We start from the raw sequence: 110,668 nt of genomic DNA, 5'->3' as shown, positions 1-110,668 counted from the left end.
GCTGGCCGTGGAAACGCCTGTGAATCTGACCTCTCGTCAGAAAGAGCTGCTGCGCGAGTTCGATGAGCTGAGCGAAGAGAACAACCCGGAAAGCTCGAGCTTCTTCAAGTCCGTCAAAGGCTTCTGGGACTCTATGAAAGGTTAGGCGGACGGCGCATTTTCTTCACGCGAAGGGAATGCGTCACCGCACCCACACCTCGACACGCCGGTTGACCGAACGGCCCCACGGCGTGTCGTCACAGGCCATCGGCAACATCTCCCCAAACGCCTCCGTCGCAAGCGTCAGGCGCGCGAAGTCCGCCGCTTCCGCTGCATCACGCACTGCGGTCAGCACCGCTTCGGCCCGGCGCAGGGCGATCCTGCGGTTGCCAGCCGCATCCCCGTTGCCATCGGAAAATCCGACAAAGAGCAGGTCCCGCGTGTCATAGCGCCCGGCCTCCAGCGACCGCGCGAGCTGTTGCACGTTCGAATTTGACTGCGCATCCAGCCGTGAGGAGCCCGGCTCGAACCGGAAGGAAATGGTGAGCCGTTTGCGCGGCTCCAGCCGCTCGGTCATCTCCTGCAGCGCCTCGAGCCCGTACTCCGGCCCCGCCACGCGGATCGCGTTCAAAAGCCGGTCGCCCTGCGCGTTCCACGGGATTTCCTCCGGCGCCTGATCGACGAGCCCCGCACGGCGGATCACGATCTGTGCCAGCGGCGAGCGGGTGTAGCTGAGAAAGTCGCGGGCCAGCTTGGGCAATCTGCGCGCCGGCACATAGAGAAACATCGGCGCGGTCAGCGGGTAATCCTCGGTCTTGATGCTCTGGCGAGTGGCCATCAGGTCGAACCCGCAGGCACCGGTCAGCGTCAACGGCTTGCTGTTGCCGAGGTCCGAGAAGCTCGCGATTCCGAAGCCCAGCGTGCCCATGGCAACGCGGCTGACCAGCGCAGCATTGTCCGCGACCGGGTCCGCAGACAGCGTCAGAGGCGCGCCGCCGGGCACGTCCATCCGCCCTTCGATGGCCTGCGTCAGGCCCGTGCTGCGAGCGGGCAGGACAAGATCGATCGGCGCGTCCTCGCCACCCAGCGCCTGCCAGTTCGTGATCTCGCCGGAAAGCACGCCTGCAAGGTTGGGCAAGGAGATTGCGTTCAGCGGATTGCGCGGCGAGACGACCGGCACCAGCCCATCGAGCGCCAGCACCCGGCTTCGGTTGCGCGCGCGCAGATCGCCGAGCCCGATGTCGCGGGCCAGCCGCGCTTCGGTGTCGCGGATCGGGCGCACAGCCATCACCACATCCGCCTCGTCGGCCAGAAGGTCGGCAAAGCCCTCTTCGCTTGTCGTCGCGCGAAAGGTGAAACGGCCTGCCAGCTTGCCGCTATCTCGGTCCGTGAGCAGCACAGTTGTGATCCCGTCGGGCCCTGCCTCGCGGCTGAGCTCGAGCCCGTTTGCGCGCGCATAGGCGGTCAGGAGCAGCGGCATCACGCGGTCCGCGATCACGGCACTGCCCGACAGGCGCATTTCAGCGACAAAGTCGGTCAGGCTCGGGCAGCCCACGCCCTCGCAGGTGACCCCGGAGCCGTCGAGCGTCAGCTCGCCATAGACCGTGTCGATCCGGTAGAACTCGCCGTCGAACCCCAAAAGCGTGCCGCTGAGTGTCACCGAACCATCGCGCGAGGTGAACGTCACGTCCTGCGCGGACGCAGCAAAGCCTTGGCACAAAAGAAAAAGTGCGGCGCTGATCGCCGCACAGACCTGTCGCATCCTGATGTGCGCCCGTGCTGGTTCACTGGGCTGCGATAGTCAGGTCCTCGACCAGATTTTTCAACACCAGAAAGTCGCCGACCGCGTCGCACTCGGGCATAAAGAGCGCAGCGGTTTTCACGCGGAGCGGGGCGTCTGGCCGGTATTCGAGCGTTTGCGCGCTGACCTCGGTACCGCAGTTCGCCGGGGTCACGGCGGCCTCGACCGACAGCGCGACCGAGCCGGTTTGTGCGGCGTGCTCCATCGGGAAGGTGTAGACTTGTGCGAGACGCGGCGCCGGGATGTCGGCGCGGCCGAGCGTGGTCAAAAGGCCCGACGTGCCCTGCGCGGCGGCGAGGCGCGAGCCGGGCGTTTCCGCCCAAACGTGGCCGTCAGCCCAGTAGTCGGCGCCGAACTCGAACGCGTGCAGTTCGATCATCGCGTCGTCGCGCCATTGCACGACGGTCCGGTGGTACGAGGACATGGTGGAGACGTAGACCTCGGCGGAGACTTCGGTGCCGTCTTCGAGCGCGGCGTTGAACGTCGCGCGCGTCGTCAGTGCCGGGAAGGTCAGCGTGAGACTCCCGCTGTCGTCGGTCATCTCGGTGATCGAAAGGCCCTCGTGTTCGAACGTGACACGGGTATTGGCGTGGCAGGGCGCGTCCAGCGTGAGGCTCGCCATGGCAACGGGGGCTGGATCGGCGGTCAGAAGGACCGCGCATTGCGTGCCGGCGGGCGGCTGTGTGCGGTACATGTCGATGCTGTCCGACGGCGCCGCGAGGGCGTCCGCCGCGCCGCCAAGCGAGTCGAAGGCGGCGGCGATGAGGGAAGAGGCCATTTCGCGCGCCGCTTCGGTTGCTTCGGCAGACGGCGCTTGGGGCGTTGCGGCCAGCCTCGCGGTGTCCGGGCTGGCGGGCGCGATGGGCTGCGGGGCGGAGGCGGTCAGCTCCACATCCGTGACCGCGAGTTCCTCGGGGGAGGCTGGCGCCGCATCCGAGAGCTGCGCGGCTGCAGAGGCAGGTTCGGTCACAGCAGGCGTGGAGGCATCCGGCGCAACTTGTGCTTCGCGGTCGCCGACGGCGGCTTGCATGATGGCGCCGATGCACACTGCCACAAACAGCGTCAGGCCCAGGATCGCGGGACGATTGAGCAAAATCATTTCAGGCTCCCAACCCATTCAGTTGATCTGAGGGTAGGAGGCAAAGGCGGCTGGCCCGTGACGTGATGGAGAAAGCTTCGCGGCGCTTTTAGGGCAAATTTGCCTCAAACGCTGGCGGCGCTGAGACGGTTTCTGGGAGCAATTCGCTGAAGAAAGCGGCCTTCAACCTGACGCACTCAAAACAGAATTTCACACGCCGTCCCGAGGGGTGGCGCATCGCGCCGCCCCATGGGGGCGGGACGGCGCGGCCTGACAGTGCCTGTCAGGCGGGTGCTCTAATTTAGGCCGGCGCGTCCGTCAGGCTAAAGGTCGCCCGTTTCAGGCAAGCCGTCCGTGGCAGTGTTTGAACTTTTTGCCGGACCCGCAGGGGCAGGGGTCGTTGCGGCCGGGGTTGCCCCAGGTACTGGGGTCGTCCTCGACAAAGCCTTCGATGGCGGGCGAGCGTGGCGCAGTCCGGGCGCTTGGCGCGGCGGCAACCTCTTCCCCTTCGGCGTCTGCGGCTGCCGGGGCGGACGGTGCGCTGGCCTCGGCCTCCCCGCGCACTTGCGCCTGCTGGGCGAGCATCTGCTCCATCATCGCCTTTTGCTCGTCCTCGGTCATCGGACGCACGCGGCTGAGCTGCTGGGTGACCTCGGCGCGGAGGCTGTCGAGCATCGACTCGAAGAGCTGGAAGGCTTCGGACTTGTACTCGTTGAGCGGATCGCGCTGGGCGTAGCCGCGGAAGGCCACGACCGAACGCAGGTGTTCGAGCGTCAGGAGGTGGTCGCGCCACTTGCTGTCGATGGTCTGAAGCAGCACCTGCTTTTCGATGTTGCGCATGTTCTCGGGGCCGAAGTCGACGGCCTTCTTGGCCATCATCTTCCCCGAGGATGCCTCGAGCCGTTCGCGCACGACCTCGTCATCGACACCGTCCTCGCTGCCCCAGTCGATGATCGGCTCGTCGATCCCGAGGTTCTCGATCGCGGCGGCGTAAAGGCCCTGCATGTCCCACTGGTCGGCGTAAGTCTTGGGCGGCATGTAGGTGTCGACGAGGTCGGCGATGACCTCCTCGCGCATGTCGGTGACGATCTCGCTGAGGTCCTCGGCCTCCATGATTTCCCGGCGCTGGGTGAAGATCACCTTGCGCTGATCGTTCATCACGTCGTCGAACTTCAAGAGCTGCTTGCGGATGTCGAAGTTGCGCCCCTCGACCTTGGCCTGGGCGCGCTCGAGCGACTTGTTCACCCACGGGTGCACGATCGCCTCGCCCTCTTTCATGCCGAGCGTCTTGAGCACTTTTTCGAGCCGTTCGGAGCCGAAGATGCGCATGAGGTCATCTTCGAGCGAGAGGTAGAACGAGGACCGGCCCGGGTCGCCCTGTCGGCCCGATCGGCCGCGCAGTTGGTTGTCGATGCGGCGGCTCTCGTGGCGTTCGGTGGCGAGCACGTAGAGCCCGCCGGCGTCCTTGACCTTTTGCTCTTCGGAGACGTGGCCCTCTTCGATCCGGGTGCGGATCGCCTCGGGATCTGCCTCGGGCTCGGAGGCAATCGCTTCGAGGACCTGGAACTCGACGTTGCCGCCCAGTTTGATGTCCGTGCCGCGCCCGGCCATGTTGGTCGCGATGGTCACCGCGCCGGGCTTGCCTGCGTCGGCGACAATCTGCGCCTCCTGCTCGTGCTGGCGCGCGTTCAGGACGTTGTGCGGCAGGCCGGCCTCCTTGAGCATGGCGGCCAGCATCTCGGATTTCTCGATGGAGGTGGTGCCGACCAGCACGGGCTGGCCCTTCTTGTGCGCCTCTTCGATCTCGCCGACGATGGCCTCGTATTTTTCGCGCGCCGTGCGGTAGACTTGGTCGTCCTCGTCCAGGCGCGCGATCTCGCGGTTGGTGGGGACCTCGACGACGCCGAGGCCGTAGATCTCCTGGAATTCCTCGGCCTCGGTCACTGCCGTGCCGGTCATCCCGCTCAGCTTGTCGTAGAGGCGGAAGTAATTCTGGAAGGTCACGCTTGCGAGCGTCACGTTCTCGGGCTGGATGTCGCAGCCTTCCTTGGCCTCGATGGCCTGATGCAGGCCATCCGAGAGGCGCCGCCCCACCATCATCCGGCCGGTGAACTCGTCGATCAGCACGACCTGGCTGTCGCGGACGATGTAATCCTTGTCCCGGGTAAAGAGCTTGTGCGCGCGGAGGCCCTGGTTGACGTGGTGCACGACGGTGGTGCTTTCCGGGTCATAGAGCGACTGCCCCTCGGGCAGGAGGCCGCGGGCTTGCAGGTGCTCTTCGAGGAACTCGTTGCCGGCGTCCGTAAAGGTCACGTTGCGTGACTTTTCGTCGATCTCGAAATGGCTGTCTTCGAGCGACGGGATCAGCTTGTCGATGGCCACGTAGAGGTCGCTGCGGTCCTGCGCCGGACCGGAGATGATGAGCGGCGTGCGCGCCTCGTCGATGAGGATCGAGTCGACCTCGTCCACGATGGCAAAGTTGTGACCGCGCTGAGCCATCTCGGCGAGCGACGAGCGCATGTTGTCGCGCAGGTAGTCGAACCCCAGCTCGTTGTTCGTGGCGTAGGTCACGTCGCAGGCGTAGGCGGCTTTCTTTTCCGCCTCGGGCTGTTGGGGGTAGACGACCCCGCAGGTCAGGCCGAGCGCGTTGAAGACCTTGCCCATCCACTCGCTATCGCGCTTGGCGAGGTAGTCGTTGACGGTGACGACGTGCACGCCCTTGCCGGAGAGCGCGTTGAGGTAGGCGGGGAAGGTGGCGACGAGTGTTTTGCCCTCCCCGGTCTTCATCTCCGAGATATTGCCCTGGTGGAGGAAGATACCGCCCATCAGCTGCACGTCAAAGGCCCTGAGACCCAGCGCACGCTTGGCGGCCTCGCGGCAATTGGCAAAGGCTTCGGGCAGGATCGCGTCGAGCGCCTCACCCGACATGGCGCGCTTGGCCAGCGCTTCGGTGCGATCCTTGATCCCCTGGTCCGAGAGCTTTTCGAACTCAGGTTCCAGCGCGTTGATCTTGTCCACCAGCGGGCGGGTCGCCTTGATCTTGCGGTCGTTGGGCGTGCCAAAAACCGCCTTCGCCAGTTTGCCGAACATGATCTCTCCGATCGTCTTTCACGCGGTTGTGCAGGGGGCTCTCTTGCCCGCGGCGCGCGTTCTGAATAAGGGTGCGTGAGCCGCGCGGCCCCACAGTCCAAAGCGATGTAAGGGCCGTGCCTACTGGTGTCAACGCGGGCGCGCCTCACGTGCGCCCGATCCAAAGGACAAGGTTCCCCATGACCCGATTGACCGCTTTTCTGACCTCTGCCGCGCTGGTGTGCGGGGGTGCCGCCTGGGCGCAGACCGCGACCACCGAAGCCGAAACCGAGACCAATGAAGCAACGACCGAGGCGCCTGCCGCCGAGATGGTGACGCCTTCGGCGGATCTGGTCGTTGCGACCGTGAACGGCACGGACATCACGCTGGGCCATCTCATCATGATCCGCGTGGGCCTGCCGCAGGAGTACCAGAGCCTCGGCGATGACGTTCTCTTCCAGGGCATTCTCGACCAGCTGGTGCAGCAGGCCGCGGTGGCCTCGGACCTGGGCGATGACCTGCCGCTGCGGGTTGAGATCGCGCTCGACAACGAGCGCCGCTCGATCCTCGCCGCCGAGGCTCTGGAGCAGGTGGCCGCCGATGCGGTGACCGACGAAGCGGTACAGGCCGCCTATGACGCGGCTTATGCCAATGCGCCGGCGGAGCAGGAGTTCAACGCCTCGCACATCCTCGTCGAGACCGAGGAAGAGGCGCAGGCCCTGATCGAAGAGCTGAACGGCGGCGCGGATTTCGCGGAGCTGGCCAAGGAGCACTCGACGGGTCCGTCCGGTCCCGGTGGCGGTCTGCTGGGCTGGTTCGGCAAGGGCGCGATGGTACCTCCCTTCGAGGCTGCGGTCGTGGCGATGGAGGCAGGCGGCGTCTCGGCTCCGGTACAGACGCAGTTCGGCTGGCACGTGGTCAAGCTGAACGAAGTGCGCGACTTGCCGAAGCCCGAGCTTGACGCCGTGCGTGCAGAACTGGCGAACACCCTCCGCCAGGAGGCGATCCAGGCGCATCTGACGGCCAAGACCGAAGCCGCTGAGGTCACGCGCATCGACATGGAGACAATCGACCCCGCGGCCATCTCGCGCCGCGATCTGCTCGAGGACTGACATGGGAAGCGTGCCGCCCCGCTCTCCGTTGGCGCCTGCCGGTTTCCCGGACCTGCCGGAGGTGGACGGCGTGCGCTTTGCCACGGCCGAGGCGGGGGTCAAGTATCGCGATCGGCCGGACGTGATGCTGGCCGTGATGGACACCGGCACTTCGGTTGCCGGCATCTTTACCCGGTCCGCCACGCGTGCGGCGCCCGTGCTGGATTGTCAGACCAAGCTGGGCGGGTCCACCGGCGCGGGCGCGGCGTTCCTCGTGAATGCCGGCAACGCCAATGCCTTTACCGGTCGCAATGGCGCGGAGGCGGTGGAGGCGACGACAGGTGCGGTTGCTTCCGTGACGGATGTGCCGGTGGGCCGCGTCTTTAGCGCGTCGACGGGCGTGATCGGGGAGCCCCTGTCGCATGGCAAGATCACCGCCGTGCTAAGCGACATGGCGGCGCGTCTCTCGCCGAAGGGCATCGACCAGGCGGCGGAGGCGATCCGCACGACCGATACCTTTGCCAAGGGGGCGGGCGGTACGTTCGACGTCGCCGGCGGTCAGGTCCGCATCGCCGGCATCGCCAAAGGCTCGGGCATGATCGCGCCGGACATGGCGACGATGCTGGTCTACGTCTTTACCGATGCCGTGATCGGGCAGGACGCGTTGCAAGCCATGGTGGCCCGGCTGTCAGACCAGACATTCAACTGCATCACTGTGGACAGCGACACCTCGACGTCGGACACGCTGTTGGTCGCCGCGACGGGCGCGTCGGGTGTCGATGTGGCGGGGGATGCGGCGTTCGAGAAAGCCCTGCACGATGTGATGCTGGATCTCGCGCATCAGGTTGTGCGGGACGGAGAGGGCGCGACCAAGTTCATCGAGATCACCGTGACCGGTGCGGAAAGTGATGCTGCGGCCAAGACCATTGGTCTTGCGATCGCCAATTCGCCGCTCGTCAAAACGGCAATCGCCGGCGAGGACCCCAATTGGGGGCGCATCGTCATGGCCGTGGGCAAGTCCGGCGCGGCGGCCGATCGGGACAAGCTTTCGATCCGGTTCGGAGACATCCTGGTGGCCGACGCAGGCTGGGTGTCGCCGGACTACCGCGAGGAAGTCGGCGCGGCCTACATGCGGAACGAGATCATCGAGATCGCGGTGGACGTCGGGATTGCGGACGGCGCAGCCACCGTGTGGACCTGCGATCTGACGCATGGGTACATTACGATCAACGCGGACTACAGGTCGTAAGGTGGGCAAGTCTGCCCACCCTACACGCGTCGTGCTGGTCTCCGCCGTTGCGCTGATCGATCGGGACGGGCGCGTGCTGATGGCGCAGCGCCCCGAGGGCAAGGCGATGGCCGGCCTTTGGGAGTTTCCCGGCGGCAAGGTCGAGGCGGGCGAGACACCCGAGGCGGCGCTGATCCGCGAGCTGCACGAGGAGCTGGGAATCGACACCTGGGCATCGTGTCTGGCGCCGCTGACCTTTGCCTCGCACGGGTATGATGACTTTCACTTGCTGATGCCGCTTTTCGCGTGCCGCAAGTGGGAGGGCGTGCCGCAGCCTCGCGAAGGTCAGCGCCTGAAATGGGTGACGTGGCAAGAGATGCGCGCGCTGCCGATGCCCGCCGCGGATGTGCCCTTGGTGGCGGTTCTGCGCGACTGGCTCTAATCGCGGCGCCGCAGCGAAGCCCGATCTTAAAAAGTCAAGGTTTTTGCGTTGCGGCACGCGGTTTTCCACAGGCATTCACAAAAATTTTGCATTTCTGCCGCAAACGATTACCTTTTAGTCTGTAAGTAACCGCGTTGGGGAGTTGCGGTATGTGGAAGACCATCATCATCGGAAGCTGCGTGTCCGTGCAGGGCTTGTTCGTGCGATCTCTCGCAGATGGACGCATTGCTGTGAAAGTCGGAGATCGGCTGTTTCACGGGATGCCTGCCTCTTGATCCTCTAGATCAAACCTGAGTCAAAAAGACCCCGAAGCTGCCTTCGGGGTCTTTTTGTGTCTGCTGTGATGCGCTTTAGCTGAGCGTGCGAGTGACTTCCTCACGCTCGAAGATCTCGATCACGTCGCCGTCGCGGATGTCGTCGTAGTTCTCGAACGCCATGCCGCATTCCTGGCCGGATTGCACTTCGGCGACTTCGTCCTTGAAGCGCTTGAGCGTTTTCAGCGTGCCCTCGTGGATCACGACGTTGTCGCGCAGAAGGCGCACGCCAGCCGAGCGACGCGCGACGCCTTCGGTGACAAGACAGCCTGCGACGCGGCCGACGCCGGTGACCTTGAAGGTCTCCTTGATCGTCGCGTAGCCGATGAAGTTCTCCCGGATTTCGGCGCTGAGAAGTCCCGAGGCCGCCGCTTTCACGTCATCGACGAGGTCGTAGATCACGCTGTAGTAGCGGATCTCGAGGCCCTTCTGGTTGGCCGAGTTGCGGGCCGGGGCATTCGCACGCACGTTGAAGCCGATGATCGGCGCGCCGGACGCTTCGGCGAGGCCCACGTCCGTTTCGGTGATCGCACCCACACCCGAGTGCAGCACGCGCACGCGCACCTCCTCGTTGCCGATCTTTTCCATCGCTTGCACGATGGCCTCGGCGGAGCCTTGCACGTCGGCTTTGACGACGATGGGCAGTTCCTTGACGTTCTCGTCTTCCTTGGCCTTGGCCAGAAGCTGATCGAGGGTCGTCGCGGCGCCTGCGGCGGCGCGTTTGTCCTTGGCCGCCTTCTCGCGGTATTCGGCGATCTCGCGCGCCTGCGCTTCGGTTTCCACGACGTTCAGGACGTCGCCCGCTTCGGGGGTGCCGTTGAGGCCGAGGACCTCGACCGGGACCGAGGGCCCGGCTTCCTTGACGCGGTTGCCCTTGTCGTCGACGAGTGCGCGGACCTTACCCCACTGCTCGCCCACGACGAAGATGTCGCCTTGCTTGAGCGTGCCGTTCTGCACGAGGACAGTCGCCACGGGGCCACGGCCCACGTCGAGCTGCGCCTCGATCACGGCACCCGCCGCGGCGCGGTCGGGGTTTGCCTTGAGCTCGAGGATTTCGGACTGGAGCGAGATCGCCTCCAGCAGGTTGTCGAGGCCCTGGCCGGTGATGGCGGAGACTTCGACGTCCTGCACTTCACCCGAGAGCTCTTCGACGATCACCTCGTGCTGCAAGAGGTCGGTGCGCACCTTGGTCGGGTTCGCAGCCGGGCGGTCGATCTTGTTGATCGCCACGATCATCGGCACTTCGGCGGCTTTGGCGTGGTTGATAGCCTCGACCGTCTGCGGCATGACCGCGTCGTCCGCGGCGACCACAAGCACGACGATGTCCGTCACCTGCGCGCCGCGCGAGCGCATCGAGGTAAAGGCAGCGTGGCCGGGCGTGTCGAGGAAGGTCAGAAGGTTCCCGTCCTCGGCCTTCACCTGGTAGGCGCCGATGTGCTGGGTGATCCCGCCAGCCTCGCCCGCGACCACCTTGGCGTTGCGGATCGCGTCGAGGAGCGACGTCTTGCCGTGGTCGACGTGGCCCATGACAGTGATGACCGGGGGACGCGCTTGCAGGTCCTCGTCGCTGTCGTCGACTTGCGCGATGACTTGCTCGACGTCCGAGTCGGAAACTCGGTTCACCTTGTGCCCGAATTCTTCGATGATGAGCTCGGCGGTGTCGGCGTCGATGGTCTGGTTCTGCGTGACCATCATGCCGTTGTTCATCAACGCCTTGACGACGTCGCCCACGCGTTCAGCCATGCGGTTTGCCAGCTCGGCGACCACGATGGCTTCGGGCAGGTTCACGCTGCGCACGACTTTTTCACGCTCGACCGAGCCGCCCATCGCCTTTTGGCGGGCGCGCTCCTGCTTGCGCTTCATGGCGGCCATGGAGCGCTGACGTCCACCCTCGCCGCCTCGCAGGGCCTGGTTCAGCGTCAGCTTGCCCGACCGGCGCCCACCATCGTCCCGGCCTTTGCCGCGGTTCTGGTCGCGTTCGCGGTCTTGCTTCCGCGGGGTCTGCGCGGGCGCTGCGGTTTTGCTTGTGCGCGTGTCCGCCTTTTCGGCGGGCGGGGCGGCGGCGCGCTGGGCGGCGGCCTCGGCCTCGCGCATCTGGCGCTCTTCCTCGTCGGCCTTGGCCTTGAGGGCGGCCTCGCGTTCGCGCTCTTCGCGCTCCTTGGCCTCGGCCTCTTCGCGGCGGCGTTCACGCTCTTCGGCGCGCGCCTTTTCCTCGGCTTCGCGTTTGGCGGCCTCTTCTGCCTCACGTGCCTTGGCGGCTTGCACGGCCTTGAGGCGGCGTTCCATCTCCGCATCGGAGATGCCCGCGGGGCGCTTGCCGCTCGAAGAGGTCGGCGCGCCGGTCGTCGCAGGTTTGTTGGCCGCGCCCGGCTTGGGCACGACGACGCGCTTGCGCTTGGTCTCCACCACGACGTTTTTGGTCCGTCCGTGGCTAAAGCTTTGCTTGACGTTCCCCGACCGGGCGCCGCCGCGCAGACCAAGTGTCTTTTTGCCGTCGTTATCGCTCATCTAGTCCGTCTGTCCTTTCCGGCGGGCGGTCCCGCCGATAGCGCCCTCGGTCACATCGGGGCGCAGTCCTCTGAGGCGTTGCGCCTCGTCTATAACACGTGCGGCCAGTCCACCAGTGCGAATGGCGGCATGTATCACCGCCTGTCGCCCAAAGGCCAGCCCCAGTTCTTCACTTGTCAGCCAGCCCAGCCATTTGCCGTCGCGCGGCGTGTTGAGCTTGCCCTTGCCGCGCTCCGAGCCGTCGGAGGCCTGGATCAGCACTTTAGCCTCGCCCTTCTCGAGCCAGGTCTTGACCTTTTCGTAGCCGGCCACCGCCTCGCCCGACTTGCGCGCAAGGCTGATGAGATCTGTGAGCCGCCGGGTGATCCCGGCTTCGACCATGTCGGGCAGACCGTCCGGCGTCGTCACCTTGGCGCGGGCGGCCTTGGAAAAGAGCCCCTTGGCCACCGCCGTTTCGAGCATGGCGCGGTCGGGTGAGACCCAGATGCCGCGCCCGGGCAATTTTCCAGCGATGTCCGGCACGATCAGATCCTCGGGTGATCTGACGAAACGCACCAGACGCGCTTTGGGTTGCACCGTGCCGGACACGATGCACTTGCGCTCGGGCCCGCTCTCGCGGTCCTTTGTGGCGCCTCCGCGGCTCATGTCGGGTCCTCGCCTCAGACGGTCTCTTCCTCGGTCTCGTCTTCGCCCTCTTCGCCTTCGGCTTCTGCGGCGGCCAGCTCGTCGGGGTCGACCCAGCCGAGGATGATCCGGGCGGTCATCACGAGGTTCTGTGCCTCGGCCAGGTCCACGTCGAATTTCTCGAGAAGGCCGTCGTCCTTGACCCGTTCGCCGTCGACCGTGGTCCAGCCGCCGGCCAACTCCCAGTCGGCGCAGGTGGCAAAGTCCTCGAGCGTCTTGATCCCGTCTTCGGCGAGCGCCTCGACCATTTGGGGTGTGAGCCCGTCGAATTCAATGAGGCTGTCTTCGGCGCCGAGCTCGCGGGCGCGTTCGAGCGCCTTGCGGGCCTGCTCTTCGAGGAATTCGCGGGCGCGGGTCTGCAGCTCTTCGGCGGTGCCTTCGTCGACGCCGTCGATCACCAGAAGCTCGTCGAGCTCGACATAGGCGACCTCCTCGAGGTTGGTGAAGCCTTCGGAGACCAGCAGCTGTGCGAAGAACTCGTCGAGATCGAGCGTGTCCATGAAGAGCTTGGTGCGTTCTTCGAACTCGGCCTGACGGCGCGCCGATTCCTCTTCTTCGGTCATGATGTCGATGTCGAGGGCGGTCAGCTGCGAGGCGAGGCGCACGTTCTGGCCGCGCCGCCCGATGGCGAGCGAGAGCTGCTCTTCGGGCACGACGACCTCGATACGCTCGGCGTCCTCGTCGAGGACCACTTTGGAGACTTCAGCCGGTTGCAAAGCGTTTACGAGGAAGGTCGGCAGATCCTCGTTCCACGGGATGATGTCGATCTTTTCGCCCTGCAGCTCGTTCACGACGGCCTGCACGCGGGAGCCGCGCATCCCGACGCAGGCGCCGACCGGGTCGATGCCACCGTCATAGGAGATGACCGCGATCTTGGCGCGGGAGCCGGGGTCGCGGGCGACCGCCTTGATCTCGATGATGCCGTCGTAGATTTCGGGCACTTCCATCTTGAAAAGCTCGGCCATGAACTCGGGCGCGGTGCGGGACAGGAAGATCTGGGGCCCCCGGACCTCGCGCCGCACGTCCTTGACGTAGCAGCGGATGCGGTCGTTGGGGCGGTAGCTTTCGCGGCCGATCTTTTCGTTGCGCCGCAGGACGGCCTCGCCGGCGCCTACGTCGACGATGACGTTGCCGTATTCCTCTCGCTTGACGAGGCCGTTGATGATGGTGCCGGCGCGGTCCTTGAACTCTTCGTACTGGCGGTCACGCTCGGCCTCGCGGACCTTTTGCAGGATGACCTGCTTGGCCGATTGCGCGGCGATCCGGCCCATGTCCACGGGCGGCACTTCCTCGACGAAGGTGTCACCGATCTGCGGGTCGTCCATGTACTGCTTGGCCTGCGCGACGGTGAACTCGGCCTGGTAGTTCTCGAGCTCTTCTTCCTCCACAACGGTGCGCACGCGGGTGAAGGTGGCGCGGCCGGTCTTGCGGTCGATCGACACGCGGATGTCCATCTCGGCGCCGTAGCGCGACTTGGCGGCGCGGGCGAGGCTCTCCTCCATCGCTTCGATCACGAGCGCGGGGTCGATCATCTTTTCGCGCGCGACGGCCTCGGCGGTTTGGAGCAGCTCAAGCTGGTTGGCGGATGTGATGGCCATGATTGGGTTATCCTTCTTGCAATTCGGCGAGCGCAGCTTCGACGTGGCGGAGGGTGCGTTTGATTTTTGCGTCGTCTTCACGCCCCAGAGAGGCGCGCATTTCTATGAGCGTTTGCCGGGCGTATGCTTCGGGATCGACGAGCTTTCCCGTTGCGCGGCGCCGTGCCTTGGCGAAATCGGCTTCGGTCAATTCCGGGCTTTTAGCGTCAGGTGTGCCGTAGATTTCAGCGTCCATGGCCAACCTCGCTTTGGTCTTTCAACGCGACAGGCGCGGAATCAAGGCCGTAGGCCGCCGCGCGATCGACGTGCCGCCCCCCGGCACGTCGATACGGTAACGCCAGCGCTCCGCTCAGAGGTCGCAAGGACTTGGCGGAGATAAAGGTGCGCAGAATGACGGTCGGATCGACGTACCGCGGCCCGACGATCGCGCAGCTTGCGCTACTCATCGGCGTTGCCCTCCGTCTCGATCGCGTCAAAGTCGCTCTCGTCCAGCGCGCCCTCTTTGCGGGCAGCCTTCTGCTGGCGGAGCATCTCCTTGATCAGCTCGTCGGTCAGGACCAGCTTGGCGTCGGCGAGCCAGTCGAACTGCAAGCCCACCGTGCCGATGTCGAGGTTGATGAGGACCTCGCCGTCCTCGACCCCCGCCAGAACGCCGCGAAAGCGTTTGCGGCCGTCGATCAGCTCGGAGGTCTCGAGCTTGGCCTCATAGCCTTCGTAAAGGTCAAAATCCTTGAGCCGGGTCAGGGGGCGGTCGATGCCGGGGGAGGACACTTCGAGCGTGTAGGCGTCGAGGATCGGGTCCTCCACATCCAGCGTTGCGCTGACAGCGGTCGAGATCTCGGCGCACTCGTCCACTTCTATCCCGCCGCCAGCGCGTTCGGCCATGATCTGCAGCGTGGGCGTGTTGCCACCCATGAGGCGGATGCGCACCAGCTCGAATCCCATGTCCTCGATCACGGGGGTCACGATCTCCGCCAGGCGGCGGTCCATTGCGGATTTGGCGATCAGGTCAGACATGGCGTCTCTGCTAGCATCCTAAGGGTGGCCTGACGTTCAGGCACAAAAAAACGGGCACGCGGCCCGTTACACTTTCCGGTGGAGCCTCTGGGTTTGGACCCCAGCGGCGCCGCTGTTGAGGGCGATATACGAAGAGGGGTCGCCAGATGCAAGGCCCAAGTCAGCCTTGGTCCCTCGCAGAGGAGCATTCCACGATCCGTGTTTGCCAGTCGGCGCACTTTTGAGTGACCTCTGCAGGCAACGGGCCATCCGTGAACATCAGGTCCATATCCGCCAAGGTGGCGATCCGGGCGGGTGCGGCGCGCTGCCATTTCGACTGGTCCGCCACCAGCCACTTATGACGAGCGCGGGAGAGGATGGCCTGGCTGACGCCCACCTCGCTGAGGTCGAAATCGAGGATGTCCCCGTCCGCGTCCAAGGCCGAACAGCCGATCACGGCAATGTCGAACTTGTACTGCGCGATCATGCTTGCCGCTGCCGTGCCGACAAGCCCGCCGTCGCTTCTTCTGAGAACGCCGCCCGTGACCACCACCTCAGCCTCTGGATTGCCGCTGAGGATGTTGGCCACGTTCAGGTTGTTGGTGAAGACCATCAGCCCCTTGTGACCCAGCAACGCGCGGGCGACCGCCTCGGTTGTCGTGCCGATGTTGAGAAACACGGCGGAGCGCTCGGGGATCTCCGCGGCACACCGCGCGGCGATCAAAGTCTTGGCACTTTCGTTCAGGCGCCGCCGCTCTTCGTATTCGATGTTCACCGCGCCGGACGGCAGCACCGCGCCGCCATGCACCCGTTCCAGCTTTCCCGCCTCCGCCAGCTCCGCCAGATCCCGCCGGATCGTCTGAGCCGTCACGCCAAGCTGCGTCGAAAGCGCCTCCACGGAAACCTGACCGGTGGTCTGTGCGATATCCAGGATGGAGGCGTGCCGAACGTTCATGGCTTCTTTTTGAAAGAAGCGCGCGGAGCCTGCAATCCATTTTCGGTTTCGTTCACATTCTGTGACAAACGAACAAAAGCGAATGCGCATGATGGAAGAACGCGGTAAGGGCGCGGTGACACACAGGAGGCGCACATGACGACGGATTATGACCTGATGATCATCGGGGGCGGCATCAACGGGTGCGGCATCGCGCGTGATGCGGCCGGGCGCGGGCTGCGCGTGGCATTGGCGGAAAAGGACGACCTGGCGCAAGCGACCTCCTCGTCTTCGACCAAGCTCTTTCACGGTGGGCTGCGCTATCTGGAGTATTTCGAGTTCCGGCTGGTGCGCGAGGCGCTGATCGAGCGGGAGACGCTTCTGCGCGCGATGCCGCATATCTCGTGGCCGATGCGGTTTGTGCTCCCGTATCACGAGGACATGCGGTTCGAGAACGAAACCCCGACCTCTCGCCTGATGTCCCGCGTCATGCCGTGGATGAAGGGGCGACGCCCCGCGTGGCTGATCCGTCTGGGCCTTTTCATGTACGACCATTTGGGTGGGCGCAAAATCCTGCCGGGAACCAAGACGGTTGATCTGAAGTCAGGCGTCGAGGGTGCGCCGCTCGAGGACAAGTTCGCATTCGCCTACGAATATTCCGACTGTTGGATCGAGGATTCGCGGCTGGTCGCCCTCAACGCCCGCGATGCCGAGGCGCGCGGCGCGACGATCCACACCCGGACGGAGGTGAAGGCCGCCGAGCGGACGGGCGATCACTGGACGGTCACACTGTCGGGGCCCGAGGGCCAGCGGCAGATCACCGCCCGGATGCTGGTGAACACCGGCGGGCCCTGGGTGCGGCAGATCATCGGCGAGGTGGCGCGGGTCAACACCTCCGAGAACATCCGTCTGGTGCGCGGCTCGCACATCGTGACCAAACGGCTTTATGACCATGAAAAGTGCTACTTTTTCCAGGGCACCGACGGGCGTATCATCTTTGCGATCCCCTACGAGACGGACTTCACCCTGATCGGCACCACCGATGCCGAGCACACCGACCCGTCGGTCAAGCCCGAGTGCACCGAGGCCGAGCGCGACTACCTGCTGAACTTTGCCAATGGCTACTTCAAGCAGGAGCTGACGGCGGAGGACGTGGTCTGGACCTACTCCGGCGTGCGTCCGCTCTATGACGACGGGGCCACCTCGGCGACGGCGGCGACGCGCGACTACGTGCTCAAGGTGAACGAGGCCGGCGGGGCGCCGATGCTCAACGTCTTTGGCGGAAAGATCACGACCTACCGCCGTCTCGCCGAAAGCGCGCTGGAAAAGATCGCGCCGTTCTTCGACGACGTGCCGGGACCTTGGACCGCGGGTGTCCCGCTGCCGGGGGGCAACTTTGCCGTGGACGGCGTGCGCGCGCAGATCGATGCGCTCAAAGCGCTCGCGCCGTATCTGGACGACCGCTGGGCGAAACGTCTTGTGCGCGCCTACGGCACAGAAGCGGCAGAGATCGTCGCCGGAACGGCCAGTGCCGAGAACCTCGGCAAGGACTTTGGCGCGACTCTGACGGAGGCCGAAGTGCGCTGGCTGATGACCCGTGAATACGCGACCCGCGCCGCGGACATCGTCTGGCGCCGGTCCAAGCTGGGGCTGCGGATGACGCAGGCCGAGATCGACGCACTCGACATCTGGATGCAGAACGAGGGCGCCTCGGTCGCCGCATAATTTTCGCAGGAAAATTATGCTCAGCACAAAGTTCTTGCGAACTTTGTGCGTGCCACCCGGGCTTGAACCGGGGCGGGATCACCTGCACTTATCCCTAAAGACTTCGGAGGAGCCCCATGACCCACATTCTCGCCATCGACCAGGGCACCACGTCCACCCGCGCCATCGTCTTCAACGGGTCCATGAAGCCCGTCGCGACCGCGCAGGAAGAATTCGCGCAGCACTTCCCGCAGTCGGGCTGGGTGGAGCATGACCCGGAGGATCTGTGGACCACGACGCTGCGCACCTGCACTGGCGCCATCGCAGAGGCCGGGCTAGAGCCGACGGACATCACCGCCATCGGCATCACCAACCAACGCGAGACGACGCTCGTCTGGGACAAGGAAACGGGCGAGCCGGTCTACAACGCCATCGTCTGGCAGGACCGCCGCACCGCCGAGTTTTGCGCCAACCTGAAAGAGGCGGGCCACGAGGCGGCTGTGACCGAGAAGACCGGCCTCCTTTTGGACCCCTACTTTTCCGGCACCAAGCTGGCGTGGATCCTCGACAATGTCGACGGCGCCCGCGCGCGGGCCGAGGCGGGGGAGTTGATGTTCGGCACGGTCGACAGCTTCCTGATCTGGCGCCTTACGGGCAACCACGTGACCGACGCCACGAACGCCGCCCGCACCTTGATGTACGACATTCATGCCGGCAGCTGGTCCTCGACCGTCTGCGACATCCTCAACGTCCCGATGCAGATGCTGCCGAAGGTCCTCGATTGCGCGGCCGAGTTCGGCATGACCCGGTCCGAGCATCTGGGCGCCGCCCTCCCGATCCTCGGCGTCGCGGGCGACCAGCAGGCCGCCACCGTCGGGCAGGCGTGTTTCGAGCCCGGCATGCTCAAGTCGACCTATGGCACGGGCTGCTTTGCGCTGCTCAACACCGGGGACACGGCGGTCACGTCCAAGAACCGTCTCCTGACGACCATCGCATATCAGCTCGATGGCACGCCCACATACGCGCTCGAAGGGTCGATCTTTATCGCCGGCGCGGTGGTGCAGTGGCTGCGCGATGGCCTCCAGATCATCGAGGCCGCGCCGGACACCCAAGCCATGGCCGAAGGCGCGGACGAGACGCAGGACGTGGTGCTGGTCCCGGCCTTCACCGGCCTCGGCGCGCCCTACTGGAAACCAGACAGCCGTGGCGCGGTCTACGGCCTGACCCGCAACTCGGGTCCCAAGGAGATGGCCAAGGCCGCGCTCGAAAGCGTCGGATACCAGACGCGCGACCTGATGGAGGCGATGCAGGCCGACATGGGTAGCGCGAGCGATGCTGTGCTACGCGTCGACGGCGGCATGACCGCGAGCGACTGGACGATGCAGTTTCTCGCCGACGTCCTCGACGCGCCGGTGGACCGCCCCAAAGTGCTCGAAACCACGGCGCTGGGCGCCGCCTGGCTCGCTGGAATGAAGGCGGGCGTCTACCCCGGGATGTCCGAGTTCGCGGAGACCTGGTCGCTCGACCGTCAGTTCACACCCACGATGGACGCCGAGACGCGCGAGACGCGCTACGCCCGCTGGAAGCGCGCGATCGAGGCGACGCAATTGGTGTGACGTCAGACGGCGTGGCAGGCGGCGGCCTGGATCACAAGGCCGTCCGGTCCGAACCAGAGCACCTCTGCGGCGAGGACGCCGGCGTGGTTGCGGTAGGTGAGCGTAACCATCTCGTATCCCGCAAAGACGTCGATCACCTCGAAACGCAGGTCCGGCTGCGCCGCGAGGGCCTTGGCCCAGTAGTCCTGCAAGGCAGGTTTGCCGACAACCTCGCCGGAGCCGACGCGTGCCACGGCCTTGCGCGAGCGGAAGACCACGTCATCGGCGTAGTGTGCGAGGATGCGGGTCAGGTCGCGGCTGTTCCACGCGTCCTGCCAGTCGGCGGCAAAGGCTTTGGCGTCCTCATGTGTCATGCCTTGAGGTGCCAGACGCCCGGCAAGAGGTAAGGGCGCGAGGTAAAGGCATCTGGTCCTCGCCCAGTCGGCACATATGTATTGCGCGGACCCGCGCGCGAGAAAGGGACATCGGCCATGGCGCTCAAACGGTTTGGATGGGTGATCGCGCTGGTGGCGGTGATCTGGCTCGTGCAGGGGGTGAACCTCGTGACGGGCTACGCGCTCAACCCGCGGTTCGGTCTCATCCCGCGCTTTGCTGCGGGCCTCGACGGGGTCCTCTTCATGCCGGTGTTGCACGGGTCGGTGGCGCATGCCGCGTCGAACACCGTGCCGCTGTTGATCCTAGGCGGGTTGACGGCTGCGACGGCGGGCAAGGTCAAGGCGGCGGCGACAGCGATCATCGTGGTGCTTGGCGGGCTCGGCGTCTGGCTCTTTGGTGCCAGCGCGATCCATGTCGGCGCGTCGGGGCTGGTATTCGGCTGGCTCGGCTTTCTGATCGCGCGCGGCTTTGTCGAGCGCAAGCCGATCCCTCTTATCGTCTCGTTGGCCGTCGGCCTTGTCTACGGCACGATGCTTTGGGGTGTGCTGCCCGGCCAGCCCGGCATCAGCTGGGAGGCGCATCTCTTTGGCGCGCTTGCCGGGCTCGTCGCGGCTCTCTTCCTGCGCAGCGACTGAGGCCCACTGCGGAAGGTGCGCGCAAATCGCCCTTTCCCTTGGACCCCCGCTCGGATACATCGCCGCCGATCCTGCGCGATTTTGCGCAGGGCAAGCCGACAAAGCAAAGGACCCTGTCATGGGCTACAAAGTCGTCGTCGTCGGCGCCACGGGCAACGTGGGCCGCGAAATGCTGAACATCCTCGCCGAGCGCGAGTTCCCCATCGACGAGATCGCCGTTCTGGCGTCGCGCCGTTCGCTGGGGACAGAGGTCACATTCGGCGACACGACACTCAAGACCAAGGACCTTGCGACCTTCGACTTCACCGGTTGGGATATTTCCCTCTGGGCGGTTGGCTCGGCGGCTACGAAAGAGCACGCGCCCAAGGCGGCGAAGGCCGGCTGCGTGGTGATCGATAACTCGTCGCTCTACCGCTATGACCCGGACGTCCCGCTGATCGTGCCGGAGGTGAACCCGGAGGCCGTGCACGGCTATTCTAAGAAGAACATCATCGCGAACCCCAACTGCTCGACCGCGCAGATGGTGGTGGCGCTGAAGCCGCTGCATGACCGCGCCCGGATCAAACGTGTTGTTGTCTCGACGTACCAATCGGTTTCGGGCGCAGGCAAGGACGGCATGGACGAGCTCTGGGACCAGACCAAGGCGGTCTACAACCCAACGGACGACAAGCCGGCCAAGAAGTTCACCAAGCAGATCGCCTTCAACGTGATCCCGCATATCGACGTCTTCATGGAGGACGGCTCCACCAAGGAAGAGTGGAAGATGGTCGCCGAGACCAAGAAGATCGTCGACACGTCGATCAAGGTCACGGCGACCTGCGTGCGCGTGCCGGTGTTCGTGGGTCACTCGGAAGCGGTGAACATCGAGACCGAGGATTTCCTCGACGAGGACGAGGCGCGCGACATCCTGCGCGAATCGCCCGGGATCATGGTCATCGACAAGCGCGAGGACGGCGGATACGTCACGCCGGTCGAGTGCGTGGGCGACTTTGCGACCTTCATCAGCCGCATCCGGCAGGACAGCACGATCGACAACGGGCTGAACTTCTGGTGCGTGTCGGACAACCTGCGCAAGGGCGCGGCGCTGAATGCTGTGCAGATCGCCGAGCTTTTGGGGCGGGAGTGCCTCAAGAAGGGTTAGTGCATTTTGGGCTGGTGCAGTGGAGTGCCGGTCCAAACGCCCTTAGTGACCACGCTTTCTGGAAGTCGATACTCTACGCCCAATTCAAAGCGCCTGCCTGACGGCAACGTCAGGCCGCGCCGACCCGCCCCACTGGGGCGGCGCGTGCCCGGGTCTATTGCACATGTAAAACGGCAAGCCTCCTGCCAAAGCCAAACAACTTGGCCTAAATTGCGGCGTCTTTTCCCAAAATGACCCTACGGCAGGTCCAATCCTGCCGGATTCAAAATGCAGCGTGGCATCATCTGTAGGAGGGATGATCCATGTTCATGGGGTCGATTACCAAAGATGAGACCGCCACGGCGGAGTTCGCGACCAACTGGGCGGGCGCCCAGGGCGTCGACACGCAAAGCACCGAAGAAGCCGTCGCGCTGCGTTCGGTCCTGCTGCCGGTCTTTCATGCTGCCAGCGATTGGCCCGAGTTGCAAAAGAAGCTTGCGCAAAAGGGCTTTGGCCTGTCGTTCCAGAAGGGGCGCATGGTGCTGACCGACATCGCAACCGGCATGGCGATTTGCACGGGCCGGTTCCTCGGTACACCGCTCAAAGAGATCTCGGCACGGCTCGGCCGTCCGTCGATCGTGGCCCTGCCGGGCGGCACGCGGGGCGCCTTCTCGCTCTGATGGCCTGACCGGCTGGCCGAGAGACCGCGCGCGGATCAAAAACGCTCGGCGCGCAAGACTTCGCAATCGGTCACGGTGACCACGCCGATATGCGGCTCGACCACGGCAAAGGCCGCCGCCAGCAGCGTGTCCAGCTTGTCCGGGCGGATGATGCAGATGACCTGCACCATGCCCGACGCGCGGCTGATCTGGCCCGACCGGCTCCAGGCGCCCGAGCGCCCCGATCCGCCGAGCACCGGCAGGATCGTGTACCCCGTCACCCCCGCTTCTTCCAAGGCGCGGGTCAGGCGGGCCTGCATCACCAGCTCTATCGTGATTTCAACGCGTTTCGCGGCATGGGTCTGCATCGGCTCAGCCTCCGGTCACATATTGCGCAAGGGTGACATAGATCGGCAGCCCCAAGGTAAGATTAAAAGGAAACGTCACCGCAAGCGAGAGCGTCAGGTAGATGGCCGGGTTGACCTGCGGCAGCGCCACGCGCATCGCCGCCGGCACCGCGATGTAGCTCGCCGACGCCCCCAGCACCATAAAGAGTGCAACGCCGCCCACCGACAGCCCCAGCGCCGCACCCATGGCAAGGCCCGACGCCGCTCCGATCAGCGGCATGACGATTCCGAAGGCCAGCGCGCCCAGCCCCAGCACACCGCGCCCCGCGCGCATGCCACGACCCGCGACCAGCCCCATGTCGAGCAAAAAGAGACACAGCACGCCCTGAAACGGCGCCACGATAAAGCTGTCGATCTGCGCCAGCCCCGCGGGCCCGGTGATCCAGCCAATCGCAAAGGCGCCGATCAGCAGCACGATGGAGCCGTTCAGCAGCACCTCGTGCAGAAGCTCGCCGCGGCTCTGGCTCTGCGCCTGGCTCTTGTCCGCGGCACCCTTGCCCGCGCGCGCCACCAGCCAGAGCGCCGTCAGGATCGCCGGCGCCTCCATCGCGGCGGCCACAGCCACCATGAACCCTTCGGAGGGCAGGCCACGCGCGTCGAGGATCGCGGTCCCCGCCACGAAGGTCACAATCGAGATCGAGCCGTAATGCGCGGCCACCGCCGCCGCCTCCGTCGCGCTCATCCCCGACATCACGCGCAGCAGCGCAAAGGCGATGAGCGGCAGGACCGCCGACAGGAACACTCCTCCGAGCAGCGCCAGCCCGAGCGTGCCGTCCACGCCATGATCGGCCACGCTCACCCCTCCTTTGAACCCGATGGCAAATAGCAGGTAGAGCGACATCGCCTTGGCCACCGCCTCCGGCACGGTCAGGTCCGACCGCGACAAGGCCGCGCCAAGCCCCAGCGCAAAGCTGAGCACGATGGGCGACAAAAGGTTCGCAAGCGCAAGGTCGAGCATGTCAGGTCCCAAACTTCAGTCCGGTGGACGAGATGTCGCAGGCGCGGTCAAAGTCCAGCGCTGGACGCGCCAAAGCGAGCAAAAGCGCCTAGAAAGCCGAAGGAAGGCAGGTCAGACCGGCAGAAATTCCCCCGACGGCGGATCAAACGCATAGAGCGCGCCCTCGCCGATGTCGTTCCAGATGCCGTGCAGCGCCAGATCGCCCGCGTCACGCGCGGCCTTGACAAAGGGGAACGTCAAAAGGTTCTCGAGGCTCACCAGAATGGCCTGCTTTTCGAGCGCCTCGGACTGGGCGGGGCCTTCGGGCATGTCCTTCACCTTGTCGTAGCCGGGACGCAGGATATCCATCCACCGCCCGACAAAGCTGCTCTCGTCTTCGAGCTGCGGCGCCTTGCCCGAACACATGTCGAGACACCCCTGCACGCCGCCGCAATGCGAATGGCCGAGCACGACCACATGCGTCACCTTGAGCGCGGTCACCGCGTATTCGAGCGCCGCCGAGGTGCCGTGCGGCTCCCCGTCAGGCTCGAAGGGCGGCACGAGGTTGGCGATGTTGCGATGGATGAAGAACTCGCCCTGATCGGCGCCAAAGATCTGCGTCGCCTGCACCCGGCTGTCACAGCACGAGATGATCATCGCGCGCGGGCGCTGCCCTTCTTCGGCGAGCCGGCGGTACCACGCCTTGTTCTCGGAATACTGCGTGGCGCGCCACCCGTGGTAGCGCTGGACCATGTACGTCGGCAGCGGCTTGATCTTGTCCATGGCGATATCCCTCGTGTTCCCGCGTGCGGAATAGTCGCAATCCGCTTCAATTTCGAGCGAAAACGCGGGCCGCCGGCAAGGAATTGTGAACGAAGCGCTGTCACACCACACCCCACTGCGGGGGCGCAGAGATTGGGTGAGACTTGGCGGAGATTGCGTCCTTGACGCCGCACGAAACGGTGCGGTTCGACCATGTGCGTCTGCAGGACATGGCGCAACAGCTGGCGCGCGATCAGTACGACGCGGTTGTCTGCGGCGCGCTCGACGATCTGTCTGGCCGGATGGCCTATGTGGCGACGGGCCTGGCACAGGACCGGCTTGCCGAGCTGCGCCGCACGGTGGCCGGCCTCATCACTTTGTCCGAGCAGCTTGGCCTGACGACGCTCGCTTGCGTCTCCCGCGACGTGGTGCACTGCATCGACGTGCAGGACGGCATTTCCCTCACCGCGACCTACGCCCGCCTCGTGCGCGTGGGGGAGCTGTCCGTGACGGTGCTTTGGGACATGGAAGACGCGCGTCCTTAGAGTACGGGACCGTAAACCTAGCGTAAGAAGGCTTAGAACATAGCGCCCGCCTCACAGGCACTGTCAGGCCGCGTCATGCCAAAGGCATGCCTCCGGCATGACCCGCCCCCGTCAAACCAAAGGTTTGCCTACGGCAAAACGGGCGGCGCGAAGCGCCACCCCTCGGGCCGGCGCGTGAACTTCTGTTTCCCATGTCTCGGGTTGATGGTCGCCCCATGTGGTGTCCGGGACTAACTGCGACTTGCAATCAAAACCGACCCCAGCACACGCCCTTGCGGCGCCTCAAAATCGCATTAGGCTGCGTCAGGTCGCAATTCGCCAGAGGCGCCTCCATGTCCATGACCTTCGCCCCCGCCACGCCCGACGCGGTGCCGCTCTTCTGCATCGAGGCGCCAGCGCTGGACGCGGCACTCGCCGTCCTGCCGGACGCCGCGCAAGCCTGGGCCAAGACCACCGGTTTCAAGGCATCCCTCGGTGAGACCCTCGCGATCCCGGGGGTGAACGGCGCCGTGGCCTGCGCCCTCGTCGGTTGCGGCGCGGACAAGGACCGCAGACGCACGCGCTTCGCGCTTGCCGCCGCCCGCGCCCGCCTGCCGCTTGGCACCTACGCACTGGACTTGGCCCACGCGCCCGCCCTCGATGCCGAGGTGGAGGCGCTCGGCTGGCTTCTCGCCGGTTACAGCTTTCGCCATTACCGCAGCAGTGACGCGCCGGAGCGGGCAGGGCTCGTTGTCCCGGAAGGCGTCGACGCCCATCGGCTCGAGGCCATCGCGGCAGGCGAGGCGCTGACGCGCACGCTGATCAACACGCCCTCGAACGACATGGGCCCGGACGAGCTCGAGGCCGCCGCCCGCGCCCTCGCCACCGAGTACGGCGCGACCATCGACGTCACCAAGGGCGACGCCCTGCTCGCAGAGAACTTCCCCCTGATCCACGCTGTCGGACGGGCCTCCACCCGCGCGCCACGGCTCATCGACCTGCAAGCCGGCACGCAAGGCCCCAAGCTCACGCTGGTCGGCAAGGGCGTCTGTTTCGACACAGGCGGCCTTAACCTCAAACCCGGCGGCTCGATGGGCCTGATGAAAAAGGACATGGGCGGCGCGGCGAACGTCCTCGGCCTCGCGCACATGATCCTCGCGTTGAAACTGCCGGTGCAGCTGCGCGTGCTGATCCCTGCGGTCGAAAACAGCGTGAGCGGCAACGCCTTCCGCCCCGGCGACATCCTGACCGCCCGCAACGGCCTGACGGTCGAGATCAACAACACCGACGCCGAAGGCCGGCTGGTGCTGGCCGACGCGCTGGCGCTCGCCTGCGAGGATGCGCCGGACCTCGTGATCTCGATGGCGACCCTCACCGGCGCGGCCCGGGTGGCGGTCGGCCCGGACCTCGCCCCGTTCTACACCGATGCCGAAGCCGATGCCGCCGCCCTTAGCACCGCCGCCAACGCCGTGGCCGACCCCGTCTGGCGCCTGCCGTTCTGGGACCCCTACGAGGCGATGATCGAGCCCGGCATCGCCGACCTCGACAATGCGCCTAAGGGCGGGTTCGCAGGTTCCATCACCGCCGCGCTCTTCCTCCGCCGTTTCGCGCCCGAGGCGCGGTACATGCACTTCGACGTCTACGGATGGCAGCCAAGCGCCGCGCCTGCCCGACCCAAGGGCGGCGTCGGGCAAGGCACCCGCGCGCTCCTGCACGCGCTGCCACAGATGCTGGACCTGTGAGCGACCCGCGCACCACGCCGGCCAACGCGCGCGTGGCGGCGGTCGAGCTGCAAGGCCAGGTCGAAGCGCCGCATTTCCTCGATGGCGAGACCTGTCAGATCACCGCGCCAGTCGCCGACTTGCGCTGCTCCGAAGAGGGGCGCACGCTCGACCGGCAATTGCTGTACGGAGATGCGTTCCGCGTGCTGGAGCGCCGCGAGGGTCGCGCGTTCGGCCAGTCGGACCGGGGCCATTATGTCGGGTACGTCGACGAAAGTGCGCTCGGCGCGGCATTTGCGCCGACCCATGTCGTGCACGTGCGCAGCACGCTGGCCTTCACGCATCCGCATTTCAAGGACCCCGGCCCCGTCCCGCTCTCGATCGGCAGCAAGGTCTGCGTGACAGCCGCTGAAGATCGCTTTGCGACCACGCACGACGGCCGTTTCATCCCCGCCCAGCATCTGCGCGCGCTGGATCAGCCCGAGACCGACCCGGTCGAGGTCGCCACGCGTTTGCTTGGCACGCCGTACCTCTGGGGCGGCAACTCGGCGGCGGGCATCGACTGTTCGGGTCTTATTCAGACGGCGCTGCAGCTGTGCGGCGTGCCGTGTCCTGGAGACAGCGACCAGCAGCGCGCCGCGTTTCCGGGCGTCGAGCGCACCGAACCGGGCGATCTGCTGTTCTGGGATGGCCACGTCGCCATGATCTACGACGCCGAACGCCTCATCCACGCCAACGCGTTTTCCATGGCTGTCACGCTCGAAAACCGCCGCGCATGCATCGCGCGTATCATGGCCAAGGAGCATAAAGACGTGCTGAAAATTGCCCGCCCGATCAAGAGGTTCACATGACCGACCCTTTTTTTAAGCCCGTCTCCGGAATGGACCTGCCGCGCTTTGCCGGGGTGCCGACCTTCATGCGCCTGCCCTACGTGGCGCCAGACGATCCGCGCCGGGCGGAGGTGGACGTGGGGCTGGTCGGCGTGCCGTGGGATGGCGGGACGACCAATCGTCCGGGCCCGCGCCACGGCCCGCGCCAGCTGCGCGATGCGTCGACGATGATCCGCGCGCAAAACGGTATCACGATGGTGCGCCCCTTCGAGACGCTCAAATGTGCCGACCTCGGAGATGTGGGTCCCAACCCGGTCGACCTGCAGGATTCGATGCAGCGGATCACGACGTTTTACGAGGGGCTGGTGGCGCAGAACATCCGGCCGTTGACGGCGGGCGGAGATCACCTGACGTCGCTGCCCGTGCTGCGCGCCCTCGCGGCGAACGGCCCGCTCGGCATGGTGCATTTCGACAGCCACACCGACCTTTGGGACGGCTATTTCGGCGGGCACAAGTACACGCACGGTACGCCCTTCCGACGCGCGGTGGAGGAGGAGCTGCTCGACCCCAAGCGCGTCGTTCAGATCGGCATCCGCGGCACAATGTACGACCTCGAGGACCGCGACTTTGCCAAGGCGGTCGGCATCCGCATCATCCCGATCGAGGAGTTCATGGCCCGCGGTGTGACCGAAGTGATGGCTGAGGCGCGGGAGATTGTGGGGTCCGAGCCTACCTATGTCAGCTACGACATCGACTTTGTCGACCCGACTTTTGCCCCCGGCACAGGAACGCCAGAGGTGGGCGGTCCGAACTCCTTCGAAGCCCTTTGGGTGGTGCGCGAGCTGGCGGGCCTCAACATCGTGGGCGCGGACATGGTCGAAGTCTCCCCGCCCTTCGATGCGTCCGGGAACACCGCCTTTCTGGGCGTTTCGGTGATGTTCGAGCTTTTGTGCGTGATGGCCTGAGCCGTCAGAATTTTCCTGCGAAAATTCTGCAGCGTTAGTCGACGGCGCGGATCAGTTTGCGTTCGAGGACGCGAAGTACGGATTTGAGGTCGTGCCCACGTTTGAGGACCTGACCCTCAGCGCCGATCACGGCGTATTGGCCTTGCTTGGCGCGCAGCTTGGGGCGTTTCTCGATCCGGTAGAGCGGGTTTTCCGCCGTGCGCCGAAAGACCGAGAAGACGGCCACATCGCGCAGCGAGGAAATCCCGTAGTCCCTCCACTCTCCTGCTGCCACGAAGCGGCCGTAGAGCGACAGGATCACTCCCAGCTCGGTACGGTGAAAGGCGACGCGGTCGGGCGCGGGGCGCAGGGGGATCGGCGTGATGCTGTTCATAGGTTCAAGGTTGCGGTGTTTGGGGCCGAAATCAAGTGTGCTGGGTGAACTGGATTGGATAACCTATGGCTTCGTACAGACCGCTTCAATCAAAGCTCCTGCCTGACAGGCACTGTCAGGCCGCGCCGACCCGCCCCGTCAAACCGAAGGTTTGCCTTTGGCAAAACGGGCGGCGCGATGCGCCACCCCGCGGGACGGCGCGTGAACGTCTGTTTTCGATTTGTCGCGTGAGTAGCCTCACGCAAACGCGCCGTGGCAAAACCAGCCCGGCGACATGTCGCGGCCGTGTGCGAAATAGAGCCACAGCCGGTCGCCGGCATCGGTCGTGACCTGCCAGTAATCGCGCACGCCGGTCCGCCAGTCGGGATCGTCGAGCCACCATTCGGGCGCCACCCGCTCGGGGCCATGCGCCGAGGTCACCGACAAGCGCCGGTTGCGCCAGCGAAACTCGGACGGCGGGGCGGGGGTCTCGGGTGCGGTCACAGGCTCGGGCCGCCAGAGGCTGAGGGGACGCGCCGAGGGAGGCTTTGGCCAGGCGCCTGCCGGTTCGGACCAGGCAGCGGCCAGCGTTTGTGACGCCTTTTCAGGCAGATGGGAGGAGGCTGGGTGCCGCCGTGTGATCTGCTCCATCCCGATGCGCGCGCCCAGCCGTCCGATCAGGTCGTCGATGGCGGTGTTCTGTGACAGCCGTTGGGCGACCGCTTGGCCCGCATCGAGGTGGCCCGTCGTCTTGCGGTCGTGCGCGGGCTCGGCCTGCAGCACCTCGAGGCGGATCATGTCGATGCCAAAGCCCGCGTCGATCTCCGGGACCTTCATCGCCAGTAGCGGCTTGAACCGGTCCGGCACATCGGCGGGGCGGGCGAGGGCGACGGACACCGCGCCCATCGTCCCGTCCGTCCGGTGCGCCTCGAGCCGCAGCGCGCGCACCGCCTGGCCCGCGCGGCGCAGCTTGTCGCAGAGCGGCGGGAGCAGGCGGTCGATGGCCGCGAGCACGTCAGTCTCAAGGCCGATGGGCTCGGGCAGGGTCAGGCGTACGGCAAAGCTCACCTCCGGCAACGCAGGCGAGATCGGCTCGGGCGCGGCACCGAACGCCTGATCGAGGCGCAGCACCAGCCCTTTGCCGAACCTCCGGGCGAGCGCGGCGCGCGGCTGACCGGCGAGATCGGAGACTTGCCGCAGGCCCAGCCTTGTGAGGCTGTGCACCACCTCCGCATCGAGGCGCAGCGCGCCGATGGGCAGGGGTCCAAGCGCTGTATGAGTCTTGCCAGGTTCCGCGATGCGGCTTGTGTCCACTAGAGGCGTGGCAGAGGGAGGCGCCGCGCCGCCCTTTTCCCAGTGCTTACGCTTGCCTGCGCGGGAGCGGGTGGCGCGCGCCTCCTGGTCGATGGCGTCCCCGCTGCGGTCGTGGCCCGGCGCGCGCCCCGCATAACGTGCCAGCGCCCAGGCCGCGCCCAGCGTGTCGGCGATGCCGGGGCAGGCGGTCAGGCCCAGATCGCGGCAGTCCCGCACGACTTGCTCCAGCAGCGCCGCCTCCCCGCCAAAGAGATGCGCGCAGCCTGTCAGGTCGATGGTGAGCGCGTCGGGCGGTGCCTCTGCGACCCAGGGGGAGAACTTCCCCGCCCAACGGCGCAGGGTCGTCAGAAAGCCCGCCTCCGCCACCGGGTTCTGCAGCTTCACATGCAGCTCGGGGCACATGGCCTGCGCATCGCGCAGCGGTTGGCCCAGTGTCAGGCCCGCCCGCGAGGCCGCGCCCGACAGCGAGGACAGCACCTGCATCTGCCCAGTGTCCCGCGCCACGGCCAGAGGCTGGCCAGCCAGATGCGGCGCCAGACGGACCAGGCGCTCGGCGCCCAGACGCGGGAACCAAAGGGAGAGGACTCGGGTGTGTGGCATCTATGGCAGCAGATGTTCTTGATACGTTCTCAACGTATGGCGAGTCGCCCCCGCGAGTCGAGTCCCGTCAAGCACTGGTCTCATCGCCTGTGCTCTGGCAAACTCGCCGCAAAAGGGAGCCGACATGAGACGCACCATCTGTATTGCCGCCGTCAGCCTGATCGCCGCCAGTGCACTTGCGCACCAGGGTGTGACCAATCCCACCGTCATGGCGCGGATGGAGCTGATGTCGGGTGTCGCCGCCCAGACCAAGGTGTTGGGCCAGATGGTCAAGGGTCAGACCGCGTTCGATGCCGCCAAGGCGGACGCGGCCAAGATCGCGCTGGTCGCCCATGCGGATGGCACGGCAGGGGCATTTGCCGCGAACGAGAGCGATCCCAAGTCCGAAGCCTTGCCGGTGATCTGGAAAGATCCCGCTGCCTTTGCCGCAGAGGTGGCGAAGTTTCAGGCCGCTGCGCAGAACCTCGACACCAGCTCGAAAGAGGCGCTCAGCGCCACTTTCCGCACGCTCGGCGCCTCCTGCAGCAGCTGCCACAAAGCCTATCGGATGTAGTTACTGAACGAGGTCCGGCGGGGTCTCGCCGTCAAAGAACGCGGTGAGGTTGTCCATGGCGCGGAACCCCATGGCCTCCCGCGCTTCCTGCGTGGCTGAGCCGAGGTGCGGAAGCATCACCAGACGGTCCGAGGCGGCGAGATCCGGGTTGATGCGCGGCTCCCCGTCGAACACATCCAAAGCTGCGCCGCCGATGGTCTCGTACCAGAGCGCCTGGGTGAGCGCGGCCTCGTCGATGACTTCACCGCGGGCAGTGTTGATGAGGAAGGCACCGGGCTTCATCGCGTTGAGTTCTGCGGCACCAATGAGGTTCCGGTTTGCTGCGCCGCCGGGGCAGTGGAGGGAGACGAAGTCCGCAGCCGCAAGCGTCTCGTACAAAGGCGATTGCTCGGCGTTGAACTGGGCCAGCAGGGCCGGGTCGACGGGGCTGCGGGAGGTCACAACGATCTTCATCCCAAAGCCGAAATGCGCACGGCGGGCGACTTCCTGACCGATGCGTCCAAAGCCGACAAGGCCAAGCGTCTTCCCCGCGACCTTTGTGCCGACCAGATGTGTCGGGCGCCAGCCAGTCCAGCGGCCCGCGCGCAGCTCCCGTTCGCCCTCGCCAGCGCGGCGGGCGACCATCAGCATCAGCATGATAGCGAGGTCGGCGGTGCACTCGGACAGCACGTCGGGCGTGTTGGTCACGGTCATGCCGAATGTCTCGGTCCGTGCCAGGTCGATGTGCGAGAACCCGACGCCGTAGTTCGCCAGGATGCGCGTTTGCGGGGTGGAGATGTCGAGCACCTGCGCGTCGAGCTTGTCCGTCACCGTCGGCAGCATCGCGTCGTGGCGCATGAGTGCATCGCGCAGGGCGTGGGCGTCCATCGGCAAGTCGCTGGTGTTGGTGGTGACCTCGAAACGTTCGGCCAGCGCCGCCTCGACCGAGGCCGGCAGGCGGCGGGTCACGGCGAGCGTGGGCTTGGCGTTGGTGGCAACAAAAGGCGTGTCGAGGGACATGTGTCATCTCCAGCGTTGAGGGTAGAGGCCCCGGAGCGCGCCCGGGGCGTCGTTTGGCGTGGAGGCCCCGGTTCAAGCCCGGGACTTTGTTTGGTGTGGAGGCCCCGGTTCAAGCCCGGGGCGGGGCGCGCTTAGGCGGCCAGCACTTGGGCGATGGTGTCGCCGATCTGGCCGGGATGCTCGGCCACCGTCACACCGGCCTGGCTGAGGATCTCGACCTTTTCCGAGGCGCTTTCGCCGAAGGCCGAGATGATCGCTCCGGCATGGCCCATGGTCCGACCTTTCGGGGCGGTCAGACCCGCCACGTAAGCCACCACCGGCTTGGTCATGTGATCGCGGAAGTACGCGGCGGCCTCGGCCTCCTGCGGTCCGCCGATCTCACCGATCATGCACACGACGTCAGTTTCGTCATCCGCCTCAAACCGCTCGAGGATGTCGCGGAACGACGAGCCGTTGATCGGGTCCCCGCCGATGCCGACGGAGGTGCTGACGCCAAGGCCGTGCGCCTTGAGCTGGCTCGCGGCCTCGTAGCCCAAAGTGCCCGAACGACCGACGATGCCGACGTTGCCCTTGAGGTAGATGTGCCCCGGCATGATGCCCAGCATCGCCTTGCCCGGCGAGATGGTGCCGGCGCAATTGGGCCCGGTCAGCACCATGCGGCGCTCTTTGGGGAAGCGGTACATGTAACGCTTCACCGCGATCATGTCCTGCGCCGGGATGCCATCGGTGATCGACACGCAGTAGCGGATGCCAGCGGCTGCGGCCTCCATGATGCTGTCGGCGGCAAAGGGGGGCGGGACAAAGACGAGGCTGGCCTCGGCGCCGGTCTCTGCCACGGCCTCGGCCACGGTGTTGAAGACCGGCACACCTTCGCAGGTCTCGCCGCCTTTGCCCGGCACGACGCCGCCCACGACGTTGGTGCCGTATTGCTGCATTTCCACCGTGTGAAAGCGCGCCATCTTGCCGGTGATGCCCTGCACGATGACAGGCGTGGTTTGATCGATAAAGATGCTCATGACACGGCCCTAACTGTTACGCCCTGAGAGAGGTCGTTTCTCCAAGCCCCCACGACACGTTCGGCGGCTTCGTTCAAAGTGGCGGCCCGGATGATCGGCAGGCCGGAGGCGGCGAGGATCTTCTGTCCCTCCGCCACGTTGGTCCCGGCAAGACGCACGATCACAGGCACGTCGACCGGGTTGTCGCGCAGCGCCTGCACGACGCCCTCGGCCACCCAGTCGCAGCGGTTGATCCCGGCAAAGATGTTGACGAGCACCGCCTGCACATTGGCGTCAGACATCACGAGGCGGAAGGCTTTGGCCACACGCTCGGGCGAGGCGCCGCCGCCGATGTCGAGAAAGTTCGCAGGCTCACCGCCGGCCAGCTTGATCGTGTCCATCGTGGCCATCGCGAGGCCCGCCCCGTTCACGATGCAGCCGATGTTCCCGTCGAGCCCGACGTAAGAGAGCCCCCGATCGGCAGCCCGGCTCTCGCGCGGGTCTTCCTGGCTCTTGTCGCGCAGCTCGGCGATTTGCGGATGCCGGAAGAGCGCGTTGTCGTCGAAGGTCATCTTGGCGTCGAGCGCCAGAATGCGCCCCTCGCGGGTGACCACCAGCGGGTTGATCTCCACCATCGTCGCATCCCGTTCGCGAAAGGCGCGGTAGCAGCCCTGCAGCGTGCGGACAAAGTTCTGCACCTCGGCAGGCGCCAGCCCCAGCTGGAACGCCATCTCGCGGCATTGGAAGTCCTGCAGACCCACCGCAGGCTCGACCGTCGCGCGCACGATGCTGTCCGGGCGCGAGGCGCTGATCTCTTCGATCTCCATACCGCCCTCGGCGGAGGCGACGATCATCACGCGCTGCGCCGAGCGGTCGAGCACGAACCCGATGTAGAGCTCGGAGGCGATGTCGACGCCCTGCTCGATGTAGACGCGGTAGATGCCCTTGCCCTCCGGCCCGGTCTGGTGCGTCACGATCTTCTGGCCGAACATGCCCTCGGCGGCGTCGTAGCACTCGGCGTCCGAGCGGCAGAGTTTGACCCCGCCGGCCTTGCCGCGCCCACCGGCGTGGACCTGCGCCTTGACGACCCAGGTGTCCCCGCCGATCTCGCGCGCCCGGTAGGCGGCTTGTTCGGGGCTGTAGGCGAGCGCGCCTTGCGGCACCTCGACGCCAAAGTCCGCCAGGATTTCCTTGGCCTGGTATTCGTGGATGTCCATGAGGCTCCTCCTTCCTCAGGTGTGGGCAGGGGTAGGGTGGGCAGATGCCCACCCTACGCTCACTCCGCGGCCAGCGCGGTGCCGTAATGCGCGTTCAACGCCGCATCGACGCGGGCCTGATCGACCTCCGCCCCGAGCGCACGCATGGCATCGGCAAAGCGGTTCACGATGTCGGTGATCGCCGCCTGGTTCAGCAGGTTCAGGATGCCGATTCGCACCTGCACCGGCGCCGACAGCGTCGGCCAGATGCCGAAGTTCTGCGCGCGGCAGGCTTGCACCAGCTCCATCTCGCGCCCCGCGAATTCCCCCGGCAGGTTGAGCACGACAAGCGAGGTCATGTTCGACGTGACGTCACAGCCCATCGCAGTAACCGCCGCGCGCAGCGCCGCCTCGTGGAAGGCGTAGTCCGCCGCCCTTTGCGGGACCCCCTGCTCCAGCGTGATGCGCAGCGCCTCGTGGAACGCCGCGACCGCGTAGGCGGAATGCGTGCGGTGGTAGGTGCCCTTCTCGACGTCCTTGCCGTCGACGATCCCCCAGTGCCGCGCCTCGAAGATCGGGTTGTGCACAAAGGTGTAAGCGCCATGCGCCTTGAGCGTCTCGATATACTGATCGCTGAACGACACCGGCGCGTAGGTCAGCGGCAGGCAGCAGATGCCCTTTTGCGGGCAGGACGCCCAGGCATGCACCCCGGGATAGTCGTCGATGCGGAAGTCGCCGACACCCAGCGACGACACCGCGTCTACCAGCCCCATCGCGCCGTGTTTCACGCAAGCATCGGAAAAGCCCTGCACGTCGTTGATCCGGCCGGAGCCTGTTTCCCAATGCGCCATGAAGGCCCACTTGGGTTTGTGCTCGGCCAGCGCCTTTTCGACCATCTCGCCGGTGACAGAGGTACCGTGCGGAACCTCGATCACAGTGACCGACGCAGGCTGCGGGTCGAGGCTGTTGGCCGCCAGTTCTGCGCGCGTAGCCGCCTTGATGCGAAGTGTCAGAGCGTCGATCCCGGAGAACGTCCCGTTCATGAACGCCACGACCGTGTCGCCCGGCATGACCGCCGACATCATCGCATCGAGGCCGGACCAACCGGTGCCCGCAACGCCAAAGGTGTACGTGTTCTCGGTTCCCCACACCTGGCGCAGCATCTCCTTGCACTCGACCATGCCGCGCAGCACGTCGGCGTGCATGTGATCGGCTAGACCCGCCCCGGCAAAGCTCGCCAAAACCCGCGCGTCGGTGTTGCCCGGCCCCGGACCCGCCGCGATTGTCTCGGGAATTTCGAGTTTGGGGAAAATTGCGTGTACGCTCATGCTGGATGCCTCCCTTGGGTCGCTTGATCGGGTCTCCCACGGACCCTTTTGCGTCTGATGCTGCTAAAAACGGCATGTTGCTCAAACCGGCAACATTCCTTACTCCTGCTTTTGGGGAGCTAAATGGGTAGGTAAATGCCCGCCCTAATTGGTAAGTATGCTGGTGTGTACCGTATCGCGACCCGCTCAAATGGGTAGTAAATTGGAATTAAGCGCGTGAAATCAGATGGTTGATCAAATCTCGGTAGTTTTGGCGGACAGCAACGCGCTGGTCCTGACGGCGCTCAGCGAGGTCTTTGATCGCGATCCGCGATTCTCCCTGGTCGCGACATCGGCCACGGCAGAGGGCTTTCTAGGCACAGCCATGCGCCTTCCCGTGGATGTTGGCGTGATCGACTGGTCGCTGCCCGCGCTGGGCGGTGAAAAGCTGATCGAAGTCATGCGCGACCAGCCCCAGGCACCGCGCCTCGTCGTCTACGGCGATACGACCCGGGACCTCGCCAAGCTCGCCATGGCGGCGGGCGCGGCGGGCTTTGCGGACCGCGCTGCGCCGGTCGAGCACCTGCTTGACGCGTGCAAGGACGTAGCGGCGGGCAAGATGGTCTTCCCCTTCGTCGACGTGCGGGACCTGGCCGCCGACCCGATCACAACCCTCAGCCGCAAGGAGCGCGCGATGCTCGAGGCGCTCTCCAAAGGGCTCACGAACAAGGAGCTGGCGACGGAGCTGGGCGTGTCGATCAACACGGTCAAATTCCACCTGAGCAATCTTTATGACAAGCTGGCGGTGAAGAACCGGGCGCAGGCGATCGCGTTTTACTATGCGAAACAGGCGTCGCGTATGTGAGTAAAGTTGCGCGTATACCTTTGCACACGTAACATTATTGCTTGACGGACGCTCTTTTTGCGGCGTAGCGGGGCGCATCACTCCGCGCAGAAAAGGACCGCGCCCATGTCGTTTTTCCCTGTCGAGCAGGCTCCCGGCCGCCTCAACCGCTCTGAACTTGCCGTGCCGGGCTCTCAACCGCAAATGTTTGAAAAGGCGGCAGCTTCCTACGTCGATGTGATCTTCCTCGACCTCGAAGATGCCGTCGCGCCCGACGAAAAAGAGCAGGCGCGCAAAAACATCATCAAGGCGCTGAACGAGATCGACTGGGGCTCGAAATCCATGTCGGTGCGCATCAACGGCCTCGACACACATTACATGTACCGCGACGTGGTCGACGTGGTGGAGGAGGCGGGCGAGCGGCTCGACCTGATCATGATCCCCAAGGTCGGCACGGCCGCAGACGTCTATGCCGTCGACATGATGGTGACCCAGATCGAGGACGCCAAAGGCTATACCAAGCGCATCGGCTTCGAGCACATCATCGAGACCGCGCTGGGCATGCAGAACGTGTCCGAGATCGCCGCCGCCTCCAAACGCAACGAGTCGCTGCACTTTGGCGTGGCGGATTACGCCGCCTCTACGCGCGCCCGTACGACAATCATCGGGGGTGTGAACCCCGACTATTCGGTTCTGACCGACCCAGCGGCAGATGGCTCGCGCGAAACGCATTGGGGTGACATGTGGCACTACGCCCTGGCGCGCATGGTGGTCGCTGCGCGCGCCAATGGCTTGCGCCCGATCGATGGACCATTCGGCGATTTTCAGGACGCGGATGGGTACAAGGCGGCCGCAAAACGCGCTGCGGTGCTCGGATGTGAAGGCAAGTGGGCGATCCACCCCTCGCAGATCGCTTTGGCGAACGAAGTCATGTCTCCGTCCGAGGCGGAGATCACCAAGGCCAAGCGCATTCTCGAGGCGATGGCCGAGGCCGAGGCAGCTGGCAAAGGGGCTGTGTCGCTCGACGGTCGTCTGATCGACTACGCGTCGATCCGGCAGGCCGAGGTGCTGGTCGAGAAGGCCAAGCAGATCGCGGGGGGCTGAGCGGTAGGGTGGGCTGTAGCCCACCCTACGCCAACTTCCACACAAATCCGCTGGTGCCGAACGCGGGAAACCGTTCCCGCACCAGCGGGTCATGGCCCGGAATGACGAGGCCCGACCCCTTGGCCAGCGACTGGATCAGGGTAAAGCCGCGCCGCATCTCGGCCTGGTCGAAGACGATGGGAAAGAGCTTTCCCGCCTCGAAATTTTCGTAGTAATGCGCCGCATCAGACGCGAGGCAGACTGGCCCTTGTGCCGTCATTACACGCACGGCCTGCAGCCCGCTCGAATGCCCGCCGACACGGTGCACCGTCACCCCCGGCGCGACCTGTGCGTCCCCCTGGTGGAACACCACGCGCCCCGAAAAGACATGCCGGACCATGTCGCAGATATGCTCGGCGGTGTAGGGCGCCTGCTGCGCCGGGTCGCACATGCAGGGGCCCGTGGCAAAGGCCATCTCCTGCGCTTGCATGTGGAACTTGGCGCGCGGATACCGCGTCAGCCCGCCGGCATGATCGTAGTGCAGATGCGTGATGATGACCGTCTCGACCGTTTCCGCATCGAGCGACAGCGCGCTCAGCGCCTGCGCCGGGTCCCGCAGGATTGGCCTGTCGCGGCGCGCGCCTTCGTCAGCGTCATAGCCGGTGTCCACGACAATTTGTTGCGCCCCGTTGTCGAGCACCCAGACGAAGTAATCCATGCCGTGTGGCGCCGCCGGGTGGTCGTCCTTCAGGAAACTGTCAGCCCGCGTGCGCGCGTTCCGCTCCGCGTATTTGAGCGCGTAGATGCTCCAGATGCCGCTGTCTTTCATGGCCGGCCTCGCCGTGTGTGCATTGACGTGTGCATTAATGTATGCGTTATTGCCGCTATGACGCAATGGCGGATTTCTCATGGCTGAGCCGGCGGTGGCGGAGGCGCGGCGATCCCTGACGGGGGATGCTTATGCGCAGCTCAAGGCGCAGATCCTGAGCAATGCGCTGGCGGCGGGTGCGTCATATACCGAGCCGGAGATTGCCGAGCGTCTGCAGATGAGCCGCACGCCGGTGCGGGAGGCGCTGATCCGGTTGCAATCCGAGGGGCTTCTGGACCTGATCCCGCGGCGGGGCGCGCGCATTGCGCCGCTCAAGGTGCAGGACATGCGTGAGATCTACGAGATCCTCACTGCGCTCGAGCCGCATGCCGTTGCTGAAATTGCCGCGAGGCGACCGGAGGCAGAGGACCTAGCGCCGCTGAAGGCCGCGACAGAAGCGATGGAGGCGGCGTTGACGGCGCGTGACCTCGATGCCTGGGCGGCAGCGGACGACGTGTTTCACCGGGCCTTGCTTCGGCTGCACGGCAACGCTCGGCTCTGCGCGATCACATCGACGCTCTTTGACCGGTCGCACCGCGCGCGCATGATGACGCTGCGCCTGCGCGATCTGCCGCACAAATCCACTGCCGAACACCGCGACATCCTCGGCGCCTTGCGCCGGGGGGAGGCGGAGCGGGCGCGGCAGCTTTTCCGCGCGCATCGGGAGAGGTCGGCCAAGGAGTTGCTGACGCTGCTCGACCAGCTTGGCCTGCCGCAATTTTGAAGGAGCAAAGATGACAGAGGCTGCAAGGATCGCCGTGATTCCGGGCGACGGAATCGGTGTGGAGGTGACCGAGGCGACTCTGCACCTGTGCGACCTCGCGCTGGCGCGGGTCGGGCTGCCGGCGCTGAGCCGCGACGTGATCGCCGCGGGCGCGGCGTACTTCCGGGAGACGGGGCAAGACATCCAGCCGGATGGCGAGACACGTGCCGGGCAGGGGGAGGCGATCTTCCTTGGCGCGATCGGCCTGCCGAGTGTGCGGCACAAGGACGGGACGGAGATCAGCCCGCACCTGCGGCTGCGCGATCTCTTTGGCCTTTATGCCGGGGTGCGTCCGGTCAAAGCCTACCCCAACGCGCCGCAACGCTTGGCGGACCCGCGGGCGGCGAGCCTCGATCTGGTGATCTTGCGCGAGTCGACCGAGGGGCTCTTTTACTCGGCGGCTGTCCACGGCCGGGCGGAGGTGTTCGGCGATGACGCGGTGCACGACATCATGCGGATCACGCGCCCGACGACGGAAAAGCTGCACTGGTTCGGGTTCCGGCTGGCTGAAAAGCGCAAGGCGCGCGGCGGCAAGGGGCAGCTGACCTGCGTGGACAAGTCCAACGTCTTTACCAGTCAGGCATTCTTTCGGAAGATCTACGATGAGATCGCGCCGGAGTTTCCGAAGGTGACGAAGGGCTATGCCTATATCGACGCGATGGCGCTTGATCTGGTGCGCAAGCCTTGGGAGGCGGATGTGCTGGTGATGGAGAACATCTTTGGCGACATCCTGTCGGACTTGGCGGGCGGTCTGGTCGGCGGCATGGGCATGGCGGCGTGCGGGGAGTACGGCGATGACCACGCGCTCTTTCAGCCCGCGCATGGATCGGCGCCGGACATCACCGGGCAGGACGCCGCGAACCCGCTGGCGGCGGTGCTGTCGGGGGCGATGATGCTCGACTATATCGCGGACCGTCGGGCGGAGGAGGCGTTTGCCGATGCAGCCGCGCTGATCGAGGCGGCGGTGCAGGCGGGGTTCGAGGCGAACGACCTGCGTCCGATGGAGTTTGGCGGTGACATGGGGTGCCGCGCGATGGTTTCGGCGCTCGAGACGCATCTCGCAGAGGTGTCGCCATGAGCTTGCGCGTCGCGATTGCGGGGTTCGGATATTTCAGCCAGCTGCATCTGGCGGCGTGGCAGTCGGACCCGCGGGTCGAGGTAGTGGGCATCTGTGACCCTGACGCCGGGCAGAGGGCACTGGCGGCTGAGCAAGGGCTTGCCGCTTTCGCGACGGTGGAAGAGCTAATGGCGGGAGGATGTGACGTGCTCGACATCGTCACGCCGCCGCCCACCCATGCCGGGATCATCCGCGCGGCGCTGGGACAGGTGCCATTAATCGTGTGCCAGAAACCCTTTTGCGATGCGATGGAGGTTTCCCGCGCGGTCATTGCCGAAGCCGAGGAGGTTGGCACGACCCTGGTGATCCACGAGAACTTTCGCTTTCAACCGTGGTACCGGCAAATTCGTGACCTGCTGGAGGCCGAGACGCTTGGCACAGTTTATCAGGCGCGCTTTGCCCTGCGTCCAGGCGACGGGCAGGGGGAGCGCGCGTATCTGGACCGCCAGCCGGTGTTTCAAACGATGGAGCGGTTTCTCGTGCAGGAGACCGCGATCCATTTCGTCGACACCTTCCGCTGGCTCTTTGGCGACATCGCATATGTGCATGCGGACCTGCGGCAGCTCAATCCGGTGATTGCGGGGGAGGACGCTGGCGTGCTGACGCTCGATCATGTGAGCGGGGTGCGGTCGGTGTTCGATGGCAATCGGCTGGTCGATCATGTTGCCGAAGATCAGCGGCTGACCATGGGCGAGATGGAGATCGAGGGCTCGGCGGGCGTGCTGCGGCTCGACGGGGCGGGGCGGCTCTGGACGCGGCGGATGGGCGAGATGGCGTTAAAGCCGCTCGAAGACACCTACGCGACGGACCGGACGGTCTTTGGGGGTGGCTGCGTTGCGCATCTGATCCGGCATGTGGCGGATCATGTGCTGGAGGGCGCGCCCATTGAGAACGAGGCGCGGGAGTATATGCACGTGATGCGGGCCTGCGAGTTGGCGTATGTATCGGCGGCAGAGCATCGGCGGATGGATATGGAGACAGGGACATGAGTTATGTCGTGGCGGTGACGTTTACGATCCATGCGGGGCGGATGGCGGAGTTCCTGCCGCTCATGCGCACCAACGCGAACGCGTCGCTGCGCGAGGAGCCGGGCTGCCTGCAATTCGATATCTGCGTGGAGGGGGACGAGGTCTTCCTCTACGAAGTCTATGTCGATGTGGCGGCGTTTGCTGCGCATCGCGAGACGGCGCACTTTCTAACCTTCGATGCGCAGGTGGCCGATCTGGTGGCCGGCAAGTCGGTCAAGACCTACGCGGAGCGTTATCCAGCCGAAGGCTGAGTATCTTGAAACGCTAGGTCTCGCGGGGCGACCCCCGCAGACGATCTGCCGCGCGACTGTGCCGAGCGTCTCGCGCGTGCTGCGGAACTCTCGCGAGACGCGACTCGCACTCCTCCACGATTCCCTTTGAGGTTTAGCGGTAACCCCTTGGCCATAGGCTTGCCTTGAGCCTGCCGCACAAGCGCTGCGATGCCGCCCCCTTCGCACCTGCAGCAATGTGGCGAGAGTGTGGCAATGTGGCGAGAATAAGGCGGCCATAAGCCCGTTTCGCCACAGGAACCCTTGGATTTTACGGGTTTTTTCTCATTTGACCCCGGTTTGATGCGGATATGTCACCACCCCCCTCCCCGGGGGGATTGATTGTTCACGTTCGTGGATCGGTTCGGCGCTGCAGCGTACCTTGTTTCCAATCGGTGGGGGCCGACAGACTCGAAACGCGAGGAAGAGCAAATGGCAAAGATCAGTGTCTTCGGCATTGGATATGTGGGTGTTGTGTCAGCGGCCTGTTTGGCCAAGGACGGTCACGATGTGATCGCCGTGGATGTGGACCCGGGCAAGATCGACGCGATCAACAACGGCCTGTCGCCCATCGTCGAGAATGGGCTGGACGAGCTCATCGCTGAGCAGCACAAGGCGGGCCGCATCTTTGCCACCGACGACGTGCAATATGCAATCGACAATTCCGACGCTTCCTTTGTCGCGGTCGGCACGCCTTCGGCGCCTGACGGGTCGGTCGGTCTCAAGTATGTCGAGATCGTCTGCGAGAACATCGGCAAGGCGCTCGCCAACAAGGACAGCTTCCACTCGGTTGTGATCCGCTCGACCATCGTGCCGGGCTCGACCGAAGGCACCTGCATCCCGGTCCTCGAAAAGACGTCGGGCAAGACCGCCGGCAAGGAGTTCGGCGTGGGCTACTATCCCGAGTTCCTGCGTGAATCGACCGCGATCGAGGATTACTACGATCCGGGCCTGATCGTGTTCGGTGCAATGGACAACGGCACTGCCGACATCCTGACCGAGATCAACCAGGACCTGCCGTGCAAGATCCACGTGGTCGACCTGCGCACCGCCGAGATGGTGAAATACACCTCCAACACCTGGCGCGCGGTCAAAGTCACCTTTGCCAACGAGATCGGCAACATCGCCAAGTCCTGCGGCCTCGACGGTCAGACGGTCATGGAGATCCTGTGCTCGGACGACAAGGTGAACATTTCGAGCTACTTCATGCGCCCCGGCTTTGCCTTTGGCGGCTCCTGCCTGCCGAAAGACGTGCGCGCCCTGCGTCACCTCGCCCGCGAGAAGAACGTGACCGCGCATATGCTCGAGGCGGTGATGGACGCCAACGAGGCGCAGATCGCCCGGGCCGAGGCCATGGTCGAGAATTCCGGCGCCAAGAAGGTCGGCTTTGTCGGCATCTCCTTCAAGCCGGGCACCGATGACCTGCGCGAAAGCCCGCTGGCAGAGCTTGCCGGCCGTCTTATCCGCAATGGCGTCGAGGTCGAAATCTTTGACCCCTACGTGCACGAAGCCTTTGCCAACGAGAACTCGACGGCAGGCCGCGGCAACGACGTGGTGCCGAACCTGGCCGGACGCCTCAACGACGATCTGGCAAAGGTCATCGAGGGCTCGGACACGGTGCTGGTGGGCAACTTCTACAAGGGCACCATCGAGACACTCGGGTCGGTCGATAAACCAATGATCGATTTGACACGAATGGACCGCAAAAAAGTCTCAAATGGCACGTATGAGGGGATCTGCTGGTAACATCCAGCCCCCGACTACGAGCAGAAAACATAGAGCAATAAGCAAAAACAGGCGCGCTCAGACGATGATCTTGACCCTTCAACATATGGCCTATTTCGCGGTGATCGCGATCCTGGCGATGGTTGTGCCGAAGACGTTCCTCGGGGACTTTTCGGGGGCTGAGAACACCATCTTCATTCTGGGCGCGCTTGGCATGTGGCGGTACTCCTGGGCGGCGACGAACTTCATGCGCGCCTACTGGTTCCGCCACGTCGTCTACCCGCTTTCCAAGGCGCGCAGCATCCGCCGCTTTGAAAAGAACGGCACCGTCTCGCACTGCTACATGCTGGTCACCTCGTTCATGGTGCCGCCGGAAGTGACGATGACCGTGTACCGTGCCGCCTTCAACGCGGCCGCCAATGCCCGCGACGGCGCCACTATCGTGGCTTCGGTCGTGGACGGCGCCGACCAGCGGCTGATCCAGCAGATCTACGACACCATGCCGCGCGACATGTCGAGCGTGAAGCTCATCATCGACCGCATCCCGGCGAACGGCAAACGCGACGCGCTGGCGCAAACGCTCAACATCATTCGCGGGCTTTGCCCGACCGAGCGCGACATCCTCGTCTTCGTCGACGGCGACACCGAAGTGCCGGAGAACATCTGGTACGCTTCGGCGCCCGTGTTCACCAACGACAAGGTGGGCGCGCTCACCACCGACGAAGCTTCCCAGATCCCCAAGCAGAGCCTCTTTCACGACTGGTTCGTGCTGCGGTTTATCCAGCGTCAGATGATGATGTGCTCGATGGGTCTCTCCCGCCGCGTGCTGACCCTGACGGGCCGGATGAGTGTGTTCCGCGCGACGCTGGCAACCGATCCGACCTTTATCGAAGGTGTGGACGCGGACTATCTCGACCACTGGCGTCTCGGCCGGGTCAAGTTCCTGACCGGCGACGACAAATCGACCTGGTACTGGCTGCTGACCCGCGGCTACGAGCTGCGCTACCTGCCGGACGTCCAATCGGTCAGCCACGAAGACCAGCCGCGCCCGACGTTCCTCGACAGTGCCCAGACGCTGATGGTCCGCTGGTTCGGCAACATGATGCGCACCAATGGCCGCGCGCTGAAGCACTCGCCGTTCAAGATCGGGTTCTTCACCTGGTGGTCGATCCTCGACCAGCGTGTCTCGGCCTGGACGACCCTTGTCGGCCCGATCACGGTGGTGATCACCGCGGTCAGCGGCACCTGGCAGATCGTCCCGCTCTACATCGCGTGGGTCATGACGACCCGCTACATCTTCTGCGTGATCCTGTTCTCGTTCACAGGCAAGGTTTTCAAGATTACGCACCCGTTCCTGCTCTACTTCGGTCAGATCGCAGGGGCGTCCGTCAAGACCTTCGTGCTCTTCCGGCTCGACAAGCAAAAGTGGACCCGCCAGGGCGCCACGCTCGATCCGGCGGCACTGAAGCTCGCTGCAGAAGAAAAAATCAAAGCGTGGGATTCAACCGCGCACCACGCGATCGCGATTGCGGCACTGACCGCAGCCGTCGCGCTGATCGGCAATTTCTAGAGGTAGGGCTGAACCATGCCGGGCGAACTGAAACTTTCGAGCGATATCAACCGCAAACTTGCCGGTGACGCCGCAGGTGCGCCGCTGGAGCTGTCGACTTCGGACCGCGGGACACGGTCCAAGAAGAAAGCCTCCAAGCGCAGCAAGAAGGCCGCGGCGGTTGCTGCCGCAGCACCCGTGCCGCCGATGCCGACGCCGGGTCTAGAGCCTGTGGCGCAAGCGCCGTACCAGCCGCCGCAGCAGGGCTTTTTCAGCGCTGCGTTGCGTGCGCCCGAGGCGCCCGCGCAGGTGATGCCGCACGCGCAGGTTCAACCTCAGATGCAGCCGCAAGGCATGTACGCGCCTCAGCCGCAAATGCAGCCGCAGATGCCGGCCGAGCACATGCCGCAGCCGCAGGCGCCGCAGCAGGCGCCGATGCACCCGCAAGTGCAGGCGGCCGTGCAAGAGGCGATGCCGCCGATGACCGCGGCCGCCGCGCAAGCCGAGGCGCCTGCCGAGCCGGCGCCCGCACCTGCGCCCGCGCAGCCGATCCCGACGGATTTCGTGACCGAGCGCGAGCACCCGGTCCTGCCTATCCCGTTCACTGTGCAGCTGGGCGACGACCGCTACGAAGGCGCGGGCCTGTCGCTCACGCATGTCTATATCAAGCGGACGCTGGAGACCGAGCTCGAGACCGGAGGCGCAAGCCGTCTGGCGCAGGTCAAGTTCACCTTTGACGGGTTCCAGATCGACCTGACGCCCGAAGTGCGCGTGGTCTCGGGGCGCGAGTCCTCCGAGCTCGGGCTCGAGTTCGCCGACCCGACCGGCACGCACCTGCCGCAGCTGCGCTACATCATCAACAGCTTCATCGCGGGCGACTTCGTGACGCTGGGCGCGTTCCTGAGCTACACCGGCCCGGTCAAGCCGAAGGGCGTCAAGGATGCCGACGTCAAGATCGGCCGCAACTATGTCAAGAGTGCCATCGTCGGCGCCGCCTGTGTGGCCGTGATCGGCCTTGCCGCGTCGCTGCTGATGAACCGCTATGTCTTCTCCTACGAGGCGCGCCCGATCTTTGTCGCGCAGGCGGGTCAGGACATGCGTTCGACCTCTGCGGGTCAGATCACCTATCTGAACCCCTCTGCCGTCCAGGGCGACGTGATCTTTTCGATCAGCGCCAACTCGGGCGACATCCTGAACTTCCAATTGCCCTGCGACTGCGAGGTCCGTCTGGCCGACGGGATCTACGAAGGTGCGACGGTGCTGCCAAGCGATCCGATCCTCACCTTCCACCGCAAGGGCGAGACCGCCGTAACCGTCGAGGCCATGATGAGCGTCGATGGCCTGAGCCGTGCGGTCAACGGGGACAGCGTCTCCATCGTGATGTCCGACGGGCGTAAAATCCCCGTCAAGGTCATCCAGTCGTCGGCCACCAACGCTGCTGCGCAGCAGGGGGACCTGTATCTCCCTGTGACCTTGGAGCCGACCTCCGGCTCCTTGGATGCGGGCGACATCGGCAAACCCGGACGGGTGCGCCTGATGAAGTCCATTTTCCGTCTGCCAAACATCCTGGGGTACTTCAGATCATGACACAGCTCATTCATCCTTTGATCATCTGTGGGGGTAACGGGACACGCCTTTGGCCCGTCTCGCGGACGCAAAGTCCAAAGCAGTTCCAGCGTGTGGGAGGCGTCGACACGCCCACGTTCTTCCAGTCCGCCGTCGAGCGGCACTCGGGCGCCGGCTTTGCCGACCCGGTCATCGTGTCCTCCGCGCGGCACCGCCGCACGCTCAAGGCGCAGCTGGCCGAGATCGAGCGCGGCGCTCAGATCATCCTCGAGCCCATCGGGCGCAACACCGGCCCGGCCGTCCTGGCCGCGGCCATCGTGCTGGCCGAGACCGACCCGGGCGCGATCATGCTTGTGGTGCCGGCCGATCACGTGATCGAGGGCGACATCAACACCACCATCCGCGCGATGCAAAAGCCGGCGGACGCGGGCTATATCATCACCTACGGGATCAAGCCTCGCTATGCCGAGACCGGCTTTGGCTACATCACCGACGGCGGCCCGATCGTGGGTCACAACGGCCTGCACGCGGTCGAGCGGTTCGTCGAAAAGCCGCCCACCCGCAAGGCGCGGCTGCTGGTCGAAAGCGACATCGCCTACTGGGCGTCGGGCATCTCGATGTTCCGCGCCGACACGATCATCGAGGAGTACCGCAAGGTCGACCCCGAGACCGTGGACTGGGTGACCAAGGCCATCGCGCGTGGGCACGAGACCGAGGAGGGGCTCTTCCTCGACGAGGACGCCTTCATCAACTGCAAGGACGAGCCGACCGAGAGCATGGTCTTTGAAAAGACCGACAAGATCGCGCTCGCGCCGCTCGACATCGACTGGTCTGACGTCGGCTCGTGGACGGCGATGTATGGTATCTCGGACGCCGACGCGCAGGGCAACGTGCTGCAGGGCGACGTGATCGCCGTCGAGACGCAGAACACCATGGTGCGCTCGGACAACCGCCTCGTGACCGTGGTAGGCTTGACGGACATCATCATCGTCGACACCGAAGACGCGCTGATGGTCACCCGCGTGGGTCACTGCCAGTCGGTCAAAAAGGTCGCAGAGCACCTCAAGGGCGAGGAGCGCATCGAGGCGCACCAGCACTCGGGGACCGAAAAGCCCTGGGGCAAGGTGCGCCAGATCATCGCCAATGAGGGGCTCAACCTGTCGTCCCTTCGGGTGCGCCCGGGCGCGGATGTGCGCATCGACGCAGGGCCCGGCCAGGAGGTGATCGTCGCCTCCGGCAAGGTGGAGATCGCCGCCGGTGCCGAGACGCCGTTCCTGCTCGAGCAGGGCGCGCGCCATCAGCTGCCGCCGGTGCACGACACCCGCGTCACCAACCGCGGCACGTCGTATGCGGAACTGATCGTCGTGACCCTCCCGGTCACCAGCGAAGAAACTCTCGAGGACCTGGCAAAATATGCGTAAACTGGCGTCTTATCTGTGCTTTGCGGCGAGCTTTTGCATCGTGATCGGACTGGCGGGCGCGGCGGTTGCCGCACCTGACCGGCTGTCGATGCAGCTCTCGCAGGCGCTGATGACGCTGGAGCGCAATCTTGCCGCCGACCCGTGGGCGCCCGTCGTGCTGCCCCACGGGCTCGAGGCGGGACCGGGCGCCGATGACGTGGCCGAGTTGCAGCAGATGACGCTGCTCCGGCCCTCCTCGACAGACGGTGACTCGCCAAGCACGCTTGGCCTCGACTTTCAGGACCTCGACATGCGCCTGCCGCTGGCGATGCTCAGCCAAAGCCACGGTGCGGGTGACATCTTTGACGTGGTGACCGCCCAGGGCGACGCCTCGCCCAAGGCGCTGGTGCTGCGCAAGGGCCGTGCCGGTCTGAGCGAGCTGATCCAGGCGGCCCGCTCGGCCAACGCCGGCGCGGTCGACGCGCGCGGCGTGCTCGTGCTGACCCGCCCTGTGGTGATCTGGGACAATGCCGAGCTGATCCTAAGCCCGGGCCACCATCTCGAATTCGACCGCGAGGCGGGTGCCTTCATGTTGGTGCTAGGTCTGCTGGAGACCACGGGCGCGACGATCAGCGGCACGGGCGGCCCGAACGTGCACGCGCCCGACTTCAAGCCCTTCATCACCGCCGCAAACGGCGGTCGCCTGATCCTGCGCAAGAGCACCTTTTCGCATCTTGGCTTTGGCCGGACGTCCAAGTTCGCCGGCATCTCGATCGCCCGCAACGGCCTGCACATGTCCCGCGGCACTTCCGAGATCAGCGGCAACCTCTTCGACACCATCGGCTCGGTCTGGATCGACACCGACCAGGACGTGCGCGTCGTCGGCAACCGCTTCCGCAACCCGCAGCGCGTGGCGCTCTCCATCGTGAACGCGGGCCGTCCGGTGCTGACCGACAACGTCTTCTTCCAGGGCGGTGCGTTCAACGCCATCCAGGTGGTGCGCGGCTCCTATGACGCCCGGATCGAGCGCAACCTCATTCTCGGCGGCGAGCGCGCCGGCATCGTGCTCAAGTTCGACAGCCAGCGTGCCCGGATCGAGGACAACGTGATCTGGCGTCGCCGCGGCGCGGGCATCATCTTTGCCAAGGCCCATTGCGGCACCATCGCCGGCAACTGGGTGGTCGAGAACCGCCAGAAGGGCATCGAGGTGCGCAGCGCGCGCGGCGTGCAGGTGGTCGGCAATCGCATCACCATGAACCGCAGCGCGGGCCTTTGGGTCAGCGCGCAGGACAACGGTGTGAACGTGCTCGTGAAGGACAACCTCTTTGCTCAGAACCGTGCCGGGCTGACCACGGCGACCGGCGCCGACCTCGTGCTCGAGAACAACGACTTCACCCGGCAATTGCCCAAGTACCTCTCGGGCGACATCTCGCCCCAGAACGCGATCTTTGCTCACAAGATGGAGCCGCGTCCGATGGTGCTCTCCGCCGGCGGGCTGACCTTCGACGCGATCCCGCAGACCGGCTGCAAGCCGCGGCAGGGGGGCTCGTGATGCGCAAGGCTCTGCTCTATGTCCTCTTGACCGGGCTCTTTGCGCTGGGCGTCGTGGCGACAACCGCGCAGGCGACCGAGGCCGAGATCGACTTCCGCCTGCCAAAGGCCACTTCGACCGAGGGCCACGACATCTCCATCGTGGTGGACCGCGGCCTGCGCAAGACCAAGTATCTGCGCTCCCGCGAGCTGCGCCAGGCACGGGTTGCGCTGCTCGACAAACAAGAGCTGCCGCGCGAGACGCTCAAAGCGCTCGCCGACCGGCAGGACACGCTCGCCGCGCTGCGCTATTCGAACCTGCTCTGGCGCGAGGGGCTCGAGGAGAATGCGACGGAGATCGCGCAGTATGCCTCGATTTCCGCAGGCGCCGGGCGCGTGTCGTCGCTCAAGAAGATGATCCGCGCGATGGAATACCTTGACCCCGACACGACATCGCAGGCGCTCAAAAACCAGCTGATGCGCATCCTCTATCCCTATGCGTGGGCGGGCAACCCGCTCGCGATGGATGCGGTCGTGGCCTACAACGGCGAAGGCCGGCTCTTTGGCAAGCTCTCGGCGCGCACCCGCGCGCGGATCGAAGAGCATTCGGCCGGCGGCGATGGCCGCGTCGAGCTGCGCATGGCGCTGGACCTGATCAGAAATACCCCAAGAACGCCCGAGGCGGAGGCGCAGGCACGCCGCTACCTCGAAAGGGCGCAATCATCGAGCAACCTGGCTGTGCGCACCATGGCGCTCAACATGTCGGTCCTCCTTGCGGACCCGGCATCGAGCGGCGTGGCGGACATCCAGACCAATTGAGGCACAAAGGCGAGGCACATCTCATGAGACAGCTTCTGGCAAGCGCGGCCCTGGCCGCCGTGTGCGGTATGTGGTCCACTTCTGAGGCAGAGGCGCAGTCGATGTACGGCTGCACCAACCTCGACGACGGCAGCTTTTCGTCGGCATTCGAAGGCGTCGGCGGCGTGTTCTACTCGATCACGCCCGACCTCGACTCGCACCACAACATCTCGGAGAAATCCGTGGCGCAGGTCGCGCGCCTCGCGGCCGCGCTGCAGGCGCAAGGCACCACGCTGGTCTACGTGCCCGTCCCGACCAAGGCGCTCGGGTGGCCGGACAAGCTGGGCCCGGTCGCGCTCGACTACGGCTTTGACATCGATCTCGCGACCACCGTCTACGACGACGCCGTGCGGCGTCTGCGCGAGGCAGGTGTGGTGACGGTCGATGCCCGCAATGCGCTGGTGACCTCGTCGGTCGAGCGCCCCGCCTACCTGCGCACCGATCCGCGCCTGACGACCGAAGGCGTGCGCCGCGTGGCCGAGGCAACGGCGGCGGCGATCCTCGAGCTGCCCGAATTCCAGAACGTCGCGCGCAGCACGTTCACCTCTGCCTCCGGCACACCGATGATGGTGCAATCCGCGCTGCACGCGCGGCTGCAACAGGCGTGCCTGAGCGACCTGCCGAAACCGCAAATCCTGCCTTATAGCACCGCGATGGCACAGCGCGCGGGCAATGCGCTGGGCGCCAACATCTTTGCCGGGCAGTCGGGGTCGCAGCGGCGGATGCAGATCGCTGCCGTCGGGACGGAGATGACCGGCATGCCCGAGATGAACTTTGCCGGGTTCCTCAGCGAATTCTCCGGGATCGAGACCGTACACTACGCCGTCAACGGCGGCGGCGCCTTTGGTGCGATCTCCAGCTACCTGACCTCGACCCCGTTCCAGACCGGGCGCCCCTCGGTGCTCGTGTGGGAGGTGCCGATCCAGCACAACCTCGGCCAGTACGGCGACCAGCCGATGGCCGAACTGATCGCCGCCGCGCAAGGCCCCTCGGCCTGCCGGACGCCCCTCACGGCCTTTACCATGAGCAACTCGGAGATCCGCGTGGACCTCACGCCGCTCGATCCGGGTGCACGCTACACGCTCTTCCTCGACGCGGGCGAAGTGCCCGCCACCGAGGCGCGGTTTGTCTTCACCAACCGCCAGGGCCTGACCCGCACCCGCGCCGTCGTGCGCAACAAGGGCCAGGTGGCAACGGGAAGGTTCTTTGTCCCGACCAGCGGGCTCTGGAGAGACGGGGCGGTGCACCTCGACATCGCGCTCGACGCCAATTTTGGACCGCAGCCGCGCGTTGTGGCCTGCCTCGAACAGGAGGGCATGTGAGATGAACTTGCGTAAACTTCTTTTGACCGGCGCAGCCGCGCTGATCCTCCCGCATATCGGGACCGCGCAACAGGCGCGCACGCTGGACCTGGTGTTCATGCCGCCCGCCTTCGAGCCGCGCAACGTCTGCAACCCGCGCACCCAGGACGTCTCGATCGACGTGGACGAAGAGGGCGAGGAAGAGTTCCTCGAGGACGTGCACCGCATCCTCTACATCGACCGCCATGTGCGGCAGCTGATCAACGAGGACCCGGTCCAGTTCTTCGAATTCATCAGCGACCTGATCTCGTGGCGCGAGCGGATCGACGCGCGGTTTGCCGGGCCCGAGGCGGACTTTGCCCGGATCGACCTCTACATCGCCGCCGGCAAGTTCGACGAGCTGGCCGCGACGGGCGTCTTCCAGCGCCTGCGCGCCGAAGCCGACGCCTTGTCGAACAACCAAAAGATGAAGCTGGCCCGCCACTTTCGCGACGGGATCGCCGTGGCCGAGGACCTGCCCTATGCCCGCGAGCTGGTGCGGCAGGCGGCCTATGCGGGCCACGCCAACGCGCTGCTCGACATCGCGCGGATGCAGCTCAAGGGCGAGCCGATGCCCGACTGGGATGCGCCGCTCGATCTGACCGTGACGATGGCGTTTGGCGGTTTTCTCGGCCAGCTGGACGAGGGCGTTTGCCGCCGGGCCGAGCGCCTCGCGCAGGAGTACCTCGAAGGCAACGTCGTCTCGCGCAACCCCGATGTGGCGCGCGCCTGGCTGCGGTTTTCGGCCGACCTCGGTTCGCGCTCGGGCGCGTGGCGGATGGTGGAATTTCACCTCAAGGCCGACGCTGCCGAGAAAGACAACGTCGAGATGCTGCACTACCTGAAAAAGGCGGTTGAGCGCGGCATGGTGCCGGACGAGGCGCAGATCGCCGAGCTCGAAGCCTCCGGTGCGCGGCTCGAGATCGTGCGCGAAATCCTCGGCTTCAACCATTCCGAGGATCGCAGTCGCCGGGCGCAGATGTCCAAGCTGCTGGAGCTGCGGGTCAATGTCGACGCGCAGGAGGCGGACGAGGACGGGCTCTTCTTCCAGTACCTGCAAGAAGTGGTGATGCTGCCTTCGGCGCCGGGCCGGGCCTACACCCGCCTTGCACGTGAGACCCGTGTGCGCTTTGGCCGCTGGGGCGGGGAGGACCGCGCGCGCGAATACCTCGAGAAGGCGACCGAGCTGGGCGATGCCGAAGGGCAGTACGAGCTGGCCGCGCTGCTTGTGCGCTATCGCGATGATCCGGCGATACTGAACCGCGCCGTCGACCTCTGGACCGACAGCGTCAGCCGTCACGGGATGGAGGCGGCGATGCACGAGCTCGACAGCCTCTACCGCTGCAAGGCGCCCGACGCGCCGCGCCTCTGGGAGGCGCAGCCCTGGGCGGATGCCTATGCCGCGAGCGAGCACAAGACGGTGCCGATCTCAGCCACCGACCTGATCGCGCTCGACCGCTACAAGGAGCCGTGGACCATCGCGCGCATCCAGAGCCAGGCGCTGAACGGGCGCATCGACAGCCTCGCGCGCCACGCGCAGCGGGTGCAGATCGATCCGTTCATGTCCGAACGCGCGCAGCGCATCTGGGCGAAACGGCTCAACCGTTCGGACAAGGCGATGGAGCTCTTTGCCGAGCTGGAATTCGAGCTGGCGACGAACCCCGCCGAGCGCACGCGCGCGATCGAGTTCTTCCGCCGCGTCTACCTCAACAACGGTGTGACGACCGCGCTCGACCTTGCCATCGCACTGGTCGAGGACAACGGCCGTGTGCCGGAGATCGCGGATGAAATCCTGCGTCTGCTCGACCAGGCCGCGCACCGGGGCGAGGGGGCGGCGATCCGTCTGATCTCGCGCCTGCAGTCCGACGTGCGCACCGAACGCTCGGTCTACGAGCAATACGCCGACGAGATCGAAAAGCGGGGCGATTTCCTCGCGATGATGTTCTCCCTTCCGCATGTCAGCCCTGACAAACGGGCCGACTACTTCGACCGCGCGGTCCAGCAGATGAACTGCTCGACCAAGGACGTCGAAGAGATGGCGGACGCCTATACCATCCTTGGCGACATGACCCAGGCCTTCCGGTGGAAGCAGATCGGTCTGACGCTCGAGGGCAAACATGTGTTGTCGAAACTGCGGCTCAGCGATGTTCAGCTGGGCGCCTTCGACACCGGGGCCGCGCCCAACGCTGCAGGGGTGCAGCAGCGGGCGCTCGAAGATGGCGATTTGGCCGCTCGCCGTGTTCTGTACCAGTTGACCAGTGATCCGAACCTCGAGAACTATGATCCTGACGTTGCAGCTGGCCACTTGCTCGCTCTGGCTGCCGATGGGACCGCACAGGACCAGGCGTGGGTGCTTGGACAATTCCGCCGCGCCGGTGGGCCTGTGCAGGACGCGGTTCTTGCGCAGTACGACATCTCCGCGCTCTTCCGCCGTCTCGGCGAGGGCAGCGACGTGTCGACGCGCGCCGAGTTCGGTTTGCTCCTCCGCGACCGCGCCAGCTCGCGCGCCCACCTCGCCGAAGCGGCTCAGTGGCTGAAGTCAGCCGCCGAAGCCGGCAACATCGAGGGCATGGCCGCCTATGGCGACATGCTGGGCCGCGGGCTGGGCGTCGTGCGAGACGTCCCCGAAGCGCTTGCCTGGCTCGACCAGGCGGCGCGGGCGGGCCACCCCGAGGCCGAGCGCACGGCACGCCTTTTGCGCCTGAGCGGCTCATGAGGGCGCTTTTGGCAGGGGCCGTGGTTCTGTGCTGCGGCGCGACTCCGGTGGCGGCGGAATGCGTCCCTCCGGAGCCGGTACACGGTCTGTCCTTTGGCTCGCGCTACGTGGAAGGCACGGGCTCGACCGTGATAGACGACGAAGCAGAGGCCGAGGCTGTCGAACAGCTTAAACCTGTGGACGACCTGATCCGCGATCTGGCGCGCGCCGCCGATGACGTGCTTGATGGTGACGTGGGGGCCGCCGATTGCGTGATCGAAACGCTTTACACGTGGGCGGAGGCCGGCGCGCTGGGCGCGCTCAAGAGCGACACGTCACGGCTCACGATCGCCTCGCGCATCGCCGGGCTCGCGCTCGTCGCGCGCAAAATCCAGACCGTGGATCGCGGCGATCCGCGGTGGTTCACGATCCACGACTGGCTGGGTGGTCTGATGCAGGCGCAGCGCATCTACTGGGAGGCCGAAGCGCCGAACGGCGCCAAGCGCGGCAACCTGCGTGGCTGGGCGGCGCTGGCCGGTGCCTCGGTCGCGGAGCTCACCGAAGACCCGGTGCTACGCGCCTGGGCGGTGTGGTCGGCGTCGTACGTGATGTGTACCGCCAGCGAGGACGGCAGCCTGCCGCAGGAGATGGGCCGGGGCAAACACGCTTTGCACTACCAGCTGCACGCGGTTGCACCGCTGACGGTGACGGCCAAGCTGGTCGCGCCGCATGGCTATGACCTGATGGCTGAATGTGACCGCGCGCTGCCACGCGCGGCACGGTTCGCGGTCGAGGACTTGCAGAGCGGCGCGGCGTCGGCGCGGCACTCGGGCGAGGTGCAGAGCTTTTTCGACGGCTCGCGCGATCTGGGCGGGTTTCAGCTGGCCTGGCTCGAGGCGTATCTGGCGATGCGCGCCGATCCGCAGATTGCGGCGATGGCAGAGACCTGGCGGCCGCTCTCGAACTCCAAGCTCGGCGGGCGGCAGACGGGGGTGTGGGAGCCCTAGGGGTCTGAACCTCGCCCTTTGACACTTGCGCCCTCTTTCGCCATCCCTGTTCGGGTTGGCGGCAGGGGAGCAGGGCATGCAGATATCAGGGCAAAGCGCGATCATCACGGGCGGCGCAAGCGGGCTTGGTGCGGCAACGGCGCGGCATTTGGCGGGGCTGGGCGCGCGGGTGGGTCTTTTGGACCATGACCTTGCCGGTGCCGAGGCGTTGGCCGCCGAGTTGGGCGGTGCCGCGGCGCAGGTCGATGTACGCGACGCGGACGCCGTGGGTGCTGCCATGGACGCCGTGGTGGCCGAGATCGGCGCGCCGCGCCTTGCGGTCAATTGCGCGGGCATCGCCGATGCGGGGCGGATCCTCGGCCGGGAGGGCGCGCTGTCGACGGAGCTCTTTGCGCGGGTGATCGGCGTGAACCTCATCGGGACCTTCAACGTCATGTCCCACGCGGCGCGTCACATGGCGACGCTGGAGCCGCTCGAAGGCGGAGAGCGCGGCGTGATCGTGAACACCTCCTCCATCGCGATGGAAGAGGGGCAGTTCGGCCAGTGCGGCTATGCCGCGTCCAAGGGCGGGGTGGCCTCGATGTCGCTGCCCGCCGCGCGTGAGTTGACGGGTCTGGGTATCCGGGTGGTGGCGATTGCGCCGGGCCTTTTCAACACGCCGATGATGGAAGGGTTGCCGGAAGACGTGACGGCCAAGATCGTGTCGAACATCGTGGGTCCGAAGCGTTTGGGGAACCCGTCGGAGTTCGCACTGATGGTGGCGCAGATTGCCGAGAACCCCTATTTGAACGGGACGACCATTCGTTTGGACGGGGCGACGCGATTGCCGCCGCGGTGATCAAAATGAGGCTTCGCCGCTTTATTTTTTGGTTGATGGGGGCTCTGCCCCCCACGGTGAAAATCCAGGGATTTTCACCGATCCCCCCGAGGTATTTTTGAACCAGAGAACATGGGAGTCTCGCGATGAGCTATCTGTTTGAGCCGGCGCCGGTGTTTGCGCTGGAGGTTGAGGGCGAGACGGCGCGCTATCCGGTGTCGCGTATCTTTTGCGTGGGGCGCAACTATGCGGCGCATGCGGCCGAGATGGGCAATGAAGTGGACCGGGAGGCGCCGTTTTACTTTACCAAGTCGCCGGCCAATGCGGTGCACTCGGGGGCCGTGTTGCCCTATCCGCCGGGCACGGAAGATTATCATCACGAGATGGAGTTGACGTTTGTGCTGGGGGCGGAGCTCTTTCGGTGCAGCGCGGACGAGGCCGAGGCGGCGGTTTACGCCTACGGGACGGGGCTCGACATGACGCGGCGTGATCTGCAGGGGCAGGCCAAGGACAAGCGCCGTCCCTGGGACATCGGCAAGGATGGCGAGGGGCAGGCGGTGCTGTCTTCTCTGGCAAAAGTAGGAGCGTTGGGTGACCGGCGCATCTGGCTGGAGGTGAACGGCCAGGTGCGGCAGGATGCGCGGCTGTCGGAGATGATCCATGACGTGCCGGCGATCCTCGTGCATCTGTCGACGCTCTATCACCTGCGGCCGGGCGATCTGGTGATGACCGGCACGCCTGCGGGCGTCGGAGCGGTCGTGGCAGGCGACACGTTGGAGGGCCATGTGGTCGGGCTGCCGTCCGTTGCGCTGACTCTGACGGAAGCGGAGTAGACGACCCCAGCGGCGAATTTGCTGGTAAGCCCCGCGGGACAGTTACAAATTGTGCCCATACATCGGTCGAATCGCGGTGCGTCTTATGCGGCGCGCGGCAGTCAAATGGGAGGATGACATGTTCAATCGACGCAATTTCCTGGGGGCGGCGGCCCTGGCGCTGGGCCTGACGGGCACGGCGCAGGCGGCGGATTTCGAGTTCAACCTGCACGGCTTTCTGCCGGCGCCGGCGCTGATCCCCTCGCAGATCATCGACCCCTGGGCGGACAGCATCGAGGCGGCCTCGGACGGCGCGGTCAAGATCAACCGCTTTCCAGCGATGCAGCTGGGCGGGCGCCCGCCCGAGCTGATGGACCAGGCGATCGACGGGATCGTGGACATCTCGTGGACGGTGATCGGGTATACGCCGGGCCGCTTCCCCTCGACCGAAGTCTTTGAGCTGCCCTTCATGGTGAGCGACGCGGGCGCGGCCTCGTCCGCCTATTGGCGCATGATGGTCGAGCACATGGAGGACAGCGAGTTCAAGGACGTCAAGGTCCTGGGGACCTGGGTGCACGGACCCGGCGTCATTCACGCCAGCAAGGAGGTCGCGGCGCCGTCGGACCTCGAAGGGCTCAAGGTGCGCGGTCCCTCGCGCCAGATCAACGCGCTCTTGAAAGAGCTTGGGGCGACGCCGGTCGGCATGCCGGTGCCTGCGGTGCCGGAGGCGCTCTCGAAAGGTGTCATCGACGGGACGGTGATCCCGTGGGAGGTGACCGGTTCGCTCAAGACGTCGGAGCTGGTGAAGAACCACACCGAGTTCGAGGGCGATTATTTCTACACCGTGACCTTTGCGCTGGTGATGAACCGCCAGTCCTGGGACAGCCTCTCGCCGGAGCTGCAGCGGGTCTTTGACGAGAACTCGGGTGAAGGGTTCTCGGTCAACGCGGCCAACGTGATGGTGGGCGGTGACGCGGCCTCGCGCGCCACGGCTGTCGAGATGGGCAACAACATCGTGACGGTGTCGGACACGAGTGCATGGGAGGCGGCTTCTGCTCCGCTTTATGACGCGTGGGTGGCCGAGATGGCCGAGCGCGGCATCGACGGGCAGGCGCTGATCGACCAGGCCAAAGAGTTGATGGCGGCGCACGGCAGCTGACCGCCGCTACAATCGAACGCCGCGCGACTGGTTTGCGCGGCGTTTTTGATGGGACACGGAGCGCGCCAGCGGGAGGGCAGGTGCAATGCACAAGGCGATGATGACGCTGGCGCAGGTCATGGCGATCCTTGGCGGGCTCTTGCTGACCGCGTTGATCCTGCTCGTGTGCCTGTCGATCCTCGGACGCGAGATGAACGGTGTGCTGCACTGGTTCGAGGCGGGCTGGTCCGAGCGCTTACTGGAGCTGGGTGTGGGCCCGATCAACGGTGACTTCGAGCTGGTGGAATCGGGCGTGGCGTTTGCGATCTTTGCTTTTCTGCCGCTCTGCCAGATCACCGGAGGGCACGCGACGGTGGATGTGTTCACCTCCAGGCTGCCGGCGCCTGTGCTGCGTTGGCTCAAGGCGGTGATCGAGGTTGTCTTTGCCGCCGTGCTTATCGTGATCGCCTGGCGGCTGAGCGACGGGATGATGTCCAAGCGGCAGTACGGGGAGACGACGTTCCTGCTGCAATTCCCGATCTGGTGGGCTTACGCCGCCTCCCTTGCGGGCGCGAGTGCGGCGGCTTTGGTGGGGACCTACATGGCGGCCGTGCGGCTGGCCGAAGCCGCCACGGGCCGCGACATCGTCCCCGAAGAGGGGTCGGAGGCATGAGCAACCTCGAGATTGGCCTGACGTCCTTTCCGGCGCTTTTGCTGCTGATTTTCCTGCGTGTGCCGATCGGGCTGGCGATGTTCCTGACGGGGCTCGTGGGGCTCTACCTTGTCACCGGGAACATCAACCTGCCGCTCAACCGGCTGAAGTCCGAGACGTTTACCACCTTCTCCAGCTACTCACTGTCGATCGTGCCAATGTTCCTGCTCATGGGGCATTTCGCGACGCTGGGCGGGATGAGCCAGGCGCTGTTCCGGGCCGCCGAAGGGTTTCTCGGTCACCGCAAGGGCGGGGTGGCGATGGCCTCCATCGGGGCCTGTGCGGGGTTCGGCGCGATCTGCGGATCGTCGCTGGCGACGGCGGCGACCATGTCCCGCGTCGCGCTGCCGGAGCTGCGCCGCTATGGCTACGACGGCGGGTTCTCGACGGCGACCTTGGCGGCGGGCGGCACGCTGGGCATCCTGATCCCGCCCTCGGTGGTGCTGGTGATCTATGCGATCCTGACCGAGCAGAACATCGCGAAGCTCTTTCTTGCGGCCTTCATCCCCGGGCTTTTGGCGGCGCTGGGGTACGTGATCGCGGTGTCGATCTACGTGCGGCTTTACCCGAACTCGGCCGGCACGCGGCCTGCGATCCCGATGAGCGAGCGGTTTGCACGTCTCATTGCGGTTTGGCCGGTGCTGCTCGTTTTCGGCCTCGTGGTCGGCGGCATTTATGCCGGGTGGTTTACGCCGACCGAAGGCGCCGCCGTGGGCGCCTTTGGCACCGGGCTGATCGCGTTGGTGAATGGTGGGCTCAATTGGAAGACCCTGCTCGAGAGCTTTTCGGTTACCGCGAAATCCACCGCGATGATCTTCTTTATCATCCTCGGCGCGGCCTTTTACAACGGGTTCCTCGCGCTCACGCGGGTGCCGCAGGAGATGTCGTCCTTTGTCGTCGATCAGGGGTTCAGCCCTTGGGTGGTGCTGGCGCTGATCCTGGTGTTCTACCTGATCCTCGGCTGCCTGATGGACTCGCTGTCGATGATCCTCCTGACGATCCCGATCTTCTTTCCGGTGATCCAGGGGCTCGATTTTGGCATGACGCCCGAGCAGGTCGCGATCTGGTTCGGGATTCTTGTGCTGATCGTGGTCGAGGTGGGGCTCATCACGCCGCCCGTGGGGATGAACCTCTTTGTGATCAACGCGATGGACAAGTCCACGCCGATGACCGCAACCTACAAGGCGGTGCTGTTCTACGTCGGGTCGGACATCGTGCGGGTGGTGATCCTGGCGGCGTTTCCGGCGATTACGCTGTTTTTGATTTGAGCGGCTAACCCTAAACTCGGCATCTGTACGCCCAAGATAGAGCGCCCGCCTGACGGGCACCGTCAGGCCGCGTCATGCCTCTGGCATGCCTCTAGCATGACCCGCCCCCGTCACACGGAAGGTTTGCCTTCGGCAAAACGTGCGGCGCGATTGCGCCACCCCGCGGAACAGCGCGTGAACTTCTGTTGACGCAACCTAGCGGATTAGGGCTTTCCCACGCAGGTCCCGCCCCTCAGCGCCAACTACGCCCGCGCGGGGTCTCCACGTATTCCGGCCAATCGAGATCCAGCGGCGGATCGTAGTCGCAGAGCGGCTCGATCTTGTTCTGGCTGGTGCGGCGGATGAATTCCCTTTTGGCGGTGTCCCGCAACTCCCTGTCCTGCATCAGCCGCAGCGCCGTGGCCGAGAGCGTGCGGGCGGCGGTCTCCACCATCGGGTCGATGCAGGCCGGGATGCCGCCAAGCGCATTGAGCACCCAGCCGGGGTAGGGACCGCCGCTGAGGGCTGGCCGCCCGACGTAGAGCCGCGCAGTAGGCGCATGCCAGCACATCTCGGTATAATCGTCCGACGTGCTGTTCAGCTGCGATGGAGGCATGTCGCGCCGTAGGAGCGCTTCTGCCTCCTGCGGCGCGATGAGCGTGCCGATGGCGGGAAGCCACGGGCTCGGGCTGGGCGTATGTCCCGCGACCTTCTGGATGTCCTGGGCGATCTGGGTGGCCTCCGCGCTCCATACGGGCGCCCCCGCCTGCTCCAAAGCCTCCCACGTTGCTTGCGCAAGCGTGTGGTTGGCCAGGCCCGGGCGCGACTTGGACACCCAGATGCGCTCCCACGTGCAGCCTGTCGCGGCGGCTGCGGCCTCGGCATTTCGGTCGAGGGCAAGCGTCACGCGCTCGGCGTCCTCGACCGTCGGCACGCGGATCATGTACTGCAGGTCGCACTGGCGCGCGGGGAGGTTGTCTGCGGTGGCTTGCCCACCCGACAGGATCGCCTCCGAGATCGACCAGCCGCCCCGATGCGGCAGCATCGCGTCCCGGGTCATCCGCGAGAGGTGATACATCTGCACAAGCGCATCCTGCGCCCCGGGCGCCCGCACGTCGGAATGGGCCTGCGGGATCGGCGGGGCAGATGGGTGAGGACCCCCCATCCTACGCGCGCCGTCGTCCGTAGGATGGGTGGTCGCCACCCATCCCCAGCGCTCCGGTTCAGGGCAGCTAAACCGGTAGACCATCGCGTAGGCCGCGCCGCAGTGGGTGTCCCAGCGCACGGTGTTGCAGAGCGGGTCCATGTAGTACGGATGGAACGACAGCGCCGCGTCGAGCCCGTCGTAATACCCGCGCGCCGCGTGGATGGGTTTCGAGCCGCGCACCTTCTCCGCCGGCTCACCCATAAAGCGCAGCGTGCCGGAAATTCCGTGCTTTTGCATCGCGGCTTTGGTGGCCAGGAGCCCGCCGAGCGCGCCGATCCCCAGCCCCGAATGCGGGTCCGTGTGTCCGCCCGCGCGGTAGGGCAGCCCCTCACGCGGTGCCTCATAAGGCACAGCCGCCTGGCACTGGCCGGGGATGCCGTCGTACTCGGCGTACATCATCACCTTGCCGCCCGGGCCATTGGTCCAGTGCGCGCAAAAGGCGGTTGGCATGCCGCCCGAGCCCTCCTCGACGTCAAAGCCCTCGGCGCGCAGCTTGTCCACGTACCACGCCGCCGAGCGGTACTCGCGCCAGGCGGTCTCGCCGTAGTCAAAGATCGTGGCGGTCGCCGTGCTGAGGTCCGCTTTGTGCGCCTCGATCCAGGACGATGCCGCCTTGGTGGCTTTGTCGGGTTTGCTCATGGCCTCGAGCTTACTGTGCGAGATCCCGGTGCACCATCTCGATCGCGCGGCCAAGCCGGTCCACGATCGTATCGACATCCGCGCGCGTGATGATCAGCGGCGGCGACATGATGTTGAGCGGCCCGATGGGGCGCACGATCAGGCCCAGCTCCTCGGCCTTGTCCGAGATGCGCTTGCCGATGTTCACCTCGTCCGGGTGCAACGTGCGGGAGGCTTTGTCGGCCACATTCTCGATACACATCATCAGCTTGCGTCCGCGCACCTCGCCTACCGTCGGCAGGTCTGCGAGGGTGGCGAGTTGCGCCTCGAAATAGGGCCCGACCTCGTTCACGTGGGTCAGCAGGTCCTCGCGCTCCATGATCTCGATGTTCTTGAGCGCGGCGGCGCAGCAGACCGGGTGGCCGGAGTAGGTGAAGCCGGACGTGTACCAGCGCGACGTATCGGCGCTGATCGCGTCGTGGATGCGGTCCGAGTAGATCATCGCGCCGATGGGCAAATACCCGGAGCTGAGCCCCTTGGCCGAGCAGATGATGTCTGGTTGGACGCCGAATTCATCGAGGGACGCAAACCAGTGGCCGAGCCGTCCCCAGGCTGTCACGACCTCGTCCGCGACAAAGAGGATGTCGTGCCGCTGGCAGACCTCCCACATCGCCTTGAGGTAGCCCTCGGGCGGGACGATGACGCCGCCCGCGCCCATGATTGGCTCGGCAAAGAAGGCGCCGACTTTGTCTGCGCCGACCTCGGCGATCTTGGCCTCGAACTCGTCCACGAGCCACTGGGTAAAGGCCGCTTCGTCCATACCTGCGCCCACCCGGTAGGGGTAGGGAGCGGAGATGTGGTGGATCGTTTCGCTGAGGTAGTGGAACTCCGGCGCGCGGTCGCCTGGCTTGTTCCCGATGGACATGCTGGCAAAGGTGGAGCCGTGATAGCCGTTGTCGCGCGCGATGACGTGGCACTTTTCCGGGCGTCCCATCGAGGACTGGTAGAACTGCACCATGCGGTAGGCGCTGTCGACCGCCGTCGAGCCGCCCGTGGTGAAGTGCACGCGGTTGAGGTCCCCCGGCGCCTTTTCCGCGATCTTGGCCGCGAGCAGCGCGGCGGGTGTGTTGGTCATGTCCACAAATGTCGAGGAGAACGCCAGCTGCCGCACCTGGTCGGCGATGGCGTCGGCCATCTCCTCGCGCCCGAGGCCGATGTTGGTGCACCAGAGCCCGCCAACCGCATCCAGATAGCTTTTCCCCTCGATGTCCTCGAGCCACGCGCCTTCGCCTTGGGTGATGACCAGTTGCGGATCGGCCTCGAAGGCTTCGAAGTTGGTCCAGGGCCGCAAGGCGTGGCGTTTATCGTGGGCGGCGATGGTGGTGGCAAGGTTCGACATGGGGGCTCTCCTTTCCGCGAGTTTGTAATCGTCTCCAAACTTGAAATCAATTCCAATATGTGTGACCGTGCGAGCCATGGGACTGAGGGAGCAGCAAAAGACAGACCGGCAGGCGCGCATTCTTGCCGCGGCGTCTGACCTCTATGCCGATCGTGGGTTTGACCCCGTCCGCGCCGAGGAGATCGCTGAAGCCGCACAGGTCTCGACCGCGACGCTCTACAATTATTTCGGTGGTAAGGGTGACATCCTGATGACGCTCGTCCTGCGCGAGGCGGAGATGATCCGGGACCGGACGGCGCCGCTGATCGCGGACCCGCCCCGTGGGGCGCTTACCGCTTATCACGCCTACTTTGCGGCCTGGTTCGAGCCGAAGACCGTCCTGCGCAACCGCGACCTTTGGCGGCGCGGGATTGCCCTGTCGTTCACCGAAGACGGAACGGCGGCGAGCGCGCGCCTGCGGGACGTGGACGCCCAGCTTTTGGCGCAGGTCATGCAGCTGACCAAGACGCTCCGCGCAAGGGGCGAGCTCAAGATGACGCTGGATTGCGAGGCGTTTGGCGAGGGGCTTTTCAATGCGGTCAATATGCTCTTTTTCGAGCACGCACGGGCGGAGCGGCAAAGCCTCGACGCGCTGCGCACGCAGGTTGCAAAGACGGTCGAGACGCTGGCCCGCCTCGCCCTGCGCTAGGCCCCGCTTGCCATTGGCGCGGCGCGCGGCCTAGTCTCACGCATGCACGGCCCTCCACGAGATCTCCAATGCTGCCCGGCCTGACGACGTCCACGATCTATGGCCCGCTCTATGGCGATGCGGAGGTGGCGCGCTGCCTCGATGACGCGGCGCTTGTGGTGGCCATGATCGCGGTAGAGCGGGCCTATGCGCAGGCGCAGGGCGTGGTTGGCATGATCCCGCAGGAGGCCGCGGGACAGCTGGCAGATGTACTAGGCACCATGCGCCTCGCCCCGCAGGATTTGGCGGCCGGGACCTCAAGTGCCGGCGTTCCGGTGCCCGCTTTGGTCGCTGCCTTGCGCAAGGAGTTGCCCGAAGATCTGGGCCAGTGGCTGCACTATGGCGCAACGTCGCAGGACATCATCGACACGGCGCAGGTGCTAATGTGCCGTGAGGCGCTGCACGTGATTTTGCCCCGTCTGCATGGGCTGATCGACCGGCTCGAGGCGCTTGCGCGGGACCACCGCGATACGCTGATGGCTGGCCGGACGCGTGCGCAAGTGTCGACGCCGATCACCTTTGGCCTGAGGGCGGCGCGCTGGGCGCAGCCCCTGATCGCGGCAGAGGCGGACGCGGAGCGCATGCTTGGCGCGCTCAGCCGGGTGCAATGCGGCGGCGCGTCGGGGGCGAACTCGGCGATTGCGCCACATGGGCGCGTAGTCTCTGCCGCGATGGCCGAGGTCCTGGGTCTGAACGAAGGTCCCTCGTGGCACACCGATCGCACGCCGTTTCTGACGCTTGGCAGCTGGGTGCGGCAGGTGCTTGCCGGGCTCGAGAAGATGGCCAAGGACGTGATTACGCTTCAACGCAGCGAGCTGGCGGAGGTGTCGGGCGGCGGTGCCGGCGGGTCCTCGACCATGCCGCACAAGGCCAACCCGGTGCAGGCCGAGGCGATCCTTGTCCTTAGTCAGCTGGGCGCGCAGGCGGATGCGTTGCTGGGCGCGGCGGCGAGCCCGATGGAGGAGCGCGACGGTGCGCTCTGGCCGCTTGAGTGGAGCGCGCTGCCGCAGTTGCTCGTCGCGCTCGGAAGCGCCGTGCGGCATGCTGGCGAGATCTCGGCGAACCTCGTGCCCGACGCGGCTGTGATGCGGGCGCGGATCGACGCCTCGCCGGGGATCATGGCGGAGGCGGCGAGCTTTGCCCTTGCGCCGCACATGTCCCGCGAGGCGGCGAAGGCGCGTGTGCAGGAGGCGCTGGCAATCGGCCGTCCGCTGGCGGAGGTGTGCGCCGAGGCGGATCCCGCGCTGCTCGATCCCGCTGCGGTTTTGCCTGCGTGCCATGCCGAGGCGGAGGCGGTACTGGCCGCGCGCACCTCCTGGAGGAGCGCATGATCTCCGCGCCTCAAGAGCTGCTCGACCGGATCGCGCGCCTGCGACCTGACCCGCGTGTGCTGATCGGCATCGCCGGCGCGCCGGGTGCGGGCAAGTCGACCCTGGCGGAGGCGGTCGCCAAGCATCTCAACACGGGGACGCCGGGGCAGGCGGCCGTGCTCGGCATGGACGGGTTTCATTTTGACGACCGGGTGCTCGCGGCACGCGGCGACCTGCCGCGCAAGGGTGCTCCGCACACCTTTGACGTCGGCGGGCTAGCGGCCATGCTGGGGCGGCTGCGCACGGGAGACGAGGACGTGGCCGTGCCGGTGTTCGACCGGTCGATCGAGATCGCCCGCGCGGGGGCGGAGATCATCCCGGCCTCCGTGCCGATCGTCCTGGTGGAGGGAAACTACATCCTCACCGATCAGGGCGATTGGGCGGCGCTGCGGGAAGCTTTCGACCTGCGCGTGCTCGTGGACGTGGAGGCGGGTGAGCTGGAGCGCCGCCTGAGGGAGCGTTGGCAGGGACTGGGACTCGGGCCGGCAGCGCTCGAGGACAAACTGCGTGGCAACGATCTGCCGAACGGTGCCTTTGTCCTCGCACACTCGGTGGGCGTCGATGTCGTCGTGCGGGAGGAGGCGCTGTGAAGCTGGCACTGATCGGGACGGGCATGGTGGCGGGCACCTATGCGGATGCCTTGCGCGCGCTGCCGGAACTGCTGCTCACGCGCGTGTCAGCCCGCCGCATGGAGAGCGCAGTTGCCTTTGCTGCGGAGCATGCAGACCTCGGTGCACAGGCATCCACCGTAGAAGAGATCGCGTCAGATGCCGAGATCGGAGCGGTGCTGCTGACCACCCCGCCAGACGCGCGGCTGGGCATCGTCACGCTTCTGGCCAAAGCGGAAAAACCGATCCTGATGGAAAAGCCTGTCGAGCGCAGCCTGGAGGCGGCATCCGAGCTGGTGGCGCTGTGTGAGGCCGCCGGCGTGCCGCTTGGGATCACCTTTCAGCACCGCGCGCGGCAGGTGGTGCAGGATCTCCGCGCCCGGCTGACGGCGCTTGGCCCGCTGCGCGCGGTCGAAGTGGCGGTGCCCTGGTGGCGTCCGCAAAGCTATTACGACGCGCCCGGGCGCGGGACCTATGCGCGCGACGGGGGCGGGGTGCTGATCACGCAGGCCATTCACCAGCTCGACCTGATGCTGTCGCTGACCGGCCCTGTGGCGGCGGTGCAGGCGCTGTCGGCCACCACCGGGTTTCACGCGATGGAGGCGGAGGACTTCGTCGCCGCAGGTTTGGTATTCGAAAGCGGCGCTGTTGGTCACTTGTTTGCGAGCACCGCGTCCTTTCCGGGACGCGGGGAGACGTTGACGCTGCACGGCGCGCACGGCTCGGCGCATCTGGCGGCGGGGACGCTGCAGATCGACTGGCAGGACGGCCGGTCCGAGACGGTTGGCCAGCAGACAGCCTCCGGCGCGGGGGCGGACCCGATGGCCTTTACCAGCGACTGGCATGGCGCGATGATCGCGGACTTTGCCGCAAGCCTGCGGGACGGGCGTCCGCCGATGGTGCCGGGGCGCGAGGCGCTCAAGGTGCACGCGTTGATCGACGCGCTCGAGACGTCGGCGCGGACCGGGCAGCGCGCGGACGTGTCAAAGGTCTGAGGGAGAGGACATGCCGCTCAAGCTGGGAATACTCGGGATCGACCATGGCCACATCTTCGGGATGCTGGGTCACATGCTGTCGCGCGGCTGTACCTGCGACGGGTACTGGACCGACGGCCCTGCAGTGACCGAAGCCAAGTTCCGCGAGGTGCATCCGGCGCTGGAAATGTACGAGACGGCGGACCGTGTTCTGGACGACCCGGAGGTCGCACTGGTGCTGATCTCCGCGGTGCCGGAGGACCGGGCCGCTTTGGCGATCCGCGCGATGGAGGCCGGCAAGGACGTGATGGTCGACAAGCCGGGCTGCACGACGCATGCGCAACTGCACGCGCTGATGGCCTGCCAAGAGCAAACCGGGCGCATCTGGTCGGTGAACTTTTCCGAGCGGTTTCAAGTGCCTGCCGTGACCCGCGCGAGCGAGCTGGTTGCGCAGGGCGTGATTGGCGAGGTCATCCAGACGCTCGGGATCGGGCCGCACAAGCAAAACCTCAAGACGCGGCCAGACTGGTTTTTCGAGCGGGCGCGGTACGGTGGTATCCTCTGCGACATCGCCTCGCACCAGGTCGATCAGTTTCTGCATTTCACCGGGAGCACCGACGCAGAGGTCACTCATGCCAGCGTGCAGAACGCGACGCGCCCGGACCTGCCGGGCTTTCAGGACTATGGCGAGATGGCGCTGCGTTCGGGCAAGGCGCATGGCTTTGTGCGGGTCGATTGGTTTACGCCGGATGGGCTTCCGACCTGGGGCGACGGGCGGCTCTTTATCCAGGGGACCGAGGGCTTCATCGAGCTGCGCAAGTACACCGACATTGGCCAGCCGCACCGGACGGACAGCCTCTATCTGGTCAACAGGGAGGAGAATGTGCGGATCGACTGTGCGGACGAACCCTTGCCCTATTTCGACCGCCTGATCGCGGATGTAGAGGACCGGACGGAGACGGCGATGCCGCAGGCGCATGCGTTCAAGGTGATGGAGTTGGCGCTCAACGCGCAGTCGATGGCGGAGGCGCGATGAAGCGCGTTGCGATCATCGGCGCAGGGATTGGCGCGCAGCATGCCGAGGGGCTTTCCTCCGTCGAGGACCGTCTTGCGTTGGCCGCGATCTGTGACCTTGATTTCGTGCGCGGACAGGCGTTGTCTGAGACGCACGGCACAGAATTTGCGCCTGACTATGCCGAAGTGCTTGCTGATCCGTCGATAGACGTTGTCGACATCTGCTTGCCGCCGCATCTGCACCTCGAGACGAGCGTCGCGGCATTGCGGGCAGGCAAGGCGGTGATCTGCGAGAAGCCGTTGGTGGCGTCGCTGGCTGAGTGTGACGCGCTGGAGGCTGCGAGCCGGGAGACTGGCCTGCCTGTCTTTCCGGTCTTCCAGTACCGCTTTGGTCAGGGCACGGCGCAGCTTGCAGCGCTGAGGGATGCGGGGCTGCTTGGCGCGCCAAGGGTGGCGTCTCTGGAGACACATTGGAATCGGGATGCCGATTACTATGCCGTGCCGTGGCGCGGGACTTGGGCGGGGGAGCGGGGTGGCGCGGTGCTGGGCCATGCGATCCACATCCACGATCTGGTGTCCTGGGCGATGGGTCCCATCACCCGTGTTCAGGCGCAACTGGCGACCCGCGTGAACCCGATCGAGACGGAGGATTGCGGCGCGCTGACGTTCGAGACCGAGGCGGGGGCTTTGGTCACGTCGTCGATCACACTGGGCGGGGCGTATGATCACTCGCGCCTGCGTTTGGTGTATGAGGGGGTGACGGTGACTTCCGACACCTCGCCTTACGCGCCCGCGTCTGCGCCCTGGAGCTTTGTGGCCAGAGCGCCTGTTACTCAGGCGGATGTGGACGAGGTTCTGGCTTCCGTACTTCCGGCCAAGTCCGGGTACGCGGGGCTCTTTGCGGCCATTGCAGATGCGTTGGATGGGGAGCCGTCAGATGTTGTGACGCTGGCGGACGGTCGGCGGTCGTTGGACCTTGTAACTGGTATCTACCATGCGGCGCGCACTGGGCAGATGGTCTCTTTGCCGCTTGCTTCCGATCACCCGCTTTATAGTGGCTGGCCGCCTCAATGAGTTTCAACCTGAATAGCGCTCAAATCAAAGCACCCGCCTGACAGGCACTGTCAGGCCGCGCCGACCCGCCCCCGTCAAACCCAAGGTTTGCCTCCGGCAAAACGAGCGGCGCGATTGCGCCACCCCGCGGGACGGCGCGTGAATGCCTGTTTCTCACCCCCCGTCAAATGGCCCCACAACAAAATGACCCCCGCGCCTTGGGGAAAGCGCGGGGGTCGCAGGACGTCATGTGACCTGACGGGGGAGAGCCATCATCCGCACTGAGGGAGATGTGCGGGGTCCATGACGCTTGAGGTGGTAGGGGCCAGGAGCTCCCACACGTATTGATCGACCGCAGCGGCAGACATCACGCCAAAGCCGGGCGGGACCTCGCTCGCAGAAACGCCCTCGACTGGCGCTGCGGTTGTCGTGCGGAAGTCGAGCCCCCAAGAGTTGCGGAAGACGAAGTATCCTCCGCCCGGCGCGCCGCTCACTGGCACGTAGCCGGTGATGCAAACCGCATGCCCCGAAGCGACCGGGAGCGCGGCGTCGTAGACCACGTCCGTGCCGGGGTAGGGGACGAACCCGAACCGCATGGTGGCTGGCGCCGTCCAGTTCATCCGCGCATCGGGGAGTTGGTAAACCGGCACGCCCACCGCCACAGCCGAGCCTTGCGACAGGAGCGCGTGGATCGCATCGCTCGCGGTCACCTCTCCCGAGCCGTTCGGCGCGGGGAAGGTCTGGTCCGGGTCGATGTTGCCGTCTTTGTCCACCTCGACCTTGGCGTAGTAAAAGTCGCTGTGCGTGCGCGTTCCGGCATCCGTCGTCTGCGCCTCCGTCGGATCCGCACCATCGATGTTGAACGGGGGCGTCGTCTGCTGGTAGGGGCGTAGCGCCTCCGTGCAGACGCCGATCCCTTTGAACACGCAATAGGCTTGGGAGAGCAGCGTCGCGCCGAGGTCATAGTCCGGCAGGACCTTGGCGACCTTCTTGATGAACTTCTTTTTCAGCCCGCGCCGCATGCGGTTGTAGAGGAAATCTTCGGATAGCGGCGTAGGCGTGCCTTGGCTGGCGTAGTAGACCTCCATCGCGGCGGCGGCGGCAAAGGCCACGCAAGTGTTGCGGTAGCGCTGGTCGGTGATTGGCCAGACGCCCGAAGGAAGGACCGAGACCGCGCCGCTCAGCGCGGAGCTGGGCGTGGCCGCCTTGATCTTTCCCTTGGACTGGAAGCCGAGCTGCGAGAAGGCGGCTGCGGTCTGGGCGCAGGGTGCGGTGCCTCCGAACAGTCCGCTCATCAGGCACCCCCTTTCTTGTCACTGTCCTGTCCCGGCAAGGCGCCGAGCGCCGCCAGCGCATCGCGCAGACGTTCGGTGTATCCGTGCCGTCCGGGGATGCCGTTGACCGAGCCGAGGTGCATCGTCGCTGTCGCAGGAGGCTCAGGCCACTCCAGCCCGGCTTCGGTGATCAGCGCCATCAGCTGCGGGGTCTTTGCGTCCGAAATCCACTCGTCCAGCAGCCAGCGGGCGATCTTTTCGCCTGCCGCCGAGTCCGCCGGGTAGTGCAGCCCGCCGATCTCGCGGTTCTCGGCGATGCGTGCGGCCAGCGCGTCGATCTGCGCGCCATAGCAGGCGGTCACATTGGCGGGCATCGCCTTTTTCAGAAGGCCCGCGATCAGGTAGCTCTGCAGCGCGTGGTTCGAGGGGAAGGACGCGTGCCGCGGCGTCGGGATCGAGGTCATCAGCGCCGGCATCAGCGCCGAGGGGCGCGCGACGGCGAACATGTCCTTGAACACCATGCCGACCATCTGGCCGATGGTGTAGGCGGTCACGATCAGCGCGGTTGTCTTGGGCTTGCCCTCCGGCGTCAGCGCCAGGAGCGTCGCCCAATAGGCAAAGCTGTTCTGGTCCTGGATCGTGATCTCGGAAGTGCGCGAATTGCGCTGCTCGTTGCGGGCGCGCACGAGGTTGCGCAGCTGGGGCGCGATCCCTTCGGCAGTCGTCAGCTCGCTGCAGTCCAGATCGAGGCTGCCCTTCTTGTAGCGCGTGGCGGTCTGGACCTCGGGGTCGGCAAACCAGCCGGTTGCGGCGAACTCGGCCAGCAGGATTTGCGCGCGCAGATCCGCCGGCAGCGTCTCGCGCGGGAACTTGAGCCCGACCGGGACGGTGAGGCCCGCCGTTTCGATCCAGTCCTGCACCTCGAGGATGCCGTCGACCGGTAGGGTCGCCTGTCCAAAGCTGGTGACCGTGGCGCTGCCGCCGTTCGACCCGCCGTTGGACCCTCCGTTGGAGCCGCCATTCGAGCCGCCGTTGGAGCCTCCATTCGAGCCTCCGTTCGATCCGCCATTGGATCCCCCGTTCGAGCCGCCATTGGCGAACCCGGTGAACATCTCTGTCATGCGTTGCCCCCTGTTGCGTCGCATTGAGACACAATTATCCCGTACTCACGGCACCCAATTGCCATGCGTTCCGTTAGGTTAACGTGATGCCGGGGTGAGGCGCTATGCGGGTAAACCCGCCTTTGTCAGGAGCGCGCCGAACTCCGTGCGCCGCTCGGGCGTGGCGAACGCCTGCCATTCGACAAAGTCGCGCACGCGGAAATCGGGGTTGATGGACCGGTGCAGGCTGCGCAGGGGCGTGATCTCGTCATGCCGGTCCAGCGCCGCAAGCGCGCCCATCGTGACGCGCAGGTTCGAGGTGTAACGCGGATTGCGCTGGGTGGAGGCGAGCCCGTAATGCGCCGCCTCCTCGTACTGTCCGGCGGCAAAGTGTGAGATCGCTGCAAAGTGCTCGTAGCGGAACATCATCGGGTCCTCGGGCGAGAGGCTGATCGCTTTTTCGGCATTCTTGATCGCGCTTGCCGCCGCTTCGGAATAGGCGAGCACCGGGGCCGACCAGACCAGCGTCTCCGCGTCGTTCGGCAGGGCCTCGATCGCCCGGTCAAAGACCTTCGTCGCCTGATCGTAGGCGCGCTCGTAGATGCCGATGTTGTGCCCGCGCATGGCCATGGCGCGCGCGTCGCGCGGGTTGAGCCGCAGCGCCTCGTCGAGCGATGCCTTGATCCCTGCGAGATCGCCCTGCGCGTCGGTCGACCAGCTTTGCCCGATTCGGATCGAGTGGGTCTCGGCGCGGGCCACATGCGCCTGAACGAATCCGGGGTTGGCCTCGGTGCAGGCGCTGAGGAGCGCGTCCGCCTCATCGAGCGCGTCGCGGTCCAGCTTGTAGGTCAGGTGCCGCGCCTTGAGCAGCATCTGGTAGGCGCTGAGGTCAGCCATGTCGTGGCGCACGACGGCGTCAAACTCGTTGGCGTGAATCTTGGGGACCAGCGCGGCGACGACCTTGCTCGCGATCTCGGCCTGAAGGCCCATGAGCGCGGCGTCGTCGGTGTCGAAGGTGTTGCCCCAGACCGCGAGCCCGCTTTCACTGCCGACCAGCTGCGTCGTGACCCGGCACTTGCCCGCCGCCCGGCGCAGGGTCGTGCGCAGCACGTAACTCACGCCGTAGCGGTCCCGCAGCAGCGGGAGCGTGTCGTCCGTCTCGGCCATGTTGCGGGTGGACGCGTTCGAGAGCGTCGGCAGGTCCCGGCACGAGGCGAGCGAGCAGACGACGTCCTCGACGAACATCTCGCCCAGCTGCCGCGTTTCGACGTCCTGTCCAAAGGTGGTCATCGGCAGCACCGCCAGCACGGGCTGGCCATAGGCACCGATCGAGCGTGCGGGCGCTGTGGCGACGGGGAAATCCCCGCTCGACTGGCTCTGCTTGATCGCTACGGCAAGGTCCTGCGTCTCGTCCGAGGGCTCCATCCCGAGCGTTTCGTCCATCAGCCGGTAGACCCGGCCATAAAGCTCGAGCGCCTGCGCGATGTCGCCCTGCTCGGCCAGCGTGTGCATCCCCACCCGCGCCGCGCGCTCGTTCATCGGGCTCAGCCGCAGGCACGCCTCGGCCAAGGCCCGCCGCTGGTCGCGGGTGATGTCGGGCAGGTCGAACGCCTGCTCGAGCGTCGCCGTCAGGCGCGTGACGATATCGGCGCGGGTGTCGGTCAGCCACTCGGCAAATCCGTCCCCGAGGTCTTCGAACCCGTAGAGGAACTGTGTGCCGAGGTTGGCGGGGATCAGGCGCAGGCCGGCGATGTCGGCGCTTTCGGCAGCAGCAAAGAAGCGGAGCACGTCGCAGTTGACACGGCCCGTGTCCATGCCGATGGCATGTCGGGTTGCCGCAAGCACGGCGAGCACGCTCGGGTTGATCGACTTGATCTCGGCCAGCGTCTGCCGGAGCGAGGCGCGGGCGCGGGTGTCGTCCACGCCCGACCAGATCGTCGCGGCGACAAGCTCGCGCGGGACCGGCTGCCCGCCGCCGACGGCGATCATCGCGAGCACGGCCAGCGCCCGGCGCGCGGTCACGTCCCGCCCGCCGTCGGTTTCGGCGCGCGCGGCACCGATCAAGCTGAGTGTCACGGACGAAGCCATGCCGTCTGGCGTCCCTGCAGTTCCGCGCGGCAGAGTGGCAGCTTCCCTTGCGTCGGGCAAGCCAAAGCCCCGGTCACCGGGCGCGGTGCGGGGGCAGGGCCCGTCTTTGCGGGCGGGAGTGGCAACGCGGGCGCTAAAGCGCGGGTAGCGCGGCCTCTTTGTGCATCACGGCCTGCGCCAGAGCCTCGAATCGGTCGATGGCGGTGCCGCAGGGCAGCGGCGTGCAGCGGGGCGACCAGGGCCGTCCGCTCGCGGTGCGCGTGGTGACGTAAGTGTCTGGCGCGGTGTGGACAGCTGTCACCAGCGTCGCGGCGATATGCGCGCGGGCGGCGGGAAACGCATCGAGCTTGCCGGGCAGCGGCGCGGTGCGCGCATCGAACGTGCCGCCGAGGTTGAACCGCGGGCCGGTGTCCGCGCGCCAGAACGCCTCGGGCGAGGTGGGTGCGGCCGCACGCGGCTCGGCAAAGAGTGGGACAACAGCCTCATCCGTTCCCGAAGGCGCCCCGCCCGGAATGCTCGCCGCAAAGTGCGCAAGGTCCACTCCGATCTCGTGCAGCGCTGCGTCCTTGGCAGGCTCGTGCAGCAGCGGCACCAGATCGTTCAGCACCAACCATTGCCATGTCCAGAGTGTCGCCTGATGCGCGGCTTGAAAGCTGACTCTTTGCGCATGGCGCGCGCGCAGCCGGGCAAAGGTCTGGGCGATGGGCGATCCGGGGTGCGAGGTGAGCGGTGCAAGGGTCAGCGTTCCGCTGCTTTGCATCACATCGTCTCTGGCGAACCGCAAAAGCTCTCCCACGATGTCGCCGCCCGCAAGCCCCGGCTGGACCAGCGCGAACGCGGCCACCTGCGGCCTGGCCGGCGCGCGGCCTTGCGGCGCCGATGCACGGGTGGACGAACCTGCGGCCATGGGAGCCTCCCCCTCCAGAGTGACATCCGAAACGTGAACGCAGACGCACCACACGCCTGCCTTGCCGATGCACCCTAGGCCCCGACCGTCAGCGCAGCGTTAGGTCACCGTTAACGGATCATTGCCGCACCACGGCGCTCCGCCAGTTGCGCAGGAACGTCTCCCGCTTGAGCCGGTCGAGAAAGACCAGAAGGCCCGGGCCAAGCCGCACGGGGCGCAGCGCCGGGTTGGCCTGCAGCGCGGCGGCGTCGATGGGCGGAAGGCCGGCGCGGGCGGTGACCTCGGGCCGGTCCTTGAGCGTGACGAGAAAGTCGATCATCGCCCGGGCTGCGTCGGGGTTCTCGGCGCCCACGGGGATGAGCGCGGTGCGCAGCATGACGTTGACGTGGTCCGAGAACTCGACGATCTCGACCGCCGGATCGCCGGCGATCTGGCTGCGTGCGTAGCTGCCGAGCACGTTGTAGGCGAGCGCCAGATGCCCGCTCGAGACGTCGCGGATCATGTCGCCCGAGCCGCGGTAGAGGCGGGCGTCGAGGCTGCCCATGACCTCGGCCAGGCGCCAGAAGCTGTCGCTGTTGCGACTGTCTTGCGTCGCCATCAGGTAGCCGTAGCCCGATTGCGCCACGTCGTAGGTGCCGACCCGCCCGGCAAAGGTCTCGGGCGCCGCGCGCAGCGTCGCGATCAGCGCCTCGCGCGTGTCCGGCACGGCGGCAAAGGCATCCCGGCGCAGCACCAGCACGGCGCGCTCCTGCGTGAAGGCAAAGACCTGGTCCCGCCACTGCGCCCAGGGCGGCAGCGCCTCGGTCGCGGGGGATGTGTAGGTCTGCGCAAAACCGTCGTTCGCCAGCTTGGTCTGCAGGTCCATCGCCGAGGAAATTGCCAGATCGTAGGGCCCACGACCGTCGTGGATCGCGGTCATCAGGTCGGTCGTGTTGGTGATCGTGTAGTCGATGGCGATGCCGGGGTTGGCCGCTTGGAAGGCGGTCAGGATCGGCTCGAATGCGGGGCGGTCGGCGGTCGACAGGATGCTCAGCCGCTGCGCCTCGGTGCCGCGTGCGGGGTAGGTGATCTGGTCCTCGATCTCGAAGGCAGCGGTGGCCGCCGCGCCGAGGATCAGCCAGAGGGCAAGAGCAAGGCCACGCATGCGCCGGTTCCTTCGCTGTTTTCGGCAATCTCGAGCCGTCCGCCGTGGGCCCGCGCGACTTCGTCCGCGATGGTGAGGCCGAGGCCGGACCCGACGATGTCACCCACGTTGGACCCGCGTGCAAAGCGGGGTGTGAGTGCAGCGCCTTCGGTGCCGGCAAAGCCGCGCCCGGCGTCGGTGATTGCGATGCGGTGCTCGCCTCCGGTTTCGAAGATGACGGACACGTCGCTGTCGGCGGGTGAATACTTGATCGCGTTGTCGAGGATGTTTCGGAGTGCCGACTGCAGAAGGACGCGGTCGCCTTCGAACGGAATAGCCTCCTCAGGTAGCCTGCGCAGGATGCGGATGTCCTTGAGGTCGGCGGTGGGGGCGAGCCGTTCGCAGGTCTCCTCTACCAAGTCGCGCAAATCGAGCGTCGCAGTCTCGAGGCTGTCGGTGCGGAAGGTGACCATGGCGTGGTCGAGCATCTGCCCGGCGGAGCGGGAGCTTTCGTCGACGGCGCGGATCATGCCGCGGATGGCGGCCTTGTGCTCGGGCTTGTTGAGCTTGCGGTGCGTGATCTCGGCCTGCGTGCGGACGGTGGCGAGCGGCGTGCGGACGCGGTGGGCGGCTTCGGCGATGAACTCCTCGGACCGGCGGAGCGAGGTGCCGAGCCGCGCCATGAACCCGTTGATGGCGCCTGCGAGAGGGACGAGCTCGGACGGAAGGTCGGTCTCGATCGGGCGCAGGTCGGAGGGACCGCGCCGGGTCACGGACTGCGTCATGCGCGTAAAGGGCGCAAAGGCGGAGCGGGTGGCGAGCAGGCTCAGCCCCGCCGCCAGCACGAAGAAGGCGATGGCCACGCCAGTCGCCGTGCCAGTGATGCGCGAGGAGATCGCCGCCATCCCGCGCCGTGTCTGCGCCACCGCCACGCGGACGTTTTGCGGTGCGCTGCCGGTCCAGACTGGGCGGTCGACGTAGGCTGCGCGCACGGTCTCGCCGCGAAAGGGGAAGGTGGCGAATGCTCCGCCCTCGATGGGCAGGTCATCGTATCCGGTGAGTGTCTCGGAGCCGACGAGGATGCGGTAGAACACGCGGTCCTCGTTCAGAGTGCCGAGCATCGAGAGGGCGGAGTAGGGCAGGTCGAGCGTCACCGCGCCGGCCTCGGCACGCAGGGCGTCGGCGATGGCGGTGGCGGAGGCGGCGAGGATGTCGTCCTGGGTTTTCTCGGCGGCGTTCTCGGCCACCGAGCGCACGACAAAGAAGAACACCACGGCCAGCAGCGCGGCCACGCCCGAGAGCTGCAGCACCAGCCGCCGCCGGATCGAGCCGCGCAGCGCCAGCGCGCTCATGTGTCGTCGACCAGCCGGTAGCCCATCCCGCGCACCGTCTCGATCCTTGCAGCGCTCGCGGCGAGGCGTTTGCGCAAGCGGGCGACGTAGACCTCGATGGCGTTCTCGCTCACGTCCTCGGCAAAGGAAAAGAGCCGGTCCATCAGGTGCGCCTTGGAAAAGACTTGGCCGGGTGCGTCGAAAAATACCTCGAGGAGGCGGAGCTCGCGGTTGCGCAGGACTTCAGACTCTTTCCCTACCGTGAGCGCACCGGAGGCGGCGTCGAGCGTGGCGTCGGCAAAGGTCTTGCGATTGGCAGCAGCGCCCCCTTTGCGGCGGAGGACGGCGCGGCAGCGCGCCTCCAACTCGGAAAAGTCGAAGGGCTTTGTCAGGTAGTCGTCCGCCCCGAGGTCCAAGAGTGAGACCCGGTCGGAGACTTCCGAGCGCGCGGTGATGACGATCACCGGCGTCGCCATCTGCGCCTCTCTTTGCTCGGCAAGAAACCGGCGCCCGTCACCGTCGGGCAGCATAATGTCGAGCAAGATCAGATCGTACCGCGTCACCGCCACGCAATCGCGCCCCGCCTCCAAAGTGCTCGCATGATCGACCGCGTGGCCATCGAGCTGCAGCCGTTCGACCACGGCGGAGGCGAGGGTGTCGCTGTCTTCGATCAGCAGAAAACGCATGGGCGGGGGCAAAGGCTCGTTGCGTGACAGGTTCGTGTCAGGTTGCGGTGTTTGGCTGACGCCATGATCGGGCAGAATGACCCGACTCACATGGGAGGACAACATGACGTTTCGTTTCAAGGCGCTGGGTCTCGGCGCCGCTTTTGCCGTGCTGGGCACTGCCTCGATGGCGGCCGAGTGCGTGGCACCGGCCAACCCCGGCGGTGGCTGGGACTTTACCTGCCGTCAGATCGGCAAGATCATGTACGACATTGGCGCGGTCGACAAACCCGTGCAGGTCACCAACATGCCCGGTGGCGGTGGCGGTCTGGCCTACAACACCGTGGTCAACGAGCGCAATGACGATGCGGACCTGATCGTGGCGGCCTCGTCCGCGACGACGACGCGTCTGGCACAGAACGCCTACGCGGGCCGGACGGCGTCCGAGGTCCGCTTTGTCGGGGCCATTGGAGCGGACCCGGGCGTGATTGCGGTCGCGGCGGACAGCGAGTTGCAGTCGCTCACCGATCTCGTCGAGGCGATTAAGGCCGACCCGGGCTCGGTGGCCTTTGCCGGCGGCTCTGCCGTGGGCGGGTTCGACCATCTCAAGCCGCTGATGGTGCTGCGCGAGGCGGGCTTCACCGACATCACAAAGGTCAAGTACATCGGCGTCGACGGCGGCGCGGATGCGATCACCCAGACGGTTGGCGGATTCACGCAGGCGATGACGGGCGACATGTCCGAGGTCGTCTCGTTCCTCGCGAACGGCGACATTCGCGTGATCGCGGTCTTGACCGAAGAGCGCGTGCCGGGCTTCGAGGACATCCCGACCGCCAAGGAGCAGGGCTACGACGTGGTCGCGGTCAACTGGCGCGGTCTCTACGTGCCGAAGGGCATCAGCGACGAGCGCTTCAACGAGTGGGCCGACAAGCTGCAGCAGGTTGCCGACAGCGACGCCTGGGCGCAGGCGATGGCGGACAATGGCCTGGCGCCGTTCACCAAAGTCGGCGGTGACTTCCAGTCGTATGTCGATGGTCTCGTCGAGGACATCAACGCCATGTCCAAAGAGATCGGGGTCATCAACTGATGGCGGCTGACCGGATCTTTGGTCTGGTCTGCCTGATCACGGCGGTCGCGTATATCGCGGCCGCCTCGCAGATCCAGACGAACATGTTCTCGGGTGAATTTCTGCCCAAGCTCTTTCCCTACCTGATTGGCGGGGTGGCGGCGATCTGTTCGTTGACGATCATGCTGCGCCCGGACCCGGACCCCGAGTGGCCGGTGGCGGGCACCTGGCTCAAGATGGCGGGCGCCGTGGTGGTGCTGGCGGTCTATGCGGTGCTCCTGACGCCGCTGGGCTTTATCCTGCCGACGGCGATTGCCGCGGGCATCCTGAGCTACCAGATTTCGCCGCGCGCGCTGCCTGCCGTCCTGTCGGGCCTGGGTCTGTCGCTGGGCCTCTTCGTGCTCTTCAAGTTCGGGCTGAGCCTCGGCAACATCGTCGCCTACCGCATCCCGACCTGGGAAAAGCTGTGGAAGGCGCTGTCGATCCTCATTCCCTTTGTCGGGGGGCACTGACCGGTGGATATCCTTGCCAATCTCGCGCTCGGTTTTTCCGTGGCGCTCTCGCCTTACACGCTGTTTCTGGCGGTGTGCGGCTGTTTTCTGGGGACCATCATCGGTGCGCTGCCGGGCCTTGGCCCGTCGAACGGCGTGGCGATCCTGATCCCGATCACCTTTACGCTGGGGCTCGATGCGACTTCGGCCTTGGTGCTGATGACCTCCGTTTACTACGGCGCGATGTACGGCGGGCGGATTTCGTCGATCCTGCTGAACATCCCCGGAGACGAGCCGGCGCTGATGACGACGCTCGACGGCTATCCAATGGCCAAGGCCGGACGGGCGGGGGACGCGTTGGTCCTGTCGGGCGTGGCGTCCTTCGTGGGCGCGTTTCTGGCCACCGTAGGTCTGATGCTCCTCGCGCCCACACTGGCGCGCGTCGCCTTCTATTTCGGCCCAGCGGAGTACTTTGCCCTCTATCTCCTTGCCTTTTGCACTCTCGGAGGGATGGCGTCGAACAACCAGGCGAAGGCGGCCTTGGCGGCCTGCATCGGCCTTGGCATCGCGATGATCGGAGTGGATTCGTCGTCGGGCCTGCCGCGGCTGACGGGCGACAACCTGCACCTTTATGACGGGGTCGACTTCCTTGTTGCCATCGTCGGCCTCTTTGCGATTGCCGAGATCTTCTTCTTTATCGAGAGCCATGGGCTGGGGTCCTCGATCGGGGTCAAGCTCGACAAGGTGAAGGTCCCGTGGCGCGACATCGTGAAGACGCGCTGGACGATGCTGCGCGCCTCGCTCGTGGGCTTTATCGCGGGCGTCTTGCCGGGGGCGGGTGCCTCGCTCGGCTCCTTCCTCGCCTACATGTCGGAAAAGTCCATCGCGGGTGACAAAGGCGGGTTCGGGACTGGCGTGGCCAAGGGGGTCGCTGCACCCGAGGCGGGCAACAACGCGGCGGCGGGCGGCGCGCTGGTGCCGATGCTGACGCTGGGTGTGCCGGGGTCTGGGACGACGGCTGTGCTGCTGGCGCTCTTGATGACGCTCAACATCACGCCCGGTCCGACGCTCTTTACCGAGCGGGCGGACGTGGTGTGGGGGCTGATCGCGTCGCTGCTGATCGCCAACGTCGTGCTGCTGTTGATGAACGTGCCGATGGTGAAGATATTCGTGAAGGTCCTCACCGTCCCCGCCTGGGTGCTGCTCCCGGGTGTCACGATGATCTCGTTTGTCGGGATTTATTCGCTGACGGGCAGCTACTTTGACCTGTTGATGATGGTCGGGTTCGGGGTGCTGGGGTACTTTCTGCGCAAGCTCGACGTGCCGACGGTGCCGGTGATCCTCGGGATTTTGCTCGGCGGGAAGATGGAGGACGCGCTCCGCCGCGCGATGACGCTGTCGGACGGGGATGCGATGTATCTCTTTTCGTCGCCCATCGCTGTCGGCCTGTGGGTGGCGGCGATCGTTGGGTTTGTCGCGCCGCTGTTTTTGCGGAGCGTTTTGAAGAAGCCTCAAAGAGTGACGGACTAAGTGCCCGTGCGGAATCAATGCGAAGCCGCCGCACATCGCCGGGCCCTAACCCGGCCCGGCGATATGGCTAAGGATGGCGCGCCGCTCGGGTGTCTTCCGGACTTGGCCAGCATAAAGGTACTTAGAAACACCGTTGGATCGCCGGTCCCGGGCCCGACGTTGTGCTTTGACCCGTGACCAAGGTCCTCATCCCCTCCGGCGCCCTTGGCCTTGGCTATGACAAGGACGCTCTCGCGCGGGGCATCGCCGCCAAGCCCGACATCATCGCCATCGACGGAGGCTCCACTGACAGCGGACCGCATTACCTCGGGACCGGCACGTCCAAGTACTCCCGCGCCTCGACCAAGATCGAATGGGCAGGGCTCATGGCGGCGCGCGCGGAGGCGGGCTGCCCGCTGGTGATTGGCACCGCCGGGACCTGCGGGGCGGACAGCGCGGTCGACTGGCTCGTGGACATCACGCGCGAGATCGCGGCGGAGCGGAGCGAGACGCTCAAGATCGCGGTGCTCAAGTCCGGGCAAAGTGCGGAGCACATCACGGAGCAGTTCGAGGCGGGCGCCATCACGCCCCTCGAAGTCGCGCCCGAGATCGACCGCGCGCTGATCGAAAGCTGCACCAACATCGTCGCGCTTGCAGGCGCCGAGCAGGTGCAGGCGGCGCTGAACACAGGCGCGGACATCGTCATCGCGGGGCGCACGACGGACACGGCCATCATCTCCGCGCTGCCTTTGCAGAACGGAGATCACGCGGGCGGCGCCTGGCACGGAGCCAAGATCGGCGAGTGCGGCGCGCTCTGCACGACCAACCCGCAGTCGGGCGTGATCCTGATCGCGTTTGATGCCAATGGGTTTACCATAGAACCACTGGCCGAGAGCGCACACGCCACGCCGCACACGGTCTCAGCGCATATGCTTTACGAGAACGCGGACCCGTTCATCCTTTACGAGCCCGGCGGGCATCTTGACGTGACCTGCGCGCGCTACAAAGCGCTCGATGACACCCGCGTGCGGGTCGAGGGGTCCGTCTGGCACCCGTCTGATCGCTACACGGTCAAGCTCGAAGGGGCGCGGGCGGCGGGCTTTCAGGTCGTGTCCCTCGTGCTGGTGCGGGACACACATTACGTTGCGCAGATCGAGGACTGGACCGCCGACATCGCGGCCAAGTGTCGGGCCAAGGCGGAGGCGCGGCTTGGGACTTCTGACTTCGAGATCGAGCTGCGGCTGATCGGGAAGAACGCGGCGCTTGGCGATTTGGAGACCGCGAACGCAACGCCGGCGGAGGTCGGGGTGCTCGCCATCGTGACGGCGCCGGAGCAGGCCATGGCGGGCGAGATCGCCAAGATGCTCAACCCTTACCTGCTGCACCATGCGTTGACGGTGGAGGAGGAGATGCCGACCTTTGCCTTCCCCTTTTCCCCGCCGGAGATGTCGCGGGGGGCGGTTTATGAGTTCTGCCTGAACCACGTGATGACGCTGGAGGATCCGATGGCGGCGTTCCGGCTTGAGGTGATCGAGGTGGGCGCATGACGCGGCTTGCGGAGGTGGCGGTCAAAGTCCGGTCCAAGAATGCCGGGCCTTTCTGGGTCACCGCCGACGTCTTTTGCGGCGATGCCGAGACCTTTGCGCGAGTGTGCGATGCGGTGACGGTAGACGTGGCGGCGGAGCTTTGTCAGACGCCTCGGCAGACGGTGAAGCGGTTTGAGATTCCCGATTTGAAGGTGCTCAAGATCAGCTTGCCGCGCCCGGCGGTGCAAGGCACGCGCGCGGATCGGGATATGCACGGGGCTGCTTTGGCGTGTCTGTTCGCGGAGTTGGAGGTTTAGGGCCGCCGTTTACGACCAAGCCAATCTCTTGATGAGGTCCCGGCTCGATGCCGGGACGGGGGTATACCGCGATGGACCGCGGCCGCTAATGAGACTTCGCCATGTTCAAAACACCCGCCTGACGGGTACCGTCAGGCCGCGCCGACCCGCCCCCATGGGGCGGCGCGATTGCGCCACCCCCGGGACGGCGCGTGAATGACCGTTTTTATCCAGAGGCGAGAGCCACCCCGTGCCATTTCTTAGAGTAGGCGTAGTGCACCCCGGCCTTGAGCCGGGGCCTCGTCATGCTCAGTAGCTATACTCGCCATAAACGCGGCTAAGGTCGCCGTTCCAGTCGCCGTGGTACTTGGCGAGGAGCTCGTCGGCCGGGACCTGGCCGCTGTCGAGGCTTTCTTTGACGGCGTTGAGGAAGTGGGTCTCGTCCGGGATCAGCCCGCCGGCGCCCTCGCGGGCGCGGGCGGCGAGGCCGGCTTCGGAGAGGGCGACGACTTCGCGGGCGAGCTCGTGCATGTGGATGTCCCCGACGCGGGCGCCAAGACCGTCGACGGAGGCGGCGACGCGCAGAGCCTCGCGTGTCTCCTGGTGCCAGCCTTTGACGAGGTCCCACGCGCCATCGAGCGCGGATTGGTCGTACATCAGGCCCACCCAGAACGCCGGCAGGGCGCAAAGCCGACGCCAGGGACCGCCATCGGCACCGCGCATCTCGATGAACTTCTTGATCCGCGCCTCGGGGAAGAGCGTCGTCAGGTGGTCGGCCCAGTCGCTGAGCGTGGGGGTCTCACCCGGCAGGGCCGGCAGCTTGCCCTCCATGAAGTCGCGGAAGGATTGCCCGAGCGCGTTGTGATAGGTCCCGTCGCGGTAGACAAAGTACATCGGCACATCGAGCGCATAGTCCACCCAGCGCTCGAAGCCAAAGCCGTCCTCGAACACAAAGGGCAGCATGCCCGTGCGGTCCGCATCGAGGTCGCGCCAGACGCGGGAGCGCCAGGACTTGTGCCCGTTGAGCTTGCCTTCGAAGAACGGCGAGTTGGCAAAAAGCGCGGTCGCCACCGGCTGCAGCGCAAAGGCGACGCGCAGTTTCTGCACCATGTCCGCTTCGGAGCCGAAGTCGAGGTTGACCTGCACCGTGCACGTCCGGCGCATCATCACGCGCCCCATCGTGCCGACCTTTTGCATGTAGCCGTCCATGAGCTTGTACCGGCCCTTCGGCATCATCGGCATTTCGTCATGGGTCCACTCGGGCGCCGCGCCCAGCCCGATGAAACCGACGCCGATCTCGTCGGCGATGTCCTTCACCTGCTTGAGGTGGTCGTTCACCTCGTCGCAGGTCTGGTGGATCGTCTCGAGCGGCGCGCCCGACAGCTCCAGCTGGCCGCCCGGCTCGAGGGAGATGTTGGCGCCGTCCTTTTCCAGCCCGATGAGCTTGCCGCCCTCGGCCAAAGGCTTCCAGTCGTGGCGGTCGCGCAGCCCTTCGAGGATCGCGAGGATGGAGCGCGCGCCTTCGTAGGGGAGCGGCTGGTGAGTGTCCTTGCAGTAGCCGAACTTCTCGTGCTCGGTCCCGATCCGCCAGTCTGCCTTGGGTTTGCACCCGTCGGCGAGATAGCCCGCCAGCTGGTCGCGGTGTTCGATGGGTCCGCCGCCGGACTGGGGAATGGACATGGGCGCGCTCCAAAGGATCGGTCGAGTTGGCAGGGTTGGGGTGATTTGGCGGGGGTGTCAATCGCCCCGGAACCCGAGTTGATGTGCGGTTCGGCACAGGCGAGCCGCAGGCCGCGCGTGTTGACGTGCCAAGGTGGTGCTAGTGCAGGCGCACGGGGGCCTCGTGCCAGATCACCACGGGCTCGCGCGGCAGGTGCTCGATCTGGCGCAGCATGTGTCCCGTCTTGAGGCCTGGCAGCTGCGCGAAGGCGTCAAAGAGCTGGTCCGCCCCGTCCGCGTCGAGCGGGATCACCAGATCGGGCAGACCCTTGGCCTGCAGCACCCAGGAGGCCGGGTGCTGGCCAGGGTCGAGGATCACCGCCTTGAGATCGCGCAGGGCGCGCACGCCTCCCGTGAGTGGGCCAAAGTAGCTCACTTGCCCCTCGGCCACCTCGACCGTGCCGGGGCCATCATGGCCCACGCGAAACCGGCCGCGCTGCACGCCGAGCCAGACCACGGCCAGCGCCAGAGGCGCCATCGCCGCGCCGACGTAAGGCAGGAGGCCCTGACCGGCAAAGAGCCAGTAAAGCGCGATGAGCAGCAGCGTGCCACCGGCAATCACCTCAAGCCAGCGGGTGACGAAGGCACGCGCTTCGGGACGGATAAAGCTCATGTGCGGAAGTCTCCGGCATGGGTTTGCCACAGCGTCAGCGCGGCCACGGTGGCGGTGTCGGCGCGCAGGATGCGCGGGCCAAGCGGGAGGATCGTGCTTTGCCGCATGGCGGTGAGGCGCGCGCGCTCGGCGTCTGAAAACCCGCCCTCGGGTCCGATAAAGAGCGCGGCGGGCGCGCGAAGGGCCGAAAGCGCATCGCCCAGCGTCCCCGCCTGCATCTCGTCGCAAAAGACGATCTGACGGTCCTCGGGCCAGCTCGAGAGGAGCGCGTCGAACTTGGCCAGTTCCGCGACCTCGGCAATGCAGGTGTTCCCGCATTGCTCGGCGGCCTCAACCACATGCGCCTGTAGGCGATCACGGCGGATGCGCTCGGAATTGGTGAACGCGGTCTGCACCGGCTGGATGCGCGCCACGCCCATCTCGGCGGCCTTCTCGACGATGAAATCGGTGCGCGCCTTCTTGATCGGAGCGAAGACCAGCCAAAGGTCCGGCACCGTGTCCTGCGCTTTGCTCTGTCGTTCGCAGGCGAGCACACCGCCCCGTTTGCTGGCCTCGACCACCGCGCAGGCCCACTCCCCGTCCGCACCGTTGAAGAGCGCGACCTCCGCGCCGACCCCGAGCCGCATCACGCCAAAGAGGTAATGCGCCTGCTCTCGCGACAGCGGCACCGATTGCCCCGCCCCGAGCGGGTGGTCTACATAAAGGCGAACCTTGGGGCGCATGGTGTGTCTCGCTTGAGGGCGCATGTCGGAGACTGACATATGCAAGACAACACTCCAGCACCAGATGTGACGGTTGCAGATGCAGAGGCGGACAATTGGGTCGACCGATCCGCGCCCCTATGGGCAAAGCCGTACTTGCGCCTGAGCCGTCTGGATCGCCCGACACCATTCCTGTTTTTGCTCTTTCCGTGCTGGTGGGGTCTTGCTTTGGCGATCTTTCATACTGGCGCGCCACGTTGGGAAGACGCGTGGATCGCTTTGGCTTGCGCTATCGGAGCGCTTCTGATGCGCGGGGCGGGCTGCACGTGGAACGACATCACCGACCGCGACTTTGACGCCCAAGTGGCGCGCACGCGCTCGCGCCCGATCCCGTCGGGCCAGGTCACCGTGACCGGCGCGCTTGTCTGGCTCTGCCTGCAGGCGCTGATCGCGTTCGGCATCCTGCTGACTTTCAACACCGCGGCGATCTGGCTCGGCATCCTCGCGCTGGTGCCTGTCGCGGTCTACCCCTTTGCCAAGAGGTTCACGTGGTGGCCGCAGGTCTTTCTCGGGCTGGCGTTCAACTGGGGTGCACTGCTGGCCTGGACGGCGCATACCGGCAGCCTCGGCTGGCCTCCGGTGGTGCTGTACCTTGGCGGGATCGCCTGGACGCTCTTTTACGACACGATCTACGCGCACCAGGACACCGAAGACGACGCGCTGATCGGCGTGAAATCGACCGCGCGCCTCTTTGGAGAGAACAGCCCGCGCTGGCTGGCGTGGTTTCTGGTGGCGACGGTCAGCCTCCTTGGCCTTGCCGTGATCCTGGCTGCGCCGCGCGGCGATATTCTGGCGCTGGTGATCGCAATCGGAGGACCCTGGGCGATGGGCTGGCATATGGCCTGGCAGCTGCGGCAGCTCGACGTGAACAATCCAGACCTCTGCCTGCGTCTGTTTCGCGCCAACCGCGACACGGGCCTGATCGCCGTGCTGTTTTTCGCCGTTGCCGCGCTCCTGTGATTGATCCCCTGAAACCCGCCGCGTATCACTCCCGGGGTTAGGTCCACGCGCAGGCACCATTGGGGAGGGAAAAGCGCCAAGATGCGGTTGTCGTCCGTTGTTCTGACATTCGGGTTCTTTGTGGTGGCCGCCGGGCTCTGCGCCCTTGCGGCGTTCTTTGCGGTGCGGGTGGTTGAGGACAATTCCCGCGACGCCGTGCTCCTTGCGCTCGAAGAGCAGAGCATCGGCTGGACCGAGATCGAGACAAACGGGTTGCAGGTGATCTTGGCCGGAGAGGCGCCGGACGAGGCGTCCCGGTTTCGCGCCGTCTCGATTGCCGGCTCGGTTGTGGACGCCGCGCGCGTCATCGACGACCTCGCGATCGAAGAGGCCGAAGACATCGCGCCGCCGCGCTTTTCCATCGAAATCCTGCGCAACGAGGCAGGCATCTCCCTCTTTGGCCTGGTGCCGGCCACCACCGACCAGGACGCGCTCCTGTCCCGCCTGACTCGCATGGCGCGGGGCGCTGAGGTGTCCGACCTTCTGGAAACGGCGGATTTTCCCGAGCCGGACGGCTGGTCGTCAGCGGTCGATTACGCCGTCGTCGCGTTGCAACTGATGCCGCGGTCCAAGATTTCGGTCGAGGCCGGGCGGGTCGCCGTGACGGCGATGACCGACAGCGAGGAGGCCCGCGTGACGCTCGGCAGCGAGCTTGAGCGCAAGCAGCCGGGCGACGTCGCACTCTCGCTCGAGCTGTCTGCGCCGCGCCCGGTCATCACACCCTTTGCGCTGCGGTTCATCAAGGACGCCGAGGGCCCTCGGTTCGACGCCTGCAGCGCCGACGACGACGCGGCGCAGGCGCGCATCGTGGCGGCGGCAGAGCGTGCCGGGATGGCGGGCGAGATCGACTGCACAATCGGCCTCGGCGTGCCGACGGCGCGCTGGTCCGAGGCGTCCGTCAAATCCATCAACGCGGTCGACGCGCTCGGCGGCGGCACGCTGACCATCGTCGACGCCGACATCGCGCTGGTCGCGCCCGAAGGCACGCCGCAAGCCACTTTCGACGAGGTTGTGGGCGAGCTGGAAAACAGCCTGCCCGACGTCTTTGCCCTCACCGCCGTTCTGCCGAAACCGAAGGTGGTCACGGACGAGGGCCCGCCCGAGTTCGTCGCCACGCTCAGCCCCGAAGGCGGCGTGCAACTGCGCGGGCGCGTGGCGGGCGAACTGGCGCGACAGACCGTCGACAGCTTTGCCAAGGCGCGGTTCGGCTCGGACAAGGTCCGCACCGCCGCCCGGGTCGATGCCGAACTGCCCGCCACATGGTCCGTGCGCGTGCTCGCCAGCCTCGAGGTGCTCACCCACCTTGAAAGCGGCGCGGTAACCGTCACCCCCGACAGCGTCGACGTGACCGGGTTGACCGGCAGCCAGACCGCCCGCGCCGACATCAGCAGCCTCCTTGCAGAAAAGCTGGGCGAGGCGGCGGAATACGACATCGGCGTGCGCTACGACAAAAAGCTCGACCCGGTCCTGGGCCTGCCGACGCCGCAGGAATGCGAGACGATGATCGCGCAGATCATGACCGCGACCAAGATCCGGTTCGAGCCGGGCGCCGCGACCATCGACAACGCCTCCGAAAAGGTGATGGATTCCATCGCGACCGTCCTGCGCCGCTGCGAGGACATCGCGTTCGAGATTAGCGGACACACCGACAGCCAGGGCCGGGAGGTGATGAACCTCCAGCTGAGCCAGGAGCGGGCGCAATCGGTGCTCGACGAACTGCGCGAGCGGCGCATCCCGACGGGCATCTTCACCGCCAAGGGCTACGGCGAGGAAAAGCCCATCGCCGACAACGGCACCGAAGAAGGCCGCGAGCAGAACCGCCGGATCGAATTCAAGCTGGCCGCCGATGTGACGACCGAGTCTGCCGAGACAGACCCGGGCGCCGAAACCGCGCCCCAAGAGGACACCTCAGATGAACAGAACTGAGTTCATTGTCGCCACGGCGATCATCCTGTTCGTGGCCTTCTGCATGGGCTGGTTCGCCAACTGGCTCCTCCACCGGTTCACCCGGGTGTCCAAATCCGACGTCTCCGAGCTCGAACGCATGAGCCAGGAGTTGCACGACGCCGAAGAGACGCGCGATCAGGCAATCACTTACCTGCAACAGCGCGAGGCGGAGCTGACCAACCAGCTGACGCAAACCGAGGCGGAGCTCTCAGCCGCCATGGAGGGCCTCCGCGACGCCCGCCAGGACGCCGAAGAGATGCGCGCCTACGTCGAGCGGATGCGGGGCGCTTAAGCTATTATTGCTGTCAATGGATGGCTGATGTCGTAGGGGGGGCCAGCCCCCCTCTGCCTTTGGCATTCACCCCCCGAGGTATTTCTCAACCGAAGAAGCACGGGGACGGTCCTGAAATTCTCTGGTTCGAAAATACCTCGGGGGAGGCGTTGAAAATCCCTGGATTTTCGACGTCGGGGGCAGAGCCCCCAAACGGCGAGACACCTACCAGCGGCGCAGCGCGTCCTCGTCACTGTCCTTGGCGGCAACCCATTCGGCACCCTCGGTGGTGTGCTCTTTCTTCCAGAAGGGCGCGCGGGACTTGAGGTAGTCCATAAGGAAATCGGCGGCCTCGAACGCGGCTTGACGGTGCGCTGCGGCGGTCGCGACCATCATGATGCGCTCACCCGGAGTCAGAGTGCCGTAGCGGTGGATCACCAGCACGTCGGCGAGGTCCCAGCGCGCGGCAGCCTCTTCGGCGATCTTGCGCAGCGCGGCCTCGGTCATGGCCGGGTAGTGCTCGATCTCCATGCGTGAGATCGGATCCGCGGCGAGGCTGCGCACTTGCCCGGCAAAGGTCACGACGGCGCCCACGTCCTCGCGCCCGGCGGCAAAGGCCGCGCTTTCGGCGCCAAAGTCGAACGGCGCTTCCTGAACGACGACGCGCATCAGCCGCCCGTCATCGGCGGGAAGAAGGCCACTTCGCGCGCGCCCGCAAGCGGGTGGTCAAAGCCGGTCAGCTCCTGGTCGACTGCCACGCGGATCGCCGACAGGTCGGCAAAGGCGGCTGCGTAGCGCTCTTCTCGCGCGGCCAACTCGGCCACGAGGTCCGACACGGTCGCGGCCTCGGTGCTCACCTGCTCCTTCGGCAAGCCGATGCGCTCGCGCACCCAGGCGAAATAGACGACGTCGATCACGGGTGTTCCCTCACGTGTGGCCAAGCCTTGCGCAGGTAATCAAACCCGCTGATCGCGGTCAACGCCGCGGCGATCCACAGCAGCACCAGCCCCACATCGCCGGCGTATTGCATGCCGGCCACTTTCCAGCGCAGGCCCAGCACATCGTCGGTCTTGCCGTCGAGGATGTCCTCGACCATCGCGCTGTCCATGCCGAACACGCTCATCCCCACGTAGTGCTCGAAGACGCCCTGCAGGAACAGAACGGCGATGGCGACCATCTGCACGGTGGTCTTCCACTTGGCGATCTTGGTGACCTTCAGCGTGCCGGCCACGTCGCCGAGATACTCCCGTAGGCCCGACACGAACACCTCGCGGAAGAGGATCACCGTGGCCGGCAGGACCAGCCAGGGCGAGTAGGACGAGTAGCCGACGATCACCATCAGCGCGATCACCACCATCGCCTTGTCGGCGATCGGGTCAAGCATCGCGCCGAGCTTGGTCTCCTGCTTCCACGAGCGGGCGAGGTAACCGTCGAGCCAGTCGGTCAGCGCCGCGCCGACAAAGAGGATCAGCGCGCACCAATCCGCGATCGGCCGCGCGAAATAGAGGAACATGATCGCAACACCCGGCGCTGCCAGCAGGCGCAGCAGGGTCAGGGTGTTCGGCAGGGTCCAGGTCATGGCGCAGACCTATCGCGGAATGCAGAGCGGTGAAAGGGGCGTGCCGCGCTCACGCATCGTCAATCCGCCGGGCAAAGGCGCTCACGAACCGCGCGCGCGCCTCCGGCAGGGGGCGGGTGCCAAGCGCAGGCGCCAGCGTCTCCTTGAGAAAGTGCCCGGTCACCTGCAGACCCTGCAGGATCTCCACGTCGCCTGCATCGCCCTCGCGGCGCAGAACCGGCGGCAACGGCAAAAGCTTGGGCGCCCAGTTGCCCGCCCCCTCCATCGAGACCGCGCGCCCGGTCCGCGGGGAGACATAGGTCAGCCCCTCCTTACGCCCGGTCACCGCACACGCGGCAAGGTCCAGCCCGTAGCCGGTCTCCTCGAGCAGCTGCATCTCCCACTGCAGGTAGGCCAACGGCCAGATGTCGGCGCGGTCCAGGAGGTCGAGCAGGCGCTCGGTGGCGAGGTAAAGCTGCGGATGCGCTTCGCGCTCGGGCAGGGCAAAGCTGAGAAGCGCGGTAACCGCATTGAGCCCGGCGAGCGCCAGGCGCCCCGACATGGCAAGCGCCGCGCGGGAGCGCACGGGCTCCACCGTGAACGTGCCGATGTGGTCCTCCAGACGCGCGCGCCAGGCGACGTCAAGCTGTGCGCCGGGCTGCAGCGTGGGCGCCACCTTGCGGCTGGTCGCGCCGCGCAGCACGCCGGCGTGGCGCCCGCGCGACGGGGTAAAGACATCGAGGATCGCGGAGCTCTCTCCGTGTCGCCGAAGCCCCAGAAGGATGCCCTCATCACGCCAGTCCATGCGCTTTGATGGCCCGGCCTGCACGGTCGCGCAAGCCGGAGTGCGCTAGAACCGCTCGACCGCGTCAGCCATGAACGACGGCGGCAGGGCCGCATCGACGGGTGGCTGCGGGGCCTGTGGCGCAGGTGTCGCCGGCAGGGGCGATGGGCGCAGCTTGCGCGGTGCCTTGAGCTGCGAAGGCGCGTAGCCAAAGAGGCGCCGGAAGGCGCGCGAGAAGGCGGCGGCGTTTGAGTAGCCGTGCGTACGTGCGCAATCCTCGATGCTCGCGGTGCGCGCGGCAACCTGGCGCCCGGCCTGCGCGAGGCGGCACCGGTTGAGAAACGCCATCGGTGTCTCGCCTGCGGCCTCGGCAAAGCGGCGCGAGAAGGCAGCCCGCGACAGGCCGGTGGTCGCCGCGAGGATCGTGACCGACCATTGCGCGCCGGGCGCCTCGAACATGCGCGCGAGCGCCTTGCAGAGGACCGGATCGTGCACCACCCGCAGCCAGGAGGGTGCGGGATCGGTGTCGGCGAGCGTCAGCCAGGCGGCAATGGCCTGCGCCAAAAGCGGCTCCATCACGCGGGAGAGCAACTGGCGGTCCGCGCTCGAGGCAAGTTCGGACTGGATCAGCCGCACCAGAAGCGACAGCGCGTCCGGCAGGTCCGGGTCGCCCGTCGGCAGGATCAGGAGCTCTGGCATCCCGGCAAAAAGCGCGGGATCGGCGGGCGCGGCCTGGGTGTAGTGCAGGCTCGCAAGACCAGTCGCGTGACCGCGATGGGTCTGCAAGAGCGCCGCGTTGCGGTCGAGCGCGCGCGGCAGCGGCAGCGCCCGGCCCTCGGGGTGGTTCGACAGAATGTGCGGCACGTCGCCAGGTACGACCACCACGTCGCCGGCCTCGAGCGTTTCGGCATGGTGGCCGCCTGCGCGCAGGTAGCACACGCCCTCGGTCACAAGATGCAGATATGTCGAGCCAGCGTCGACGGCGGGTTGATCGGACATGTCCTCGGACGCCTCGGCGCCAAAGATCACACCCCATGGGTCGGCAAAGCGGGTCACCCCCAGCACTTTGCCCGAGACCCCGGCGGCAGACAGACCGCGGGTTACGGTTTCGTACACGAATCACCTATGAGCAGCAGCAGATGCGAGAGTATCGGCACAACTTCTGTCCAAATTAAGGGCAGATCGTCTCAAATGCGGGTTTTCCGTGCCTCACGGCGGTTTGGGAGGTGCCGGTGGGGCAACTTCGGCTTCAGCTTTGTGCAGTGCGCGCGTTCAGATTGAAGCGCCCGCCTGACCGGCACGGTCAGGCCGCGTCATGCCAGAGGCATGCCTCCGGCATGACCCGCCCCCGTCAAACCGAAGGTTTGCCTTCGGCAAAACGGGCGGCGCGATTGCGCCACCCCTCGGGACGGCGCGTGAACAACTGTAACTCGTTTGTCATGCTTGGGGCTGCGAGATTAGATCCGAACTTTTAACGGCACCGGCTCAGCCAAGTCCCTCCGAATCCAGAAGATGCCGTCCCGCGCGGTCCTCTACCTCGATCACCCACAGGTCGGGATCCATGCCGCGCTGGCGGGTGATGCTGGCGTCGACATCGGCCTCGGCCCCAGCGGCAAGCTCGGTCCAGGCGCGTTCCCCGGTGGCGAGATCGAACATGCGGGTATAGGCGCGGGCCTCACCGTCAAGCGTGTTCAGCTTGACCAGCACGCTGCCCGCCGTGTCGTCGCCGTGCGCGGTCACGAAGGCCGAGATGTACGAGAGGCGCAGACGCGCGAGGTAGGCGTCGACCCAGAAGCGGGCGGTGAGCCGCGGGGCCACGGCTAGCGCCCGTCGTTGAAATCGAGCCCCATCTCCGAATAGCGCGCGGCTTCCTCGAGCCAACCGCTACGGACCTTGACCTGCAAGAAGAGGTGAACCTTGCGCCCCAGGAACTCCGCCAGCTCTTCGCGCGCGGCGCGGGAGACCGCCTTGATCGTCTCCCCCTTGTGGCCGAGCACGATGCCCTTGTGTCCGTCGCGTGTGACATAGACGACCTGGTCGACGCGGGCGCTGCCGTCCTCGCGCTCTTCCCAGCTCTCGGTCTCGACGGTCAGCTGGTAGGGCAGCTCCTGGTGCAGGCGCAGCGTCAGCTTCTCGCGCGTCATCTCGGCGGCGATCATGCGCAGCGGCAGATCGGCGATCTGGTCCTCGGGGTAGAGCCAGGGGCTTTCAGGCATCTTGCCGGCCAGCCAGGTCTTGAGGTCGGCGCAGCCGTGACCCTTTTCGGCGGAGATCATGAAGGTTTCGGCAAAGTCGAACGCGGCGTTCATCTGACCCGTCAGGGCGAGCAGCTTTTCGGCGGGGAGGCGGTCGATCTTGTTGATGGCAAGCGCGATGGTTCGGGAGCCTGCGGTCTCCTTCAGCCGGTCGAGGATGCGCTGCACGCCCTTGGTGAGGCCCCGGTGCGCCTCGATCAGCAGCACGACGACGTCGGCATCCGCCGCCCCGCCCCAGGCCGCCGCGACCATGGCACGGTCGAGGTGCCGGCGGGGTTCGAACAGGCCGGGCGTGTCGACGAAGACGATCTGCGCGTCGCCTTCGAGCGCCACCCCGCGGATGCGCGCGCGCGTCGTCTGCACCTTGTGCGTGACGATGGAGACCTTGGCGCCGACCATCCAGTTGGTTAGCGTCGACTTGCCCGCGTTGGGCTCTCCGATCAGGGCGACGAATCCGGCACGGGTGGACATCAGCGGGCCTCTTGCAAGCGATGCGGTGGCCTACAGGATAGGCCGGGGATTGAAAAGCCAAGACGGGAGATGGGTGCGAGCACCCATCCTACGGGGTTTGCGCTGGCTGCGTAGGATGGGTGACTTCACCCATCCACCTCGGTCAGGAGGGCGCGGGCGGCCGATTGTTGTGCCTCGCGTTTGGACGTCGCAGTCCCGCGCGCGGTCTGACCTGTCTCGAGCCGCGCCTCGATGGTGAAGGTCGGCGCGTGGTCCGGGCCGGACCGGGCGGTCTCGGTGTAGGTCGGGGGCGGCAGCTTGCGCGCCTGCGCCCATTCCTGCAGCGCGGTCTTGGCGTCGCGGGCGTCTTCCTCGACCTGGTGAATGCGCGCACCCCAGAGGCGGCGCACCAGCTTTTGCGCCGTGGCAAAGCCCGCGTCGCGGTAGACGGCGGCGATCACCGCCTCCATCGCGTCGCCGAGGAGCGCCTGCTTGCGGCGTCCGCCGGTCACCATCTCGGACCGTCCAAGCTTGAGCGCGGCGCCGAGGTCGATCTGCCGGGCGACGTCCGCGCAGGTCTCCTTGCGCACGAGCGCGTTGAAGCGGGGGGCAAGCTGGCCTTCGGAAGCGGCGCGGTCTTCTTCGAGCAGCGCCTCGGCCATCACCAGACCCAGCACGCGGTCGCCGAGAAACTCGAGCCGTTGGTAGTCGCCGCGCGTGGGCGAGCCGACCGAGGCGTGGGTGAGCGCCTGCACCAGCAGTTCGGGATTGGCGAAGGTGTGGCCGAGCCGCTCCTGGAACGCGCAGAGCTCGGCGGAGAGCTTCATCAGTCGATGGCCTTGAAGAACCGATCCCCGCGCCAGGTCCAGAAGAACAGCATCGAGCGGCCTGCCGAGGAGAACATCACGCGGTCCGCGCGGCCGACGAGATCCTCGTATGGAACAAACCCGACGCCGCCGACGGATTGCGGCACGCGGCTGTCGGAGGAGTTGTCGCGGTTGTCACCCATGAAGAAGTACATGCCCTCGGGCACCGTATAGATAGGGGTGTTGTCCGAGCCCTGGTTGCCGATGTTCAGGATCGAGTGGCTGGCGCCATTCGGCAGGGTCTCGACGAACTTTTCCTTGATGCAGGAGGCGCCGTCGCCGACCGGGCCGTTGGCGCAGCGCGGGCGCAGCTGGTGGGGGCCCTGCGGGCCGGCGGCCTCGATGAACTCGCCGTCAGGCGTGACCTCGACGGCGGTGCCGTTCAGGAACACCACGCCGTCATTGATCTGCACCGTGTCGCCGGGCAGGCCGATCACGCGCTTGATGAAGTCGCGCCCTGTGACGGGGTGGCGGAAGACGGCCACGTCGCCGCGCTCGGGCTCGCCGCCCCAGTAGCGCCCGCCGTCGTCCTTTTTGAGAAAGCCGCAGATGTCGCCGGCGTCGATGTTCACGCCGAAGCGCGGGATGATGACCGAAGGGCAGGAGGCATAGGAATAGCCGTAGGCCATCTTGTTCACAAAGAGGAAGTCGCCGATCAGCAGCGTGTCCTTCATCGAGCCCGACGGGATCCAGAACGGCTGGAAGAAGAGCGACCGGAAGACGCCCGCGATGAGCAGCGCGTAGACGACCGTCTTGATCGTCTCGACGATCGGATTGCCCTTTTCGCGTTTTGCCCGTGCCATCTCGCGCCCTCTCTGGCGTGGTTTTTTGCTACATCGCCGTGCGGGGTCGGGGTGTCAACAGCTACACCCGCCTGACCGCGTCAGAGGCCAGAAATTCAACCAGATCGGGTGGAATGGTCAGCCCGCTCGCCACTTTGGCGTCAAGCGCTGTCTCGAGGGCGATCACCTCCTCGAGGCGCGCGGCGACGGTGTCCGCTTGGGCAAGTGGCACGACGACGACGCCGTCCCTGTCGGCGACGATGATGTCGCCCGCGTCGATGGCCTGACTGGCCATGACCATGGGCAGGCCGGCGCGTCCGGGGCCGTTGTCGTGCGGCGTGTTGGGGACAAGGCCGGTCGCCCAGACCGGCATGCCGGTGCCTTCGATCCCCACCGCGTCGCGCACCGGGCCATCGGTGACCATGCCGACCACGCCGGAGTTGCGCAGCATCCCGGCGACACGGTCGCCAAAGGCGGAGGCGCCCTGGAAGCCCGACACCGACACGACGGCCAGATCGCCCGGCTGCGCGAGTTCGAGCAGCGCCAGCGTGGCGATGATCGCGCCGGGGCCATTGTCAGCGGGCAGCGCCGCGCCGACCACATGCGACGGCAGCGACGGATCGGTGAGCACGGGAGAGATCGCGACGTCCAGCGCGCCCCGCCCGTCCATCGCGTCCGAGATCATGCTGGTCGGCACGTCTTTGAAGGCGGCCAGCTGCGCCGCCGTGGGGCGCTTCCAGGTCGTGCGCATGGTCAGGAGGGGCGGTTTTTCGATCATGACGTTGGGTCCTCGGGGCTTTGAGTCGGGGTGATGGGGCGGGCTTCGATCACCACAAACGCCTGCGCCCAGGGGTGGTCGTCGGTCAGCGTGACGTGGATGATCGCCTCGTGCCCTGCAGGTGTCATGGAGGCGAGCCGTTCGGCCGCCCATCCGGTGACGTGCATGACGGGCTGGCCGGTGCGCAGGTTGCTCACCGCCATGTCCTTCCACGCGATGCCCATGCGCAGGCCGGTGCCGAGCGCCTTGGAGCACGCTTCCTTGGCCGCCCAGCGTTTGGCGTAAGTGCCGGGCGTGTCGGCGCGGCGCTCGGCCTTGCGCTGCTCGGTCTCGGTGAAGACGCGGTTGCGGAAGCGGTCGCCAAAGCGGTCGAGCGTGCCGGCGATGCGCTCGATGTTGGCCAGATCCGTGCCGATGCCGAGGATCATGCCTCCGTCAGTCCGCCGGGTTGAAGACGGCGTCGATTGCGCCGGTGGACTGGTTGAGCGTGAAGGAGAGCATCGCGTTCGAGATGTCGCCGCGTGCCGCGTCGAACACCGCGACGGGCAGGTCAAAGAGGAGGCCGACGGAGGGATCGTAAGCCGCGCTTAGGCCACCCCAGAAGACGTCGGCAAAGCCGTGGCTGTCGGAGACGGTGATCTGACGGCACTGGCGTCCGCCGAGCTCGTCGTAGGGTGGCGAGAGCACCAGCAGGCGGAGGGGTCCCGTGCCGGGGGCGAGGACATCGACCAGCGCGAGGCGCGTCTTGCCATTGGCGAAGGTGCGGGAGTTCTCTTCCCACGGCTCGATCAGCGTGGTGGCAGACGCGGCCCAGTCGCAGTCGGAGACGGTCTGCGCCTCAGCTGCGGTCGTCAGCGTGGCCGCGAAGGCCAGTGTCAGGGAGGCGGGGAGAGAGAAACAGGTCGGCATAACGCCACCGTCGCAAGTTTTGCTCGGGGCGTCGAGGGTCGGATGCCGTGCTGAGGCGGAAAGGTCCGGGACGAAGCGGCTGGGCCGGGGTCTTGCCCCGGCCCTGCGCGCGTCAGAGCACGAATTGCACGATGGCCAGGACGATGACGACGAGGCCGACGAGGTAGATGATGTTGTGCATGACAGGTCCTTTCTGTTGGACCTGCAACGTGCTGCGCGCCGCTGTGGTTCCGTGCAGTCAGCCCGCCGCGCGGGCGGCATCCAGAACGCGTCGCATCTCTTGGATGGCCGGGCCGAGGCCGCGGAAGATCGCCTCGCCGATGATGAAATGGCCGATGTTGACCTCCATCACCTGCGGGATTTGCGCGATGGGCGTGACGTCGTCGTAGGTGAGGCCATGGCCAGCGTGCACCTCGAGGCCGATGTCATGCGCGAGTGCCGCCATCTCGCGGATCGCGTTCAGCTCTTTGTCGGCGGTGGCGGTGTCGCCTTCGGCAAAGGCTTCGCAATAGGCGCCGGTGTGCAGCTCGATCACCTCGGCACCGATGCGCTGGGAGGCGCGGACTTGCGCCTCGTCGGCGGCGATGAACATCGACACGCGGCTGCCGGCCTCGCGCAGGGGCGCGATGAAGCGCGCCAGCCGGTTGTCGTCCCGCGCCACGTCGAGCCCGCCTTCGGTCGTGCGCTCCTCGCGCCGTTCGGGCACGAGGCACACGGCGTGCGGTTTGTGGCGCAGCGCGATGGCGTGCATCTCGTCGGTGGCGGCCATCTCGAAGTTGAGCGGCACGGTCAGCCCGTCCATCAGCGCGTCGATGTCGGCGTCGCGGATGTGGCGGCGGTCCTCGCGCAGGTGCGCCGTGATCCCGTCTGCGCCGGCCTCTTCGGCGATCTTGGCGGCGCGCAGCGGATCAGGCACGGCGCCGCCGCGCGCGTTGCGCACGGTGGCCACGTGGTCGATGTTGACGCCAAGGCGCAGCGGGCCGAGAGGGGACATGGCGGGTCTCCGATGTTGTTTGCGCGAGGGTAGGGCGGGAGTGGTGCGCCTTCAATGGCTCACGCTGCATGTGTGTCTGAGTGCGGGATCGAGGGGCCAGCCCCTCCCGTCGAAAATGAGATTTTCGACGTCCTCCCCGAGGTATTTCTGAACCAGAGAACTGGGGACCTAGAGCGTTTGGTGGGGTCAGGTTTCGGACTTGTCTGTGCCGGGTTTGGGCAGGCGTTTGGCGCGGAGGGCCTCGAACTTTTCCTTGAGGATGCCGGTGCGGCGCGTCTTGTAGGCGCGGATCACCGGGATCGAGAGGTAAAAGCAGATCGTCGCGCAGATGACGCCGGGCAGGATGCCGCCCACGAGGTAGGGAAAGAAAACCTCGCTGTAGAAGACCGACAGGTGCGACCAGTCGGCTTTGACGCCCGTGAAGGGCGCGTTGATGTTGGTCCAGAGGTCGTTGCCGGCCTCGACGAACTTGTAGCCGAGCGAGCCTTCGATCCGGTCCTCGGGCCGGATGCCGAGCAGCCAGTAGCCGGTCTGGAGGGCGACGACGCCGATGGGCACATAGGTCAGCGGGTTGCCGAAGAAGGTCGCGAGCAGTGAGGCGAGCACGTTGCCGCGCATGACAAGTGCTAGGAGCGCAGCCACGACGAAGTGCAGGCCGTAGAACGGGGTGAAGGCGGTGAAGACTCCCGCCCAGATGCCGCGGCTGATGCGCTCGGGGCTGTCCGGCAGGCGGCGCAGGCGGTGCTGGACGTATTGCGCGGCGCGCCCCCAGCCGCCCTTCGGCCAGATGAGCTCCAGAAGCCAGCGCCCCCAGCTTTTCTTGTCGCGGCGTTTGAAGACCATCCCGCGCGCCGCCCTATGCCGCGCCAGAGAGGACGCGTTCGGGGTCGCGCAGGCGGCTGACCTCGGCCACATGGTCCTCGGCCTCGAGGGCGGAGACGATCCCGTGCAGGTGCGCGGCGTCGCGAAGCTCGACACTCATCATCAGGCGAAAGAAATCCGGTTTGCGATCAACAAATTGCAGGTCCGAGATATTCGCCTTCCGCTCGCCGATCAACGTGCAAACACGTCCCAGCACGCCGGCGTCGTTTCCGATCACGATGTTGAGCGTCACGGCGTAGGTCGCCGGGTGCCGGCCGTCCTGCCAGTGCAGGTCGAGCCAGCGGGAGGGCTGGTCGTCGTAGCGCTCGAGCGTCTCGCAGTCGATCGCGTGCACCACGGCGCCACGCCCGCGCACGGCGATGCCGACGATGCGCTCGCCGGGCAGGGGCTGGCAGCAGGCGGCGCGCTCGAACGCCTGGCCGGGGTCGAGGCCGATCACAGCGCGCTTGGTCTCGATCTCGTCGCGAGCGTCGGGCGCGAGGTCGGGGTAGACGGCACGCACCACTTCGGAGGCCGGCATCTCGCCTGAGCCGACGCGGCCGAGCACGGCCTCGGCGTCCTTGAGCCTGAGCGTGCGGGCGGCGGAGTTCAGGACCTTGTCGGTGGGTTTCTTGCCGAGCGGCTCGAACGCGGCGCGCAGCACCTCGCGGCCGAGCTTGGCGAACTTCTCGGCGTCGACCTCGCGCAGGGCCTTGCGGATGGCTGCCTTGGCCTTGCCGGTGGTGGCGATGTCGAGCCAGGTGGCCTGGGGGACTTGCCCGTCGGCGGTGATGACCTGCACCGATTGCCCGTTCTTGATCCGGGTCCAGAGCGGCACGCGGATGCCGTCGACCTTGGCGCCGACGCAGGCTGCGCCGATGCGCGTGTGGATGGCGTAGGCAAAGTCGAGGGGGGTCGCTCCGCGCGGCAGTTTCACCACATCGCCCTTGGGCGTGAAGCAGAAGACCTGATCCGAGTACATCTCGAGCTTGACCGCTTCGAGGAATTCCTCGTGGTCCTCCTCGGCGTCAAAGCTCTCGGTGAGTTGCGCGATCCAGCGCACGGGGTCCACGGCAAACGGGTTTTCCGAGCGCACGCCGTCGCGGTAGGACCAGTGCGCGGCCACACCGGACTCGGCGACGTCGTGCATCTGGCTGGTGCGGATCTGCACCTCGACGCGCTTGCCGTCGCGCCCGGACACGGTGGTGTGGATCGAACGGTAGCCGTTGGATTTCGGCTGGCTGATGTAATCCTTGAACCGGCCGGGCACCGCCGCCCAGCGCCGGTGGATCACGCCGAGCGCCTGGTAGCAGTCGCGCTCGCTGCGGGTGATCACGCGGAAGCCGTAGATGTCGCTGAGGCGGGAGAAGGCGAGGCCCTTCTCCTCCATCTTGCGCCAGATCGAGTAGGGCTTTTTCGCGCGTCCGAACACCTCGGCCTCGATGCCGGCGGTCTCGAGCTCGGCGCGCATGTCGCCGGTGATCTTTTGCATCACGTCGCCGGTGTCGCGCTGCAGGTTGATGAACCGGCGGATGATCGAGTTGCGCGCCTCGGGGTTCAGGACGCGGAAGGAGAGGTCCTCCAGCTCCTCGCGCATCCACTGCATCCCCATGCGGCCGGCGAGTGGCGCGTAGATTTCCATCGTCTCGCGCGCCTTCTGCGCCTGCTTTTCGCTGCGCATGGCGCGGATGGTGCGCATGTTGTGCAGGCGGTCGGCGAGCTTGACGAGGATCACGCGCATGTCGCGGGACATGGCAAAGAAGAGCTTGCGAAAGTTCTCGGCCTGCTTGGTCTCGGACGAGCTGAGCTGCAGGTTCGTCAGCTTGGTCACGCCATCGACAAGCTCGGCGATCTCCGCGCCGAACTCTTGCGCCACCTCGCCGTAGGTCGAGCGCGTGTCCTCGATTGTGTCGTGGAGCAGCGCCGTCACCAGCGTCGCGTCGTCGAGGTGCTGCTGGGTGAGGATCGCGGCGACGGCGACGGGGTGGGTAAAATACGGCTCCCCCGACTGGCGCATCTGGCCGTCGTGCATCGCCTCGCCATAGGCGTAGGCCTTGCGGATCAGCGCGTCGTTCGTGCGGGGGTTGTAGGTGCGCACAAGGGCCAGCAGGTCATCGACCGAGATCATCGTGGCTGGCCCTCTGCATCAGTGCAGGGCGGGGAGCAGTGACCGCTCCCGTTACCCGCGCTCCTGCGCCTGCATCAGCTGCCGCAGCAGGTTCTCTTCGGTCATGTCGTCCTCGGCGGGCTTGTCCGGCTCGGACCCCATCAAAAGCGCCATGGCGTCCTCTTCGGGCTCGTCGACCTCGATCTGCGTCTGGTTCGATTCGATCAGCCGCTCGCGCAGGTCTTCGACCTGCTGCGTCTCGTCGGCGATCTCGCGCAGGGACACGACGGGGTTCTTGTCGTTGTCGCGGTCCACGGTGATCGGCGCGCCTGCGGAGATCTCGCGCGCACGGTGCGCGGCGAGCATCACCAGCTCGAACCGGTTGGGAACCTTGTCGACACAGTCTTCGACCGTCACACGGGCCATCTGCAGCCTCCTGAAGCGCATATCGGGTAGAGCGTGTCAGATAGCCATCCTTGGCTTAAAGCGCAAGCGGTTACGGGGCGTCTTTGGGTGATGCCGCCCCGGGAGGTCAGAGCGCTTGGATGCCATCCATCGCCTCTGGCGGCAGGGCGTCCAGCATCTCCGTCACGGTTTGCCCTAGCAAAGGGTGGCGCCAGTGTGGGGCGATGTCCCGGAGCGGCGCCAGGACAAAGGCGCGGTCCTGCAGGCGGGGATGTGGCAAGAGCAGCGTGTCGGGCGTCTGGGTGCGCTGATCCTCCAGCGGCAAGTCAATCCAGTCGCGGACAACCGCCTCACTTGGCATCACTTTGTTGTCAAACGCCAACAAATCGAGATCGAGCGTGCGGGCACCCCAGCGCCGGGTGCGCGTGCGTGCGGCACTTTGTTCTATGTCGTGGAGCATCGCCAAAAGGGCGTCCGGGCTGCCGTCCCACGACAGGCTACACGCGGCGTTCACAAAGTCCGGTCCCGCGTCGGTGGGATAGGCGGGCGTGCTATAGAACCGACTGACCGCTAGGAGGCGCGCCCCTTGGTGTGTCATGCGACATAGCGCACTTGCGCACAGCTCAACTGACGCGCGATCTTGCGAAGGTAAGTTCGACCCAAGCGCGACATAGCAGACTTGATCCAACGCCCGTCCTCTCGTAGCCTAAAGTCTCAGAACCCCTTGCGAGACTGCATTCTTACACCTAGTTTCCCGCCACCGCGATGCCATTACCTCGCACCACCACTCACACCGATGGCGCCGCGATTTCGGAAGGACATTTTAATGTTTTACAAAGACGAACGGCTCGCGCTGTTCATCGACGGATCGAACCTGTACGCCGCGGCCAAGGCGTTGGGGTTCGATATCGACTACAAGCTCTTGCGCCAGGAATTTGTGCGGCGCGGCAAGATGCTGCGTGCGTTCTACTATACGGCGCTCCTGGAAAATGACGAGTATTCGCCCATCCGTCCGCTGGTCGATTGGCTGCACTACAACGGCTTCACCATGGTGACCAAGCCGGCCAAGGAATACACCGACAGCCAGGGGCGGCGAAAGGTCAAAGGCAACATGGACATCGAGCTTTGCGTCGATGCGATGGAGCTGGCGCCGCGCGTCGATCACATCGTGCTCTTTTCCGGCGACGGCGATTTCCGCCCGCTGGTCGAGAGCCTGCAGCGTCAGGGCGTGCGCGTCTCGGTGGTTTCGACCATCCGCAGCCAGCCGCCGATGATCGCCGACGAGCTGCGCCGCCAGGCTGACAATTTCATCGAACTCGATGAGCTCAAGGACGTGATCGGGCGCCCGCCGCGCGAAACCTTTGCGCGGAACGACGCGGCACCGGCGGCGGAAAGCGCGTAAAGCGAGGCAAGCGTGCGCAGCGTCTGGAATTGACAGGCCAGTGCGTCTAGTCTGCTGGACAAGCAAGTGTCTGTCCCGTCGGAGTGTGTCCATTGTCGAAGCCAGCCCTGACCCTTTATCTCGCCGCGCCGCGCGGGTTCTGTGCAGGCGTGGACCGGGCGATCAAGATCGTCGAGATGGCGCTCGAGAAGTGGGGCGCGCCCGTCTACGTGCGGCACGAGATCGTGCACAACAAGTTCGTCGTTGACGGCCTCCGGGACAAGGGCGCCGTTTTCGTCGAAGAGCTGGACCAGTGCCCGCCCGACCGCCCGGTGATCTTTTCCGCGCATGGCGTGCCGAAATCCGTGCCTGCCGCGGCTGAGGCGCGCGAGATGGTCTATGTCGATGCGACCTGCCCGCTGGTCTCCAAGGTGCATATCGAGGCGCAACGCCACGCCGACAACGGCCTGCAGATGGTGATGATCGGCCACGCCGGCCACCCGGAGACGGTCGGCACCATGGGGCAGCTGCCCGAGGGTGAGGTGCTGCTGGTCGAAACGGTCGAGGACGTCGCGACGCTCGCCGTGCGCGACCCCGAACAGCTCGCCTATGTCACGCAGACCACGCTCAGCGTGGACGATACCGCGGACATCGTGGCCGCCCTGCAGACCCGGTTCCCGGCCATCGTCGGCCCGCACAAGGAAGACATCTGCTACGCCACCACCAACCGGCAGGAATCGGTCAAGGCGATCGCACCCAAGTGCGACGCGATGCTGGTGGTCGGGGCGCCGAATTCGTCGAACTCCAAACGTCTGGTCGAGGTCGGCGCGCGCGCGGGCTGCGACTACGCCCAGCTGGTGCAGCGCGCGGGCGACATCGACTGGCGCGCCTTGGAGGGCATCCGCTCGCTCGGCATCACCGCAGGCGCCAGCGCGCCCGAGGTGCTAGTGAATGAAGTCATCGACGCCTTTCGGGACCGCTATGACGTGACGGTCGAGATCGTCGAGACGGCCAAGGAAAACGTCGAATTCAAAGTCCCGCGCGTCTTGCGCATGGCCCCCGCATGATCTCGCTCCAGTTCTTGATCACAGCGTTCGTCGTCGTGATCGCGCCCGGCACCGGGGTCATCTACACCCTCGCGCTGGGTCTCGGGCAGGGACGCCGCGCCGCCATCGCCGCCGCGTTCGGCTGCACCTTCGGGATCGTACCGCACCTTGCTGCGGCCTGCCTCGGCCTCGCGGCGCTTTTGCACACCTCTGCGGTTCTCTTCACCGTCGTGAAACTGGCGGGCGTGGCCTACCTTTTGTACCTCGCCTGGGGCGCGCTCAAGGAGACCGGCGGCATGGCCATCTCCCCGCGCAAGACCTCCGACGGCCTCGCCCGGATCGCCCTGCGTGGCGCGCTCATCAATGTGCTGAACCCCAAACTCTCGATCTTTTTCCTCGCGCTCCTGCCGCCGTTCCTGAGCGGCGCCGCGGACCGCGTATTGATCGAGATGACGTTGCTCGGCGCCGTCTTCATGGCGATGACCTTTGCGGTGTTCGTGGTCTACGGCCTCTTTGCCGCCGGGATGCGCCGTTGGCTCTTGGGGTCCGAGCGGGTCATGCGCTGGCTCAACCGGTCCTTCGCCGCGGTCTTTGCCGCGCTGGCCGGGCGACTGGCCTTCGAACGCGCGTGAGCCTTGTCCGCAGCTCCGCCCGCGCCACATCCCGGGCATGAGCGACTACGTCACCTTCGAGACCGCCATCGAGCCGATGCGCTGGGGCGAGACGACCTACACGGTCCTGCGCCTGCCGCCCGAGGTCGTGGCCGCGCTAGGGCCCGCCAAGCGGGTCGAGGGCGAGGTGGGTGAGCACCCGGTCAATCTTGCCGTGACCAAGGCACCGGTGATCGACGATCCCTTCCTCTACACCGGCAAATCCTTTCTGAGCGAGACGGGCATCGCGCCCGGTGACAAGCTCGAGGTCCGTCTGCGCGCGGTCGATCCCAACATCGTCGAGGTCCCCCGCGACGTGATGCTCGCCCTGCGCAGCTCCGGCAGGCTCGACGAGTGGGAAGCGCTCAGTCCCGGCAAACGCCGCAGCTTGCTTCAGCCCGTGCGAACCGCCAAAAGGGCGCAGACACGGGCCAAGCGCATCACCGCGCTGCTCGCCGCCGTGACCACGGGCTGATCCAAGGGGGAGACGATGCCGCACCCGCGCCTTGCCTTTGCGCTGACCTGGCTCGGCATGTTGCCGTTCCTGGCCGCCACCGGTCTTGCCCTTCTGCCCGAGCCTGCGTCGCCCGGCTATCTCGGTCTGCTCTACCCGTCCGACAGCTTTGCGATCCTGGCAGGCTACGGCGTTGTGATCTTTGCCTTTATGTCGGGTGTGCTGTGGGGTCTGGCGGCATCGCCGTCGGGCACAGAAGAGGCGCCTCAGATAGCCTACCTCCTCGCGGTCCTGCCGGCCCTTGCTGCGTTCTTCCTCGCCACGACGCACATCCTCGGGTCGCCCTCCGACCGCGCTTCGCTCGTTTGGCTGATGCTCGGGTTTCCTGCGCTGCTCCTCCTCGATGCGCTCTTCCTGCGGTGGGGACTGGCGCCCGCCTGGTGGCTCAAGCTGCGCCTGCCGCCGACGCTTGTTGCGACCCTCGCCTGCGCCATCGGAGCCTACATATGAGCGACGCCGAGACCATTGCCGTCTACGACGCCCGCGCCGCCGAGTACGCCGACCGCTTCATGTCGGACAAACCCGGCGCGCAACTTCTCGCTTTCATCGCGCTCTTGCCCCCGGGTGGACGCGTGCTCGACCTCGGCTGCGGACCCGGCACCTCTGCCGTCCACATGGCGCGCGCTGGCTTCACCGTCGACGCCACCGACGCCTCCGCCAAGATGGTGCGCATGGCCTCCGCGCAGCAGGGCGTGACCGCCTGGCAAGCTGGGTTCTCAGACCTCGACGCCGACGCGCTCTATGATGGGGTCTGGGCGAACTTCGCGCTCCTCCACGCGCCCCGTGTCGACATGGACACGCACCTCGCCGCCATCCGCCGCGCGCTCAAACCCGGCGGCGTCCTTCACATCGGGATGAAGACCGGGGACGGCACCGCCCGCGACGCCATCGGCCGCCAATACACCTACTACACCGCCGAAGACCTCACCGCCCGGCTCGGGCGCGCCGGGTTCTCGATCCTCGACCAAGCTACCGGCCACGAGGTCGGCCTCTCCGGCAGCGACGACCCGTGGGTCATCTTGAGGGCGCGAGCCATTGGCTGAGTTGATCGCTTATACCGACGGCGCCTGCTCCGGCAATCCCGGCCCGGGCGGCTGGGGGGTGCTGATGCGCGCGATGGATGGCGACACGGTCGTCAAGGAGCGCGAACTCTCCGGCGGCGCCGCGCGCACGACGAACAACCAGATGGAGCTCATGGCCGCCATCACCGCGCTCGAGACGCTCTCACGCGCCGCGCAAGTGACGATCGTGACCGACAGCACCTACGTGAAGAATGGTGTGACGGGCTGGATGCACGGCTGGAAACGTAACGGCTGGAAAACCGCCGCCAAAAAGCCGGTCAAGAATGTCGAGCTCTGGCAACGACTTGACGCCGCCGCCGCCCGCCACGACGTGACGTGGGAATGGGTCAAGGGCCACGCTGGCCACCCGGAAAACGAACGCGCCGACGCCCTTGCGCGCGCCGGCATGGCCCCGTTCAAGGACCGCGCCTGATCGGGTGCGAAAGCCTCTGGACACCGACAGGACCCTCGCCTAAAACGCGCCCACCCAACGCCTTTGGCGTTCCCGTGCCCGGGTAGCTCAGGGGTAGAGCAGTGGATTGAAAATCCTCGTGTCGGTGGTTCGATTCCGCCCCCGGGCACCACTTAACAAGCTGATATGTATGTATTTTCTGCTCATGACTGATCCTCGTTTCGGTCAGGTTTGACGCTTTTCTTCGAAGGTTTGACACTTTCGGCCCGCCTTCGGTTCTCTTCTTCCAGTGTCGCCATGGTCTCGCGGTTCTTGTCGGCAAGGTTCGCAGACCGCGAATAGTGCCGCGCCATGGACGGTGTTTTCTGGCCCAGAAGGTCCGCGATGCGGCGTTCATCGAGGCCTGCTTCGCGCAAAGTCGTGGCGACCGTGTGCCGCAAGCCCTTGAGGGTCAGGCCTTTTTCGATAAGGCCTTCATTCTCAAGGGCGGTCTTAAAGCGGTGCCAAACAGTCGAGAAGCCGTTGTAAGTCCATGCCTCTCCTCTGAAATTGGAAAGCACCGTCTCGGCGTCGTGGTCGGGCATACGGTCGAGCGCAGCCTGGAGCGTTGGACTAACCGGAATCGCGACCTCTTCGCCCGTTTTACCGCGCACGCCCCAGATAGTGCCACCATCAACCTGATCCTTGCGCAGTCGCAAGGCGTCGGACGGATCGAGGCCCGTGTTCATCATCAAGGCGAGGTCCACGCGGACGTGGGGCTTGGCTTTCCCCAAAACAGTGTCGCGTTCTTCGATGGTCCAAGGACGGTTTGCATAGGCGCGGTCGCGCGGGCGGCGCTTGGGAATGACATCCTTTGCGAAGTTTGCGGAGATGAGCCCTTTCGGGATGTTGTAGCGAAAGACCTCGCTCAAAAGCGTGCGGACCATGTTCGCTCGCCGCCAGCCAATCTTCTTGGCAGCCTTGTCGTGGATGCCCGAGATCAAGGGCGTGTCGATCACATGGATCGGTGTGTCGCGGATCGGCTCTAGGAAGTCGGCGCACTTGCGATAATCGCGCCGCGTGGCTTCGGCCAGGTTTTGATAGTGCTCGGTTTCAAAATATGACTGGATCAACCCTCCAAGCGTCCCGGCCTTTGGTGCCTTCGCCCGCTGAGCCTCGGCGATGGCACGGATCGTCTCACATTCGGCAAAGAACTCGACGGAGCCGATGGGCGCTTGGTTCAGGTCTACCTTGTGGCCGGTCTCGCGGTGATAGCATCGCTGCTTGCCGTGCCGGTCCTTGAAAATCTTGAACCCCTTAACCCGCACCTGTGTCATCAAAGGCGGTCCAGAATGGTTTCGCGGGTGACCGTCACGGTCCCTGACTTCACATCGTCAATCCAGAGATCGAGTTCAAGGCGATCCCAACGAAGTGCACCTTGCATCAACTCCACAGGGCGCACCGGACACGCAGCTTTGAAATGCTTCACCGGCAACCCGGCATAGCTGGCGGCTTCGGACTGCTTCAGCATTCGCTTGTCGATCACGCTGATATTGAGAATTGTCGTCGCCATGGCCTGACACCCCCATCAATTCGCTGCGGAACCCTCGGCCCCTTTGACCTTGGTCGCGTTCTTCTGAAACCGCTCCCAGCCGCTCATCGTCAGCATCTTGGTCTTCGATGAAATCTCCACGAACTCTAATTTCCCGGTGTTCATGAGTGCGCGAATTTGCGCGGGACTAAGCCCCACGATCTCGCTGAGCTGTTTGGGAGAGAGAAGACGTTCCTGGGTCAATTTCAGCCTCCACTGCTGGATATGAATGAAATCGCTTGTTCCGCACCTTTTGACATGTTCAGATAGCCATGGGATAGGAATAACGTCATTTTGTGCAGTTGCGCTCGTTATGACGGTTGCCGTCAATGGGAACCTCGTATGCCGCAGGACAATAGGTCAGTTTTCGCTTCTATGGGCGCGCGGCTCGCAATCGCGCGCAATGAAATCGGCCTGACGCAAACAGCCTTGGCGGAGGCGATTGGCGTCTCTCATCGGGCCTATCATAGCTACGAGAAGGGCCAGCGGGGTTTGCCTGTCGAGGCTCTCGTGGCGATAGCGGACCGGTTCGAAGTCGATGCAGCTTGGATACTGCTCGGAACCAAGGCTGTTCGCGCGGCGCATGACTTCGAGGCGCTGAAGCGGATCGAGACTTCACTCGATCAGCACCTGAATGAAGAAGACATCAAAATCAAAAGTGAAAAGCGCGGGGCCATCGTCGCGCGTTGGTACCAGTCGCATGTCGAGGGGCGGGAAGTAACGGATGATGACGTTCACACTTGGATCGAACTCGTAAGGGAGTAAGCAGATGCAAAAACCAAGCGACCAATGGAAAAAACTTCACCGGGCAGCACTGGAACGTGCGCGCCATAACGCAATCGACCCTCTGGCACCGCTGCAATGGCTCTATGCCTTGGCATGTGTCGTGTACCTTGCCGGATTCGCGGCTCTTCAGTTCCTCCCCGGCGGCACGGACCTTTCCGTACTGCTGGCAGTGATGCTTGTTCCGGTAGCCATAGCCGGCCTGCTGATCTCACTCCTGACTGGATCAGTTCTGACCCTGCATTTCACGAGCCGCCGCTTGGACGCGCTCGCGAACGAAAACTAACTGGCGAGCAAAGCCACAAAAGAAAGAAGGCACGGAAATGTCCGGCAAATATGACGATTTGAGCAAGGCACAACTGATCGAGCTTCTGCAAAAGCGTGACCGGACCAAGAAACTTGGGCTCGTTTGGGAGCGCGACGAGATCGCTGCGGATCAGGCCATTGATGAGAACTTCATTGCCTGCGAGATCGTGCCTGAGTTGTCGGACAAGCCAGCGCCCTGGGCGAATATGGTCATCGAGGGCGACAACTTCGATGCGCTGCGATGGCTTCGGATGACATTATCCGGGCGGGTGAAGTGCATTTATGTCGATCCGCCGTACAACACTGGAAATAAAGATTGGGTCTAAAACGACCGCTACATGGACAAAGAAGACCGGTTTCGCCAATCCACGTGGCTGGAATTCTTGTACCAGCGCTTCACCCTTGCACTCGACCTATTAGACGAAAACGGCGTGATGCTAGTTTCGATTAACGACGAGCAAAGGGCGCTGTTGGAACTCATGCTGGATGAAGCAATGCCGGGCATGAAACTGGGCTGCTTCGTCTGGCGAACAAGGAAAGGTGGGTACGATAGCGGCAATTTCAGTAAGGATCATGACTTCGTGCTGGCATACCGCAAGCCGAAGTTTGAGTTTCATGGAACCGAAAAAATCGCAATGACTACTCCAACCCAGACAAAGATAGTCGAGGGGACTGGACCGATGATCCACTCCAGCAACCAAAGACCTACAAACAACGGAAGAACGCCGTCTATTTCATAACCGATCCAGAGACCGGCATTGCCTACCCGCCAAACCTGAATCGAGTTTGGTCGGTTGGGCAAAAGGGCGATAAGGGTTTGACGGAAAAACCATGGGAAGACTTGCTGGAAGAAGGCCTGCTGGTATTCAAGAAGAAGGGGCAGTACGTCCAGTATGATTCATTGGATGAGCTCTTCGCAGCCATCGACGACAAGACCGCGCACAAATTTGCTAGGCGCGACCTTCCAAACATCGAGGATTGGGTTGGACGAAAAATTGGTCTCGGAAGTGTCCGCATCAAGAAATTCTTGAAGGATCGTGATGACGATGAGGTGAACCCTCTCTCCAGTCTATTGGACGGTGTAACGACTGAGGACAGCCTGTCAGTTGAAGTCGGAAAGACAACCGAAGGCACTCGTGAGGTGCGAGCGGTATTTGGGGAAAGTGCATTCGAGTATCCGAAGCCGGTCTCATTGATCCGCGAGCTAGTTTGCCAATCTGCTGGACCACGTGACATTGTCCTAGATTTTTTTGCGGGCTCTGCGACTACAGCGCAGGCCGTCATGGAACTGAATGCGGAAGACCGAGGTGATCGTCGCTTCATCATGGTGTCTTCGACTGAAGCGACGGAAGACGAGCCGGACAAGAACCTTTGCCGGGATGTGACGGCGGAACGGGTCCGGCGGTTGAACGCAAGCGATGATCCCAAATACGACAGCCTTGCCGCCCCGTTTGCCTATCTCCGCACCCGTGAAATTGCATTCGAAGATCTGGATTATGATCTTGCGCCCAAAGACGCCTGGGCCGCGCTGGAAACGCTGCACGGCCTGCCTCTGACGATCTATGAAGACGCAGCGGTGACGTGCCCCTAGTTTTCTAGACACCTGCCTTTTCGAGTTTGAGCTGTCTTTCTTCGAAGTCAACGGGCGACAGCATGCCGTTGTTTGTGTGCTTGCGCTTGGTGTTATAGAACGGCTCAATGTATTCAAACACATCTCGCCGTGCTTCTTCGCGCGTCGGGTATTTCCGGCGTCGGACCTTCTCCCGCTTCAGGAGCTGAAAGAAGCTCTCGGCGACTGCGTTGTCATGGCAATTGCCCCGGCGGCTCATGGAATGTTCCAGATTGTGTTCGCGCAGGAAGGCGGCCCATTCACGGCTGG

The 110,668-nt window shown here is 65.7% G+C and carries 113 protein-coding genes and 1 tRNA gene (1 of these 114 cut by a window edge); 61 read left to right on the top strand and 53 right to left on the bottom strand.

From position 1 onward, the window contains the following. Window positions 1-145: the end of a molecular chaperone DnaJ gene (gene dnaJ / locus ACU0B3_RS08240; protein WP_446260368.1), read on the top strand. Its footprint begins 1,013 nt before the window's first position; only the last 145 of its 1,158 coding nucleotides appear in the window; its start codon lies beyond the left edge, outside the window; its stop codon occupies window positions 143-145. 36 nt (window positions 146-181) lie between these two features. Here dnaJ and ACU0B3_RS08235 read toward each other — a convergent pair whose 3' ends face one another. The 3 genes from ACU0B3_RS08235 to secA all read right to left on the bottom strand — a co-directional run bounded on the left by ACU0B3_RS08235 (window position 182) and on the right by secA (window position 5,948). Continuing rightward, window positions 182-1,741, bottom strand: a complete 1,560-nt coding sequence (locus ACU0B3_RS08235) for a phosphate ABC transporter substrate-binding/OmpA family protein (RefSeq protein ID WP_446260367.1) — start codon at window positions 1,739-1,741, stop codon at window positions 182-184. 22 nt (window positions 1,742-1,763) lie between these two features. After that, window positions 1,764-2,879, bottom strand: a complete 1,116-nt coding sequence (locus ACU0B3_RS08230; RefSeq protein WP_446260366.1) for a translocase — start codon at window positions 2,877-2,879, stop codon at window positions 1,764-1,766. A 318-nt stretch (window positions 2,880-3,197) separates the two neighbouring features. After that, a complete protein-coding gene (secA, locus tag ACU0B3_RS08225) occupies window positions 3,198-5,948 on the bottom strand; it encodes a preprotein translocase subunit SecA (RefSeq protein ID WP_446260365.1) in 2,751 nt (916 codons plus the stop codon). A 179-nt stretch (window positions 5,949-6,127) separates the two neighbouring features. On the opposite strand from secA, the gene ACU0B3_RS08220 reads away from it, so the two are divergent. Genes ACU0B3_RS08220 through ACU0B3_RS08210 form a run of 3 tightly spaced genes read left to right on the top strand, consistent with a single transcriptional unit; the run spans window position 6,128 to window position 8,688 of the window. Beyond that, entirely contained in the window at window positions 6,128-7,039 is a 912-nt protein-coding gene (locus ACU0B3_RS08220; protein WP_446260364.1) for a peptidylprolyl isomerase, read from the top strand. A 1-nt stretch (window position 7,040) separates the two neighbouring features. Next, window positions 7,041-8,267, top strand: coding sequence for a bifunctional glutamate N-acetyltransferase/amino-acid acetyltransferase ArgJ (argJ, locus tag ACU0B3_RS08215; RefSeq protein ID WP_446260363.1), 1,227 nt, complete (start codon window positions 7,041-7,043; stop codon window positions 8,265-8,267). A gap of 1 nt (window position 8,268) precedes the next feature. After that, entirely contained in the window at window positions 8,269-8,688 is a 420-nt protein-coding gene (locus tag ACU0B3_RS08210; protein ID WP_446260362.1) for a (deoxy)nucleoside triphosphate pyrophosphohydrolase, read from the top strand. Window positions 8,689-9,038: 350 nt separating this feature from the next. Here the strand turns inward: ACU0B3_RS08210 and infB are convergent, their stop codons facing one another. The 6 genes from infB to ACU0B3_RS08180 form a co-directional block, all read right to left on the bottom strand. Beyond that, the gene (infB, locus tag ACU0B3_RS08205) at window positions 9,039-11,510 is read right to left on the bottom strand and encodes a translation initiation factor IF-2 (RefSeq protein ID WP_446260361.1); all 2,472 of its coding nucleotides are present in this window, start codon (window positions 11,508-11,510) and stop codon (window positions 9,039-9,041) included. Beyond that, entirely contained in the window at window positions 11,511-12,155 is a 645-nt protein-coding gene (locus ACU0B3_RS08200) for an RNA-binding protein (RefSeq protein ID WP_446260360.1), read from the bottom strand. A 14-nt stretch (window positions 12,156-12,169) separates the two neighbouring features. After that, window positions 12,170-13,792 (bottom strand): transcription termination factor NusA, encoded by a 1,623-nt coding sequence (gene nusA / locus ACU0B3_RS08195; RefSeq protein ID WP_446260359.1) that lies wholly within the window; start codon window positions 13,790-13,792, stop codon window positions 12,170-12,172. A 7-nt stretch (window positions 13,793-13,799) separates the two neighbouring features. Beyond that, a complete protein-coding gene (locus ACU0B3_RS08190) occupies window positions 13,800-14,027 on the bottom strand; it encodes a hypothetical protein (protein ID WP_446260358.1) in 228 nt (75 codons plus the stop codon). A gap of 203 nt (window positions 14,028-14,230) precedes the next feature. Then, complete coding sequence (gene rimP, locus ACU0B3_RS08185; protein ID WP_446260357.1) at window positions 14,231-14,809, bottom strand: ribosome maturation factor RimP; 579 nt, start codon at window positions 14,807-14,809, stop codon at window positions 14,231-14,233. 160 nt (window positions 14,810-14,969) lie between these two features. Continuing rightward, window positions 14,970-15,743, bottom strand: a complete 774-nt coding sequence (locus tag ACU0B3_RS08180; RefSeq protein WP_446260356.1) for a DeoR/GlpR family DNA-binding transcription regulator — start codon at window positions 15,741-15,743, stop codon at window positions 14,970-14,972. Window positions 15,744-15,878: 135 nt separating this feature from the next. Between ACU0B3_RS08180 and glpD the strand changes: the two genes are divergently transcribed. After that, complete coding sequence (gene glpD / locus ACU0B3_RS08175; protein ID WP_446260355.1) at window positions 15,879-17,447, top strand: glycerol-3-phosphate dehydrogenase; 1,569 nt, start codon at window positions 15,879-15,881, stop codon at window positions 17,445-17,447. Window positions 17,448-17,563: 116 nt separating this feature from the next. Continuing rightward, a complete protein-coding gene (gene glpK / locus ACU0B3_RS08170; RefSeq protein WP_446260354.1) occupies window positions 17,564-19,042 on the top strand; it encodes a glycerol kinase GlpK in 1,479 nt (492 codons plus the stop codon). Between the two features lie 2 nt (window positions 19,043-19,044). Here the strand turns inward: glpK and ACU0B3_RS08165 are convergent, their stop codons facing one another. After that, window positions 19,045-19,395, bottom strand: a complete 351-nt coding sequence (locus ACU0B3_RS08165) for a nuclear transport factor 2 family protein (RefSeq protein ID WP_446260353.1) — start codon at window positions 19,393-19,395, stop codon at window positions 19,045-19,047. A 117-nt stretch (window positions 19,396-19,512) separates the two neighbouring features. On the opposite strand from ACU0B3_RS08165, the gene ACU0B3_RS08160 reads away from it, so the two are divergent. From ACU0B3_RS08160 to ACU0B3_RS08150, 3 genes are all read left to right on the top strand, one after another. Further along, window positions 19,513-20,052, top strand: a complete 540-nt coding sequence (locus ACU0B3_RS08160; protein ID WP_446260352.1) for a rhomboid family intramembrane serine protease — start codon at window positions 19,513-19,515, stop codon at window positions 20,050-20,052. A gap of 118 nt (window positions 20,053-20,170) precedes the next feature. Then, a complete protein-coding gene (locus ACU0B3_RS08155) occupies window positions 20,171-21,193 on the top strand; it encodes an aspartate-semialdehyde dehydrogenase (protein WP_446260351.1) in 1,023 nt (340 codons plus the stop codon). Between the two features lie 302 nt (window positions 21,194-21,495). Beyond that, window positions 21,496-21,852: a hypothetical protein gene (locus ACU0B3_RS08150; protein ID WP_446260350.1), complete on the top strand. Its 357-nt coding sequence runs from the start codon at window positions 21,496-21,498 to the stop codon at window positions 21,850-21,852. 35 nt (window positions 21,853-21,887) lie between these two features. Here the strand turns inward: ACU0B3_RS08150 and ACU0B3_RS08145 are convergent, their stop codons facing one another. The 3 genes from ACU0B3_RS08145 to ACU0B3_RS08135 form a co-directional block, all read right to left on the bottom strand. Then, window positions 21,888-22,199 carry a P-II family nitrogen regulator gene (locus tag ACU0B3_RS08145; RefSeq protein ID WP_446260349.1) on the bottom strand — a complete coding sequence of 104 codons (312 nt, stop codon included), beginning with the start codon at window positions 22,197-22,199 and terminating at the stop codon, window positions 21,888-21,890. Window positions 22,200-22,203: 4 nt separating this feature from the next. After that, window positions 22,204-23,196 (bottom strand): sodium-dependent bicarbonate transport family permease, encoded by a 993-nt coding sequence (locus ACU0B3_RS08140; protein ID WP_446260348.1) that lies wholly within the window; start codon window positions 23,194-23,196, stop codon window positions 22,204-22,206. 111 nt (window positions 23,197-23,307) lie between these two features. Continuing rightward, window positions 23,308-23,958 (bottom strand): carbonic anhydrase, encoded by a 651-nt coding sequence (locus tag ACU0B3_RS08135; protein ID WP_446260347.1) that lies wholly within the window; start codon window positions 23,956-23,958, stop codon window positions 23,308-23,310. A gap of 161 nt (window positions 23,959-24,119) precedes the next feature. On the opposite strand from ACU0B3_RS08135, the gene ACU0B3_RS08130 reads away from it, so the two are divergent. The 4 genes from ACU0B3_RS08130 (at window position 24,120) to speB (ending at window position 27,977) form a co-directional block, all read left to right on the top strand. Next, entirely contained in the window at window positions 24,120-24,482 is a 363-nt protein-coding gene (locus tag ACU0B3_RS08130) for a hypothetical protein (RefSeq protein ID WP_446260346.1), read from the top strand. 332 nt (window positions 24,483-24,814) lie between these two features. Further along, a complete protein-coding gene (locus ACU0B3_RS08125; protein WP_446260345.1) occupies window positions 24,815-26,203 on the top strand; it encodes a leucyl aminopeptidase family protein in 1,389 nt (462 codons plus the stop codon). Continuing rightward, the gene (locus ACU0B3_RS08120; protein WP_446260344.1) at window positions 26,200-27,033 is read left to right on the top strand and encodes a C40 family peptidase; all 834 of its coding nucleotides are present in this window, start codon (window positions 26,200-26,202) and stop codon (window positions 27,031-27,033) included. The genes ACU0B3_RS08125 and ACU0B3_RS08120 overlap by 4 nt, the downstream gene beginning before the upstream one ends. After that, window positions 27,030-27,977 carry an agmatinase gene (gene speB, locus ACU0B3_RS08115; RefSeq protein WP_446260343.1) on the top strand — a complete coding sequence of 316 codons (948 nt, stop codon included), beginning with the start codon at window positions 27,030-27,032 and terminating at the stop codon, window positions 27,975-27,977. Before ACU0B3_RS08120 ends, speB begins: the two co-directional genes overlap by 4 nt. A 34-nt stretch (window positions 27,978-28,011) precedes the next feature. Here speB and ACU0B3_RS08110 read toward each other — a convergent pair whose 3' ends face one another. Next, entirely contained in the window at window positions 28,012-28,350 is a 339-nt protein-coding gene (locus ACU0B3_RS08110; protein WP_446260342.1) for a DUF2794 domain-containing protein, read from the bottom strand. Window positions 28,351-28,587: 237 nt separating this feature from the next. Then, window positions 28,588-30,243 carry a Y-family DNA polymerase gene (locus tag ACU0B3_RS08105; RefSeq protein ID WP_446260341.1) on the bottom strand — a complete coding sequence of 552 codons (1,656 nt, stop codon included), beginning with the start codon at window positions 30,241-30,243 and terminating at the stop codon, window positions 28,588-28,590. A 124-nt stretch (window positions 30,244-30,367) separates the two neighbouring features. Between ACU0B3_RS08105 and ACU0B3_RS08100 the strand changes: the two genes are divergently transcribed. Next, window positions 30,368-30,796 (top strand): c-type cytochrome, encoded by a 429-nt coding sequence (locus tag ACU0B3_RS08100; RefSeq protein ID WP_446260340.1) that lies wholly within the window; start codon window positions 30,368-30,370, stop codon window positions 30,794-30,796. Here ACU0B3_RS08100 and ACU0B3_RS08095 read toward each other — a convergent pair whose 3' ends face one another. The 4 genes from ACU0B3_RS08095 to ACU0B3_RS08080 form a co-directional block, all read right to left on the bottom strand. Next, window positions 30,797-31,795, bottom strand: a complete 999-nt coding sequence (locus ACU0B3_RS08095) for a 2-hydroxyacid dehydrogenase (RefSeq protein ID WP_446260339.1) — start codon at window positions 31,793-31,795, stop codon at window positions 30,797-30,799. A 131-nt stretch (window positions 31,796-31,926) separates the two neighbouring features. Beyond that, a complete protein-coding gene (gene sucD, locus ACU0B3_RS08090) occupies window positions 31,927-32,811 on the bottom strand; it encodes a succinate--CoA ligase subunit alpha (RefSeq protein ID WP_446260338.1) in 885 nt (294 codons plus the stop codon). Next, a complete protein-coding gene (locus ACU0B3_RS08085; protein ID WP_446260337.1) occupies window positions 32,808-34,007 on the bottom strand; it encodes a malate--CoA ligase subunit beta in 1,200 nt (399 codons plus the stop codon). Before ACU0B3_RS08085 ends, sucD begins: the two co-directional genes overlap by 4 nt. Window positions 34,008-34,066: 59 nt before the next feature. After that, a complete protein-coding gene (locus ACU0B3_RS08080) occupies window positions 34,067-35,314 on the bottom strand; it encodes an aminotransferase class V-fold PLP-dependent enzyme (RefSeq protein WP_446260336.1) in 1,248 nt (415 codons plus the stop codon). Between the two features lie 226 nt (window positions 35,315-35,540). Between ACU0B3_RS08080 and ACU0B3_RS08075 the strand changes: the two genes are divergently transcribed. Next, window positions 35,541-36,158, top strand: a complete 618-nt coding sequence (locus ACU0B3_RS08075; RefSeq protein ID WP_446260335.1) for a response regulator transcription factor — start codon at window positions 35,541-35,543, stop codon at window positions 36,156-36,158. A 105-nt stretch (window positions 36,159-36,263) separates the two neighbouring features. Continuing rightward, window positions 36,264-37,241: an HpcH/HpaI aldolase/citrate lyase family protein gene (locus ACU0B3_RS08070; protein WP_446260334.1), complete on the top strand. Its 978-nt coding sequence runs from the start codon at window positions 36,264-36,266 to the stop codon at window positions 37,239-37,241. 25 nt (window positions 37,242-37,266) lie between these two features. On the opposite strand, the gene ACU0B3_RS08065 is transcribed toward ACU0B3_RS08070, so the two are convergent. After that, on the bottom strand, window positions 37,267-38,049 hold the full coding sequence (locus ACU0B3_RS08065) for an N-acyl homoserine lactonase family protein (protein WP_446260333.1): 783 nt from the start codon (window positions 38,047-38,049) through the stop codon (window positions 37,267-37,269). 79 nt (window positions 38,050-38,128) lie between these two features. Here ACU0B3_RS08065 and ACU0B3_RS08060 point away from each other — a divergent pair, with 79 nt between their 5' ends. The 18 genes from ACU0B3_RS08060 to ACU0B3_RS07975 all read left to right on the top strand — a co-directional run bounded on the left by ACU0B3_RS08060 (window position 38,129) and on the right by ACU0B3_RS07975 (window position 59,682). Next, window positions 38,129-38,812: a GntR family transcriptional regulator gene (locus ACU0B3_RS08060; RefSeq protein WP_446260332.1), complete on the top strand. Its 684-nt coding sequence runs from the start codon at window positions 38,129-38,131 to the stop codon at window positions 38,810-38,812. Window positions 38,813-38,822: 10 nt separating this feature from the next. Beyond that, entirely contained in the window at window positions 38,823-39,929 is a 1,107-nt protein-coding gene (locus tag ACU0B3_RS08055; RefSeq protein ID WP_446260331.1) for an isocitrate/isopropylmalate dehydrogenase family protein, read from the top strand. Continuing rightward, window positions 39,926-40,957, top strand: coding sequence for a Gfo/Idh/MocA family protein (locus ACU0B3_RS08050; RefSeq protein WP_446260330.1), 1,032 nt, complete (start codon window positions 39,926-39,928; stop codon window positions 40,955-40,957). The genes ACU0B3_RS08055 and ACU0B3_RS08050 overlap by 4 nt, the downstream gene beginning before the upstream one ends. After that, entirely contained in the window at window positions 40,954-41,247 is a 294-nt protein-coding gene (locus ACU0B3_RS08045) for a putative quinol monooxygenase (protein ID WP_446260329.1), read from the top strand. The genes ACU0B3_RS08050 and ACU0B3_RS08045 overlap by 4 nt, the downstream gene beginning before the upstream one ends. Window positions 41,248-41,697: 450 nt before the next feature. Beyond that, window positions 41,698-43,011: a nucleotide sugar dehydrogenase gene (locus tag ACU0B3_RS08040; protein WP_446260328.1), complete on the top strand. Its 1,314-nt coding sequence runs from the start codon at window positions 41,698-41,700 to the stop codon at window positions 43,009-43,011. Between the two features lie 64 nt (window positions 43,012-43,075). After that, window positions 43,076-44,560 carry a glycosyltransferase gene (locus ACU0B3_RS08035; protein WP_446260327.1) on the top strand — a complete coding sequence of 495 codons (1,485 nt, stop codon included), beginning with the start codon at window positions 43,076-43,078 and terminating at the stop codon, window positions 44,558-44,560. A gap of 15 nt (window positions 44,561-44,575) precedes the next feature. Continuing rightward, a complete protein-coding gene (locus ACU0B3_RS08030) occupies window positions 44,576-46,126 on the top strand; it encodes a hypothetical protein (RefSeq protein WP_446260326.1) in 1,551 nt (516 codons plus the stop codon). Beyond that, window positions 46,123-47,526 carry a mannose-1-phosphate guanylyltransferase/mannose-6-phosphate isomerase gene (locus ACU0B3_RS08025; protein ID WP_446260325.1) on the top strand — a complete coding sequence of 468 codons (1,404 nt, stop codon included), beginning with the start codon at window positions 46,123-46,125 and terminating at the stop codon, window positions 47,524-47,526. The genes ACU0B3_RS08030 and ACU0B3_RS08025 overlap by 4 nt, the downstream gene beginning before the upstream one ends. After that, the gene (locus ACU0B3_RS08020) at window positions 47,519-49,057 is read left to right on the top strand and encodes a right-handed parallel beta-helix repeat-containing protein (protein WP_446260324.1); all 1,539 of its coding nucleotides are present in this window, start codon (window positions 47,519-47,521) and stop codon (window positions 49,055-49,057) included. The genes ACU0B3_RS08025 and ACU0B3_RS08020 overlap by 8 nt, the downstream gene beginning before the upstream one ends. Continuing rightward, on the top strand, window positions 49,057-49,854 hold the full coding sequence (locus ACU0B3_RS08015; protein WP_446260323.1) for a hypothetical protein: 798 nt from the start codon (window positions 49,057-49,059) through the stop codon (window positions 49,852-49,854). Before ACU0B3_RS08020 ends, ACU0B3_RS08015 begins: the two co-directional genes overlap by 1 nt. A 68-nt stretch (window positions 49,855-49,922) precedes the next feature. Next, on the top strand, window positions 49,923-51,215 hold the full coding sequence (locus ACU0B3_RS08010; RefSeq protein ID WP_446260322.1) for an alginate O-acetyltransferase AlgX-related protein: 1,293 nt from the start codon (window positions 49,923-49,925) through the stop codon (window positions 51,213-51,215). Window position 51,216: 1 nt separating this feature from the next. After that, window positions 51,217-53,949 carry a tetratricopeptide repeat protein gene (locus tag ACU0B3_RS08005; RefSeq protein ID WP_446260321.1) on the top strand — a complete coding sequence of 911 codons (2,733 nt, stop codon included), beginning with the start codon at window positions 51,217-51,219 and terminating at the stop codon, window positions 53,947-53,949. Continuing rightward, complete coding sequence (locus ACU0B3_RS08000; protein ID WP_446260320.1) at window positions 53,946-54,935, top strand: alginate lyase family protein; 990 nt, start codon at window positions 53,946-53,948, stop codon at window positions 54,933-54,935. The genes ACU0B3_RS08005 and ACU0B3_RS08000 overlap by 4 nt, the downstream gene beginning before the upstream one ends. Before the next feature lie 76 nt (window positions 54,936-55,011). Then, window positions 55,012-55,773, top strand: a complete 762-nt coding sequence (locus ACU0B3_RS07995) for an SDR family NAD(P)-dependent oxidoreductase (RefSeq protein WP_446260319.1) — start codon at window positions 55,012-55,014, stop codon at window positions 55,771-55,773. A gap of 125 nt (window positions 55,774-55,898) precedes the next feature. Continuing rightward, window positions 55,899-56,585 (top strand): fumarylacetoacetate hydrolase family protein, encoded by a 687-nt coding sequence (locus tag ACU0B3_RS07990; protein WP_446260318.1) that lies wholly within the window; start codon window positions 55,899-55,901, stop codon window positions 56,583-56,585. 118 nt (window positions 56,586-56,703) lie between these two features. Next, a complete protein-coding gene (locus tag ACU0B3_RS07985; RefSeq protein WP_446260317.1) occupies window positions 56,704-57,723 on the top strand; it encodes a TRAP transporter substrate-binding protein in 1,020 nt (339 codons plus the stop codon). An 85-nt stretch (window positions 57,724-57,808) separates the two neighbouring features. Next, entirely contained in the window at window positions 57,809-58,375 is a 567-nt protein-coding gene (locus tag ACU0B3_RS07980; protein WP_446260316.1) for a TRAP transporter small permease, read from the top strand. Then, complete coding sequence (locus ACU0B3_RS07975) at window positions 58,372-59,682, top strand: TRAP transporter large permease (RefSeq protein ID WP_446260315.1); 1,311 nt, start codon at window positions 58,372-58,374, stop codon at window positions 59,680-59,682. The genes ACU0B3_RS07980 and ACU0B3_RS07975 overlap by 4 nt, the downstream gene beginning before the upstream one ends. A 232-nt stretch (window positions 59,683-59,914) precedes the next feature. Here the strand turns inward: ACU0B3_RS07975 and ACU0B3_RS07970 are convergent, their stop codons facing one another. Continuing rightward, window positions 59,915-61,507, bottom strand: coding sequence for an amidohydrolase (locus ACU0B3_RS07970; protein WP_446260314.1), 1,593 nt, complete (start codon window positions 61,505-61,507; stop codon window positions 59,915-59,917). A 10-nt stretch (window positions 61,508-61,517) separates the two neighbouring features. Further along, complete coding sequence (locus tag ACU0B3_RS07965) at window positions 61,518-62,885, bottom strand: aminotransferase (protein WP_446260313.1); 1,368 nt, start codon at window positions 62,883-62,885, stop codon at window positions 61,518-61,520. Between the two features lie 76 nt (window positions 62,886-62,961). Here ACU0B3_RS07965 and ACU0B3_RS07960 point away from each other — a divergent pair, with 76 nt between their 5' ends. The 6 genes from ACU0B3_RS07960 (at window position 62,962) to ACU0B3_RS07935 (ending at window position 68,652) form a co-directional block, all read left to right on the top strand. Continuing rightward, window positions 62,962-63,573 (top strand): TetR/AcrR family transcriptional regulator, encoded by a 612-nt coding sequence (locus tag ACU0B3_RS07960; protein WP_446260312.1) that lies wholly within the window; start codon window positions 62,962-62,964, stop codon window positions 63,571-63,573. A gap of 68 nt (window positions 63,574-63,641) precedes the next feature. Continuing rightward, the gene (locus ACU0B3_RS07955) at window positions 63,642-64,943 is read left to right on the top strand and encodes a lyase family protein (protein ID WP_446260311.1); all 1,302 of its coding nucleotides are present in this window, start codon (window positions 63,642-63,644) and stop codon (window positions 64,941-64,943) included. Then, entirely contained in the window at window positions 64,940-65,572 is a 633-nt protein-coding gene (locus ACU0B3_RS07950) for a nucleoside/nucleotide kinase family protein (RefSeq protein WP_446260310.1), read from the top strand. Before ACU0B3_RS07955 ends, ACU0B3_RS07950 begins: the two co-directional genes overlap by 4 nt. Continuing rightward, the gene (locus ACU0B3_RS07945; RefSeq protein WP_446260309.1) at window positions 65,569-66,585 is read left to right on the top strand and encodes a Gfo/Idh/MocA family protein; all 1,017 of its coding nucleotides are present in this window, start codon (window positions 65,569-65,571) and stop codon (window positions 66,583-66,585) included. Before ACU0B3_RS07950 ends, ACU0B3_RS07945 begins: the two co-directional genes overlap by 4 nt. Window positions 66,586-66,595: 10 nt before the next feature. Further along, window positions 66,596-67,600 carry a Gfo/Idh/MocA family protein gene (locus ACU0B3_RS07940; protein ID WP_446260308.1) on the top strand — a complete coding sequence of 335 codons (1,005 nt, stop codon included), beginning with the start codon at window positions 66,596-66,598 and terminating at the stop codon, window positions 67,598-67,600. Further along, window positions 67,597-68,652 (top strand): Gfo/Idh/MocA family protein, encoded by a 1,056-nt coding sequence (locus tag ACU0B3_RS07935; protein ID WP_446260307.1) that lies wholly within the window; start codon window positions 67,597-67,599, stop codon window positions 68,650-68,652. The genes ACU0B3_RS07940 and ACU0B3_RS07935 overlap by 4 nt, the downstream gene beginning before the upstream one ends. Window positions 68,653-68,903: 251 nt before the next feature. On the opposite strand, the gene ACU0B3_RS07930 is transcribed toward ACU0B3_RS07935, so the two are convergent. The 7 genes from ACU0B3_RS07930 to ACU0B3_RS07900 form a co-directional block, all read right to left on the bottom strand. Then, window positions 68,904-69,926, bottom strand: a complete 1,023-nt coding sequence (locus ACU0B3_RS07930) for a hypothetical protein (RefSeq protein ID WP_446260306.1) — start codon at window positions 69,924-69,926, stop codon at window positions 68,904-68,906. Beyond that, on the bottom strand, window positions 69,926-71,026 hold the full coding sequence (locus ACU0B3_RS07925) for a phosphatase PAP2 family protein (protein ID WP_446260305.1): 1,101 nt from the start codon (window positions 71,024-71,026) through the stop codon (window positions 69,926-69,928). The genes ACU0B3_RS07930 and ACU0B3_RS07925 overlap by 1 nt, the downstream gene beginning before the upstream one ends. Window positions 71,027-71,128: 102 nt before the next feature. Continuing rightward, complete coding sequence (locus ACU0B3_RS07920) at window positions 71,129-73,093, bottom strand: BTAD domain-containing putative transcriptional regulator (RefSeq protein WP_446260304.1); 1,965 nt, start codon at window positions 73,091-73,093, stop codon at window positions 71,129-71,131. Window positions 73,094-73,226: 133 nt separating this feature from the next. Beyond that, window positions 73,227-74,000 carry a hypothetical protein gene (locus ACU0B3_RS07915; protein WP_446260303.1) on the bottom strand — a complete coding sequence of 258 codons (774 nt, stop codon included), beginning with the start codon at window positions 73,998-74,000 and terminating at the stop codon, window positions 73,227-73,229. A 118-nt stretch (window positions 74,001-74,118) separates the two neighbouring features. Further along, a complete protein-coding gene (locus tag ACU0B3_RS07910; RefSeq protein WP_446260302.1) occupies window positions 74,119-75,144 on the bottom strand; it encodes an ABC transporter substrate-binding protein in 1,026 nt (341 codons plus the stop codon). Continuing rightward, entirely contained in the window at window positions 75,114-76,475 is a 1,362-nt protein-coding gene (locus ACU0B3_RS07905) for a sensor histidine kinase N-terminal domain-containing protein (RefSeq protein WP_446260301.1), read from the bottom strand. Before ACU0B3_RS07905 ends, ACU0B3_RS07910 begins: the two co-directional genes overlap by 31 nt. Beyond that, window positions 76,472-77,140 carry a response regulator transcription factor gene (locus tag ACU0B3_RS07900; protein WP_446260300.1) on the bottom strand — a complete coding sequence of 223 codons (669 nt, stop codon included), beginning with the start codon at window positions 77,138-77,140 and terminating at the stop codon, window positions 76,472-76,474. The genes ACU0B3_RS07905 and ACU0B3_RS07900 overlap by 4 nt, the downstream gene beginning before the upstream one ends. 76 nt (window positions 77,141-77,216) lie before the next feature. Here ACU0B3_RS07900 and ACU0B3_RS07895 point away from each other — a divergent pair, with 76 nt between their 5' ends. The 5 genes from ACU0B3_RS07895 (at window position 77,217) to ACU0B3_RS07875 (ending at window position 82,028) form a co-directional block, all read left to right on the top strand. Then, window positions 77,217-78,206 (top strand): Bug family tripartite tricarboxylate transporter substrate binding protein, encoded by a 990-nt coding sequence (locus tag ACU0B3_RS07895; protein WP_446260299.1) that lies wholly within the window; start codon window positions 77,217-77,219, stop codon window positions 78,204-78,206. Beyond that, window positions 78,206-78,697 carry a tripartite tricarboxylate transporter TctB family protein gene (locus tag ACU0B3_RS07890; RefSeq protein WP_446260298.1) on the top strand — a complete coding sequence of 164 codons (492 nt, stop codon included), beginning with the start codon at window positions 78,206-78,208 and terminating at the stop codon, window positions 78,695-78,697. The genes ACU0B3_RS07895 and ACU0B3_RS07890 overlap by 1 nt, the downstream gene beginning before the upstream one ends. Window positions 78,698-78,700: 3 nt before the next feature. After that, the gene (locus ACU0B3_RS07885; RefSeq protein WP_446260297.1) at window positions 78,701-80,206 is read left to right on the top strand and encodes a tripartite tricarboxylate transporter permease; all 1,506 of its coding nucleotides are present in this window, start codon (window positions 78,701-78,703) and stop codon (window positions 80,204-80,206) included. A gap of 173 nt (window positions 80,207-80,379) precedes the next feature. Then, window positions 80,380-81,732, top strand: coding sequence for an acyclic terpene utilization AtuA family protein (locus ACU0B3_RS07880; protein ID WP_446260296.1), 1,353 nt, complete (start codon window positions 80,380-80,382; stop codon window positions 81,730-81,732). Next, window positions 81,729-82,028: a DUF4387 family protein gene (locus tag ACU0B3_RS07875; RefSeq protein ID WP_446260295.1), complete on the top strand. Its 300-nt coding sequence runs from the start codon at window positions 81,729-81,731 to the stop codon at window positions 82,026-82,028. Before ACU0B3_RS07880 ends, ACU0B3_RS07875 begins: the two co-directional genes overlap by 4 nt. 288 nt (window positions 82,029-82,316) lie before the next feature. Here the strand turns inward: ACU0B3_RS07875 and ACU0B3_RS07870 are convergent, their stop codons facing one another. From ACU0B3_RS07870 to ACU0B3_RS07860, 3 genes are all read right to left on the bottom strand, one after another. Then, window positions 82,317-83,687 (bottom strand): glutamate--cysteine ligase, encoded by a 1,371-nt coding sequence (locus ACU0B3_RS07870; RefSeq protein ID WP_446260294.1) that lies wholly within the window; start codon window positions 83,685-83,687, stop codon window positions 82,317-82,319. A gap of 139 nt (window positions 83,688-83,826) precedes the next feature. After that, window positions 83,827-84,339: a hypothetical protein gene (locus ACU0B3_RS07865; RefSeq protein WP_446260293.1), complete on the bottom strand. Its 513-nt coding sequence runs from the start codon at window positions 84,337-84,339 to the stop codon at window positions 83,827-83,829. Continuing rightward, window positions 84,336-85,061 (bottom strand): 16S rRNA (uracil(1498)-N(3))-methyltransferase, encoded by a 726-nt coding sequence (locus ACU0B3_RS07860; RefSeq protein ID WP_446260292.1) that lies wholly within the window; start codon window positions 85,059-85,061, stop codon window positions 84,336-84,338. Before ACU0B3_RS07860 ends, ACU0B3_RS07865 begins: the two co-directional genes overlap by 4 nt. A gap of 39 nt (window positions 85,062-85,100) precedes the next feature. On the opposite strand from ACU0B3_RS07860, the gene ubiA reads away from it, so the two are divergent. The 3 genes from ubiA to ACU0B3_RS07845 all read left to right on the top strand — a co-directional run bounded on the left by ubiA (window position 85,101) and on the right by ACU0B3_RS07845 (window position 88,338). After that, complete coding sequence (gene ubiA / locus ACU0B3_RS07855) at window positions 85,101-86,060, top strand: 4-hydroxybenzoate octaprenyltransferase (RefSeq protein ID WP_446260291.1); 960 nt, start codon at window positions 85,101-85,103, stop codon at window positions 86,058-86,060. 81 nt (window positions 86,061-86,141) lie between these two features. After that, entirely contained in the window at window positions 86,142-88,025 is a 1,884-nt protein-coding gene (locus ACU0B3_RS07850; RefSeq protein WP_446260290.1) for an OmpA family protein, read from the top strand. Then, window positions 88,012-88,338 (top strand): hypothetical protein, encoded by a 327-nt coding sequence (locus ACU0B3_RS07845; protein ID WP_446260289.1) that lies wholly within the window; start codon window positions 88,012-88,014, stop codon window positions 88,336-88,338. Before ACU0B3_RS07850 ends, ACU0B3_RS07845 begins: the two co-directional genes overlap by 14 nt. 204 nt (window positions 88,339-88,542) lie before the next feature. Here the strand turns inward: ACU0B3_RS07845 and ACU0B3_RS07840 are convergent, their stop codons facing one another. From ACU0B3_RS07840 to folK, 17 genes are all read right to left on the bottom strand, one after another. Further along, on the bottom strand, window positions 88,543-88,986 hold the full coding sequence (locus ACU0B3_RS07840) for a molybdenum cofactor biosynthesis protein MoaE (protein WP_446260288.1): 444 nt from the start codon (window positions 88,984-88,986) through the stop codon (window positions 88,543-88,545). After that, window positions 88,986-89,231 (bottom strand): molybdopterin converting factor subunit 1, encoded by a 246-nt coding sequence (moaD, locus tag ACU0B3_RS07835; RefSeq protein WP_446260556.1) that lies wholly within the window; start codon window positions 89,229-89,231, stop codon window positions 88,986-88,988. Before moaD ends, ACU0B3_RS07840 begins: the two co-directional genes overlap by 1 nt. Further along, window positions 89,231-89,896 (bottom strand): CDP-diacylglycerol--glycerol-3-phosphate 3-phosphatidyltransferase, encoded by a 666-nt coding sequence (gene pgsA, locus ACU0B3_RS07830; RefSeq protein ID WP_446260287.1) that lies wholly within the window; start codon window positions 89,894-89,896, stop codon window positions 89,231-89,233. Before pgsA ends, moaD begins: the two co-directional genes overlap by 1 nt. Before the next feature lie 49 nt (window positions 89,897-89,945). Further along, window positions 89,946-90,680: a DNA repair protein RecO gene (recO, locus tag ACU0B3_RS07825; RefSeq protein WP_446260286.1), complete on the bottom strand. Its 735-nt coding sequence runs from the start codon at window positions 90,678-90,680 to the stop codon at window positions 89,946-89,948. A 45-nt stretch (window positions 90,681-90,725) separates the two neighbouring features. After that, entirely contained in the window at window positions 90,726-91,775 is a 1,050-nt protein-coding gene (locus ACU0B3_RS07820; RefSeq protein WP_446260285.1) for an AraC family transcriptional regulator, read from the bottom strand. 369 nt (window positions 91,776-92,144) lie between these two features. Next, window positions 92,145-92,477, bottom strand: a complete 333-nt coding sequence (locus ACU0B3_RS07815) for a DUF1491 family protein (protein WP_446260284.1) — start codon at window positions 92,475-92,477, stop codon at window positions 92,145-92,147. Window positions 92,478-92,479: 2 nt separating this feature from the next. Then, a complete protein-coding gene (era, locus tag ACU0B3_RS07810; protein ID WP_446260283.1) occupies window positions 92,480-93,385 on the bottom strand; it encodes a GTPase Era in 906 nt (301 codons plus the stop codon). Between the two features lie 125 nt (window positions 93,386-93,510). Beyond that, on the bottom strand, window positions 93,511-94,191 hold the full coding sequence (gene rnc, locus ACU0B3_RS07805) for a ribonuclease III (protein WP_446260282.1): 681 nt from the start codon (window positions 94,189-94,191) through the stop codon (window positions 93,511-93,513). Beyond that, window positions 94,191-95,033, bottom strand: a complete 843-nt coding sequence (gene lepB / locus ACU0B3_RS07800; protein ID WP_446260281.1) for a signal peptidase I — start codon at window positions 95,031-95,033, stop codon at window positions 94,191-94,193. Before lepB ends, rnc begins: the two co-directional genes overlap by 1 nt. Window positions 95,034-95,094: 61 nt before the next feature. Beyond that, the gene (locus tag ACU0B3_RS07795; protein ID WP_446260280.1) at window positions 95,095-95,790 is read right to left on the bottom strand and encodes an RraA family protein; all 696 of its coding nucleotides are present in this window, start codon (window positions 95,788-95,790) and stop codon (window positions 95,095-95,097) included. Next, window positions 95,787-96,218 carry a holo-ACP synthase gene (gene acpS / locus ACU0B3_RS07790; protein ID WP_446260279.1) on the bottom strand — a complete coding sequence of 144 codons (432 nt, stop codon included), beginning with the start codon at window positions 96,216-96,218 and terminating at the stop codon, window positions 95,787-95,789. Before acpS ends, ACU0B3_RS07795 begins: the two co-directional genes overlap by 4 nt. A gap of 7 nt (window positions 96,219-96,225) precedes the next feature. Continuing rightward, a complete protein-coding gene (locus tag ACU0B3_RS07785; RefSeq protein WP_446260278.1) occupies window positions 96,226-96,699 on the bottom strand; it encodes a hypothetical protein in 474 nt (157 codons plus the stop codon). Window positions 96,700-96,937: 238 nt separating this feature from the next. Beyond that, on the bottom strand, window positions 96,938-97,693 hold the full coding sequence (locus tag ACU0B3_RS07780) for a pyridoxine 5'-phosphate synthase (protein WP_446260277.1): 756 nt from the start codon (window positions 97,691-97,693) through the stop codon (window positions 96,938-96,940). Window positions 97,694-97,879: 186 nt separating this feature from the next. Beyond that, window positions 97,880-98,536 carry a DUF2062 domain-containing protein gene (locus ACU0B3_RS07775; protein WP_446260276.1) on the bottom strand — a complete coding sequence of 219 codons (657 nt, stop codon included), beginning with the start codon at window positions 98,534-98,536 and terminating at the stop codon, window positions 97,880-97,882. 13 nt (window positions 98,537-98,549) lie between these two features. Beyond that, window positions 98,550-100,682 (bottom strand): RelA/SpoT family protein, encoded by a 2,133-nt coding sequence (locus ACU0B3_RS07770; RefSeq protein WP_446260275.1) that lies wholly within the window; start codon window positions 100,680-100,682, stop codon window positions 98,550-98,552. Window positions 100,683-100,733: 51 nt separating this feature from the next. Then, the gene (rpoZ, locus tag ACU0B3_RS07765) at window positions 100,734-101,087 is read right to left on the bottom strand and encodes a DNA-directed RNA polymerase subunit omega (RefSeq protein WP_446260274.1); all 354 of its coding nucleotides are present in this window, start codon (window positions 101,085-101,087) and stop codon (window positions 100,734-100,736) included. A gap of 106 nt (window positions 101,088-101,193) precedes the next feature. Then, the gene (gene folK, locus ACU0B3_RS07760; RefSeq protein WP_446260273.1) at window positions 101,194-101,754 is read right to left on the bottom strand and encodes a 2-amino-4-hydroxy-6-hydroxymethyldihydropteridine diphosphokinase; all 561 of its coding nucleotides are present in this window, start codon (window positions 101,752-101,754) and stop codon (window positions 101,194-101,196) included. 138 nt (window positions 101,755-101,892) lie between these two features. Between folK and ACU0B3_RS07755 the strand changes: the two genes are divergently transcribed. The 8 genes from ACU0B3_RS07755 to ACU0B3_RS07720 all read left to right on the top strand — a co-directional run bounded on the left by ACU0B3_RS07755 (window position 101,893) and on the right by ACU0B3_RS07720 (window position 106,302). Beyond that, a complete protein-coding gene (locus ACU0B3_RS07755; RefSeq protein WP_446260272.1) occupies window positions 101,893-102,468 on the top strand; it encodes a LabA-like NYN domain-containing protein in 576 nt (191 codons plus the stop codon). A gap of 92 nt (window positions 102,469-102,560) precedes the next feature. Beyond that, window positions 102,561-103,514 (top strand): 4-hydroxy-3-methylbut-2-enyl diphosphate reductase, encoded by a 954-nt coding sequence (ispH, locus tag ACU0B3_RS07750; RefSeq protein ID WP_446260271.1) that lies wholly within the window; start codon window positions 102,561-102,563, stop codon window positions 103,512-103,514. After that, entirely contained in the window at window positions 103,511-104,125 is a 615-nt protein-coding gene (locus ACU0B3_RS07745; protein ID WP_446260270.1) for a LysE family translocator, read from the top strand. Before ispH ends, ACU0B3_RS07745 begins: the two co-directional genes overlap by 4 nt. A gap of 37 nt (window positions 104,126-104,162) precedes the next feature. Beyond that, window positions 104,163-104,618, top strand: a complete 456-nt coding sequence (locus ACU0B3_RS07740) for a YdeI/OmpD-associated family protein (protein ID WP_446260269.1) — start codon at window positions 104,163-104,165, stop codon at window positions 104,616-104,618. Between the two features lie 15 nt (window positions 104,619-104,633). Then, window positions 104,634-105,107 carry a DUF3429 domain-containing protein gene (locus tag ACU0B3_RS07735; protein WP_446260268.1) on the top strand — a complete coding sequence of 158 codons (474 nt, stop codon included), beginning with the start codon at window positions 104,634-104,636 and terminating at the stop codon, window positions 105,105-105,107. Further along, on the top strand, window positions 105,104-105,700 hold the full coding sequence (locus tag ACU0B3_RS07730) for a class I SAM-dependent DNA methyltransferase (protein WP_446260267.1): 597 nt from the start codon (window positions 105,104-105,106) through the stop codon (window positions 105,698-105,700). Before ACU0B3_RS07735 ends, ACU0B3_RS07730 begins: the two co-directional genes overlap by 4 nt. After that, entirely contained in the window at window positions 105,693-106,151 is a 459-nt protein-coding gene (rnhA, locus tag ACU0B3_RS07725) for a ribonuclease HI (protein ID WP_446260266.1), read from the top strand. The genes ACU0B3_RS07730 and rnhA overlap by 8 nt, the downstream gene beginning before the upstream one ends. Window positions 106,152-106,227: 76 nt before the next feature. Beyond that, a tRNA-Phe gene (locus ACU0B3_RS07720) sits at window positions 106,228-106,302 on the top strand. Between the two features lie 31 nt (window positions 106,303-106,333). Here the strand turns inward: ACU0B3_RS07720 and ACU0B3_RS07715 are convergent. From ACU0B3_RS07715 to ACU0B3_RS07705, 3 genes are read right to left on the bottom strand one after another with little or no spacing between them, the layout of a single operon-like run. Next, window positions 106,334-107,446: a tyrosine-type recombinase/integrase gene (locus ACU0B3_RS07715; protein WP_446260265.1), complete on the bottom strand. Its 1,113-nt coding sequence runs from the start codon at window positions 107,444-107,446 to the stop codon at window positions 106,334-106,336. Then, window positions 107,446-107,682: a hypothetical protein gene (locus ACU0B3_RS07710; protein ID WP_446260264.1), complete on the bottom strand. Its 237-nt coding sequence runs from the start codon at window positions 107,680-107,682 to the stop codon at window positions 107,446-107,448. The genes ACU0B3_RS07715 and ACU0B3_RS07710 overlap by 1 nt, the downstream gene beginning before the upstream one ends. A gap of 15 nt (window positions 107,683-107,697) precedes the next feature. After that, window positions 107,698-107,904, bottom strand: a complete 207-nt coding sequence (locus tag ACU0B3_RS07705; protein WP_446260263.1) for a hypothetical protein — start codon at window positions 107,902-107,904, stop codon at window positions 107,698-107,700. A gap of 138 nt (window positions 107,905-108,042) precedes the next feature. Between ACU0B3_RS07705 and ACU0B3_RS07700 the strand changes: the two genes are divergently transcribed. From ACU0B3_RS07700 to ACU0B3_RS07680, 5 genes are all read left to right on the top strand, one after another. Next, window positions 108,043-108,465 carry a helix-turn-helix domain-containing protein gene (locus ACU0B3_RS07700; RefSeq protein ID WP_446260262.1) on the top strand — a complete coding sequence of 141 codons (423 nt, stop codon included), beginning with the start codon at window positions 108,043-108,045 and terminating at the stop codon, window positions 108,463-108,465. Window positions 108,466-108,469: 4 nt separating this feature from the next. Then, window positions 108,470-108,769, top strand: coding sequence for a hypothetical protein (locus tag ACU0B3_RS07695; RefSeq protein WP_446260261.1), 300 nt, complete (start codon window positions 108,470-108,472; stop codon window positions 108,767-108,769). Between the two features lie 37 nt (window positions 108,770-108,806). After that, window positions 108,807-109,115 carry a hypothetical protein gene (locus ACU0B3_RS07690; RefSeq protein ID WP_446260260.1) on the top strand — a complete coding sequence of 103 codons (309 nt, stop codon included), beginning with the start codon at window positions 108,807-108,809 and terminating at the stop codon, window positions 109,113-109,115. A 12-nt stretch (window positions 109,116-109,127) separates the two neighbouring features. Beyond that, window positions 109,128-109,529, top strand: a complete 402-nt coding sequence (locus ACU0B3_RS07685) for a DNA methyltransferase (RefSeq protein ID WP_446260259.1) — start codon at window positions 109,128-109,130, stop codon at window positions 109,527-109,529. Window positions 109,530-109,630: 101 nt separating this feature from the next. Beyond that, window positions 109,631-110,380: a DNA methyltransferase gene (locus tag ACU0B3_RS07680; RefSeq protein WP_446260258.1), complete on the top strand. Its 750-nt coding sequence runs from the start codon at window positions 109,631-109,633 to the stop codon at window positions 110,378-110,380. Window positions 110,381-110,384: 4 nt separating this feature from the next. Here the strand turns inward: ACU0B3_RS07680 and ACU0B3_RS07675 are convergent. Continuing rightward, window positions 110,385-110,668 (bottom strand): IS3 family transposase (locus ACU0B3_RS07675; RefSeq protein WP_446260257.1); only part of this gene is annotated, 284 nt, incomplete at its 5' end.

The organism is Pseudaestuariivita sp., assembly GCF_052825805.1.
This window is presented reverse-complemented; position numbering and strand designations above follow the sequence as displayed.

Coding starts and splice junctions, on each gene's coding strand:
- ACU0B3_RS07695 (WP_446260261.1), top strand. CDS start 108,470: ATGCAAAAACCAAGCGACCAATGGAAAAAACTTCACCGGGCAGCACTG.
- ACU0B3_RS07960 (WP_446260312.1), top strand. CDS start 62,962: ATGGGACTGAGGGAGCAGCAAAAGACAGACCGGCAGGCGCGCATTCTT.
- ACU0B3_RS08070 (WP_446260334.1), top strand. CDS start 36,264: ATGTCGTTTTTCCCTGTCGAGCAGGCTCCCGGCCGCCTCAACCGCTCT.
- ACU0B3_RS07850 (WP_446260290.1), top strand. CDS start 86,142: ATGCGGTTGTCGTCCGTTGTTCTGACATTCGGGTTCTTTGTGGTGGCC.
- ACU0B3_RS07860 (WP_446260292.1), bottom strand. CDS start 85,061: ATGCGCCCCAAGGTTCGCCTTTATGTAGACCACCCGCTCGGGGCGGGG.
- ACU0B3_RS07890 (WP_446260298.1), top strand. CDS start 78,206: ATGGCGGCTGACCGGATCTTTGGTCTGGTCTGCCTGATCACGGCGGTC.
- ACU0B3_RS08065 (WP_446260333.1), bottom strand. CDS start 38,049: ATGAAAGACAGCGGCATCTGGAGCATCTACGCGCTCAAATACGCGGAG.
- infB (WP_446260361.1), bottom strand. CDS start 11,510: ATGAGCGATAACGACGGCAAAAAGACACTTGGTCTGCGCGGCGGCGCC.
- ACU0B3_RS07735 (WP_446260268.1), top strand. CDS start 104,634: ATGCCGCACCCGCGCCTTGCCTTTGCGCTGACCTGGCTCGGCATGTTG.
- ACU0B3_RS08100 (WP_446260340.1), top strand. CDS start 30,368: ATGAGACGCACCATCTGTATTGCCGCCGTCAGCCTGATCGCCGCCAGT.
- ACU0B3_RS07995 (WP_446260319.1), top strand. CDS start 55,012: ATGCAGATATCAGGGCAAAGCGCGATCATCACGGGCGGCGCAAGCGGG.
- ACU0B3_RS08190 (WP_446260358.1), bottom strand. CDS start 14,027: ATGGACGCTGAAATCTACGGCACACCTGACGCTAAAAGCCCGGAATTG.
- ACU0B3_RS08005 (WP_446260321.1), top strand. CDS start 51,217: ATGAACTTGCGTAAACTTCTTTTGACCGGCGCAGCCGCGCTGATCCTC.
- ACU0B3_RS07710 (WP_446260264.1), bottom strand. CDS start 107,682: ATGGCGACGACAATTCTCAATATCAGCGTGATCGACAAGCGAATGCTG.
- ACU0B3_RS08035 (WP_446260327.1), top strand. CDS start 43,076: ATGATCTTGACCCTTCAACATATGGCCTATTTCGCGGTGATCGCGATC.
- ACU0B3_RS08030 (WP_446260326.1), top strand. CDS start 44,576: ATGCCGGGCGAACTGAAACTTTCGAGCGATATCAACCGCAAACTTGCC.
- lepB (WP_446260281.1), bottom strand. CDS start 95,033: ATGGCACGGGCAAAACGCGAAAAGGGCAATCCGATCGTCGAGACGATC.
- ACU0B3_RS08075 (WP_446260335.1), top strand. CDS start 35,541: ATGGTTGATCAAATCTCGGTAGTTTTGGCGGACAGCAACGCGCTGGTC.
- ACU0B3_RS08095 (WP_446260339.1), bottom strand. CDS start 31,795: ATGTCCCTCGACACGCCTTTTGTTGCCACCAACGCCAAGCCCACGCTC.
- ACU0B3_RS07975 (WP_446260315.1), top strand. CDS start 58,372: ATGAGCAACCTCGAGATTGGCCTGACGTCCTTTCCGGCGCTTTTGCTG.
- ACU0B3_RS07985 (WP_446260317.1), top strand. CDS start 56,704: ATGTTCAATCGACGCAATTTCCTGGGGGCGGCGGCCCTGGCGCTGGGC.
- ubiA (WP_446260291.1), top strand. CDS start 85,101: ATGCAAGACAACACTCCAGCACCAGATGTGACGGTTGCAGATGCAGAG.
- ACU0B3_RS07715 (WP_446260265.1), bottom strand. CDS start 107,446: ATGACACAGGTGCGGGTTAAGGGGTTCAAGATTTTCAAGGACCGGCAC.
- ACU0B3_RS07990 (WP_446260318.1), top strand. CDS start 55,899: ATGAGCTATCTGTTTGAGCCGGCGCCGGTGTTTGCGCTGGAGGTTGAG.
- pgsA (WP_446260287.1), bottom strand. CDS start 89,896: ATGACCTGGACCCTGCCGAACACCCTGACCCTGCTGCGCCTGCTGGCA.
- recO (WP_446260286.1), bottom strand. CDS start 90,680: ATGGACTGGCGTGATGAGGGCATCCTTCTGGGGCTTCGGCGACACGGA.
- era (WP_446260283.1), bottom strand. CDS start 93,385: ATGTCCACCCGTGCCGGATTCGTCGCCCTGATCGGAGAGCCCAACGCG.
- acpS (WP_446260279.1), bottom strand. CDS start 96,218: ATGATCCTCGGCATCGGCACGGATCTGGCCAACATCGAGCGCATCGCC.
- ACU0B3_RS07925 (WP_446260305.1), bottom strand. CDS start 71,026: ATGACAGAGATGTTCACCGGGTTCGCCAATGGCGGCTCGAACGGGGGA.
- ACU0B3_RS07685 (WP_446260259.1), top strand. CDS start 109,128: ATGGACAAAGAAGACCGGTTTCGCCAATCCACGTGGCTGGAATTCTTG.
- ACU0B3_RS07950 (WP_446260310.1), top strand. CDS start 64,940: ATGATCTCCGCGCCTCAAGAGCTGCTCGACCGGATCGCGCGCCTGCGA.
- ACU0B3_RS07780 (WP_446260277.1), bottom strand. CDS start 97,693: ATGTCCCCTCTCGGCCCGCTGCGCCTTGGCGTCAACATCGACCACGTG.
- argJ (WP_446260363.1), top strand. CDS start 7,041: ATGGGAAGCGTGCCGCCCCGCTCTCCGTTGGCGCCTGCCGGTTTCCCG.
- rnc (WP_446260282.1), bottom strand. CDS start 94,191: ATGAAGCTCTCCGCCGAGCTCTGCGCGTTCCAGGAGCGGCTCGGCCAC.
- ACU0B3_RS07840 (WP_446260288.1), bottom strand. CDS start 88,986: ATGCGCGTCGTCGTTCAGGAAGCGCCGTTCGACTTTGGCGCCGAAAGC.
- ACU0B3_RS07905 (WP_446260301.1), bottom strand. CDS start 76,475: ATGAGCGCGCTGGCGCTGCGCGGCTCGATCCGGCGGCGGCTGGTGCTG.
- ACU0B3_RS08140 (WP_446260348.1), bottom strand. CDS start 23,196: ATGCTCGACCTTGCGCTTGCGAACCTTTTGTCGCCCATCGTGCTCAGC.
- ACU0B3_RS07730 (WP_446260267.1), top strand. CDS start 105,104: ATGAGCGACGCCGAGACCATTGCCGTCTACGACGCCCGCGCCGCCGAG.
- ACU0B3_RS08165 (WP_446260353.1), bottom strand. CDS start 19,395: ATGACACATGAGGACGCCAAAGCCTTTGCCGCCGACTGGCAGGACGCG.
- ACU0B3_RS08055 (WP_446260331.1), top strand. CDS start 38,823: ATGACAGAGGCTGCAAGGATCGCCGTGATTCCGGGCGACGGAATCGGT.
- ACU0B3_RS08235 (WP_446260367.1), bottom strand. CDS start 1,741: ATGCGACAGGTCTGTGCGGCGATCAGCGCCGCACTTTTTCTTTTGTGC.
- ACU0B3_RS08150 (WP_446260350.1), top strand. CDS start 21,496: ATGTTCATGGGGTCGATTACCAAAGATGAGACCGCCACGGCGGAGTTC.
- ACU0B3_RS07785 (WP_446260278.1), bottom strand. CDS start 96,699: ATGCCGACCTGTTTCTCTCTCCCCGCCTCCCTGACACTGGCCTTCGCG.
- ACU0B3_RS08040 (WP_446260328.1), top strand. CDS start 41,698: ATGGCAAAGATCAGTGTCTTCGGCATTGGATATGTGGGTGTTGTGTCA.
- speB (WP_446260343.1), top strand. CDS start 27,030: ATGACCGACCCTTTTTTTAAGCCCGTCTCCGGAATGGACCTGCCGCGC.
- sucD (WP_446260338.1), bottom strand. CDS start 32,811: ATGAGCATCTTTATCGATCAAACCACGCCTGTCATCGTGCAGGGCATC.
- rimP (WP_446260357.1), bottom strand. CDS start 14,809: ATGTCTGACCTGATCGCCAAATCCGCAATGGACCGCCGCCTGGCGGAG.
- ACU0B3_RS07935 (WP_446260307.1), top strand. CDS start 67,597: ATGAAGCGCGTTGCGATCATCGGCGCAGGGATTGGCGCGCAGCATGCC.
- ACU0B3_RS08180 (WP_446260356.1), bottom strand. CDS start 15,743: ATGAACGTTCGGCACGCCTCCATCCTGGATATCGCACAGACCACCGGT.
- ACU0B3_RS08160 (WP_446260352.1), top strand. CDS start 19,513: ATGGCGCTCAAACGGTTTGGATGGGTGATCGCGCTGGTGGCGGTGATC.
- glpK (WP_446260354.1), top strand. CDS start 17,564: ATGACCCACATTCTCGCCATCGACCAGGGCACCACGTCCACCCGCGCC.
- ACU0B3_RS07775 (WP_446260276.1), bottom strand. CDS start 98,536: ATGGTCTTCAAACGCCGCGACAAGAAAAGCTGGGGGCGCTGGCTTCTG.
- ACU0B3_RS08050 (WP_446260330.1), top strand. CDS start 39,926: ATGAGCTTGCGCGTCGCGATTGCGGGGTTCGGATATTTCAGCCAGCTG.
- ACU0B3_RS08015 (WP_446260323.1), top strand. CDS start 49,057: ATGCGCAAGGCTCTGCTCTATGTCCTCTTGACCGGGCTCTTTGCGCTG.
- ACU0B3_RS07940 (WP_446260308.1), top strand. CDS start 66,596: ATGCCGCTCAAGCTGGGAATACTCGGGATCGACCATGGCCACATCTTC.
- ACU0B3_RS08000 (WP_446260320.1), top strand. CDS start 53,946: ATGAGGGCGCTTTTGGCAGGGGCCGTGGTTCTGTGCTGCGGCGCGACT.
- ACU0B3_RS07915 (WP_446260303.1), bottom strand. CDS start 74,000: ATGGCCGCAGGTTCGTCCACCCGTGCATCGGCGCCGCAAGGCCGCGCG.
- ACU0B3_RS08060 (WP_446260332.1), top strand. CDS start 38,129: ATGGCTGAGCCGGCGGTGGCGGAGGCGCGGCGATCCCTGACGGGGGAT.
- ACU0B3_RS08125 (WP_446260345.1), top strand. CDS start 24,815: ATGTCCATGACCTTCGCCCCCGCCACGCCCGACGCGGTGCCGCTCTTC.
- ACU0B3_RS07875 (WP_446260295.1), top strand. CDS start 81,729: ATGACGCGGCTTGCGGAGGTGGCGGTCAAAGTCCGGTCCAAGAATGCC.
- ACU0B3_RS07920 (WP_446260304.1), bottom strand. CDS start 73,093: ATGGCTTCGTCCGTGACACTCAGCTTGATCGGTGCCGCGCGCGCCGAA.
- ACU0B3_RS07955 (WP_446260311.1), top strand. CDS start 63,642: ATGCTGCCCGGCCTGACGACGTCCACGATCTATGGCCCGCTCTATGGC.
- ACU0B3_RS08135 (WP_446260347.1), bottom strand. CDS start 23,958: ATGGACAAGATCAAGCCGCTGCCGACGTACATGGTCCAGCGCTACCAC.
- ACU0B3_RS08155 (WP_446260351.1), top strand. CDS start 20,171: ATGGGCTACAAAGTCGTCGTCGTCGGCGCCACGGGCAACGTGGGCCGC.
- rpoZ (WP_446260274.1), bottom strand. CDS start 101,087: ATGGCCCGTGTGACGGTCGAAGACTGTGTCGACAAGGTTCCCAACCGG.
- ACU0B3_RS07745 (WP_446260270.1), top strand. CDS start 103,511: ATGATCTCGCTCCAGTTCTTGATCACAGCGTTCGTCGTCGTGATCGCG.
- ACU0B3_RS07795 (WP_446260280.1), bottom strand. CDS start 95,790: ATGATCGAAAAACCGCCCCTCCTGACCATGCGCACGACCTGGAAGCGC.
- ACU0B3_RS07870 (WP_446260294.1), bottom strand. CDS start 83,687: ATGTCCATTCCCCAGTCCGGCGGCGGACCCATCGAACACCGCGACCAG.
- secA (WP_446260365.1), bottom strand. CDS start 5,948: ATGTTCGGCAAACTGGCGAAGGCGGTTTTTGGCACGCCCAACGACCGC.
- ACU0B3_RS08085 (WP_446260337.1), bottom strand. CDS start 34,007: ATGGACATCCACGAATACCAGGCCAAGGAAATCCTGGCGGACTTTGGC.
- ACU0B3_RS07845 (WP_446260289.1), top strand. CDS start 88,012: ATGAACAGAACTGAGTTCATTGTCGCCACGGCGATCATCCTGTTCGTG.
- ACU0B3_RS07865 (WP_446260293.1), bottom strand. CDS start 84,339: ATGAGCTTTATCCGTCCCGAAGCGCGTGCCTTCGTCACCCGCTGGCTT.
- ACU0B3_RS07755 (WP_446260272.1), top strand. CDS start 101,893: ATGTTTTACAAAGACGAACGGCTCGCGCTGTTCATCGACGGATCGAAC.
- ACU0B3_RS07910 (WP_446260302.1), bottom strand. CDS start 75,144: ATGCGTGGCCTTGCTCTTGCCCTCTGGCTGATCCTCGGCGCGGCGGCC.
- ACU0B3_RS07965 (WP_446260313.1), bottom strand. CDS start 62,885: ATGTCGAACCTTGCCACCACCATCGCCGCCCACGATAAACGCCACGCC.
- ACU0B3_RS08145 (WP_446260349.1), bottom strand. CDS start 22,199: ATGCAGACCCATGCCGCGAAACGCGTTGAAATCACGATAGAGCTGGTG.
- ACU0B3_RS08045 (WP_446260329.1), top strand. CDS start 40,954: ATGAGTTATGTCGTGGCGGTGACGTTTACGATCCATGCGGGGCGGATG.
- ACU0B3_RS08080 (WP_446260336.1), bottom strand. CDS start 35,314: ATGAGCGTACACGCAATTTTCCCCAAACTCGAAATTCCCGAGACAATC.
- glpD (WP_446260355.1), top strand. CDS start 15,879: ATGACGACGGATTATGACCTGATGATCATCGGGGGCGGCATCAACGGG.
- ACU0B3_RS08020 (WP_446260324.1), top strand. CDS start 47,519: ATGCGTAAACTGGCGTCTTATCTGTGCTTTGCGGCGAGCTTTTGCATC.
- ACU0B3_RS08105 (WP_446260341.1), bottom strand. CDS start 30,243: ATGCCACACACCCGAGTCCTCTCCCTTTGGTTCCCGCGTCTGGGCGCC.
- ACU0B3_RS07980 (WP_446260316.1), top strand. CDS start 57,809: ATGCACAAGGCGATGATGACGCTGGCGCAGGTCATGGCGATCCTTGGC.
- ACU0B3_RS08200 (WP_446260360.1), bottom strand. CDS start 12,155: ATGAGCCGCGGAGGCGCCACAAAGGACCGCGAGAGCGGGCCCGAGCGC.
- ACU0B3_RS08230 (WP_446260366.1), bottom strand. CDS start 2,879: ATGATTTTGCTCAATCGTCCCGCGATCCTGGGCCTGACGCTGTTTGTG.
- ACU0B3_RS07900 (WP_446260300.1), bottom strand. CDS start 77,140: ATGCGTTTTCTGCTGATCGAAGACAGCGACACCCTCGCCTCCGCCGTG.
- ACU0B3_RS07690 (WP_446260260.1), top strand. CDS start 108,807: ATGTCCGGCAAATATGACGATTTGAGCAAGGCACAACTGATCGAGCTT.
- ACU0B3_RS08010 (WP_446260322.1), top strand. CDS start 49,923: ATGTGGTCCACTTCTGAGGCAGAGGCGCAGTCGATGTACGGCTGCACC.
- ACU0B3_RS07770 (WP_446260275.1), bottom strand. CDS start 100,682: ATGATCTCGGTCGATGACCTGCTGGCCCTTGTGCGCACCTACAACCCC.
- ACU0B3_RS07740 (WP_446260269.1), top strand. CDS start 104,163: ATGAGCGACTACGTCACCTTCGAGACCGCCATCGAGCCGATGCGCTGG.
- ACU0B3_RS07700 (WP_446260262.1), top strand. CDS start 108,043: ATGCCGCAGGACAATAGGTCAGTTTTCGCTTCTATGGGCGCGCGGCTC.
- ACU0B3_RS07970 (WP_446260314.1), bottom strand. CDS start 61,507: ATGAGCAAACCCGACAAAGCCACCAAGGCGGCATCGTCCTGGATCGAG.
- ACU0B3_RS08025 (WP_446260325.1), top strand. CDS start 46,123: ATGACACAGCTCATTCATCCTTTGATCATCTGTGGGGGTAACGGGACA.
- ACU0B3_RS07930 (WP_446260306.1), bottom strand. CDS start 69,926: ATGAGCGGACTGTTCGGAGGCACCGCACCCTGCGCCCAGACCGCAGCC.
- ACU0B3_RS08220 (WP_446260364.1), top strand. CDS start 6,128: ATGACCCGATTGACCGCTTTTCTGACCTCTGCCGCGCTGGTGTGCGGG.
- nusA (WP_446260359.1), bottom strand. CDS start 13,792: ATGGCCATCACATCCGCCAACCAGCTTGAGCTGCTCCAAACCGCCGAG.
- ACU0B3_RS08110 (WP_446260342.1), bottom strand. CDS start 28,350: ATGAACAGCATCACGCCGATCCCCCTGCGCCCCGCGCCCGACCGCGTC.
- ACU0B3_RS07895 (WP_446260299.1), top strand. CDS start 77,217: ATGACCCGACTCACATGGGAGGACAACATGACGTTTCGTTTCAAGGCG.